Genomic DNA, 95,160 nt, shown 5'->3' with positions numbered 1-95,160 from the left:
ATCATTATCGAGGTCAATGGAACTTAAATAAGCTGCCGCCTGCACGATACAGACAGCAGCTTGAAGTGGCCTAACCTTTTTTTAATTGTCCTTTACAAGGGGTACATTTTAAAGAGGGGCAGCGCCCTTTTTTGGCACTAAAATAGCAGCTGCTCTAGAAGAAGATATCTATAAATCTATATATATGAATAGAAGAAGGCCATCGCGTGTTCAGCGATAGCCTTCTTTTTAATAAAATTTTAGAATTATCATTGCAGTTTACGGTTTTTTATTCAATGCGGTATCAATCGTTTTCCAGATCGCGTTCGTTTGAAAAGTGCGCTGCCAGGTTGCCACTCCAGCTAACCCGTACTTTTTAACCAACGCAACTCTAGCTTTGATCGACAGCTCGTCCTCAATCCAGATGCGTTTCAGTGCTTCCTCTTCCTTATACTCCACATAATGCTGCCCAGCATCCCTATCGAGCACAGGCTTCAGCTTGTATTGCGTAATGATTTCTTTCACTTTATCCATGCCAAGCGCTTTAGAGCTAACCTTGGTTTCGCCATTCTCTTCGGTCTCCGTCCAAATACGGGTATATAGCGGCATGCTCAATATAAGCTTGCTCGCAGGAACACCATCTTCGTCCAATATTCTCTTCAAAGCTTGCTCCGTCCAAGGCAGCGAAGCTACCGAACCCGCAACCGGGCTTGTCGCCCAATGCTCGTCATAAGCCATAACCATCATATAGTCTACCACTTTGCCAAGCGCTTTACGATCTAGAAAAACAGACCACATCTCGCTGTTCGACTTAGGCGTCACATCAATAGATACGACTAGACCCGCTTCATGAAGCAGCGGCGTCAGCTCGCGGACGAACTGGACCAAGTTTTCCTTATCTTTCGTATAAACATTTTCAAAGTCTACATTAATGCCCTGCAAATGATAAAGCTCTGCAAATGCAAGCAGCTGCTGGATCATATGAAAACGCGTCTCTACAGTCGCAAGCGCCGCGCTCGTCCGATCAGGCTCAAACCCGTTGCTGAAAAGCGCCCACACTTGCATCTTCTGCTCTTTGGCCCATTTTACATACACGGGATCAGCTTTGCCTTTAATTGTGCCATCCTCATCCTGAAGCTCAAACCAGGTTGGACTGACGACATTGACGCCTTGCATTTCCGGAATGGTGGCTGGATCTGGCTTGCGTTGATATACAGCCTCCCATGTAAGATTGATTTTGCTGCCCGTAACTTTCCATGCGACAAAATCCGTTTCATTATCGCTAGGCGCAATTTGCTCCATGCTGGCGAGAGCCGTATTATCCTTAGCCATATACCCAGGATGCCCATCCGGTCCCTGCACGAGCAGCCAGCCATCGCTTTCCCCCCAAACTCTGAGCTTGCCCGCGAGTGGAACCTTCTCCACAATCGGCGCCCGAATCGTAGGCTCTGTCCGTATGGCCGCCCCTTTTTCCCGCTTCGCTTCCGCCAGTTGAATAGCCTCACCCGACTGAAGCAAGGTGACAACGCCTGAATCTGCAACATACTCCGTCTGCAGGCCATAAAGCTCCTCAATCGGCGTTATTGGAATATAAACGACATCATCCTGCACCTCAGCTGTAATCGTCAAGTCAAACGGCTTGCGGTTCACGGTCGCTGTCAAGGAATTTGTCTGCAAACGCAGCACCTTATTCGCTGTTGTCAAAATAATCGATCCGCTATCCGCTTCATAGCGTATAGGCTGGTCTGCTCCAAGCACCTGCTGAAGCACAGGAAGCGGCAGCTTCACCTCGTTATTTTCAATAATAGCACCTTGCTTCATTACTTCGCCATGAACAACGATTGGATTTTTCACCCCATAATCGGGATCCATTTGTTTAAAATTAGGAATGTAGCGATCGTATACAAACCAACCCCCACCTGCTGCCAATATAATGATAAAAAAGAGAAGCATATTCCGAGCCCCACTGCTCTTGCGGCGACGAGGAGTTCGGCGAAGCATAGTTTCCAAGCGTATCTCGCTCCTTTATAAAAGACGAAAGCGTGCATATCCGCGGTTGAACGCTTCCCTGCACGCCATCATTTTGTTAGGTTTCATTCATTCTTGATTGTTCGTTCTTATTTCTTAGCTGCCGCACAGGTAGAGCAGGAACCGTAAATTTCCATTCGATGCCCTTGCACGATAAAACCGGTCTCCTGCGATGCGACACGCTCCACCTCAAGCAACGGCGGGTATTCAAAATCAACAATTTGGCCACAGTCATTGCATATGGCATGATAATGCTCCGATGTATCCGCATCAAAGCGGCTGGAGTCATCCCCATATGTCAATTCCTTAACAAGCCCCGCTTCTACAAATAACCGTAGGTTATTATATATGGTCGCCACGCTCATGCTTGGAAAATTAGGCGACAGTGATTTATAAATTTCATCGGCTGTCGGATGAGTCATCGATTCCATTAAAAAGCTTAAAATGGCATGACGCTGCGGGGTCATACGGACACCATTCATTTTTAATTGCTGCAATGCTGCATTAACGGCTCCCATTCCCCTCACGCCTTTCGTTAGTAGTTAAAGCTATTGTACGTGTTTTCAAAATGATTTGTCAATGAATGTGGTTATTGCTCCGCACCGGCATACTGTATGGCAATACTGTTATTAGCATTAATTTGTAAACGGTATTGCCCGTCTCCAACCTTACCCCGTACTGTTTTTTTGCTCACTTCGAGCGGCAAATTCGTCGTAATCGCGCCAAAAGTGACTGATCCATACACCGTGTAGCTGCCATACTGCGGGACAGTCAGCTTAATTTCCCCTACGGAGCTATCGACATCCCAGTCACCCCCGACTACCGAGCTCGCCAGCTCGATGCCGCCATTTAAGGTTGCAGCCTTAACGGAGCCGCTCGCTTCATTAATGTTGATTTTCCCATTTTTCGTATCGGCTTCTATATCTCCTGAAATGCTTGTCATCTTCAAAGCCCCATTGGTCGCTTCTGCAAAAACATTACCTGTAATAGATGCTGCGGTAACAGCCCCATTTAATAAGGTTATACTCGCATCACCCGTTATATGACGAAGCGTAATCGTACCATTATTTGCTTTTGCCTGAATGCTGCCATTTATTCCTTCTGCTAAAATTTCTCCTGTATCGCTGGAGAGCTCCACACCTCCGGGAGCATCGAGGTTTTTAATTTTAATCGGCCCATTATCGGTATGCACGAGTACAGAAAGCTGTCTCATCGGCTGTTCATCCTTCTGCTCCTCCACTTGTTCTGGCGACTGCTCGGGAGTAGGAGTTATTGATGTCGTGTTTGAAGCAGAGACTTGCTCCACGTTATTGTTATTAGACGAATTAGACGAGCTTGGATCTGGCGTACTGCTCTCCTGTGCAACTGGATCGTCCGACTCAAAATCAAGATCAGGCTCGGCAATTTCCTCTACCTGAACATTCGGCAAACGCGGCACGGTTACGGTAATATTGATACGCGGTTTGCGCGTTCCATTGTCGCCGTAGCTGCTGCTTTTGGCCTGCAAGGTAATTTTCTCACCACTTGATGACGCCTCAATCTTCGCTTTGTCGGCCATTTTATCAGCCTCAGCTTGATCATCGATATCAACCCATACCTCGGTATCTATACTGATATAATCATTATTCCCGCTTTGAAGCGTCACTGTTCCATTCACATTGTAAATCTGAATAGCTGTCGTCTTTTCTTCCATCGGAACGACCAGCACTTCTTTCTGATAATGAAAGCCTTTTTCCTCGCCGTAATCCTGTGCGCCATTCAGATCGACATATTGATCAATCCAGCGAAAAGGCAAATCTGCATATTGCGTTACCAAGAAACCAAAGCCCGCAATGACAACCGCTGCCATGCTTCCGATAAAATCAAGCCGCAATTGCTTTCGCGTCCGCCGCTGCAATAGGCTGTAGGCAACGAGCTCTCCTCCCAGACATATAAACAGCGCAGGCCACCAATAACGCATGAGCGCAAAAACATTGCTGCTGTGTATTTCATCCCACAACAGCAATCCACCTGCAGCTGCAATAAATAATGCAGCGGTGAAGCTTCCTAGCCGAAACACCGCTGCCAGCCGTTGACGCAAAACTAAGCCTACCGCAAGCAGACCTAGAACAGGGCCTACCGCATAATTCGCCGCTTCGTCAAACCAAGTGAACAGCGTGGTCGGCTGCCTAAGCATCAGCAGCAGCATAAGCAAAATGCCTGCCACCATAATGAGTATGCCATCCCTAAGCTTTAAACCGGGCTGCGTTTCCGTTCGCCGATCCAAACTTTGCAGTGCATCGTAGACGCTAATAAAATAAAATACAGGCAGCGCAAGCCCTAAGTAAACAATAAGCAGTAAATGCTTCGCGCCATCGGCATCCGCCAGACGGACAATGGTCCCGCCATCAAGCAAAATACCAGCGGCTAGCAGCAGCCCTCTCGTATATTCTCCTGTATATAGATGTCCCGCTCCCGGCCATAGAAAGGCCAGCAGCACCGTAAGCAGTCGACTTTTCCTACGTCCCGTTTTCATCCCTTGCTCCTGCAAAACATGTCCTCCGTATGTGCAAGTTTATTGCTTATTATTGTACCATAGATGCCCGCCTGACAAGACTTTTGCTTGAAAATGTAAAAAAAGAGCCGTCCAGCTTGTGGACAGCTCTTACTTGGTTGGCATCCATCAACTTCCATGTTGATTATGCTTATTTAAGCTTGCTGCAGACGCTCCAGCAGCATTTTGTTAACCATTGCCGGATTCGCCTTGCCTTTTGTCTCTTTCATAATTTGGCCGACCAGGAAGCCGATCGCCTTCTCCTTGCCTGCACGGAAATCCTCGACCGATTGCGGGTTCGATTCAATAACTTTATCGACGATGGCAATGATTGCACCCTCATCGCTAATTTGTACAAGGCCCTGCTCTTCTACGATTTGCTGCGGCAGCTTGCCGGATTCCAGCATTTCCTTAAAGACGGTTTTGGCGATTTTACTGCTGATCGTGCCTTTCTCCAGCAACCCGATCATTTCTCCAAGCCCTTGTCCGGTCATTTTCACATCGGACAGCTCCAGGCTGTTCGAGTTCAAATACCCGAGCAAATCGCCCATAATCCAGTTGGATACAGCTTTCGCATCCTTCGTATAGGATAAGCTTGCTTCGAAAAAGTCTGCCATTTTCTTAGATGCCGTAATAACATCAGCATCATAGGAAGGCAAGCCGTAATCGCTTGTATAGCGGGCTTTACGTGCATCCGGAAGCTCAGGAATCGACGCTTTGACGCGTTCTTTCCACTCTTCATCGATATAGAGGCGAACCAAGTCAGGATCCGGGAAATAACGATAGTCATGCGACTCTTCCTTGCCGCGCATTGAAATCGTTTTGCCCTGTGCCTCATCCCAGCGGCGAGTTTCTTGAACAACCTTATTGCCGCCGTCCAGCACCTCGGCCTGACGCCATTGCTCATATTCAAGACCACGCTGAACACCGCGGAAGGAGTTCATGTTTTTCAGCTCAGCGCGCGTGCCAAGCTTCTCTTGTCCATAAGGACGAAGGCTGATGTTTGCGTCGCAGCGCAAGCTGCCCTCTTCCATTTTCACATCCGATACTTCGCAGTAAAGCATAATCGCTTTCAGCTTCTCTAAATAAGCTTTCGCTTCCTCAGGTGTACGAATGTCTGGCTCGGAAACAATTTCAACGAGCGGCGTGCCGACACGGTTAAAGTCAACGAGCGAGGCATAACCTCCATCAACGTGAGTCAGCTTGCCTGCATCCTCTTCCAAGTGCAGACGGGTAATGCCAATTCGTTTCGTAACGCCGTTTACTTCAATATCAATCCAGCCGTGCTCGCCGATAGGCTGATCAAATTGCGAAATCTGATAAGCTTTAGGTGAATCGGGATAAAAATAGTTTTTACGGTCAAATTTGCTGACATCAGCAATTGTGCAATTGAGCGCCATCGCCGCCTTCATTGCGTATTCAACCGCCTGCTTGTTCAGCACCGGCAGCACGCCGGGATGACCGAGGCAGACCGGGCAGGTATGCGTATTAGGCGGAGCTCCGAAAGCGGTGGAGCAGCCGCAAAAAATCTTGCTGTTGGTGTGCAGCTCAACGTGCACCTCCAGCCCGACTACCGTTTCATATTGAGTCGCTTCAGACATCGTTAATCCTCCTTAGAATTTTGCTGGGCGAGGTTACTTCGGTGGCATAAAGCATGATGAAAAAGATGCTGCGCTGCGTGAAAAGGTTGACTTTCGATCGCTGTTGCCCAATCTTTTTCTGAAAATATAGGAAAGGATATTATTTTTCCATCCTTTCTCTATATTCCACCCTCGAAACGGTAGCTTTGCCGCCAGAGGACGGCGACAGCCGTTTACGCTTGATCAATCCCGCTCAGCGGTAATATGATTGGGCAAGACGAACGCTTGCGCTTCTACAGTTCAACCTTTTCACTCCGCTTGCCTTTTTCATCTAGCTTCTATGACAGCAAAAAAGTAAATATCGCGTCGCAAGGTTGAATATATTAGAGCTGCGGACGCAGCTTATGGAATTCGGTATTTTGCTCGAAGGCATGGGCCGCGCGCAGAACCGTCGACTCGTCGAAGGCTTTGCCGATAATTTGCAATCCGATTGGCAAGCCTTCCGCTTGGCCGCAAGGAATGCTGATCGCCGGAACGCCTGCAAGGCTGACCGGAATCGTGCAAATATCGTTCAAATACATCGTCAGCGGGTCGCCGACCTGCTCGCCGAGCTTGAACGCTGCTGTTGGGGCAGTTGGTCCAATGACGACATCGTATTTTTCAAATACTTGGTCAAAATCCTGTTTAATGAGCGTGCGCACTTTTTGCGCTTTCAAATAATACGCATCATAGTAGCCGGAGCTAAGCGCATACGTTCCCAGCATAATACGGCGCTTAACTTCTGGACCGAAGCCTTCGCTGCGCGATTTGCGGTACAAATCAATCAGGTTCGCCGGGTTGTCTGCACGGACGCCGTAACGAACGCCGTCGAAACGAGCCAGGTTGGATGAAGCTTCAGAAGACGCAAGCAAATAATAAGCCGCAATGGCATATTCGGTATGCGGCAGCGAAACCTCTTCCCATGTTGCGCCAAGGCTCTCATACACTTTCAATGCATTCAAAACCGCTTCCTTAACCTTTGGATCAACGCCTTCTCCCAAATATTCCTTCGGTACTGCAATGCGCAAACCTTTGACATCTCCGGTCAAGGCAGACGTATAGTCAGGAATGCTTACGTTCGCGGAAGTAGAGTCTTTTGCATCATAGCCAGCAATGGCTTGCAGCACAAATGCGGAATCCTCAACATTTTTAGTCAAAGGACCGATCTGGTCAAGCGATGAAGCGAAAGCGACAAGGCCAAAACGGGAAACAAGGCCATACGTTGGTTTAAGACCGACAATGCCGCAATAAGCTGCTGGCTGACGGATCGAACCGCCCGTATCGGAGCCAAGCGAGAAATAGACTTGGCCTGCCGCAACGGAAGCTGCGGAAGCACCGCTGGAACCGCCCGGCACATATTCCGTATTCCATGGATTGCGAGTCGGATAATAGCTGGAATTTTCATTGGAGCCGCCCATCGCGAACTCATCCATGTTCAGCTTGCCGATCGTGACGGATTGCGCCGATTTCAGCTTGCTGACAACCGTTCCATCATAAATCGGATTGTAGTTGTCAAGAAACTGGCTGGCACATGTTGTGCGCAAGCCTTCGGTAACGATATTATCTTTAATTCCAGCCGGAAGGCCGAAAAGCAAGCCGCGTTCAGCTCCTGCTTGAAGCTGCTTGTCCAGCTCCGCCGCATGCTGGCGGGCTCCCTCTTCATTTAGCGTAAGGAACGCTTGAATGGAAGCTTCTGTTGCTGTAATACGAGCAAAGGATTCATCAACCAGTTCAGTGACGGAAAGCTCCTTTTGGCTCAGCTTGTTATGTACATCCTGAAGACGCAAATCAAACAGTGACAAAACATGTTCCTCCCTTCAATATAAAAGCGCAGCAAGCATTTATGGCTATCGCGCTAGATCATGCGGACTATTCCAATACAGCTGGGACTTTAATTTGGCCGTCTTCTTCATCAGGCGCGTTGAGCAGCACCTTCTCGATCGGCAGCGATTCATGCGTTACATCCTCGCGCGTCACATTCGTAATCGGCAGCACATGGCTGGTCGGCTCGACGTTTTCCGTATCAAGCGAGTTCAGCTTTTCTGCATATTTTAAAATCGCATTAAGCTGCTCGGTGAATTTATCCTTCTCCTCGTCAGACAGCTCAAGGCGAGCCAAATTCGCAACATGCTCGACATCTTTAATCGTAATGCTCATGAATGTTCCTCCCCCTTCTTAAGCCTGCAATCATTCTTTCTATTATAGCCTAGAATCACATTTTGACAAAGTGTACAAACGAGGGCTTGCGCGCTTCTGTTCTGCAATGCCCATTAACAGCAGACGACCCTCCCGCACCTGGCGGAAGGGTCATCTCGCAGAAGCTTATTAGATCCACGCTTTCAAATTAACCTGCCTTATAAAATCCTTCTGGCTTTGGCCTTCAGCGGCAGCTGGCTCCGCTTCCGGGGCAGACTCCTCGCCTCTCATTATACGCATAAACAGCTCTTCATTATGAGTAGCCAGCGCAAAGTCGATCAGCGATTCGCGTTCAATGCGGTCAACCTCTTCCTGAAGCAAAACATCCTCCAGCTCTACATCTTCATCCGGCAGCAAAAAATTGCGATTGGCGGCCGGAACGCGTACTACGTAGTCAAATACGTTGTCGGCATTGCGATCGTAAGCAATTATATAACCATATTCCCCTATGGGAAGATTTTGCTCAAAATGATCAGATATAATAATTACCTTAGCTCCCAAACTAAGCATCGTCTTCACTCCTGTCTATCGGACGCTAACCTATAACTATTATCCTACTAAAAAATAGTAGCGGTGTCCAATAGGGATTGAAAGTGTCCCTTGCCAGCTGCGAGCCAACAAAAACAGCGAGTGAAGAAGCGTCACTCATTTCGATTCAAATTACGGTGATTACGGTGTTTGCCCTTGTCTGGATAGTCCGTAGAAAAAAAATTCCACGAGCTGCTCCAGGCTCAGCATGTTTCCACCTACTTGATCCGAGGCTTCCCAATGCCGACTGAGCTCATTTTTAAACATTGTAAAATAAAGCATCATCATCTCTTCGCTAATATCAGAATGAATATAGCCCTCCTGCTTGCCCATCGCAACAAAACGCTTAAAAAAAGGCACGACCTTCCGTTCATTATACCGGTCCATTAAACTTACGAATTCAGCTTGCCCAGAAAATGCCGCCTGATGGGAATCTTCGGATAGCAGCTTTAAATTTTTGGCCTCGCATAACATTATTTCTTTCGTCTTCTCAGGGAAAGGAATATCTGAACCCAAAATTCGCTCATATTGTTCCAGCTGCTTATCCATCCAGTCCATAAGCATATCGAAATAGAGCTGCTCTTTGGTTTTAAAATAATTATAAATTGTAGCTGGCGACACTTTTGCCTTTTCTGCAATTTCATTCACGCTAACCTTCTGGAAGCCATAACCAAAAAAAAGTTGGAACGCTGCGCTGTATATTTGCTCAAGTTTTTGCTGTTTCCTTCGTTCGAAGCCGTTCATCTTCTCCACCTCATTATTTAGTTTAGTAGAAGTTTTAGAGTAAATCAATAAAATGAGTATAAATCTATTGAAGATTGTTCTTTTCACAGTTATAATAATTTTGTAGTAATATAATTCAAACACTACATAATTAGGAGGAGCGACATTGAGACCATTAAAAATCCCTTCATTTCTGCATGATGTATTGGGTGAGAAACAGAGCTTAATCGCGATTTTAAGCATTTTGCTGTTCGGAGGTTTGTTGACTGCTGCGTTATATGTAAGTTTTCCTGAGCTTACAGCAGGCTTGCCATTTTGGCGCAGTGTTTTGGCTTTATTGTTGGTTTTCGATATTTTTTCAGGCTGTCTTGCTAATTTCACCGCTTCAACAAGCAATTTTTATGCAAAGCGGAAAATCAATCGAGCTGTATTTATAGCCATCCATGTTCATATTGTGGCAGTTTCGCTGTTGCTGGACACGGCAGTCGTTTATGCTGTCAGCGTTTGGCTCTACACAATCGTAGGCGCATTCATTGTAAATGCTCTAATTGGCAAGCATACACAGCTGTTCGTTGCAGGCCTGCTATTATCTATAGGGATAGGCGTTATGCCTATGCTGCCACACTTAGAGCCCTATATGCTCATTATTTTTTTGCTATTCATGCTGAAGGTGCTGTTTAGCTTCGCTGTCGACCATTATGGCAAAGCCTTACAGCATTCGGGTAGCTAATCATGAGTCATTCCTACCATGTTGTCAGACTTGCCAAGTCAGATAAGGAATCCTTCCTTTCTGTCATGGGCAGCGCCTTTGCAGAAGACCCATTATTTATCTATATATTTGGTAATCCAAAGCTCAATAATCGAGCAAATAAAAGCATACAGGCCTTCTTGTCTTTTATATTTGATAAAAGCTTCCTTCTAAATGAAGAAATATGGGGTATATACAAAAAAGAAAGCTTGCTTGGCGCATACGTCATTGAGACGCCGCACAAAAGCAAGCTTCAACAAATAAATGGCGGATTGCTGCTGTTAGGAAGGCTGCTTCCTTTATTCACACGTATATCACGTAAATCGCTGGGCCAGCTTAATGCCTATATGCGAGTCACCCGCACCGCTGCACCAGCCCTGCCGCATCACTACCTTATTATGATTGGCGTAAAGCCCGATGCTCAAGGTACAGGAATTGGGAAAGCTCTGCTGCTGCATGTATTAGAAACAGCGCTCGCGGACGATTATTCGCATGGCGTAGCTTTGGATACAGAAAACGTCGATAATGTAAATTTATATCGCCGTTTTGCCTTTGCATTAAGCCAGAAATTACAAATCGGTCATTTGCCTGTCTATTGCATGTTTTATCAAAAAGGACAGCGAATCTGAGCGGACATATTAAGCCAGAATCATTGCCATGATAGACTTATTTGCCACCACATTATTGCTGTTTTCCCCTGCTGAACCAGTTCCATACGGGCTCTACATCGTTATGGTCAAGAACAGCTACACTGTAATCACTCGCATTTCCCATCGTGCGCACACCTAAAGATACTAAACCTTTTCGCTGCTGCCCCCAGCTGCGTTTCACCTTCATGGCGACAATTTGCGGCCGGCGTACCAGGTAGGTGATTCTTGCCAAATTACGCCGGCGCATTGTTAATTGGCCGTTTTCCAGTCTTACTCCAGCAGCTTTATGGCAGGCCCGTCTCCATAAGTAAACAATCGGGATAAGCATCAGCGACCATAGGGCGGCTGTACCCCAGAATCCGAATGCGGCGCCGCAGAGGAGAAGAGCGACCGCAAGCTCGATGCGCATATAATAAAGCAAGGCCCGCTTAGGGGCGTGGGCATTTATCTCCATTAGCTTCATCTGGGGCACAAAATGGCTAATCACATGCTCCAGCTCCTTTACTGGCACAAAAGGATGAAGCATGAGCTGTTCGTTTTTGTCAGACGAGACAACTTGAAGCTTAATTTGCGCATAACCTATCATTTGCCGGAAGATGCCCTCCTCAATGAGGACGGATTGTACCTTGTTCGGATCAAAAAGATAAGCTTTTTTGTCCAGCATGCCGTATGATACCGATATTCGCTTACCTTCACGATGAACGGCGAATCCGCTGTATTTAATAATGTACAAAATGATTGATAGCGCCCAAGCCGCTGCCAATGCGCAAATTGCGGCGACAGCAATGCCGATGATGACATAGCCGGGCACTAAGCTTTTCGATTCCGCATACAGCATTTCAAATATTCGCATTGGAGCAAATTTCTCCAGAAAATCATCAGCAAAAGAATAAATACCCGCAATAAAAGCGAGCGCAAGACCTAAATTCATAGAAGTGGCTGCTGCCAGCAGCAGCTGTCCGTTTGTCAGGCGAAAATATGCGCTGTCTAGATCGTTAAAAGTTTGCCTTGCTCCCGTTTCTAGTTCAGAAAGGCCGTTTGCGCTATGGTTCAAGCCGCCAAACTCGCTATTGGCTGAAACGCCATGGACACCTTCTATCGGAACTGCACTAGCTCTATGCATTGAGGTATCGACATCTTTATCCAGCCTGATTATGCGATTGCTACCTTCTGCCTGATGAGCGGCCCTTTCTACCGTTTCGTGCTGATGGGACAGCAGTTGCTGGCGAAGCTGCTCTGCATCGCGTACAGTGAGCGCTGGCAATATGCCATCTGCTTTCTTCCCTCCCCCCGGCGTTTCAATTTTGAGTTCCGCAACACCAAGTATCCTCTGCAGGAACGGCTGCTCCACATTGACCGAGTGTATGCGTCCATAATAAATAGTCTTCTCATCCTTGAATAATACGCCTTTTCGAATGACAATGCGGTCTGCCTCCGGTGTGTAGGTGAAGGTCCGCCATTCTAGAAAGCCAAAAAACAAAGCAAGGACAATTAATCCCACGGCTCCTGCATACCAATACCACTCCAGCCCAAGAAATCCCGATTTTCTAAGCAGCGTAATAATAATAAGCGGCAATAGTCCTTTAACAAACTGGAACAGCGTAAAAATAACAAATACTTTGTGCAGTCTTCGCGGATTATTCATGCTGATCATCCACTTTCGCAAGCTGTCCGATTTTGCGTTTCAACTCCTCGGCTTTCTCCAGCTTGAGCCCTTTAATGCGATGAATCGTGGCTGCCGTTACAACTGCTACGCTCGCCAGCTTAAACTTTCGCATAAGCGGTCCGCTTTCAAGCTCTACATGCTGGACACGAACCATGGGAACGAGCACATTTTTAATAATGATTAGCCCGTATTGCAGCTCAAGCTCTTCCGCAAACAGTTCGTATTGGAATCGACGGTAGCGAAGGCTTGGCACTACCCAAATATCCAACATGCTATAAACCGTAACGACCCCAAGTCCGATCCATAACGGAATAAGCGTCCACTCTTTCGATAGAGCCAATATCCCATAACCAAATACGATTAAGAAACCAATTGCCGCTGCAATTGCCGCCTCAATCCGGATTAATTTTACGTAATCCTTATCGACCCTCTGCGTTAAAGCCCGATTCATTTCTAGTCCCCCTATGGCAATACAATTAGCTGTTCTTTCGTTCGTGTAAGCTGGCGAGGGGCTCCATCTGTAATGAGATAGCTGTTCTCTACTCCAACAACCCCCTGGCCGGGAAAAGTAAATTTCGGCTCAACTGCAAGCACCATTCCGGGAGCGAGCGGCAGATCGAAGCCGCGGGCCAGCACAGGCCATTCATCTATTTCAAGGCCAATGCCATGTCCAAGAAACTTTGCTTGATCAAGGCCATAACCCATATAATGCGCAGAAAGCCCCGCAGCGGCCGCTTGATCAAGCGAAGCGATATAAAGCCCTGAGCATGGCGTCCCGGAAACCATCCCTTTTTCCGCTGCGCGCATCATTTCCTCCGACGTTCGGTAAGCATGAGCAAGCTGCTCTGAAAGCTCTCCAATAACCGCAGTACGCGTCTGATCAATAATGTAGCCGTCAATACAGCAGCCCACATCAATGAGTATCGGCTCATTGCGTCCGATGACTTTGCGGCTGACGCTTTGCGGAGAAGCAGCCCCTAAACCAAGGCCGCCTGCCGGACCGTCAAAATAAGTAGGTACCGCTGCTGCAGCTCCTGACGTCACCATCCCTGTCGCTACCTCCTGATTGTAGCCGCGCATGCGCATCAAGCCGATATGCCCGCGGAGCCGAAGCTCATCTTCCACCCTTGCTATCCAGGCCAGCTCTGTAATACCCTCTTTCAACACATTCAAAGCTTCGCCTAATGCCTCATCTACAGCCTGAGCCGCAGCTTCTATTCGCTTGATTTCCCAAGGCGATTTAATCATCCTCTGTCCTCTAATAAGGGCAGAACCATCCACTAGTTCGCCTGCCCCAGCCGATTGCAGCAGCTGGTTAAGCTTTATATAGGTTTGTGCTGGAAGTACATCAAGATCCACAGCCACAGCAGCAGAAGCGCCCGCCTTAAACAATTGCGGAAACCGCTCCGCAAGCGTTTGTCCGAATTGGCGGAATGAGCCTAATGGCTCTACAGCAAACAGCGTCTCCAGTCTTGCACGCTCCAGGCTGCGTTTGACGAAAAATACGGGCGCGCCTTCGGCTGGAACAAAAGCATAACCATTTTGCATCGAGCCTGTGTAATAATACAAATCTATATTTTGTGTGAGCAGCATGCCGTCAATCGCCTTCTTGCCCATCTCCAGCTGAAGCTTGCTTATCCGCTCCTGAACCAAGTCATCCGGTATGTCTCTCGTTATCGTCGTCTTATCCATCGTTGTGCTCAACTCCCGAAATCATTTATCCCTCCCCTTCATTAGAACAATTTTACAAATGGCAGTCAACTGCAAGGCAGCTGCCGCAAGCATTTTTATGATCAACATCTCCTTTATACGGTTAAAAATCAAAAGTCAGCTCGGACACGCTTTTAATCGTCCATTCAATTGGCTCAAGCACTGTGAACATCCTTGGGTTCACAACCTTAATGATCATGACAACACCTGGTCGGCGCAGCGTAGCTTCATAGCTGTATTGCGAATTTACGTATTGATAAGGAAAAATATGCTCACCATTAATGACCTCGAAAACTACAACTTTAACCGGCTCGTGCAGGAAGGAGCTGCCGAGCGGCTTCCCTGCTGCATCAAGCTGCAGGTTGCCTTGCAAATAACGGCTTGCTGCCGCTTCGGCTGCCACTGGATCTATGCGGACGACACCGTCTCCTAATGCAGTTTTATCGACCTGCTGTGCGGCCGCATGAACGGCGCGGTTTAACGCATGCTTGCCCTGGAAAAGCGTCTTCATCGCAATTTCCTCATCTGTCTGCATAACATGCAGCATGAGCCAGATTGTCATCATCAGCACAATGATTGTCAGCTTATACATAGCATAACTCCCTGTCGCCTGTTCACTCATTTAGTCATTAAGCTTTAGAAGCGCCCTAATAAAGCTGTAATTGACGTTTTTCAAGGTACATATTCGCTCATTTTGATGCCTGTAGCGCGAAGCCTGCCATTTTCATGAGGCGGCTCCACGCCGATTAAACGATCCAATTGAAACAGCCCCTCATAGGGATAGCTAAGCAGAACGATCAATCCAGTTCCTCGAAGCAAGGGCATAGCCGAATTGGTTGCCTGCTCCCCATTATCAGCCGCCACCTCAAAAATCAGCGCTTCCGGCTTCATTCCGAACTTCGCCAGACGCTGCCGCGACTGCTCAAGCATCTCTGTACTGATGTAGCCATACTTGCCGCTCGCCCCGATTTCCAGCAAATAATCAACCTCCTGCTGCAGTACAGCCTGGCGTACAATCAGCACATGTTTATAAATAGGCGAGAACATCAGCCAGCATAAAATCGTTGAGAATAGCACAAATACCAAAATGCTCTTCATGGGCTCATCGTCCTTATATAGCTGCTTGTGGCATCACCGGAGCGTTCGAGCTGTTTTTTCATTCCTTGATCCCCTTCTGCAGCTCCAGAGTAAATCATAACAATCGTCACAAGCAGCAAAATGGCTGCCAGCAGGCTCCTCATCGCCTTCCCCCTCTCCTTGCCGCTAACGCTGGCCATAAACCCTACTGCAGCAGCTTGCTGATTTTTTCATTGGCAGCGTCTCCTTGCGATTGGATTTGGCTGCTGGTGCCAGTCGTGTCCTTAGCAATAATGCCGTTGAAAAGCAAAATAACGACAACTAACAGCATGACGGTCATTAAAATATTGCGCATTGCGAATTCACCTCCTTTTACATGTTGGAGATTCATAACCCTCAGCCCAATGATGCGAACAACTTCTGTCCCTCCATCACCCATGGATAAATAAAAACTTGAAACGTATATAAAATAGGAACTCCCGCAAGCATAAAGAGCAAATACGATGCTGTCTCCTTGCGGCTGTCTTTGGCAAGCTCCAGCTTCTCCTTATACTCCTGAATACGGTCACGCAAAAGCATATAATACTCCTCGCTGTCATCGATGCGAAGCGAATCAATGGTCTCTACAAAGCTCATGCCGTCATCCGTTCCCATTCTAAACTTGAATTGGCGCAATGCCTGTTCGGCATCGTGATACCATTCTCCGAGCAGCCGCTCCAAATCGCCGCGAAGCGTTCTCGTATACGGGATGCAGCGTGTCAGCTTCGTATGAATATGCAGTGACGAATCAGCCAAATAAAGCAATTGATTGCTCATTACATAAATTTCCTTAGTCATGCGCTCCGATCGAAGCTTGCGCAGCATCCGAAGCCATGGCAAATCCCAAAGCAGCAAAATCCAGCAAAAAACGAGCAATGCGGTTAAATAGGCCATAATGCTGTCCTGACCCTGACCCGCACTTACAGGTACACAGATAGAAATAATTATTAGCCCTACAATAAGCAGCAATTTGCGAGCAGCTACGTACCAACCGGGGTCTACTTCCACTCCGCATCCTGCGAGCAGCATTTCCCGGTCGACATATGACTGTTGTTCCCTTGAGAGCTTAAGCTTGCTAAGCCATCCATCCGGTATTTTTCTTGACCGCCATTTGATTCCAGTGAGATGCAGCCAGCGAGGCTTCTTCTGCGGCAGCAGCCTGAGTATAGCGGCCACTGCAATAAATCCAAATATAAACTGGGCCGCAATTGCTCCTATACGCGCGCCGATTTCGACCCAATGATGCATCGCAGCCTTGCCTCCTTTCCTGCCTGCACATACGTAATGCACAGCAGCTTACATTTTTTTTCGAGATAGCCATAGTCCCATTAAAAAGGAGCCAAAAATGAGCAGCAGCGCATTTAAAAGCATATCTCTGCCCTTCGCGTCCAGAACATAATAATAGTAGGCATTCTGCTCGTTATAATGCATATTGATGCCAATAAATAAAGCCAAAAACAACATCGGCGTAAAATTGGCAATGCGGATTTCCAGCAGCCGATTCCGCTCCTGCTCATTCGCTCGCCGTGCTTTGCGCATATCCGTCAGCAAATCTTTGAGGCCATCTGCCATCGGCACGCCTTCAGCAAGCGCAACGCGCAAAATATTAGCGAAGTAATCCGCCCACGTATGCCCAAGCGATGCAGCAAAAATCCGCAAACTCGCTTCATCATCACCGCGGACAGACAAATTGCGATATAGTTGCTCAAAAACGGCTTTCATCGGGCCGAGCAGCCTTCTTTCATCAATCGTTCGCTGCAGCGCTGCCCTCACCTGTACCCCGCCGTTCACTAAATAACACTGATAAAACAGCTCAATGGCAGGTAAAAATTCGACCTGTGTCTGCATTTGACGCTGGACGAGCAGCGCCCGCAGCACCGTATATGGCAAACAGCCCAGTACAACCCCGAACAGCAGGGTGCCTTTTATCGTCTGAAAAAACAATCCGCCAGCGGCCAGCCCAATCAGCAGCAGCAGGCCCGACAAGCATAAAAATGCCAATGGCTGCAGCTTGATCTGGAGCGCCTCTAATAAATCGGCAAGCGGACGATAGAGCTTGTCCATCCGCTGCAGTCGCTGCTCCAGAAGGTGGCGGAAGCGCCCTCGCTGCCGATAGGCTAGTCTAGCTAGCCGCTCATGCCTCTCCATCCACAAGATAAGCAAAGCAGCAACCATAATAAACAGGAACAAAAATAGCAGTGCACCGCCTCCAAGCACATACAGCCTAGTCAAAAAACAAACCTCCCCTCGCCAGCTTCTTCATAGCTCGCTGCGAAGGTCGCTGCGGATATTGCCACTGCTCCAGCGCTTCATCATAAACGGCCCAATCCCGTACTTTCACCTCGTTGTCCGCCCAGCCTATTTCAGCAAGGCGCGATACGACGCGCCGCCCTCTGATGTTGCGCATTTCAATTCCAATCTCCACCACATATTCGGCTATCCGTTTCGTCAGTCGTTCCGGGTTCATGCCGCGCCCATCCAGCATGCACATATCGGTGATCGTCTCTGGCACATCCTCCAGCGCATTCGCATGCACGGTTGTCATGCTGCCGGAATGCCCTCTAGTGCAGGCTCTCACATATATGTTAGCATCGCTGTCCCGAATCTCCGCATGCACGATGCGCTGAGGAGATTGCCTAAGGGCCAATTTGAACGCCCGGCTAGCCTGGTGCTGAGGATCATCCTCGTCGGCTTCATATTCGACGATATTTTTTGCTGGAAAGTCTCTTCCGAGCATCATTTCGAAGCGCCCTTCAATGGTAATGATCCGCTCCTCATCAGGCAGGCTTGCAATTAGCGCCTTCATGAAATGGGTTTTGCCGGAATTCGTCGGCCCAATAATAATAAGATTGAATCTCGCATGCAGCACAGCTTGCAGCATGGCAAGCATCGCATGACTTATCGTTGCGTATTCCGGCTCGCTAAGTACAGGCAGGCCAAAGCTTTTAACTGTAAAAAAGCGAATTGTCAGCGTCGGCTTCGAGGTGAAGCCGAATCCTGTCATCGTGACGCGCGAGCCGTCGCTCAGCATCACCTCCGCCCAGCGCTTGCGCGGGGTAAACCGATCATTGTTATACAGCACCAAGTTGCTCTGAATACGCTCAACATCGCGAACACTTGCAAATTGATGCTTCGACATAACAGCCTCACCACTGCGAACCTCATAAATTTGCGTGCCTACGACCTGCACCTCCTCCAGCCCATCTTTATGCTGCAAAACGAGTTCAAGCACATTCAGCCCAATAACCTCGGCGAACAAGGCCTCAGCAAGCGTTTGATAGGGATGATGATTACCATCTTGATTATGAATGCGTAGTCGCCGCAACCGATCATTAATAACTGCATAAATCTGTTCCCGCTCTGGCATAAACCCAAGTACAGCACGGTTCAGCGTCTCATTGTACTGCCTTCGCTCCTCATCATTCAGCCCACGCGGCGCTGCCAAAAAAGCTTTCATCTCATCAGCGAGCTTGTCAAAATCCGCTTCATGTGACGGATCTGGCAGGTGCACGTCTCCGCCCTCTCCTTCCTTGCTTCCAGTCGCCCCCACTCTCAATTGGGCTGAATAATCAAAAGGAGAAAATCGGCTGTCTCCCGCCTTCAAGAGCGGGCCTCATTGCGATGCGAGAGCAGCTTGCGATACCAAGGCTGCAGCTTAAAAGCAGGAGCTATAGTCCGAATGCCATATCGCTCCATTAACTGCTGCGATGGTTTTTTCATTGCTGTCCTGCCCGCCTGATCTTCCCCCAGCCATTGACCAAGCTTGCCGCTGTCCAAATGGATAAATGTATCCTTCGTCATTTGCATTTCACCTAGCTTCACCGTACCCATTTCCTTGCAAATATCTTTCATTCGATAGCCTCCTCTGCCCCATGGGGGCTCTATAATAACGGTATTGTATTGATCAGCCGTCAGGCCGAATAACGGAGAAATTTGTGTGATCCAGCGTCTTCCATCCTCCTGAAAATGGGAAAGCGCACCGGTCGTGACTACAATTCGCGTACTCGCCAGCCGCAATGCACACACGGTAGCTGCATTATCCCAATAAGCGCTGACATCCATAAAAAGCACCTCAAAGGTTTGCCCCGCAATATGGATCAAATGCTCGGCCTCCTCAGGGGTAAAAAATTCGGCCTGATCACGCACAACATTGCCGAACAGCACTCGCAAATTCTCTCTTCCTTCAACCACATGCATAGCACTAATCAATTTTCCCGGTGTCAGCGAGCCTGATTGCAGCTCAGGCCGCAGCTTGTCGAGCGTGCTTTGCGGCTCCTTGATGCCAAGGTAGCGATGGAGCTTCGCGCTCTTAAGATGCAGGCATAAATAGCCGACATGCAGGCCGCTGGCCTCGGCCATACGGTATGCCGCCGCAAAAGCCGCTGTCGTCGTCCCAATATTAGGCGTCGTTCCCACAAATGCAATGAGCGGTATTCGCTGCTCCATCAAGGCTGCTCCTCCTTCATCTCATCCACAACATTTAGCGATTCGGGGCTGAAAGCAACGACAAGCTTATAGCTTCCATCCTTGCAATAGCCATCGATTGCAAGCCACTGCCTCTCGGTCAGATTGAGGTTTATGTAATCGATCATGCCATTGGCCTCACGCCGGGAGGCATACATCTTTTCCTTATCCCCATCCGCTAAGGAGAGCAGATTCGGATCGTCCATATTATCGATTTCAACATTGCCTGAGGATTTGACTGACGCTACTGTAATTGCCTGATCAAACAGGCGCCCGGTACCTTCTCCTTCACCGGATAAATACAGCACCACCTTATCCCCGGCGCGAATGCCGTTAGAGATGGAGCGTACATAATCGCGCGGAATTTGGAAGGTCGATTCGCCGCTGCCCGGCAGCAGGTGAAAGCGGTCGATTTTCCAACCGAGAATCGGTTCCTGCTTGCCGAGCGGTACAATCGTCTCCATTCCGGCAGCAGTCGCAGCATCCAGCAGCATTCCATTGTCGTAAGCGGCTTTCGGTACATACCGGTAGGCGAGATCCTCTGCCATCAAAGTTGCGCCAGCCATAATAAAACGCTTGGGCACGACGACAGCAACCATTTCTTGACGCTGCAATTGCAGCTGCTGAATCTGGAACAGGCCGTATACAAGCGCACCCGACAACAGCGCAGCCAGCACACTGATCCAAATATTCCTTTTTCTATTCATTCCTTCCCCCTTCCGAGCCATTAGCAGACAACAAAAAAAGAACGCAGCAGCAGCCTGTAAAAGGCTTAACTACTAGCGTTCTTCGCTAAATATTGCTCATATGTAATTGGTGTGTTTCTTGATTAACCACATAATAGCAAAGGAAACATTTCTTGTCCATCTTTTTTTATATTAAATTTTCAAACGCCGTTCATGCACAAATGCGCTCCCCTACAGCATCAACGGATGCTATAAAAAAGCGCATTTACACAGGATTTAGCCCGTTAAGAAGAAACGGCTGTCGCCATCCTCTGGCGGCGCGGCGCGTTTCATCCCGAGAAATATAAGCCCATTATAAGTGTGAAACTTATAAATGCTTATATTTTAAAAATCAATCAAGCCCACACTAATCAGCAGCGCGTCATCGACCTTACGCATCGTTTCATCGTCCAAATGCGTAATTTTGTCGGTCAGCCGCTGTTTGTCGATCGTTCGAATCTGCTCAAGCAGAACGACGGAATCCCGGTCAAAGCCATGTGCAGCCGCGTTCATTTCTACATGTGTAGGGAGCTTCGCCTTCTGAATCTGCGCGGTAATGGCCGCCACAATGACGGTCGGACTAAACCGGTTGCCGATATCATTCTGAATGACAAGAACAGGCCGCACTCCTCCCTGCTCCGATCCGACGACAGGTGACAGATCAGCAAAGAACACGTCTCCACGTTTTACGATCAAGCTCTACACCCCGCTTACAAGACGGCCGAGCGTGTGATCAGCCTCTACCTCCGCTTGAAAAGCTTCCGAGGCCATGTTCAAGTTGATTTTCGCCATCTCCAGATACCCACGCTGCATGGACTCGCGGATTTGCCGTTTCTTTCTTTCCACAAGGTACAGCTTCATAGCCTGCCTAATAAATTCACTGCGGTTAGAGTTCTCCTTAGCTACGATACCGTCAACCTCCTCCAGTAAATGATCCGGCAAGCTAATCATGATCCTCTTGGTGTTCTGCACATTGGCCACCGAACAAGCACCTCCAAAACTTTTCCACAACCTTTAATACACATTATTGCAATAATAAGGCCCCTCTATACTTCAACATATCTATGTCAGCGATATATCAAATATGCTGTACGAACATGACGTACTTTAGCGTCTTTAAACCCGACCTAGCATTAATTCGAGACAAATGGTGAAATCCCTCTTTTTTTGCGTAAAAATGGCATTTGAAATTTTTCCCGAACGCTCATGCTGTCAAATTAAAGGATTTACGACGGATAGCGCCTTTCCATCCTTAAAATAGACACGCGGTACACGAGCGGCCAGCATGCAGGTGACCTCATAATTAATCGTATCGAGCTGCTTCGCAACCTCTTCTGCAGAAATCCGCGCATTGCCCTGCTCGCCAATGAGTACAACCTCTTCGCCTTGCTCAACGGGTTCTCCAGCTTCCGTCGCCGCCGCATCAAGCGCAATCATGCACTGATCCATACAGATCGTCCCGCGGACAGGAACCTTTACGCCACGAACAAGCGCTTGCGCTTTGCCTGTCAGCATCCGGCTAAAGCCATCGGCATAGCCAATCGGGAGCGTTCCAATCCGCTCCTCGCCCTGCGTCACATAACGAGCGCCGTAGCTGATGCCCCAGCCAGAAGGTGCATTTTTCACCATGACGATCTCTGTCTTAAGCGACAATACCGGCTCCAACTGCAGCTCATCATGGCGCACCTCATCCGAAGGGTAAAGGCCATACATACTAATGCCAAGCCGCAGCATATTGCCCGCAAGCTCCGGCGTATCCATGCCTGCAGCGCTGTTAGCCGCATGAATGATCGGAATCGGCAGCTTCTGCTGCAACACATAACGAACGACTTCCTGAAAACGCTCATGCTGCAAAATCGTATAGCTTTTGTCATGCTCATCCGCACGGGAGTAGTGGGTAAATAACCCTTCGACCTCGAGCTGGGGAACGGAAAGCGCCTTTTCAATAAAAGGGATAGCCGCATCCGCTCCAATGAGCCCAAGCCGTCCCATGCCGGAATCTACTTTAATATGAACCTTTAACTTATTATTAAAATGATCCTCATCCGGAGCTGGCAGCTTGGACGCTGCCTCTAATACATCCTCGCGAAACAAGGCTATCGTTATATCATGTTTTCTTGCAAGCCACAGCGCATCTGCAGCAACATAGCCAAGCACCAATATAGGGATGGAAATGCCTGCCCGTCTCAGCTCCAATGCCTCATCCAGAAAAGCGACCCCTAAATAATCTACTCCGCAGCTCGCAGCTTCCCGTGCGATTTCCACCGCTCCATGGCCATAAGCATTGGCTTTCACAGAAGCCATCAGGCGTACGTCCTCGCCCATATGCGCTCGAAACACGCTCAAATTGCGGCGCAGCGCATCCAAAGAAATTTCTACCCGTGTTGGGCGATAATACCCCTCCAAGTCGTTCACCTTCTCCTCATCCGGCAGCCCCATACATGAAGGCCAGTAAACATCAATAGTATTAATGTTATACGTTGCCGTCAGGACTGTCAATGAAATGACTGCCGGATTTGATTAGCACGTCTTGGAAATTCAGGGTTCTTCCTATTTATCGACGCCCGATTGCACGGATTGGGCAATTTTGATCATTTCGGTTTCTGGCAGCGTGGCGCTTGTCAGCCTGAACTGATCGCCTTCATAAGTCCAGCTGAGCGTTTGCTGCTCGGTTCCCGAGGTGAGCTCTCCCCACGTAAAGCCAAGATCCACCAAGGTGCCTGGGACAAGCGAGGCTGCTTGATCGTGAGGCTGAGTCTGAATGAGCGAGAAGTCGTAAACGCCTGTGTAACGAGTCAGTTGGCCAGGATTTCCAGCGAACTCCACATCACTGCTGTCTTTCCAAACGACACCATCCGGCAAATACGTCGGAGCCATTGTCAGGAACACGCCATCATCCGGCAGCGCGCTTGTCTCATTGGCTTCCTCATTTGCATTCGAGCTGCCGTCTGTATTTTGATCTGTACTCGCATTTTGATCAGTGCCATTGTTTTGCTCCGAATTGCCATCTGTATTGGCATTGCCAGAGATGCCTGTACTGCTGTCCACTTCGTTCTGCCCGCCTGCATTATTGTCTGAGCCAGATGCCTGATTATTGTCCGTGCCATTGTTATTGACATTATCCTCCGGAATTGCCGAAGTTGCTTGCTCGCCTGTGCCGCTGCTCGATGGGGTCGACTTCATATTAGCCTCTGTTTCAAATACACTCTTATCAAATTTGGAGCCAAATTCGAATGTATTGAACTGCACCTCGACCATTAGCGCAGCATTGGCATCGCTGACCTCAACATGGACTGGCTTATAGCTTGACTTGTCGAGCCAAATCTTTTGCCGCGCCAAAGATCCATTATTGTAATTTGCCATAACGTCGAAGACGTAGGCACTTTCTTCAGAAGCAAATTGGCGCGAGTTATCCAGCAAAATGCTCTGCACGAGCGTCTGGTACAAATAAACCTGACCTTGATTTTGCGGCCAATCGCTTTGGAAACGGAACACTTTATTGAGGCGTGGCGTCAGGACGAAAACGCCATCGTCATTGCGCAGTACAATTTGAGTAATGTCTTTTTCTTCATTAGTCAGCTTGATGCGGTAATATTGCGGCTTCTGGTAGGATACTTCAACCTTGTAGGTAAGCGGCTGTTGGCCCGTATGAAGTGTCATTGTCCCGCTTCCTTGATAGCTCTCAAGCCCATTTACTACCTTGTCCAGATCCTTCACCACGGACTCGGCATCCTTCGTCCCGCAGGCAGCCAATACGAGTGAAAAACATAATATCATTGCCGCGGCCCATGTCATGCGACGCATTAAAATCAACCCCTCTTCACAATGTTTTGCCATCTGATTCATGTGTATGAGGGAACTTGGACATTTATGCGGACTAGTTTGACAAGCTCACTGAGAAAAGCAATCTATGTTTCCCCCGCCATTTGTCGCGTTGATGCCCGCCTAAAGGCTAGTATGCTGAACGGACTGCGGTCCGTTACGCAATCTCGCGGAGCGCATTACAATAAGGACATAGACGAACACGGGAAAGGATGAACGTTATGAAAAAATTATTTCGATCAACGACGGATAGCAAGCTAACCGGTCTCTGCGGAGGAATTGGACACTGGCTCGGCATTGATCCTACTATTATAAGATTGCTTGTTGTTTTTGCCTCCCTTTTCAGCTGCGGTGCAGTCATTCTTGCCTACTTCATTGCGACGTTGGTTGTTCCAAAGGCTCCACATGGCAATTTCGGATTTTCTGATAACTACTAAAAATTAATTTTGAGGAGAGATGATAGAATGGGAATTTTACAACGTGTATTTAGTATGACGAAGGCAGCGGCCAATGAAATGTTAGATAAAATGGAAAACCCGGTGACGATGCTTAACCAGTATTTGAGGGATCTGGACGAGGACATTGCAAATACTGAACGAGAGAGCTTGCATCAGCAGGCGCAAGAGCGTGCTTTTCTGGCAAAGCTTTCGGAGCTGCAGCAACAAGCCGACTACTATGAAAGCAAAGCAGAGCAAGCGGTCGCAGGTGAACGCGAGGAAGAAGCCCGTGCTGCACTTGAAGCAAAACTGGCTTATGCCGATCAGAAAGAAGAAACTACAAAGCTGCTTCAGTTGGCCAAGCAGAGCGCGTTTGAGCTCGGTCTTCGTCTGGAGTCGCTGAAGGAAGAGAAAATTCGGCTGCATGAAAAACGCAAGGAGCTCGTGCTGCGCATGAAAAAAACAGATGGAGCCGCTGGCTATTCATCAGCGGATTCCTTGCATGGAAGCTTCGCTTCCAGAGGTTTTGACCGTATTGAACAGAAGCTGATGGAACGGGAAGCTCAGCAGGAATTGTCCAAAGCTTCATATGGCCTGGATAGTGCCCCAACGGGAAATGCAGAGCAAAATGCGCAGCAAAGCGCAAGAGTAGAGGAAGAGCTGCAACGGTTATTGCAGAAGAAATCCGTCAGCTAAGCGTAAACGGCTGTCGCCGTCCTCTGGCGGCTAAGCTATCGTTTCGAGGATGAAATATAAGAACAGGAGCCACTCATTTAGCAGCAATACTGCTTTCTGAGTAGCTCCTGTTCTTTTTTTCGCACACCGTCCGTTATCCTCTTGAGCGCCTCAGTCTCTTCCGCAACTGCTCATAGCTTTGATAGATCCACTTGGACTCCTTCGTAAGCAAAGGGCCGAGCACAGCAAGAATTAAGACGTACAGCACCGCAAAGGATTGAATGGAGGCCATTAAACCGCCCGCTTTGCCGATGTTCGCCATAATGATGGAGAACTCGCCTCGGGAAACGAGCGTAAAGCCTACATTAAGCGATGCCTTTGGCGAAATGCCTGAAATACGGCCCGCCAGCATGCCTGCTCCCAAATTGCCAACCAGCGTCAACAGTACCGCGATCAGCGTCATCCCTACCGCGCCGCCCAAAGAGGCGGGCTCAATGGTTAGACCGAAGCTAAAGAAAAACAGCGCCCCGAAAAAATCGCGGAAGGGTAACACCTGCTGCTCGATCCGCTTCACATGCCTGGATTCGCCAAGTACAAGCCCGATCATCAGCGCTCCGATTGCTTCTGCTACATGAAGCGTTTCCGAGAAGCCGGCAACAAGAAACAGCAGCGTCATAATCATCAGCAGAAACAGCTCTGACGATTTAATATTAAGCGCAAAATCAATATATTTAATAATTTTCCTGCCCACAAATAAAAATACAACGATAAAGGCAAGCGCAGTCAAAGAGATTAGCAAAACGCTCCAAAAGGAAGATGCGCCGCTCAAGATGAGCCCCGTCAAAATCGATATGTGTACCGCAATAAACAAATCGTCAAACATGATCATACCCATAATGATTTCTGTTTCCGGGTTGGCGGTTCTCTTTAAGTCGACCAGCACCTTTGCCACAATAGCAGTGGAGGAACTGGTCATAATGCCGCAAACGACTAGCGTTTCTTTGATGGGCAAGTCCGTAATCCAGCCAAGCAGCAGCCCTGATAGAAAATTCAGTGCGACATAGAAGGAGCCGCCTACGATTATCGCTTTACCTGATTTCAACAGCCGCGCTACCGAAAACTCCAGCCCTAAATAAAACAGCAAAAATAAAATGCCTAAACGTCCCATAAATTCGATAAAGGAGGAGCTCTCAATAAACCGCAAATCAATAATCCAAAAATGCGGCGCATGCGGTCCCACAGCCATCCCGATCAAAATATAAAAAGGAATAACCGAGAAGCGAAGCTTCGCTGAAAGCAAGCCTGTCAGCGTAATGAGCGCCAGTGCCATCCCGACTTCAAATATGAGCGTCTCCATGGGCTAAAGTGCCCCATTCAGCAAAAGTTTTTTTAATTGGTTCAGTTGAATGCGTTCACCTGCCACGACTAATGTTACGCCTGACGTAAACGCGTATTCCGCTCCAGGATTAATATGCTTCGTCTTATCCTTCTCTACTATGGCCAAAATGGTCGCACCCGTCGTTTTGCGGATATCCAGCTCCCCAATCCGTTTGCCAACGCATTTAGATAAAGGCTCCAGCCGAATCCATTCGATAACTAAGCTATCTAGCGCTATTTCCTGATTTTCCAGAAATTTAGGCTTATAGGTGATGCCTGCAATGATAGCCGATACAACTCTGGCTTCCTCGTCATCAAGTGTGACCATTGACCGCATCTCATCAGGCTCATCTGTGTCCATATGAAAAATATCCCTTCGTTCATCATTATGAACGACGATAACCAGCTGCTCCCCGCTGCGGGTTCGCAGGCTGTATTTTCGGCCAATACCGGGCAATTCGGATTCTCTAAGATCCACTTACAGCTCCTCCTTCCCTGGATAATTGGTTAGCAGTGAACTTAATTGAAGCGAGAATGACACGCATGGGGCCCGATGGTGTCGCTACAGTGATAGACTCGCCTAGACGTGCCAAAAGCAATTGCCTGCCAACAGGCGACAGAAAGGAAATGAGGTTTTCGTCTGGATTGGCCTGCTCAGGCAGCACGATGGTAAAGGAATCCAACGCTTCATAATCAGGATATTCAATCGTAATATGGCTGCCAATAAGCACCATGGATTGAAGTTTTTCTTCCATTAGCACGTCCGTTTCCGAGAGAAGCTCTTGCACGGCCTCCGTATACAAGAATAGAAATTGTTCCATCTCCATACGCTCTTTCCCCGGCATAACAAAATAGGCGTCGAGGAAGCGTTTCCTCTCGACACCTAACACGGCAAGCTGCGACACAAGCTGTTCTTGGGCATAGGACAAACCGATACTATGGTTCATAGTAGACCTCACTCCCTATGCGTACATTACTGATTTTGCATAAACAATAAACCGCTTTTTCCATGCTGTTCTCCTCCTAAAATAATATAAGGCCTCTGCGTCAGAGGCCTTATAACAAGCTTACCAAACAATTAATATATGTCCAGCAATTATTTAAATCTAATGGGACAAGCTATGCTGATGTAAAAAGGGAAAAGAGGTTGTACAGACTATTGATTTCGTATAAACTACAATTGATAACAATTCTCATTAAATGATTAGCAAGCAGAAAAGTGAACGCTAGCGCTAAGCTGTTGAAAAATATAAATGAAGAAGCTTCTTTAAAAAGGAGGACGCGAAAATGAGAAAACCAGCTTCCGTCCTGCAAGCGGACGGCGGTTACAGTTATTGGAAGAAACAGACCACTGAAGCAGAGTTCGAGCAGCAGGCCGCTGCTTTGAGCGAAAACGAAAACTGGCCTTCGGAAGCGAAAGCCATGATCGACCGAACCATCCATTATATGAATGAAAAATATGCGGAAGTCATGACCCGGCAGAAGCTGTCCTCCATCGCAGGCATGAGCCTATGGCATTACTCCCATCAATTCAAGCATTGGATCGGGCAAAGCCCCATTGATTATTTGAACAGCATCCGGATCAACAAAGCGAAGGAGCAGCTGCTGCATTCTAATTTGCGGATTAAGGAAATTGCCGAAAAGGTCGGCTTTGAGGATGAATTTTATTTCAGCCGTAAGTTTAAGAAAGCGGCAGGCATAACGCCAAAACAATATGCAGCGTGGACGAATACACGAATTGCTTCCTTTTCATTTCCCTATGCCGGACATTTGCTCGCTTTAGGCATTATTCCGTGTGCCGCACAGGTCGATCCGCAAAGGGACGTGCACCGCCATGCTTTTTTTCAGCATATTCCCTATCCGCTTCGACGATCCAAACGAATGGAGCCGGATTTAGTTGACTACAATCGCAGTGCGCTTCAGCAGGCTAGGCCCGAGCTCATTTTATGCGACGATATGGTGAATGAACAGATTATAGGCTCCATCGGCAAAATCGCCCGCACCGTCGTCATTCCTTGGCTTGAGCTAGACTGGCGGCAGCAGTTTAGGCAAATTGCAGCCCTGCTTGGCAAAGGAGAGGACGCTGCATGCTGGCTCGCGAATTATGATCAGAAGGCGGCTTATGCCGGGGAGCGGGTCAGGAAGCTTTTTCAAGGGGATACGATTTCAATTGTTCATCTCATGCAGGGACATATCGTTGTATATGGACGACGTAACGGAGGGGCTGTCTTATATGAGGATTTGAAATTAAACTGCCCTTATGACTTAGAAAACATATCGATTTTGCGTGAGATTAAGGAGCAGGAGATGCCTATTTTTACGGGAGATCGTCTGCTGCTTATTATTGATTCTGACCAAGCCTCTCAGCAAATGTGGCGGCAGCTTCAGCATAGCAGCGTATGGACAAAGCTTAAAGCTGTAAAAGCGGGAAATGTGCGGCGAATACAGGAATGCCCCTGGCTGGACTACTCCCCTTTTGCCCACAATCTCATGGTAGAACAGGTAGAAGAATTATTTAGAACGAACTAAACACGAATGTCCATGTTTTGCAAAGCGGCGGGAGCGTATAATACGTTTTGATCATTATAAGCCTGACCATTATTGTCAAAACGGAGGTTTCATCATGTATTTGCACCGTCATTCCTTCCTGTATATTGCTCTTGCTGCCGCTATTGTGCTGTTGTCAGCGTGTGGGAACAACTCAGGAAGCGGGCAGCCGTCTAGTTCGGCTTCTAACCCTGTCTCGACCGCTTCACCTTCCGCTTCTTCACCGGAGACTTCTTCCGATCAACAGCCGCTCAAGGTTACACATCCCTTCGGCACAACTGAGCTTCCAGCGGGCCCTGAGCGGATTGCTTCCATTAATTTGGAGGATATGCTGCTCGCTTTAAATGTACCGATGGTATTCGGAATGTCGATTGGCGAAGGCTATTATTTAAACGACAAACTTAAAGAGCAAGGTGCCACTTTGGAAATTTGGGGCGATAACCTGAATCTCGAAGCGATCGTTGCAGCTCAGCCGGATTTGATTATTGCGAGCACCGCGATTATGCAAGAAGGTTATGATAATCTTTCCAAAATCGCGCCAACCATCGTATACGATCGTGAGGATTGGAGAAATTCGCTTGCAGCTATTGGACAAGCGTTGGGTATGGAGGATCAAGCACAATCGGTCATCAGCGCTTATGATAAGCAGGCTGCGGATGCGAGAACAGCTCTGAACCCTATTCTATCGGAAGGCAAAAGTGCAGCTTTCATCCGCATGACCGCCAAAGATTCCCGAGTCTATTTCCCTAATTATATCGATGAAAAAACGCAAATCGAATGGCCAACCTATCCCGGCGTTCTATATAACGAGCTTGGAATAAAGCTGGATCCAACCGTTGAGAAGTGGCATCAGGAGCAGCCTAATTTTCAAAATGCGACGATTTCGCTGGAGATGCTGCCCGAATTGCAGGCTGACTATTTATTCGTTACGCTCGGTGGAGCCGGCAGCACGGACGAGGAAATTAAACAGGCGAAGGAAAGCTTCAGCGCGATTGAGCAATCCGCCGTGTGGAAATCGGTATCGGCCGTTAAAGCGGGCCATGTCATTTTCGTAAATGCAAGACATTGGATCAGCTCCGGCCCTCTAGCAAGCAGCATGAAAATGGATGATGTTGTGGCGGAGCTCGGTTCTTCTAATTAAATAGTTGAGCCAGCAAGCTATAAAAAATCCCGAGCATCCCCATTATGGAGTGTTCGGGATTTTTGCGTTGTAACTTTTAACTTAAATACAGCTTGACATGAATTTATTCTTCTTAATACACTATTTTTGAAATATATAATGTTTAAAACAAATAAGAAAGTGAGGTTTCAAGGTTCACATGACATCTCCACAACATAAAGTCCCAAAATACATGAAGCAGTTTGCTTGCATTGGTTCCGCCTGTGAAGATACTTGCTGCGCTTGGTGGGGGATCAGTATTGATAAACATACCTACACGAAATACCAATCAGTAACCAATACTAGCTTAAGGCGCAAATTGAAGCAAAACTTATCCATTAAACCGCAGGGCAGCGTTCAAGATTATGCTGAAATGCAGTTGAACCCGAATACAGGCGATTGTGCCATGCTTGATCATGGAATGTGCTCGATTCAATTAGAACTCGGCGAATCATACCTGTCCCAAACATGCCGAACCTACCCCCGTGTCATTAATCAGGCAGGCAATGCCTTGGAAATGACGGCCCAGCTTTCTTGCCCGGAGGTGGCCCGATTAGTATTGCTTGATGAGCAAGCGATGGAATTAGTAAACGTCGATTTAGCTCACATTGGCTCCGTTACCTATAAACATAAAGCAGCCGCTACTCTGGATCCGAATCGCCCGGAGTTCTACTTTCCTGAAATACGCGAGATGATGATGGAGATTATGAAATATCGGGAATTCAGCCTGCCCCATCGCCTTATTCTGCTTGGTGTGTTCTGCGATAATGTCAACTTGCTGATGGATGAGAAAAAATATAAGGAGCTGCCACATTTATGCGTTCAGTTCAGGGAAGAGGTTGCCCACAACGATGAGCTGCGCAGTTATAATGTGTATCCGCTAGATCCTATTTTTCAACTGCAATATTTGAATAATTATTTGATGGATATTTTGGATGATACGATATGGAATGCCCGCTACCGAGAGTGTATCCATGATTATAAACAAGGAATGACGCGAAATGGAAGTTCATTGGAAGCAATTGCGGGTACCTACGATTACTCTTACGAGCATTATTACAAGCCATTTATGGATCAGCATGCGCACGTTTTAGAGAATTTCATTTTGAATCATTTATATAGCCGGATGCTTGCGGAAATGCATGTGAACATCCCCGTTTTTGACAGCTATCAAATGCTCGTGGCCGAATTTGCCATGATCAAGCTGCATCTTATCGGCATAGCTGCGCACCATCAGCAATTAACCGAGGAACTGACCGTAAAGCTCATTCAATCTTATACTAAAAACTATGAACATACCGCGCTGTTTCTTAAAAACATCCTCGATGATTTTAAAAAGCAAGGCTATCATACGCTAGGCTATATGAGCCTGCTCATTAAAAATGACTAAATAAAAAAGTTCCGAACCTCCACTGATAGGGGTCGGAACTTTTGTTATTTAGAGGCGACTCTCCAGCGGATCATAACGCACAAAAACAGGAAAATAGCGCGGAGCCATCGTAAAGCTAAACTGCTGCTCCGTATTGTCCTTATATGTAACCGTGTAATTACCATGGCCAGTATCATAAACAATTTTTATAAAAGTAAACTCGCTGCTCGCGTAATGAGAGCGAACATAGTAATGGGAAGCTGCCTTAGCCGCATTTTCCTGAAACAAGCTCGTATTAACGAGTAAAATAAGCAAGGCCATTATGACGATTAAAAAAAGAATAAAACGCTTGTACTGCATGTTACTCCTCCGCTTAAGCTTATGTAACAATTACGTGAACATGCTTGAAATATCATTCCATTGCGAGTGGTCAGGCAGCTTCTGTGCTCCCCAATATTCAAGAAACATTCGAACAATCTCGCCTTTATCCGTCGTTTTGTAATCATAGTGTTTGAACGAATCATCGGCATACACGAACCGGATTTCCACAACGAAGCCGCTCATGCCTTTCCCTTCGGTTGCAGCCTGCAAATAGATGCTGTTTTCCAGCGGCAAGCTCGGCTCAAGCACGATAAAATCCTCATAATCCGGTTCAAATCCATATATGATATCCGTGATAACCGACATATTAATCTCTTCTTTCTTAAATTCCCCATGATCCGTGATCAGCTTATATGTAAGTCCTGCATTCCCCATAAAAGCACCTCCCAGCCAAGGCCATTATGCCCCGGAACTCAAAAAACATGATTTCACAATTGTATCATACGGCTATAACCCGATAATATCAGTCTGCCGACTGATTATTTGCCTCAGCTATGCCAATAGAACTAGCTTCATCGTAAGGTTTGATAGTTGACAATGGCACACGGGCTATTTAAAATGAGAAGCAACCATGTGTAACCGATTACACATCACATAATCAAAAACAAGAGGTGTTCCTATGTCTCAAGCAAAAATTACCGTTATTGGCAGTTTGAATATTGATATGGTTACAGAAACGGATGTGATGCCGAATCAAGGGGAGACGTTGATTGGCAACGCTTTTTCCAGCTTTACAGGCGGAAAAGGTGCTAATCAGGCAGTCGCCTGCGCAAGACTTGGCGCTGCAGTTACAATGATCGGCTGTGTCGGCGAGGATACGATGGCGCAGCAGCTAAGGGACGCGCTTGGAGCTGAGGGGATCGATATGCAATATGTGAAAACGGTTCCTCATCAAGCTACCGGCATCGCTGCCATTACCGTCACCGAAGGAGACAATCGCATTATCGTTATTCCAGGAGCAAACCACTGCTTGCTTCCAGAAGATGTCCTTGCACTGAAGGATGTCATCGCTGCCTCAGATATGGTCATGCTGCAGCATGAAATCCCGCTTGAAACGGTCGAAGCTTCCATTAAGCTCGCGCATTCACTCGGCGTACCGGTTATTTTGAACCCGGCGCCTGCTGTGAGATTGGCGGAGGAATTGCTAGCCCAGCTGCATCTCATTACGCCAAATGAATCTGAGCTGGCTATTGTGACAGGTTTAGAGCGCCAGACTACGCCGGAATCTTTACTGGAGCAGTATCCGCATCCAATCGTAATGACAGCAGGCAGCAACGGCGCTTATTACAAATCGGCGGATGGGACGCAAGGACATGTAACGGGACATAAGGTCGAAGTTGTAGATACGACTGGTGCAGGCGATACGTTTAACGGTGCATTGGCTGTGAAGCTAAGCGAAGGAGCCGCTCTAGAGGAAGCTGTCCAGTTCGCGGTTGCCGCAAGCGCACTATCCGTCACCAAGCTAGGTGCCCAAAGCGGAATGCCGCTCCGCAAGGATGTCGAAGCTTTCATCCAGCAAGCATCACACTAAAGCTCACTATTGAAAGGATCTAGCCCCTATGACCACGATCAGAGATGTCAGCAAGCTGGCTGGCGTATCGGTTGCCACTGTCTCTCGGCTGTACAATAAAAGCGGATATGTAAGCAAGGAAGCGGAAGCCGCCATTCAAGCCGCTGCCGAGAAGCTCAACTACAAGCCTAATACGATTGCCAGAAGCCTTGCGGGCAAAAAAACAGCTGCAGTCGCCTTAATGGTACCCGACATTTTGAACCCTTTTTTCCCGGAAATTGCCCGTGCTGCTGAGGATGCAGCCGCATCCCAAGGCTATACGCTCGTCCTTTGCAATACAGACAATAATCCCGACAAGGAAAAAAGGTATATTGAAGCGTTAATCAATAAACAAATTGATGGCATTATCGTTTCCTCTTATACGATTTCACCCGAGCAGATTATTGCCTTGCAAAAACGGTCGATTCCGATCGTCGTCATTGATAAAAGCTTTCCTGACCATCCAATTGTTACGATTACAGCAGCTAACCGCTATGGCGGACAACTCGCCGTACAGCATTTGCTGGACGCTGGCTGCGGCAAAATCGCCCATATATGCGGGCCATCGCATGTGCATTCTGCACGTGAGCGGACGCTCGCTTATGAGGAAATGTGCTCTGACCTGCCGTGGTTTACGCCTAGCCTAACCGCATTCGGCCACTTCAGCGTTGCAGGAGGCTACGAGGCAATGAAAAATATTTTTCGCCAGCATCCCGATGTGGACGGCGTATTCGCCGGCAATGACCTTATGGCCGCGGGAGCGCTTAAGGCGCTGCATGAGCTCGGCGTATCCGTCCCCTCCCAAGTGAAGCTAATTGGCTTCGACGGTGTTCGAATGGATATGGTATATCCTGAGCTGACCACCGTTTCCCAGCAAATTTATACGCTCGGCAGCACCGCTATGAACTATTTAATTCGCCTAATCAACAACGAGCCGATCGAGCGCTGCAACTATGAGCTGGAAGTAGCGCTGCTCCAGAAAGCTACGACCTAATTTCGGTATGCTGATTTCCGTTTACTGATTTCAATTTGCTGATATCAGCACAGATGAACCTTCGACTCCGCTTGTGCTGCTTGCGGACCTCGAAGGTTTTTTCATACATCCGTTAAACAGGAAATTCAAGGAATGGTATGGCATAATAAGAGATAACCTGGTGCCTCTGATTACTATTTTTTTTACAGGGGGAATTTACGATGCTTAGATCCATCTTTGAAACAGAAACGCTAGAGCAGCTGAACGAAGTCATTCAAGCGGCTCCGGTTATGGACGAGCTTCGCGAGCTGCTCATTGCCGAATATCATCGGCTTTTTCATTATGCCAACATCAAGCAGTGGAATGAGCTTGTACGTGTATGCGAGGCGCTTGCTATTACTGGCTGGGGAGCTTCTTTGACACCCGTAGAGGCAGTTGCGGAAAAATGGATCAACGGCTCCTTCTACACCGAGCTGCGCACCCGCACCTTCAAGCAGATCGAAGGCTCCTGCAAAGGCTGGAGCAAGCGGCAAGACAGCTTCGTCATCCATGAAGGCAGCGACAACAACGATTATGGCATTGCCGCCTTTGCTTCCCAGCGCAATCTGCTGCCGAAAAATCCGCTGCGCCTCGTCCGCTCCGGCAACTATCAGCTGTCAGCCAAGCCTTTCATAAACAGCCTGAGCGAGCTGCGGAGCGCACTGGATGAACATATGCGTCAGCAGCTTTACGGCGATTCTTTTAGCTACATCGGTATTTATTGCTTCTTTAGCCATCATGATGATGCCGAGCGTACGCTGCAGTATGAATATTTTCACGAGCAAAACGATGTTCCGGACGGGTTCGAGCAAGGGTATTACATAAAGCCGAAATTCGCTGTCGGCAAGCTGGCTTCCCGCAAGGGCGAGCTTAAACTAGAGGTGACCAGGCATTTTACGAGAGCGGAGGGAGAGCTGCCTTTACAGGAGCAGCAGCAGCTGTTTAAAGCGGATCTGCTCGTTATTGTGGACCTGCTGGAAGAGAAGCTGCGCAAGAAAAAGCTGAGCTACCGTGTAGATTTATTAAAGGAAGATTTAATTGATATTTTGGAAAAATGGACGACGAGGGGGAACGCTACATGAGCGTAAACCGTACATTAATGACGCAACTACAGCAATTCGCTTCCGTATTTGGAAGGCATGACATTGACCTTGGCGAGGTTTATTATCATGATGAGCCGCTGCCCGTTCAGGAGCCGCTTCCACTTGGAGAAGCGCTGCGAACCTTTTACAGCTGTATAGAATTGCAGGAGCATCCGATGATTGGCGGTGTTCTGGCCGTGCAATTTTTCCGTTTGCCGGAGCTGGAACGGGCGCAGCAGGGCTGGCGCTGGATTATGACGGCTTCCGGACTCGCTCCTGATCCGAAATGGCCGGATGGTTGGATCGTCTTCGCCGATTACAATGGCGATGCGCTTATCGTTGATTCGGCCGATCCGCAAGGGCCGGTATACGGCAGCATTCAGAAGCGGCATTCGCAAATCGCTGCCTCACTGTCCGACTTTTTCGCCATGACCACTGCATTGATGAAGGTCGAGGAAGAGGAATTTGAGCTCGATGCTACAGACGAGGATTCCGAAGTAAAGAGCGAGTTTATTGAACGCGCAATGGAGCTTGCCCCGGCGATTATAGGACGCGAGCATGGACAGCAATATTTGGATTTTTTCTTTAGCTAGCGATTGATTCGGCTTGTAAAAAAATAACTGGCCATGTACCGCGTTGTGATTTGCGATGCATGGCCGGTTATTTTCGTTTCGTAATTCATTAGGAACGCATTCATTAAAAACGCATCCGTTATAAACGCATCCGTTATGACCGCTCCTGCTCCTTGATTTCCTTCAGAAAAGCTTTCAGCTCCGGATTCGCTGGTGGGTCCTGTAGCTCCATGCTTCTCAAGGCGTCCACAGCAATGCGCAGCACGGCATAATTGCGGTACCAGCGATGGTCGGATGGTACGATATGCCAAGGCGCGTGCTTGCTGCATTTTTCAAACAGCTGCTCGTAATAGCCCTGATATTGTTCCCAGTATTTCCGCTCCTGGAGGTCCGACGGGTCAAACTTCCAATTTTTCGAAGAATCCTCGATTCGGCTTTTCAGCTTCTCCAGCTGAAACTCCTTGGAAATGTGCAAAAAGATTTTGACAACCTTAACCCCGCTATCCGCAAGCAGCGACTCAAAATGGTTAATATGCTTAAAGCGCCGCTTTGCCTCTTGGTCGGACACTGCACCATGTACCCTTGTAATCAAAACATCCTCATAATAAGAACGGTTGAAAATCGCGATTTGGCCCAGCTCCGGCACGTTGTTGTGCGCCCGCCAAATAAAATCATGCCGCTTCTCCACATCCGTCGGCGCCTTGAAGCTGTGAGCGGACACGCCCTGCGGGTTCAGCCCGGCAAACACATGCTTCGTTACGCCATCCTTCCCGCTGCAATCCATCCCTTGAATGACGAACAGCACCGCCTGCTCCTTCGCAGCCGCGAGCTTCTCCTGAAGCTGCTCCAATTCCTCCTTCAGCTTCAGCGCTTCCTTCTCCACCTCTTCCTTATGGTTAAAGGAACCTTTATCCTTTGGATTGATGCTGCTCAAAACAACCTTTTTATTCGCCATCTGCTCATGGTTTTTTGCCATCTGCTTCACGCTCCTTATGTACCAGTATTCCACTTTGTGCCAATCTTATCAATCTTGCACCTATCCAATATCTTACCCTGTAATTGAATTTTTGATAGACTTCACAGCGCTAATGGATTCCACACCTTAGTTATGCGTTAATGGCCTGCAATAGCTGCTGCTTGTCCAGCCATGATTGTACATGGGCAAGGAATCGCCTCGTAGCAGGCGAGCAAAACTTCATAGAATGGACGGCGATGCCAAGCGACCGAAAGCTTGGTTCTTCCAGCTCCATGACGTGGACATGATGCTTGCGCCCTTCAATTACGAGCTCGGGCAATATGCTAATGCCCAGTCCCTGTTCAACCATGGCAATAATAGCCGCATCATCACCCGCCTCAAATCTGACGTTTGGCGTAATCGCCGCCTTCTTAAGCACACGCCGAACGTCATGATCCGAGCCCGCTTTAGGAATAATGAAGGGTTCCTCTGCAAGCCGTGCAAGCGGAAAAAAAGCGGCTCCGCACATCGGATGATCCTGGGGCAATATGCACAGCATCCGATCTTCTTTTAGTGGGAACACCTCCAGCTTGTCACTCGTGGGCAAAGAGAAGAAACCGCAGTCGATTTGCCCCTCCTCCAGCCATTCCTCAACCTCCTGATAATCTCCCTCCATCAGCTTAAATTCAATTTGCGGATAATCGTTCAGGAAAGCTTTCACCATCCGCGGCAGCCAGTGGACGGATACGCTTGTGAACGTGCCGATACGAATCGTACCAGCCTCCAGCCCCCTGATTGCAGCGATCTCTTCTTGTAATCGAACATTGGCTTGCAGCACCTCGCGCATCGGCTGCAGCAGCCGCTCGCCTTCCGCTGTCAATTGAATGCCCGCACGGCTGCGCTGCAGCAGCCTAAAGCCGATTTCACTCTCCAAGCTGTTGATCGCGTGGCTAACGCCCGATTGGGTAAAACCGAGCGTTTCCGCCGCCTTCGTTAAACTGCCAAGCCGCGCAACCTGTACGAATATTTCATATTTATTAATGCTCATCCTGCGTCTCCTCTATTTACATGAGCATTTCTCATGCTTAAAATAAGAAATCCTCGTTATACTTATATATCAAACCCCAGTATACTAGGTTTCGGCCCATAAGCCTATTCTATTAAAGTCGGAGAAGATAAATCTCATGAAATCTAGAAACGCCGAATTACTCATCGTGCTCGCAACCGTATTTTGGGGCTGTTCTTACTTATTTATGAAAATAGGGCTTGAATCCATTGCTGCATTTAATTTAATTGCCCTGCGCTTCGGACTCGCCTTTCTGCTGACGTCTCTTCTCTTCTGGAAATCGCTGCGCAAGGTAGATTGGCGCACGATTAAATATAGTGCGATGCTCGGCTTCCTGCTATTCGCCGTTTTTGCCTGCATCATGTTCGGACTTAAGACGACTACGACGTCTAATGCCGGCTTCCTCGTTAGCATGACCGTCATCTTCGTTCCGCTGCTGTCGGTTCTGCTGTTCAAGCAGAAGCTTGCTCCATCCATGCGGCTCAGTGTTGTGCTGGCCCTTACCGGCATCGCGCTGCTGACGCTAAAACTGCCATTCAGCATCGGGGGTGGAGATATCCTTTGCATGCTGTCAGCTGCTTTTTATGCCCTTTATATTATATTAACGAACTCGGCGGCGAAAGCTTCAAACACGCTGAATCTGGGCATTTTACAGCTAGGCTTTGCGGGCGGTTTTGGCTTAATCGGCATGCTGCTGTTTGAGACCCCGACTTTGCCGCAAACGCCTGCCAGTTGGGGCGCTGTGCTTGCGCTAAGCCTTTTATGCAGCGGCTTTGGCTTCATTATTCAGCCCATTGCCCAAAAATACACGACACCAACGCGAACGGGGCTTATTTTCGCCTTGGAGCCTGTGTTTGCGGCAGCCGTAGGCTTTTGGTTTGCACATGAAATTTTGCCGCCGCAGGGCTATGTCGGAGCAGCGCTCGTGCTGCTTGCTGTCGTCGCCTCCGAAATAAAATGGCATCGGATTACGAAAATTGGCCGTTTCGACCTATAAGCCTGCATTGCTATTTATGAATTCATCCATTCATAATAGATAGCAGAATAGGAGCGATCAACGATGAACAATCAAAGGAATTACAATAATAACAGCAGCTACTGGGAGAGCTATCAACGATTTTTCCCTGCAGAAATACAGCTAAAAGAAAACAACCTGCCTACTGAAGAATGGTGGCAATGGAATAATGGTGAAATTCACTTAGATCGTTTGCTCGCACCCGAAAGTCCGCTCAAAATTGTACTCGTGCATGGCGCTGGAGGCAATGGCCGTTTATTCGCCCCTTATGGCAAGATGCTGCAAAAGTACGGCTATGAAATGCTTGCACCGGACCTTCCTCCCTATGGGCTCAGCCAATTAAGCCCTCCCTCCAAATCGATTCGTTATGAAGACTGGATTCAGCTTTTAGTTGATTTAGTTGAAAGCGAATATAAACGTGATGGCAAACCTATCGTACTGCTCGGCGCCAGCATTGGGGGCATGCTCGCCTATCATGTTGCTGCCCGTAGTCCATATGTGCAAGGTCTAATTGCTACAACCTTCGTAGATACTAGTGACGCTGCTATGCGCCTCCAGCTTGCCCCTAATAAATATGTAGCGGTGTATGGCAAATGGCTAATGGATGCATGCCCAATTTTACTAGATTCATTTCGGCTGCCTGTTTCCAAAGTATCGCGCATGAATCTAATAGCCAACCATCCTGAATTAGCCCAGCTTATTATGGAGGATCCCCGTGCAGCAGCAACCCGTGTGCCTCTTAAATTGCTAAGAACTTTTCTGAACATGACACCGGAAGTGCAGCCAGAAAACTTTAATTCCTGTCCTGTACTGCTGGTTCACCCAGAAGCCGATCCCATGACCCCGTATGCTTTTAGTGAAAGCTTCTATAATAGATTGGCTTGTCCGAAAAAGCTGGTGTTGCTGGAAGGAGCCGGACATTTTCCGATTGAACAGCCAGGACTTGAACAATTAAGTGCTGCTGTCCTGCAGTTTCTCGCTAATCTTGCCTCATCAACCGCCAAATAACACAACTCGCACCAGCATCTCCCATGTTTATTCAATAAAATTTGTATAAATAATTATATTATTAGTATAATGTTTTTCGCCCTATAAACCGATAAGTATTCAAGCAGCTTCCTTTTTTTCACTAAAAGAGAGTTGTTTACAGCAAATACTATCCCACAGCACTAGAAAGGAAGATTAAGTAATGAATAAGCTTCACCTTTTTACAAAAAAGAATGTTTGCATGCTTTTTATTCTCACCCTGCTGTTTACTAGCTTCGGCACAGTAACAGTACCGACAGCCGAGGCAGCAGCAAACGCCAGCGGTTATGTTTATTACACATCTGACCAAGACCTGTTCCGTATTAAAACAGATGGCACTGGTGCCGCTCTCATAATGGAGGATTTTGACGTTCCTGGTACTGCACTGAATCGCGGTGGCAACTATTTGTATTATTTGTCCTACAGCGGATCAACTACGCTGCTGCGTTTGCCGATCGACGGCACAGCAACCGAAGATGAAGTATTTTATAACGATGTGCTGCACTATTCCATTGTAAATGGAACGCTTTACTACATGACAAGCGCTGGGAAAATCTATTCTGTTCCTGCTAATGCTGCTGCTGTATCGGAAGCAAAACAAATCGCTGATAAAGCTGATACAGACTTTGAAGAATTCAAAATCATTGATGGAAAAATCTATTACAATACCGTGCGTAATGGTCGTTCCACATGGGTAGCCTCCAAAGCAGTTACAGGCGCAGGACAAGTGCAATACATTGCAGCGGGTGCGATTGAGCAGGATCACCATATCCAAACAACTGCTAATTCCGTCAATATTATTGTCAATACCAAGCCGGAAGAACAAATGTATTCGCTTGATTGCATCGTGCTTTATAGCGTTCCTAAAAAAGGCGGCGCAGCTAAAGCCCTTAACTTAAATGCTCCAATTGATGCAAATGCTGCATATTCCGGTATTTGGGCAACAAATACGTACTACCTCTTCAACAAAGGCATTCGCCTTGATTCCGAAGGGCATTTCAACTATAACACCGGTAAAGGCTACCTCTTGAACACAAGCGGCAAAACCTTCTCCCTGCACAGCACAGGCGTCTATGATATTGCAAATGTAGGCACAGACAAAGTGGCTTTTATTGATTCAGCAGACAAAGGTTATGTTGCCACGATAAAAAACAATAAAGTTACCAGCAAAAAAAATCTTAACATTTCTAAGCTTCATTCCGTATACAACATTATGTCAGGCGGAAAAATCGCTTCTACAATCTTTTTCGGTGACAATGCCAGCTATTTGCTGAACTCGGATTTGTCGGTTCAAAAAATACCTGGATTGAACTGGGACTATATGCAGCTTAGTGAAGACGTTGATGGCATTTACTACATCAATGACGACTCTAAGGATGCTGGCTACGGGCAGTTATTCCAACTGAGCAGCAATGGCAAAACAGCATCCAAGCTTAGCGAGCAATCGATCAGCCGGGTTCTGCTTGTTGCTAAACAATAAGCTGCTATTTTTTAGTCCTAATAGGTAAATCCACTTTTTTAAAAAAGAGGAGCAGAATTTTAAAATCTGCTCCTCTTTTTCCTTTATAAAATGCCTGATTTTTTTACCGTTTAATCTGCTCAAGAATTTGCGGATCTTTAATTTTTGTATCTTGTGCAAGCAGAACAATTTTGGATAAAATCTCTGCTGTCTTTGGATCTTCATCTATAAACGGCAGAAACAGCTTGCCGCGATGCTGGGAATGAACCGGAATAATGGCAATGGCACCAGAAGCCTGTTTATATACGATACCGCTGCCCAGATGAACGCTGTATTCACCTAATTGACCTGCAATTAAAGCATGATTGCCTTCCAATCTTACATTGTCAATTTTGAGCAAGCGCAACGATTCACGAACGATAGCTTGGCGAATTTCAATCGTTGTTAGACTGGCCTCAGGATCTACTCCGCCCACATGCGCCACACTGACGACTAAATCCACATCACGCATCACTTCAGAGAAGACGAGCGGCGGCACATTTTCAATATCAATCGGTTTATACGTATGGCGGTCAAAGAAACGGACGGTCTCGATCGTCGGGCATTCGACATCCGATGGCGAGAACCAATCAGCAAGCGCATAAATGCTCGCAATGATATTTTCCTTGTAATAAACCTTCTGCAGCCCCTCCTCATAGCTTACCGTCCATAAACGGCTTTTCAGCAAGCTAACGGTTTTACGAGGCTGTACCTGGTGTCCATCATATCTGCGGGATATCGCACCACTAGCCAGTTCATCAGCATTCGGTATATACAGCTCCCTGAATACTTGTTTGAACGGCTGCTTCAACTGCCTATCAAACATATCCTTCTGGTACAAACTCCACTGCCCGCTATTTAGCAAATGCAGAGGATGGGCAATAAACAGCTCCTCGCCTTCGCCAACTTCATATGACCCCTCATCTGCTCCCAGCAGCGCCCCATTTTCAAAATAACCGAGCTTCCCATTGGCACCAAATACCAATGTTCTAATTAAAGGTGCAATAACCGGATTTTTCGCGAGCTTGTTAATCTCTTCCTTAGTGAAGAGACTTCCTGTTTCCATGGAGCGTTCAAGCTCCTTGCGCGCCCGCTTGTATTGATCGGAAAGCTCCGATTTAATTTGTTTTAACGTCTCCATGTATTCATGCTTTTTAAAAGCGGCCGGAACCGACTTAAGCTCCTTGTCTTTGCGGAGCAAACGGATTTCTGCTTTTCCTTCTTCATCAATAATAAGCTGTACCGTCACATCCTCGTCCAAAGCGACTGGATCAAAGTAATGCAGAAGCTCGTCTATTTTCCGCCCTTCCATATCCCAGGTTAAACGAACAACATCTGTATACCCTGCATTTCGGGCTAAATTATCCAATGCAATAGAGCTTGTTTTTGACTCTGTAGCTCGGCGCTGGGCTCCGAATGTTTTGCTTTCTTTAAGAAATTGCTGAATAAATTCATAACGCTCCAGTACATCACGCTGCTTGTCTTGCTCCAATGGAACTAGGCTATAGCACAGCAAATGATCTTTATTGCGCTTATCTGCTACTGATTTTTTCAAATCTGCAATCTTAAGCTTGCCCAGAACCGCATCGGCAAATAATTGAGAGCGTCTGTGATTGGAACCAGCCGAAATGTATTTTGCAGACTGATAGAGTTGATCAAACCGTGTCTCTCCCAGTTCTTTATAGGCCGAATGGAACCAGTTCACATCGAATGCGCCATCGTTGAAGTCCTCCGGCAAAATCGGAGAATAATGTGCTACAATCGTTTCTTTCTCCCCTGAAAACGTCTCATTAATATGAGCGTGAAAATACCAGGCTGCACTTCGCAGACCATCCCAGCCCAAATATTTTGCTATAATATCAACCCATTGCGGTGCATACATCGCTGCTTCAAGCAGTCTGACCTCGCTTATTTTGCTACCTTTAAGCAGCTCTTTCAATGTCTCCTCGTTTTCCCCCGCAGCAGGGTGGCATACTTTAAGCATTTGGCTGAACGATTCTTTCTTCGTCGTATCTTTGCCATAGCTATAAATGTAGCCCCGAACGAATGATTCTTTATCCAATCCTGTCAAAATACGAAGGAAATAAGAAGTCCCCTGAATATGTGAAATGCTTGTTGCGAGCTTGGTGACATCTGTCGGAAGATCACCGCGATTAAGTTCAATTTCCAAAATCCGCTCGATAATCCGATTTTTAATAGCTTCAATTGCTGGATATGAGTCTAAAACATGATTTTTCGGGCTAGTCATTTCCCTAATATAATTATCGCTTCTTGGTCTGGACATTAATAATCGAATAAGTTCATGTTCGGTCAGTATTTCCAAGCTGTACGCCCTTGCAAAATCCTCAATTCCAAGCAAATAACCATCGTATTCCTGAAGCGCAAATAACCAGTAATAAACTTCAAAATACGTTTTGAATGCATCATCGCTATGCAATTCAGACTTTTGCCAGCTTCGCCAGAAACTCGTCAATGCATTTAAAATGCCTTGGTATTCATCCTCTTTGTCATACGGAAAGCAGCTAATAATTAAACGCAGCGCATGATTCGACTTGTCAAAACGCTCCCGCTTATCACTATCTGAAATATAAGCGCCAATAATTTCATTGACCTGATTCTCATAATTCAATTGCTTATAAATCGCTTGCATTTCCGCCACCTTATTCATTGGATAAATGGCTTCAATCAGTTCCTTGCCCCAGTTCTCTATCACCTTAACGTTGGACCTGTACATTTCCCAGCTGTTCAATTCTCCCGTGCAGCAGCGATGCAAGAAATTGGCCAGACGATAAAACTCCAGCTGCATTAGCTCAAGCGGGCCAAAGCCGCTCGAATCCAAATAACTTCTCCATACTTCAGCAAGGGGGTACCGATCCAATACGGGTGTTGGATCTTCGGGATCATAGCGCCAGCTAGTGGTGGACAGCCTTGTCCCGAGTAGTACAGACTGTTTAGCCTCATAATAATCTTGAATTTCATACTCATGCTCCCGATACTCGTGCACAAGCTCAGATAACCCTTCCAGAAAACGCTGCATTTTGTCCACCGGCAACGTAAAATATTGCTTAACTTCATCCAACGCTGACAACGACAATGGTTCTATTTGCAAAAGCCGATCCACTTTCTCCGGAAGGTTGTACAAGCCGAAACCATTTGTTAAAGAATAGGTGGTCTCTTGCTTCAGCTTCGCTAGTAATAGCCGTTCCTTATCCGTTGGCTCAGTAAGGACTTCTACCTGATCCTGTAGCTCCGCAAACAGCTTTGCGTGCTGCTCGTCTTCCTTCAACTCAGTCAGCAATTCCAACGCAGCCAGACGCTGCAGCTCCACCCTACTTTGCAGCAGTTCCTTTGTTACAGCCTTAAGACTGGACGCTGGCTGATTAAGAAGGAGCTCAATGGCACCTTGGCGAAGCGCTCCCTTCTTAAGCTTTAGAAGAGCGGAAATGGAGGACAGCTCCTCCTCATTAAGTTGAAGCTTGGCAGCTTTACTAATCGCGATTTCACGATTGCTTGTACTTTTATCTGAAAGGCTTGCAAACAAAAAGCCTCGCTGTGCTCTATTTTTTAGATCGGGAAGGAAATACTTTAACAGCTCGCCCCGCATGCTAGGGCTCAATGTATCTTTAATAGCTATCATTTCAGCAATCATTTCATTGTCCATATCGTAAGCAATAAGATAAAGCATTTTACTTACTATATCATCGGCACGTAGCGTATAACTTCTCCAATCAAATACACGGGAGTTTCTCGTAATTTCCTTTTCATTCATCCCGGACAGCATCGTGGAAAATTTCAGGAAATGACTTTGTCGCTCCGATTTCTCTTCAAGCAAAGGCGTACTTGTATAGGTCAACGTATTGTCTCGATCCATATGCCATTCATAGCTGTATCCATAGGCATAATTATCAAGAAGCCAATACTGTAGTTCAAAATCTGTCTCATCAAGCCAATTTCTAGCAATGGCAAAACGCATCGCTGTATTGGTGCTCTGTGCAAGAACATACTGGGCAACCACTTTACGGTACGTTTCTTGACTTGCCATTAAATACGCGATCTTGTCTTTCAAATCATCTTCCTCATGAACAGCTGTCGCCCACAAAGCCATAAATACTTCATTTACGTTGCTGCTTTGCAGCCACTGCTCACATAGTGCCTTATTACTAAGAGACTGGGTTGCATAGCTTAGACATTGCTTCGCTACACGCGCATTAGCAGCCTCCAAATTCATGCCTGTCCACACGTCCAGCGCACGAACAACTGAACTAAAGCGGATTAAATTATTGTCCTCCACAATTTTCAGCATAAATATCATAGCCTCAATCGTACCCGAGTCCATTTGCTCGACAATACTTTGTCTGAGGCCTTCTTGCAGTCGGGCAGCAACAAGAAGCTCGCCTATCATATGATAAGCCCGCTTACTGTGGCTCAAAAATATACCGGAAATCATAGAACGGGAAAGCAGTGCGGTGTTATTGTCCCCATATATAATTTCTCTTAAATATTCAAATGTTTCTTCGTTGCCTCTGTCGATCTCATAGGCAATCATATCTGCTGCGGCAAGCATAAGATGGTTGTAATTCGAAAGAGAAGAATAATCCACTTTTGTTAAATAATCTTTTACATTGAATTTCGCCGCCTGCATATAAAAGAGTGAGATGCATTTCTCCATCACTCTTTCTGTATGTATTTCTAAATTTGACGTGCGGAATGGACGACGCAAATAACCATTGCTGTGCGGATACTCCACGCAATAGTTAACAATATAACGGAATACGGCTGCATAAGGATCATCAAACAGCTTGTCCATAATAATAACGAGTGGCTCAAACCAACTGCTATTATCATCTGCTGCTATTTGCGTCAACAGCTGCTTCAATTCTTTCTTCATGTCGCTGTCCATATATCTATTTTTAGCAGATTCAATTACTAGAACGGCAAGCTTTCGATAAGATTCATCCTTATATAAGGTACCCGCTTTATCCAGCATCTCTTTAAAATATTCCTTACCCGCTTCCAACTCCATATTGTAACAGCCTCCTGTATATCTAAAATGAATTATGAATCAATTTGGCTACCACATTCTACCTGCCAACATTGTAAATCGAATCAATGCGAGATCGTCTCCATCCTGTATATTTAAAGGACTATCCATTTGTTCGACTTCATCGCCATTAATGAATACCTTGTATAGTCCATCTTCAAACGCCAGCAATGCGGTGCAAAGCGCTTCATCTAAGCTCGCCCTTTGCTCATTATATATAGAGCCAAAACCGACTTTTCCCGTCTCGGCTTGCAGCTCTACATCACTTTGCGTCAAATATGGCACAAGCGGAACGTCCGTCTCCTTCTGATTGAATTTCTGAACATTTACAGTAATCAGGTCCGTAATTAGCGCTTTCAACGTATCCGGTTTATTTGCAAATGTCCACTCGAGACGATCTAAATAGCTTTTCTTCTTACCAAGGCTCTTAACCGTTATGTACACAATCATGACTGACTACCTCCGGATACTTATAATGTTCCCTGACTACCATAATAGTACCATAATAAGGAAAGGACGCCCTTCATGCCGTTAGGAGGAAATAATGAAATTTTCTCTAAACAGCTAGGACCAATTACACTTAAAAATACGTGACATAGACTATTTACACATATCGCAGCTAGAGAACACGATGCATAAACTTTTAATATTTCGATATCATGTATATTTAATTGCCCTTTAATATTTACGGCTTGCCAAAAGAGAACATAGGTTCTATAATTCATATTACAGGAACATACGTTCTTAGTCAATAAAATTCCAGCGTCTTCCTTCTGCTTTTGATTATTTGGATTTGTTAATTCATTAAAAAAAGAATGTTTGAGCCTCTCTTAGTTTGGGTATAACCCTCTATTGGAAACTTTGCCTTTATGCTCGATTGTTTTTTTATCATTTTCAGGAAAGCAGCTGGATTGACGCTGCTGAGCAGAGCGTGTTATTTTTAATTTTGACATGGAAACTTTTGGAGGGATTATGAATGATTGAGATTCGCTTATCCGTTGATTACGATGAATATGAAAATGGTGTTCGCATTTCCCAGCTTATTGAACAGCTCACTGAAAAACCGAACGCAGCTAATATTTCCGTCCTTACGATCGGCGATTGGGGACAAGCCTATGAGAACGGCCCTGAAGATGCCATCGAGTCACTCATTAAACACAAACATATTTTCACAGGACTAAGCAGCGTATTTCTTGGAGATATGGAATCAGAGGAATGCGAAGTATCCTGGATTAATCAGACAAACATCGCTCCACTGCTTGAGGCCTACCCTAATCTCCGTTCCCTGACAGTTAAAGGAAGCACCAATTTAAGCTTTGAGCCCCTCCAGCATGCAGCGCTTCAGGAACTGAAAATTATTTGCGGCGGATTGCCGAAAAGTGTAATTAAACAAATTGCTGGCTCCCAGCTTCCTGAGCTTCGCAGACTCGAGCTTTATCTCGGTGTAGATAATTATGGGTTTGATGCATCGCTGCAAGAGGTTTTGGCAGTCGCAAAACCAGAGCTATTTCCTAAGCTCACCTATTTGGGTTTGAAAAATAGCGAGATTCAGGATGAGATAGCCATTGCGATTGCTGACTCCCCAATTGTTGACCAATTGGACACGCTTGATTTGTCTTACGGTACACTAACCGACGTAGGCGCAGAAGCTCTCATAACGAGCGAGCGGGTGAAGAAGCTTAAACATTTAGATCTTAATTACCACTATATGAGCGAAAAAATGATTGAGCGCTGGAAAGCTACTGGTCTTTCTGTTGATCTTAGCGATGAACAAGATGCTGATGAGGATGACTGGCGCTATCCCTGCATTACGGAATAATGGCCGCTTCCGCTTCAGTACAGCCCTATTTGATAATTGGGAACCCGGGCAACAAACGTACACTTGGCCTACAAGCTGCCAGACACAAGCTTGGGCTTCCCCCCGCTGTCGTGCTTCCTTATTCGGATTTGCTGAAACGTTCTATTCATTTAGGTGAATTGATTCAGCAGATGGCAGCAAACTCACAACCCCTTGAGGGCAAGCCTATTATTATCCGGCTGGATGCTCCCGGGGAAAATCCACTTGTGGAGCGTGAATTAATTGCTTGGGGAGCAGAATTCGAGAGCAGCAGGAAAGATTTAAGCAGCGGTTTATCCGTTACTGCGGCCGAGTCATTGCGGCTTCCCGAACAATATGGAAGAATCCTTTTTCCAGGGCAATGGTACCTTGGCTACTGCCGCTTGCTGGCCGAGATCCGTGAAGCTGCACAGCAAAGTGATTTTCCTATCCGCTGGGTCAACGATCCGGCGGATGTTGCTGTTATGTTCGACAAGCGTCGCTGCCAGCAGCTGCTTTCACAAAATGGTGTTCCCACACCTGCTCTGCCGGCTCCTGCTGGCTCTATTCAAGATTATGAATCGCTGCTGGCGGCTGTTCAATCAAGCCGTATGAACCGCTTGTTCATTAAGCTTGCTTATGGCTCTGCAGCCTCAGGCATTATCGCTTATCAGCGGCATCCTGCAACCGGCTCAGAAATTGCAATTACAACGATTGGTGTAGAACAACATAACGGCGAACAGCTTTACTACAATTCTGGTAAATTGCGGCGTTACACCGATCATTCAACGATCCGCTTAATTATTGACTGGGTATGTCGTGAAGGTGCTCAAATTGAGCGTTGGATTGAAAAAGACAGTATCAATGGCAGCAGCTACGATATTAGGCAGCTTGTCGTTAACGGTTCCCCTTGCCATGCATTGGCAAGGCTAAGCCGCACGCCAATTACTAATTTGCATTTGCGCAATGAGCGGCTTTTAATAACAGATGACACGCTGCCAACTGAATTGAAAGAACAGGTTGAAGCTACCGCAGTATCCGCACTTGCCGCTTTCACTGGTTCGTCGGTCGCGGGAATTGATGTCCTTGTACAAAAAAAACGGGGCCGGGTCTACATATGCGATGTTAATCCCTTCGGCGATTTACTTTATCATGCCGAGCATAAGGGAATGAATACTTACGAATGGCAAATGTCTAGTTTAAAGTAGTAAAAGCTTACGTAGAGAGGATGCTCAGGATGATTGATATGAACCAGATCGTGGGCTCCCATGATATTGTCATGATTACGCTCGATACGCTGCGTTATGATGTAGCCAAGCTCGAAGAAGCCAACTGCCGCAACTTATGTGCAGATGGACCATGGGAGAAACGGCATACGCCTGGCAGCTTTACATATGCTGCACATCACGCCTTTTTTGGCGGCTTTCTCCCTACACCCGCCAATACAGATAAAGCATCGCATGTGCGATTATTCCATACCAAAAATACAGGCTTAAAAACACATCCCCATACGTGGCAGTTTGATGCACCTGATCTTGTAAGCGGCCTTGCCGAAGCAGGTTACCGAACGATATGTATTGGAGGCGTCATCTTTTTCACTAAGAAAAACAAGCTGGCAAAAGTACTTCCCGGATATTTTCAAGAAAGCTACTGGCGTATGACTTTTGGGGTTACCAACCCTCGTTCTACTGAACATCAAGTTAATCATGCTCTAAAGCTGCTGGAAAAGGCTGATCCCCATGAAAGATTGTTTCTGTTTCTAAACGTCTCAGCTATTCATGGGCCGAATCATTATTTTCTCCCTGGCGGATCACGAAAAGACTCCATTGAGTCACAGCGTGCAGCACTGAGATACGTAGACAGCCAGCTTGGCATATTGTTCGATGCGCTGCGAAGCCGCGGCAAAACCCTTTGCCTTGCCTTCTCCGATCATGGAACTGCCTATGGCGAAGACGGATATGACGGACATCGACTGGCACATGAGGTTGTATGGAACGTACCGTACCGTGAATTTATTTTATAATGAAAGAGGAGAGATGCCGGATGTCTATGCCAACATCACTAACGAGACCAGCGGATTTGCCGGAATGGGGCAAGCGCTGGTTCGCCTCCCCTTACCGCTCCTATCTTTATTCTTATCCGCATAAGACTGCTTATCGACCAATAACGCCGGCGTTGCCCCTTGATGAGCTCTGGAAGCACGAACCGGCTGATTATTATTTTTTATATATGCATATCCCTTTTTGTGGCGTGCGCTGCGGATTCTGCAATTTGTTTACACTGCCTGATCGCCGTACCCATGTCCATGAGCAATATGTAGACGCACTTGAACGCCAAGCTTTGCAGTGGGCTCCTATTATTACAGGAAAGCCTTTTTCCCGCTTCGCCATTGGCGGCGGCACGCCTACGCTGCTTGAAGCTACTCAGCTAAATCGGCTGTTCACAATTGCGGAAGATATTATGGGGCTGGATACATCGCAGGCTTCTATTTCCGTGGAGACCTCTCCCGATACAGTAAGTGAAGAGCGGCTGCAAATTTTAAAAGACCGCCGAACTGACCGAGTTAGTATTGGTGTGCAAAGCTTTATCGATGAAGAGGCCTCGGCGATTTATCGCCCACAGAAGCCTAAACTTGCTGAACAAGCTATTACGATGCTGCAAGCTTTTGATTTTCCATTGCTGAACATTGATCTGATTTATGGTTTGCCGGGCCAAACGACCGATTCATGGATTTATTCGCTAGAGAAAGCAATTAGCTTCTCTCCAGGAGAAATTTTCATTTACCCGCTGTATACGCGAGAGCATACTATTCTAAAGCCAGACCAAATTCAGCGCCAAGGCACCGATGCACGGCTGGAACTCTATCATATTGCATGCGAACGACTTAAGGCGGCAGGCTATAAGCAATTTTCCATGCGGCGGTTCGCTAAAGAAATAACGTTTACGCACAAAAACATTTTACCGTTTAGCTGTCAAGAGGAAGGCATGGCAGGACTCGGCTGCGGTGCGCGCTCTTATACGCGTGAAGTGCATTATGCATCCCGTTATGGCGTAAGTGCGGCGGCTACAAGAAGCATCATTGCCGATTATGTTTCCACAGAAAATTTCCAATCCGCGAATTACGGATTTATATTAAATGTAGCTGAACAGAAGCGGCGGTTTGTTTTAAAAGCGCTGCTTCACGCCGAAGGCTTGTTACTTGCAAGCTATTCAGAACGTTTCGGCAGTGAAGCACTAGCCGATCACTCCGAATTGGCTGAGCTGATTCAACTCGGCTTTGCGCAAATAATGGACGCCGGGCAAACCCTTCGTTTAACGGAGCTTGGCATGGCTTATTCCGATGCAATCGGCGATGAATTTATTTCTGGTGATATAAGAGAATTGATGGAAGGATACGAGCTGTCATGAAGGCCGTGCTGTATTATCGGGGATCGCTTTCTTCCTGCAACTATGACTGTCCCTATTGCCCATTTAGCAAAAATAAAGACAGTGCCGCTACGCTTCGCAAGGACGAGGAGCAATTGCATACGTTCATGGATTGGGTTCGGGAGCAAGGTCACGCCGGCCATGAATTGTCTATTTTTTTCAACCCCTATGGCGAAGCCCTGATCCATCGCTGGTATCGCGAGGCTATGATTGAGCTGTCGCATATGTCCCATATTTCCAAAGTAGCTGTTCAGACAAATCTCTCTACGAAGCTGGACTGGACAAGCCGGCTAAACCCGGAGAAAGCTGCTTTTTGGGTTACTTACCACCCTGGTCAGACGACGCTTAGCCAGATGCTGTCACAGTGTATGCAATTGTATCAACAAGGGCTTAATTTTAGCGTTGGAACGGTAGGGCTGCGGAGCGCCTTTGAGCAAATTGAAGAGCTTCGGAGCAGCCTGCCAGAGGATGTATACGTTTGGGTGAATGCTTTTAAAGATAAGCCCAATTATTACACAGAGGCGGAAATTGTACGGCTTGAAGCCGTTGATCCTTATTTTCTATGGAATACGAGAGATTATGATAGCTTCGGGCAACGCTGCTCCGCTGGCTCCTCGGTGTTTTATGTTCAAGGAAGCGGTGTTGTCAAACATTGCTACAAAGATCGGCGTATCATTGGTCAGCTCTATCGAGACGGACTGGAAGGCTTATCCGCAGAGCGGCCTTGTGGCATGAAGAAATGCGGATGCTATATCGGCTATATCCATATACCAAAGCTGGAGCTTGGAAGCATCTATGCTGATAGTCTGCTAGAACGAATTCCGGCGCATTTTCAGCACAAAGAAAAAGTAATCACTTCATAAAACAGGTTTCTGTTTTCCCTAGACTTTTCCTGTAAAGGAACTTGTCTATTTCTGTCGAATTATAACTAATATGATACTCAAAAACTATCCAAAAATCAGACTTTTCATTTATATCTTGCTATTCGCAAGTATTCTAACTGGACTGCATTTCGCTTGGAACGCAGCGCATAAGCCCCCTGTCCATCCTGTTGCTAAACAAGGTGTACTTGATTTGCGTAACTGGCATTTTACAGATGGGGAAACGATTCGGCTTAATGGACAGTGGGAGTTTTATCCGGATGCTTTTCTCCCACCTGAGCAATTTAATTCCATCCCTGCAGACAAAAGCTGGGCTGCCGTTCCTGCTGCATGGGGCAGTTATTCGGACAAAAATTCGAATCGTTCTGGCTTTGGATTCGGCACTTATCGACTCAGGCTTTTGCTGCCTGACAATAACGTTGACCAGTATGGAATGGAAATGATGGTTGTATCCAGCAGTTATGAGCTATTCGTTAACGGGCGTTCTGTATCCAAGCTCGGTCAACCTTCAGAAAATAAGCAAGAGCATGTGGGAAAGATGTATCCCCTTATCGCATCTATTACAGGAACACATGAAATGAATATTGTGCTGCATGTGTCCAATTATGATTTCCCTAAAGGGGGCGGCATTACCAAACCGATTAAGTTCGGGACGCTTGCTTCCGTTCAATATGAAAATAATTTTTTAATTGCTATGCAGCTTATGGTCGCAGTCATCTATTTGCTTCATCTTATTTATGTTGGTCTGCTGCCTTTGCTTGGAGTTCGGAAGAAAGAGCTTTTTTATTTTGCCATTGTGGTTTTCTGCATGATGACAGGCACGCTTCTTGATGACAACCGCTTGCTTACGATGTGGCTTCCAATCTCTTTACATTGGACTATAAAAGGGCTAATGATTGCTATGATTGGCGCATCCACGTTGCTATTAACGTTTTCTGCAAACTTCTTCGCTGTTTATCAGAAAGGCAAAGCGGTACGGGTCTATTTATTTCTATGCTTCCTTTATACGCTTGCCATTGCGATATTGCCATTCAATTATGCGATTACTCTTTCACCATATATGGCTGCTGCGGTTACCGTACCGTCTCTCTTTATTCTTATAATGATTCTGCGCCTGGCCCTTAAGGGCGAAGAGCATATGATTTTTCTCTTATTCGCAGCTATGAGCGTCGCTTCCAGCATTTTTTGGGGCTCGGTCAAGTTAAGAATAGCCTCGGATTTGCCTTATTATCCGTTTGATTTAATTTTTGCTTTTATCTGCTTTGCCTCCTTCTGGTTCAAACAATTTCTGCAAACAAGAACCGATTTGGAGCAGCTTGCTTTCAAACTGCAAAAAGCCGATAAAGCGAAAGATGAATTTCTCGCTAATACTTCTCACGAGCTGAGGAATCCGCTGCATGGCATGATTAATATGGCACAGACCGTATTGGCTAGTACTACCCATTCCATTAGTGAAGCAAGCAAAAACAATTTAATGCTGCTCATTACCGTAGGACGCCGCATGTCGCTGCTGCTTAATGATTTGCTTGATGTGACGCGTCTAAAGGATCGAGATATTCATTTGAATAAGGAAAGCGTCCGGCTGCAAAACATCATTTCCGGTGTATTCGATATGCTGCGTTATTTAACTGAGGACAAGCCTGTCCGGCTTGAAATGAATATTCCCCGTTCATTTCCTAAAATAATCGCGGATGAAAACAGGCTGATTCAGATCTTATTTAATCTCATCCATAATGCGGTTAAATTTACGAATGAGGGGATTGTTAGTGTCCATGCAGAAGCTATTGGCGATAAAGCCTATATCCACATACAGGACTCAGGCGTCGGCATAGAGGCGGACGTACAGCGCACTATTTTCCAAGCTTACGAGCAGGGCGATTCTAGCATGACGGCTATGAGCGGCGGAATTGGCCTCGGACTCAGCATTTGCAGGCAGTTAGTCGAGCTTCATGGAGGCAAGCTAACGGTATATTCGGTCCCTGGTAAAGGTTCTACTTTCACCTTCACCATGCTCCTTGACCCCCATTCAGCTGCTGACGAACCGGAATTTATACTGCCAAGCGCAGTTGAAGCAGCCGTATCTGCAAAGTCCGTCATTGCCGCCGATTCGCAATTACTGCGCCTTGATCAGAGAAAAGCGGCTTCAGAAACACAGCAAAATAAAGCTACTGTGCTCGCCGTGGATGATGATCCTGTTAACTTGAAAATATTATTCAACTTGCTGGATTCAGAGTTTTATGAAGTGGCTACCGTCACGAGCGGCAAGGAAGCACTCAAGCTGCTTGAAACGAAGGAATGGGATCTCATTATCGCCGATGTTATGATGCCGCAAATGTCGGGCTATGAGTTGACCCAAACGATTCGGAAACGATTCAGCATTTCTGAGCTTCCTATTCTATTGCTAACTGCTCGCAGCCGTCCTGAGGATGTCAACACAGGCTTTATGGCAGGGGCAAATGATTATGTTACTAAGCCTGTCGATGCAATGGAGCTCAAGTCTCGCGTACAAGCTTTAACAGACCTCAAACAAACGGTAAATGAGCGGCTGCGAATTGAGGCTGCTTGGCTTCAAGCGCAGATTCAACCACATTTTCTATTTAATACGTTAAATTCCATTGCCTCCTTAAGTGTAATTGACCAATCGCGAATGGTGCAATTGCTGGAGGAATTCGGGAAATATTTGCGAGCGAGCTTTGATATGAAAAATTCAGAACGCGTAGTTCTGCTTCAGCATGAGCTCGACCTGCTTCATTCCTATCTTTTCATAGAGAAAGAACGCTTCGGCAATCGCCTGCAAATTGAATGGGAGCTTGATGAACTGCCGTGGCTTCGCATTCCACCGCTTTCCATTCAGCCGCTTGTAGAAAATGCCGTGCGTCACGGCGTACTCGCCCGTTCAAGTGGAGGCAGCGTGCGTATTCGCCTGAAAGAATACGACAATTATATTGAAATTGCGATTATAGATAATGGGGTAGGTATGGAGGAGGAACAGGTTAGGAGCGTGCTCGAGCAGAACCGTGGAGGAATTGGCCTGCGCAATACTGACCGTCGCTTGAAACAGTTATACGGTAAGGGATTACGCATTGAAAGCACAGAAAAACAAGGCACGGTTGTAAGCTTTACTGTCCCAAAATCATCAACCAATGAAGGTAATTCAAATAAGTTATAGAGCAAGTATAGAAATTGTATAGAAGTTGCGTGTATAATGTTGGGGGAACAAAAAAAATAAATATGGTGATAAAACATGCGCTTAAAAAAATGGGTTAAGATTCTCCCGACCTCCATTATGATTGCCGCAATAACGGGAATGTTGGTGCTGTTTTTCACGCAACTGTTCAGACTCCCCGAGCCAATCTACTCTAACCAGAACCTTCCTTTCTTCTTCAACACCTTTATGGTCATCATCATTACCGTACTAATCATAATAATGCGTGCCATGCTTGTTGAGAGAGCAGTATTGAAGAAGCTTGCTTTTAGGGACGGTATTACTGGTCTATATAATCGTCATGGGCTTGAGCAATTCTGGAAAACATATCGCAGCAAAAAAAGTATGGCCATTCTCTATCTCGATCTGGATCACTTTAAAGAAATAAATGATCGCTTCGGTCATCATGTTGGAGACGCACTGCTTCGGGAGGTCAGCGTTCGCTTACAACAGGTGGAGTCTAAAAAAAGCCGTGAGTTATTCCGGCTTGGCGGTGATGAGTTCGTTATGATTCTCAAAAACTGCGATCCTATTATGGCGAAACGGGCTGCCACGCAAATTTTGGATAAACTGACGACGCCTTATGCAGTCGAAGGTTATCACGTGTTAATTACGGTGAGTATCGGTATTCGGATGTGCACGGCCCGCAACGCTGAGCATGATATGCTTGTAAAAGAAGCGGACGCTGCGATGTATGTGGCCAAGAAACAAGGCAAAAATGGATTTTTTGTCTTCCGGGAAGGCAGAAGCAAGCTCCCGAAAGAAAAATACGGCAATGTTAATCAAGCTAAGCCATAAAACCACAAGGCAAGGAGTTCTACTTCGTCCATTTATTCCGTGGATTGAGAGTGGCTCCTTGCTTTTTCTTTCCTATTTAGCAATCACGCACCTCTATAGTGTCTCTATTTGACGAGCGTGTACAATTAGCCTGTGCGTCGGATTAATGAGCGGATCACAGGTAATAAGTGTAAGTATATTTTCTCCCGGGACACTATCTAAAACTGATAATTCGGTTGGCTCCACAATTAACGTCTCGTACACTTTATAAATAAATTTGGCAGTGCTCGTCTGCACGACAATTTCATCGCCAATTTCTACTTCATTCAGCCGATTAAATAACCTTCCGGTTGTATGGGCACGATGCGCTGCTACAGCCGCATTGCCCTCCTCCCCAAAAATAGCGGTCTCTCGCATATGTACAGCCGCATGCTTCATATTCGCCTTAGTAGCGCCCTCTAGGATCGGTAATAAGACATCAATACGATCTATCGTAATCGTTGCAATGGGCTTGCCATTTTGAAAATCGTTTAATAGGGAAGCTGCTTCATCCTCGGTTTCTTCTCCTGCATTTAACATATCATTCAGCTGTGCGTAGCTTTGTGCGGCCCCCATATTTACAGGCTCGGGCGTATCCATGAGCAGCAGCGCTTCTTTTAACAGCTTGTCCTGCTCCCGATCAGCCATCCATTCATTCCACTGCGGATAAATGAGCAGCAGCGCTCCGAGCGCTACCAATATAATTGCGATTTTACGCAAATTCTCAGCTCCCTCTGCTTATATGTCTCTTAACTAAACTGAATAGGCTTCTCTATTATGCAGAGCCTGGCTCTACAGTTTCTCTACAGGCCACACGCTTCTATAAAAAAACCTCCAAAACGAATGAAAAATCTTCGTTTTGGAGGCCGTATGTGCAGAGTAGAATGCGTACAGAATCAAAAATTTTCTACTCTTATGAAGCTTACTGCATCACGCTTAAGGACGTGAGCGTTTTTTTCTAAGCAATATAGCTCCAAGGGCAATTAATGCAGCGCCTGCGAGCTGGATTGGCAATTGACTGGACTCACCTGTCTTCGGAAGTGTGCCTTGGTTATTCGGTGCTGGCTTATTTCCATCTCCATCTTCATCCGAATCCTCCACTACCCCGAGCGGGATTTCATCCACATCAATTTCAAATAAAATTTCCTCTTCGTTGCCGTCAGCATCTTTTACAATAATGGAGAAATCATCTTTGCCTGTATAACCTGGGTCAGGCGTATACACCCATTGTCCATTATCGTCAACCGTTACTTGTCCATGCTCCGGTTGCTTGCCAACGTCTGTATTTCCACCTTTCGGAACATCAACTTTACCTTCAACTGGCGTATTTTCCTTAGTCTTATCTTTCTCTACTACAGGAGTCGCCGTTGGTGCTGGTGTCGGTGTGCCTGGCTGAACAGGAGTTGGAGCCACCGGTGTTGGCGTAGGCGTCGCTGTTGGCGTCTCCGTTACAGCAGGTGTTGGTGTAGGAGACGGTGTTGCTGTTGGCGTAGGTGTCGGCGTCGGTACTGATGGGTTGCCCGAATTTCCACCTGGACTAGTTGGCTTATTAATAAGCCCAAGGTCAATCGTCAAATCTTCCCAGCCACGCGGCGCTCCTTCACCAATAACAATAACTTCTGTGTATCCATCTACCTGTTTGTTTGAATCTTCCTCAGCAGACACGCCGTCTGCCTCAGCTTTCGTTACGGTGTAGCCAGTTGGCACAATAAATTTCACAAAATATTGTCCGCTTGGCAATTGATCAAACAAATAATAGCCAGGATTTCCACTCGCATCATTTGCTGTAATGGTTTCTCCAATTTGCTGTTTGTTTTGATCAAAAAGCTGTACGGTAACGCCATTGCGGCCATCCGCAGCCAGTTCATCCTGCTTGCCGTTGTCATTACGGTCAAACCATACATAATTGCCAATAACCCCTTTGGCAACTACGCCAAGGTCAATCGTATGATCAACCCAGCCAGCCGTCTCGTTAATAACAATTTTGACTGTTATGCCGTCTGCATCCGTTGCGTTGGAATCAAGGGCTGCGTTCGCTCCTTGCTCCGCGCTTGTTTTCAAATAATCGCTTGGCAAAACGAATTGAACATAATATTCGCCTGCAAGCAAATTATCGAACAAATAATAACCCGGCTTGCCACTTGCATCATTCGCTGTTGTAGTTTCAGCTACAGGCGTACCTGTGCTGCTGCCTTTATACAGCTTCACCACAATGCCATTAATTCCGTCTTTCTCATCTTCGTTCTGCAAGCCATCACGGTTGCGGTCGAGCCATACATAATTCCCGATTTCTCCGCGTGGAACAAGACCCAAATCAATCGTCAGATCATTCCAGCCTGCCGGCCCAATCGTAATGACCTCGGTTATTCCTTGGCCATCCGTTTTGTTGGAATCCACATCTGCCGCTCCAGCTTCCGGCTTCGTTACGCCGTATTCTGCCGGAATGACAAACTGGACATGATAATCGCCTTGCGGCAATCCGGCAAACAAATAAAATCCTGGCTTGCCATTTTCATCATGCGTCACGGTCTCAGCCAATACATGGTTTGCATCGTCATAAAGCTTAACGATAATGCCATTAATGCCTGTTTCCGCTGCATCTTGCAGCCCATCTTCATTACGGTCAAGCCATACATAATTGCCGATGGAGCCCCGCTCATCCGAAACGACAGGTATTTCATGCTCAGTCGTCACCGGCGGTGTTTCATCGGAAACAGCTTTAGCCACATTGATAATGGAAGCCGCTGCTGTATCTACTGATGTTACTTGATAGGAATACGTAAATTCCTTCGATTCCCCAGATTTTAGCGATGGAATGCTCGGTATGCCGGATACTTTCGTATCCGTAATCACAACATTCGTTAAATCGCGTTTGCCTGTATTCGTTACTTTAACCGTGTAGTTAATCCAGCTTCCTGCTGCTGTATCGGATACAGCGACTGCACTGCCTCTTTTCTCAATCTTAAGCCCTGCTGTCGGAATGCTAGCCTCATCCTTAATCGGATCAGGGGATTCATTGTAATACACGGTTGCTACATTATCCAAATCTGTCAAATCCAAATCCGCACTCGTGACACGGTATACGCCTTCAAGCGTCAATCCCGCTCCTGCTGCAAGATTTTTAATGACAATAGACGGATTCGTTCCACTGTTAGCCAACTGGCCAATAATGTCTGGTCTGTCATGGCTGCCGCCATTCAAGGCAACTTCCTCGCCATTATACGTCAGCTTAGTAAATTCAAAGCCAGCTTGCAGTCTGTCAAGCGCATCTGAAATTTTAAAATTATGCAAAGTAACAGAAGATGTATTTTTCAAAGAAAGCTTATAATGCACATCGTTCCCTACCACTACATATTGCTGCGATGGAGCAATTGTCGAGGAGCCTTGCGTCACACTTGTAATTTCTTTCTCAAACGTGATGGTTGGGTAAGACTCGCCAGTAGGTGATGCTGTTTCGATTAAGCCCAAATCGATTGTCGGAATTTTACCAGCAGTACCCAAGCTGATCGTATCCGTACGATATGGCGTATAACCGTCTACTGCAGCGCCTTTCGTTACCAGGTTGGAGTCATTGTCATTCGTATGGCTTGGATCTGCGCCATGCACATTGGCTGTCGTCGGCATGTAGCGATCTGGCAGCACAAACTCTACGAAATAATTTCCTGCCTCAAGTCCCTGGAACAAATAGTAGCCTGGGCTTCCATTGTAATGATAGCCTGTCTTGCTTGACTTGAACGGTGTCGTTTCACCCGCTTTGTACAGATTTACGGTAATGCCGTTAATACCTGCACCTTGGCCGCTGTCGCCTGGATATTCTTCATCCTGCGTGCCATCACGGTTGCTGTCGAACCAGACAAAATTGCCGATTTCGCCAAGCGGTACATGCTCGTCATTCGGGTGAATCAGGAAGCCGACTTTGTTAGGCGCTGTTGGAAGCATTTTGCTGCCTTCATCATTGCCTGCACCGATTTCAGTTGCTTGAATGGCAAAAGAGTTCCAAGCTACTTCATTTGTCGGTGCTCCTACAGGGGCATCCATTTTCCAATCCAATACGATATAGTCGCCTGGCGCAAGTCCAGATGCTCCATCACTGCCTACAATGTTCGACAGCTGGAAGTAGAGCGATTTGATGTCTGTCAAATCATCCTTTTGGTAATTCCCTTGTTCGATCCAGCCCTGCTTGCTGTCATTCACATTCGTGAAATTGACAACCTGCTCCTGATTAACCGACTTGCTGTAATACGCGGACAGCGTGTAGTTTACCGTTCTGCTTCCCGCTGCCGCTGAGGATGTAAAGGTTTTATTGCCGGAAGAGAGTACTTCCGCTAGGTTAGGCTGCCATTGGGAGCCCCTTGCTTCATAAGGCGAACCGCTGTTGACGCGCAGTGCATTATCGCCTACATGCGGCAAAATATCCAGCACATCAATGACGCCGAGTCTCGTATTGCCGCTATTGCGAACTGCCAATCTGTAATCCGCTGTTCCGCCTTCGTACGTTACGCTGTAGCGCGGGTACTCGGTGTATTCAATATCGCCATCATAATCAAATGGCTGTACAGGAAGAGCTGGTTCTCCATCATACGTAGCATCATCTGATGCCCGGAAAATAGGCTCCAAATCGCCTTGATTCCATTTTGTCGACTGGACGAGAGATGCTTTGCGTACCGTTACGTTCGCTGAAGCATGAACAAAAAACTCATCCGTTCCCGCCGTTGGATCAAAGCCTATAACTGTATCTTTAATCGTATTGTTGCGTGTTTGCCACGCTGGCAAACTTTGCGGATTATCCTGTGCGGAATCCCCTGTATGCCAGAACTCTGAATTTGGATCGCTTGTTGTAATATACATATCGTTCGTGTAGGTAGTACCTTGAGGCGTACCTGCACGGACCTCGCCTTTATAGCTGATTTCAAAGCTTGTACCTGGAGCAAAAGAGGTGTCGTCGGACCATGACCATTTCACAAGGGTCCGTCCCGTACCGTTCCAGTTTTTATCAACAAGCTCCAGCTGTGGAGCACTTGCTCCAGCAGGCGTGCCCGTAAATGTAAACGAGGCTGCCAGTGCCGCAGCAGGATCAGCTATTTTAGGATTCGTGTAATAATCAAAGCTTGTTGGCAATAAATCATAGACAACTGGATTAATATAAGGTCCCGTTGCTTTAATATCGTTGCGGACCGTAAGTGTGAACGGCACCGTGCTGAGTGGACGGAAATTTCCCGCTCCAATCGCTTTATTAGCTACAAGCCATGGCTTCTCATTGTTGATGTTGAAATCTGCCTGAGCCGTTTTCTGAGGCTTGTCATCCCATTGGCCCGGAATGGTAACATTCAGCGCTTGATAATCCAGCGTGACTTGATTCGTTACTTGATCACCGTGGACGACAGGGGTGTTCGTGCCATTAGCAAAATCTCTAACGGTCCCTGTAATTTCAATGCCGCCAATTGTACCTCCTGGAGCTAGGGTGCTGAACGACCACTCCAAGGCAACCAAAAATTCGCCAGCATTTAGCACAATGCGGTTCGTACCAGCTGTCGTGCTCACTGTAATTGTGCCGTTAGGCGCAAGGCTGCCGCTATACGCATGCCAAGTTTCAGTCGTACCATCGCTTGTTTTATAACGAAGCTGGGAAGTGAAAACATTTGGCATTTTAATGCTGCTGTAGTCCATTTCCGCAGGCAGCACATCTGTCAATACCAGGTTCGACAAAGAGGTATTTACATTCGTCCCCGTATTGCTGATGCCGCCGATGTTGAACTTCTGTGTTTGGCCATGCCAGCGATACTGGTAAACACGCGACTTGGTTAGTCCGGAAACGCCAGATACTGGCTCTCCGAATTTAGTTGTCACATCAGCTTCAGGATCAGTGACCGAGCCGCCACCTTCGAGCGTATAACCGCTCAAAATTTCAACATTATTTTTGCGTTCCAGCGGTGTTCCGGTCGGATGACCATACCCTAAATCGTCAGGGAAGGTGACCGATACTTTCGCTTCGAAAGATTGTCCGGAAGCAAGCTCAATATTCGACCAAGTGATCGTGCGAGCTGTTGAATCATAGACACCGCCTTCTGTTGAGCTCACATATACAGCATCTGGCGGCAGTGTATCGACTAACGTCGCATTTTTCAAGCTGCCAGGGTTAGCATTGCCGGCTTCGCCTTTAATGCCTACCGTATACTCAACCGCTCCGCCAATAATCGGAACTGTGCTGCCAAATCCCGTAGCTTGGCTTTTATAAGCCCACCACTTGTCGTAGGTCGAAGCAGTTGGCGTCGCCGTCGGTGTTGCTGTAGGCGTTGGTGTAGCTACCGGATTCGGGTCCGCGTTAATCGTTACATTCGCCGATGCCGTTGTACTTTCCGCTGAATCAACGAGTGTAATCGTCGCCGTATTCGTCGTAGGCACAACCGAGCTTGAGCCAGTCGGCTTCGCTTTCACGGGAATTTCCAGCTTCACCGAAGTACCGGAAGGCAATGGATGTGCATTGACGGTTAGAGTTTGGCCATTTTTCGTATCCCAGCCTCCATCCTCCCAGCCATCTACAATTTCAAATTGTGCCGGTACTGTATCAACAATCGTTACATTCTTACCGACATGAGTTGCTCCATCTGCCTGATACAAGATCGTATACTTGAAGGTATCTCCTACATTAACAGTGCTCACACTGGCTGTCTTTGTAAAAGTCAGCCCTGTAATCGGTCCTGCTGCCTGTACCGGTGCTGCGAATGGCTGTAATGCAGCTTGCAGCAGCAAAACGAGCAGCATGATCCAGGAAATCTTGTGCCTGATCGCTCTCTGTCTACTTGCGGGCATCTCATCAATCCTCTCTTTTTCTCTATCTCCTCTAGTTTCTCTCTTGTTGTGAATACCGATAATGCCTAGTACAAAAACATTACCTTACAAATACCACGTCATTTTCCATCCTCTTCCTCCTTGTATTCAAATAAGAAAATTATATCCAGCCCAACTGTACAAAAACTTTACAAGCCTCCCCTTTATCCGTCAGCTAAATAACTGCAAAAAAGCTTCGTCCATCCGATGAAGGATAGACGAAGCTTCTGTGTGTACCTATTGAGTTATATGTGTTTATTTCCGTTTAATAAACTTTAGCAGCCGTATAACGCGAGCTGTCTTTAATCATTTTGCCCGCTTTCTTGCTGTTCTTCAGGCCAGCATCAAGCGTCGTATCGATCGTGATCCATTTGCCGTCCAAATATACTTCATTCCAAGCGTGATAATTTGATACATCAGACGCTTTGCCCGTCACCATCTTGGCCGGAATGTCCAAGCTGCGAAGCATGCCTGCCATTAATGCAGCGTAGCCGTAGCAAATATCTTTCTGCGAACTAAAGGTACGATCGATTTGAGGCAAATAATCGTTGGTCACCTTAGCCGCAAGCTGATGATCGTAAGAAATATTCGCTACAATATAATTGTAAACCGCCGTTACCTTCTCGGTATCCGTCTTTGCTCCCTTAGTCAGTTCCAATGCTTTCTTAACCGCTTTGCTGTTGCTGCTCCAATCAATATTTTGTATGGAGTTCAAATAGACGAGGCTGCTGTCACTCAAATTCAAGGTAACTTTGCCTGTATGAACTGCTCTATATTTTTTTGTACCACTTACGTTTTCCAATAATGAAATCGTATAATCTCCATTGCCCAGTTGAAGCGCAAACCATTCTTCTGTCTGGTTTGTCCGGAGCGCATACGTATAATTTTTGCCGTCTTTGGCTACAACCAGCCTTGTATCTACGCCTGACTTGACCTCATAACGAATGCCGATGCTTCCTTTATCCACATTGGATTCGTCGAGCCAGCTTGTCCCAGCTGCCGCTGCCACTTGAGCAGTTGCTTGAGGGAACACGGACAGAATCAACGCCAGCAAAATCATAACCGTTAAACTTTTGCGCATAAAAAAAACTCCCTTCGGTGGCTAGGCTGCCATCTAATAATAGAGAAGGCCCTTTAGCTTTGCGTCCCTGCCTTTCGACAGGTTTGCCGTTATCGTGTAAAGTTTTGTAAGTGGTGTTAGGTAGAAAAACTACCTTATATTAAACTATGATTATCTCTAGTATATACCCATTATTTGCAATAAACAATACGTTAAATCTTTTTTATTTCCAGGCTGAGGCTTGTATTTTCTGGTTTTTCTTCATCCATCTCCGCTTTAACCGTTTCATAAAAGGCTCTTCCTTCCGCTCTTTAAGCATGCCCTTTACGTCTCTAAGCAGGAGCATATACCGCATTTCATCTTCGTGCTTCAAGCTTTGAAATTCTTTCAAATGTTCTGCGCCCATCTCGCTTCAACTCCATCATGCGTTTTATCAATCCTATGTCGGTTGATAAAATTCCGATACCCGAAACAGCGTTTAGCTGCTTTTGACCGTGTAAAACTTTTGGAATCTCCAAAACTTCCTTGGTCCTGTCGACAAATAAAGCCACGCAAAAAAATCACGAATACCATCATCTACGATTCCCTCATTGTACCGATAAAGCTGACGCTGGTAGTTCAGGCGGCATATTTCCACCCCGTCCCACCAAAAAGAAAACGTGTTCCGCTTATCATCATGCTCCAGAGTAATCATAAATTTCCCTTCCGAAAGCTGAAAATACTGCTTGTCATAAAAAAACAAAGGCCCCTCAGAAGTAGCTGTAATGCCAATAAAATGACCTCTATGATGGGTATAAAAGCCACGAACGATGGTGTAATCGGTCATTTGATTCAAATTCAGCTGTCGTAGGTGCTGGGCTCCCTCGCTTATACAGCAAGCCAGCTCAGGATAGCGAAAATGGCGAATGACATTCATTTGCCGCTTCTCGGTTATCATCATCTTCTTCAACCATTCCTTTGGACATGCTATTTTTTTGAAAATGAAGCTCGTAAAGCTTGTCCGTCTCCATTTTCACCTACTCCTCCATTATAAATAGGGCAACTCTACAATTTCTCGACAAAATCTCTGTTTAATCTCGCAAAACTTACAAAATAATAGGCCGCATAGAATATTGAATTTTTATTCCTTCAACAGTATGATAATTCAAAGGAATACTCAGAAAGGACTGCAGCCCTTTGGAAGAACAAAAACTTTGGACTAGAAGCGACGGATTTACAATTAGCACAAATAAAGCTTATTTGGATATTGAAACGATTTATAAATTTCTAAACGAGGAATCTTATTGGGCAAACGGAATTGACAAAGAACTTGTACAAGCAGCCATTGAACACTCCATTTTGTGCTACGGCATTTATCAGGGGAATCCGCTTAAGGAACAAGCGAAGCTAGTTGGTTTTGCGCGAGTTGTCACCGACCTTGTCCGCTTTTCCTGGTTAGGGGATGTATTTGTTATACCCGAGTTTCGAGGTATAGGACTTAGCAAGTGGCTATTAGAAACCATATTGGAGCACCCCAAACTAAAAGGAACAAGCTTTAATCTAGGTACAAAAGATGCTCAGACTTTATATGCCAAGTATGGTTTTAAGCCTCTCGAGCAAGTAGAAAGAAGAATGGCACGGCCATTGGATTGGAGAGCTATTTATGAGGGCTATGGTTTAAAAAGTCAATAGCACTCGCTTGCCCCTCCAATTATTTACCATTTTGTTTCCTTCACCAGTCTACAAACCATTAACGCCGCTTTTCCAATCTTTGTACCATTCTGTAATGTATGCGCTTGGCTGCTCGTTCAATTCCTCCATCAGCGCGGCGGTTAAAGCATTGTACTGCTGATTAACCATAAGATGATTCCCTTTAGACGCATACAGCTGCATTAAGGCAAAATAAGCCTCTTCCGCCTGCGCATGCTCCTCGATAATTCGAATATATCCGGCAATCGCTTTATCCAGCTGGCCATGCTCGACATGCCAAGCTTCCAAGCGATAGGAAGTATTCAGCCACAGGCGCTTCAGGCGCTGGCGTTCGCTCTCCGCCCACCAATAATCATAATCCTTTAAATAATCGCCTCGATAAAGATTCATAGCCTCCTCGTATTCCGCAAGGGTTGCCGCCGCTAGCGGCGGTGCAGCAGCAATTCCTCTCTCCCATTCCTCCACATCCAGCACAACCTGATTAAGTGTCAATATGTATCCTTCTGTTGTATTGGCGATGTGAAAACACTTTCCAAACTGATCAAGCGTTTTCCTAATATGGTACACCGTCGTATACAGCTGGGCATATACTTTCTCCGTCCCATTATCGGGCCATAGCAAATCGATTAATAGCGATTTCCTTACCAGCTGTTCGCGATGCTGGAGCAAATACAGAAACAGCTCCTGCGCCTTTGTCGTACGCCAACGTATGGCTGCATCCTTTTTTCCAGAAAATTCGACACTGAACTGCCCCAGCAGCTGCAAAATCAGGTGCTGCTCCTCATTCGTTTTTATCACTTGCTGCACGGCCTGCCCTTTATCCTTCACATGGGAGTCCAGCCGCTTCTGAATCCGTTCCATCGTTTTCATTAACCGCTCAGGATGGATCGGCTTGACGACATAATCCAGCGCATTCAGCTCAAAAGCTTTCACTGCATATTCATCATAAGCGGTTACAAATACGATATTCAGCTCTGGTCTTACCTCCAGCAGTTGCTCGGCAAGCGCAATGCCACTGACTTCGGGCAAATTAATATCCAAAAATACAACATCCGGCAGATCAAGCAAAATCCGCTCTTTCCCGACCGTTGGATCCTCATATTTCCCCAATACCTCTACGTTATTTAGTTTCACGAGTTGCCGCTCCAAGTAATCCAAAGCGAGGCTTTCATCATCTACAAGGATAACCTTCATGCTTGACTCCTTTAATATACGAAATAACCACTCGTTCACAAACTCTGCCATGCTGACAACAATTATAATGCAGTTAAATAGTTGCCGCAATCATTTGGCATGAATAGTCGTTACAAATTCAGGAAAATTTATATAGCAAAAGAGCAGTAAGCGTTAAACCTAAGGCAGGTCAAACGCTTGCTGCTCTTGCGATTTGCGGTTTTGGTTTTGCCTACAGGCAAAACTCGCAGCGATAATAGATGGAATACACGATCCAGTTGTTCTGCTAGACAGTCTACCAGGCGTTGACGCCCAGTTGTTCAATCGTTGCTTGAATAAAAGCCGGCTCGTCCTCTGGCGTACGGGAAGTAATCAAATTACGATCAACTACGACTTCCTCATTGCGAAAATGCCCCCCGGCTGCCTGCACTTCCTGCTCCAGCTCTGGATAAGCCGTCAGTGTGCGTCCTTGCAGCAAACCAGCTTCCGCCAAAATTTGCGGGCCATGGCAAATGGCAGCAATGGTAATGCCTTTTTCATCAGCCTCTTTGACAAAAGCTTGCACGGCCGCATCTTCCTTCAAGTGGGAAGGTGATGCGCCGCCAGGAATAATAATAGCCGCATAATCGCTCGCCTTCGCCTCATTAATCGCAAGATGCGACTTATAGGCAACTGTGCCCTGCTTGCCTTTTAGTTCCTCATTGCTGCGCAAGCTTATAATAACCGCCTCATGGCCATTTTTCACCATTTCATCATACGGATTTTGCATTTCTGAATCTTCAAAGCCATCGGCCAGCAGAAAAGCCACCTTCTTCATTTGCGTCATCATTTACACGCTCCTTCTTGTTTGGGCTCTATGTTACTTTACCCTAAAAAAAGGTTTCGCAAACAAATCCTGACGCTCAGATGCCATTAACGATACACGAGCATCCTCCCGCAATAGTCGCATTCCTCGCTTTGCTCGGGAAGTAGCACCTTATTCGCACCGCAGCCCAGGCAGCTGATTGATTTAGGCACGGACGGCGGGGCAGACGGGGGCGGAGGGCTTTGCCTTGCATTATGGTGTTCTGTCTGCTCTACTAAACGGGCAGCTGCTGCCGCATGCTCCTCCGCTTCCCTTGCAGATTTCCTCGCTTGCTCCTCATTTTCAGCAAGACTTTTCTCATGCACTAGCTCTTGTCTTGCGATATGCAATTCAAGCTCTAAAGAATCAATCGCTTCCTTATGTTTCTTTTGGACTGATTTACGTTTCGAATAGCGCAAACCAAGGTACACTCCAATCCATGCTGGGAAAACGAAAATCAGGGAATAAAGAAGAATATAAAACATCAATTCTTCCCGATTTGGAGTCGATATTCCATTTTTAAAAAAGAAAGCACCAATAACTAACCACACAATTCCATTTGCATACGAAATCATTTTAGATGAATCGTATCCCTTCCGCATTGCTCATCCCGCCTCTGTATCATCGTCCAGTCTCTTTAATTTAAATGTTGTTCTCTTGCAAGTCTTGCCCTCTTCAGCTCACTTGTTTCGTTTTGCATCTCAAGCAAACGCTGCTCCAAGCTGGCTGAATACTTCTGTGCTTTTTCCATGTATTCTTTTTGTTTTATTTTATCGACCTTCTCGATCATTGCCGCCAATATATATATGACTGCCGCTGTTATCCCGAAATATTTGCCGAAAAATAAAGCCTGCTCCGCGAATGACATCTCTCCTGCTCTATATAAGGGCATATACAGCATGCCATTTACAAGGCAACCAATTGCAATTATTTTAAGAACTCCACCCATCTCGCTTTCCCCTCTTCCTTTTCGTTGCTGCAATCATTAGGGATCATAAGCTGCTACAATGTTGAATCTCTTACCCTAGTAAAAAAAGCAGCATCCGTTAAACCCGCTATAGGCTAAACGCTTGCTGCTCTTATTTCTCTTTGGAGACCCTCAAATAGGCTGGCTTAAAATTAACTATACACCAGCACCGTTCCGCAATAGTCGCATTCCACGCTCTGCATGGGCTGCAGCACCTTTCTCGCGCCACAGCCCGCACAGCTAATATTTTTGGGCATGAGGGGTGGTGGCGGAGACGACGATGGAGGTGGGGCTGGTGATGTACGGCTCGCGGCTTCGCGCCTTGCCGCTGCCTCTGTTTCTGCTCGTATAGCCGCCAGTGCCGCTTCCTTCTCAGCCTCTAGCCTAGCCGCTTCTTCAGTCTCTTCGGCTCGTTCGCGCTCTTCTCTTCCAAACTCCTGCTCATGCTCCAGCTTCTGTAGCTCCAGTCGAAACTGGACTAGATATGGCTCTTGTTCATTTAAATATTTTTGCTTCCAATTAAAACGCCTGTTCTTCCTTACCCCAACACAAAAAAGCGAAACGCCAGGAAATAAAGAGAAGACAACCCAAGAGGCTATGAGTCCATCTACTCCATAACTTGGGCTCAATGTATTCGGATATAAGATGAGACCTAAAGCAGCCCAGAATACGCCAATTGCCTTGTGCCAAAAACCAGCTGCCATTTTCATTCACCCCGTCTTTCGCTCTGCATGGCATAGGAGCCTTTACACCTAGCGGTATTCAATACTTGCATGGCAATATTCGCAGAGGATTGTTTGTTTAGGCCATAGCATCGTATGGTTGCCACAGCTTGGGCAAGCAACAGATTTTCTCCCTTGTCCTGAGCTGCCCGCTGGAGCCCTGCCTTCCCTTGCCTGCTCTCTCTGCAAACGGGCATGCCTCATTTCGTCGGCCATTTTTTTAGCCTCGAAGGTATTTTGTTGTATCGTGGCATGGGTCGCCCGGATGTTTGCGACCCATGCGTCATCACGCTTCTTCTCACTCTTGGCAAAAAAATACGCCATAATAAAAAAGAACAAAGCAGGAAGAATCGCTCCTAATAAATATATTCCTACTTTTTGTGTAAATAAAAGCGAACTTGGCCTATTATCGAAACCGCCTAGCATATAACCTACAATTAGCAAAAATCCCACTCCAATTACGCGAAACAGCAAACTCATGAAGCTTTCCCTCTTTCCCAGCAGCAACGCCATTACGTCTCACGCGCAGTAATGTGCTGCTTTTGATAGCTGCCACAGCCCAATATTTGCGTCCCCTATGCACTGCACTCGAGCAGCAAAGGAGCTATGCTCTGCCAGCAAGTCCATGTCCGCATTCCGGACAAAACTTCTGCCCCGGCTGCACTTCATGACGACATCCCGGACATTGCTGGCTGCCGCTGCTGTTGCTGGTTCCACAGTGCGGACAAAATTTAGCACTTGCAGCTATTTGCTCGCCGCAGCCTCTACACGGACGCGGCAACGTCTCGCCGCAAGCGGTGCAATTGACTGCATCCTCCGCACAATCCGCGCCGCAGCTTGGACAAGGATTATAAGCATCGCCGCAATTGGCGCAAAACTTGGAATTTTCCCGATGCGGCATGCCGCACTTATCGCAATTATGAATCGGTCTCGGCGCTCCCGCCTGACCACTAGCGGAGCTGCCGGCAAGCCCTTTGCCGCAGCTGTTGCAAAACTTCGCCTGCGCATCGTTGCGGCTCTGACAGCTTGGACAAACCTGAGCTGCGCCGGCTGCTCCATACAGCTGCTCGCCCAGCTGTCCAAATTGGCTGCCGAATATGCCGCCAATTCCCGCTCCCATGCTAAGTCCGAGGGCTGCGCCCATGACGCCAGCTTGCGAGCTGCCTTCATTTTTCGCTGCGCCCTCCAAGGTGTCGAAGGTACGCTCCTGCTGGTAGTTGTAGCCGATAATGTCCATCTCTGCTTTGCGCGCAAGCGCTTCGCGCAGCCGTTTCAGCGAGGCATCATCCTCCGGTGTACTGATGGAATCAATGAAGAAATTAACGAGCCGAATGCCGAATGGGTGCATCAGCGCCCCAACTCGTTCTTCGACGTGCTTGGAAATTTCGCCGATGTAGGCGTTGATTTCAAGCAGGCTCACTTTTTTGAACACCAGATAGGAAGAAAGCAGCTCATTAATATTCATCATAATCATGCCGCGCAAATGTTTGGACAGCGTTTCTTGATTGAACAGCGGGAGCGTTCCAACCAGCTTGGACAAAAACCGGCGTGAATCCTCAATCGCAATGCCGAACTGGCCGAAAGCCCGAACCGGAATGACAATATTGTATTTCGGGTCCTGCAATTGAATCGGCGACGACGTTCCCCACTTCACATCGAGAGATACCTGCTTGTTCACAAACCACACCTCGGCCGAGAACGGCGATCTCCCGCCAAAAGGAATGTTAACCAACTGGTTTAAAATCGGTATATTAAGCGTACTGAGCGTATGCCTGCCAGGCCCGAATAAATCGAGCGCCTGACCGCCCTTGAATAACAGCGCCTCTTGCGTATCATTAACGATTAACTGCGTCCAAGTTCCTAGCTCCGCATTCGGATATTTCCAAGCGTATACGTCCGGTGAACCGTCGTATTTGACCACCTCTACTATAGCCATTCCCTCTCACCTCTAACATGTTGACTTTTTTTGTCACTCACTAGCAGCTTGACGAAACAGAGGCTATTCTGCAAGAAAAGCTTCGCCTTTTTCACTGCACTATCAAAACTTCTATCTCTATTATTTAATAATAAGAACAATTTTCCTGTTTTTCAACAAAATTATGGTCCATATTCCACAGATTTAAGCTAATTTCTCCAGCATTCGACTTTACTAAGCAAGCCTAACCTAAGAAAAAAGACATGGATCGATAATCCTGCCCCGCCTAGGCCAGTCTATCATCCATGTCTTATCGTTTAGCTTGCGTTTAACTTGCGTTCAGCTTATCGCGTCTAGGCTTGCGGCTATACGCCGTATTGCTCGATTTTAATCAAATTCGTCGTACCGGATAAGCCAACAGGCGCTCCAGCCGTAATGACGACAAAATCTCCCTCAGCAAGCAGCCCGGTTTGCTCCGCATCCGCCATTGCCGCATGCAGCAGCTCGTCCGTCGTGCCAGTCTTCGTGCCCTTCACCGGAATAACGCCCCAAATCAGCGCCAATAGCGGCAAAATTTTCTCGTCGGAAGTAATCGCGATAACTGGCGATTGCGGGCGATATTTGGATACCATCCGCGCCGTAAAGCCGCTTTCCGTACGAGTAAGAATCGCCTTCGCCTTGAGCTCCAGAGATGAGCTGACGACCGCTTGGCTAATGACTTCAGTAATCGTCGTGGAAGCAAGCTGACGGCGCTCCTGGAAGCCTGCATAGTAGTCCAGTTGGGACTCCGCCTTAAGCGCAATAGCAGCCATTGTTGCAACCGATTGAACCGGATATTTGCCCGCAGCCGTCTCGCCAGATAGCATGATTGCATCTGTTCCTTGCATAACCGCACCTGCAACGTCGCTCACTTCTGCTCGTGAAGGACGCGGGTTTACTTGCATGGAATCCAGCATATGGGTCGCAACAATAACCGGCTTGCCTGCTACGTTACACTTATTAATCATGTCGCGCTGCATCGAAGGCACATCCTGAACAGGAATTTCAACGCCCAAGTCGCCGCGGGCAACCATAATGCCATCCGAAGCTGCAATGATGGAATCCAGGTTTACGACGCCCTCTTCATTTTCAATTTTCGAAATGATTTGAACGTGGCCAGCACCGTGTGCTTGCAGCAGCTCGCGAATTTCCAAAATATCTTCCGCTCTTCTTACGAAGGAAGGCGCAATAATATCGATGTTTTGCTGAATGCCGAAGTGAATATGGCGAATATCGCGCTCCGTTACGCCTGGCAGCGTCGTGCGGATGCCCGGCAGGTTAACGCCTTTGCGCGGCTTGATCAGACCGCCGTTTACGATCGTGCAGTGTACTTCCGTCGCTTCCACCGATGCCACCTCAAGATCAATCAGGCCATCATCAAGCAAAATCGTATTGCCAGGCTTCACGACAAGCGGAAGCTCGCTATAGTTAACATGAATGCGGCGGCCATTGCCGAGCACTTCTTCCGTCGTCAGTGTCAGCGTCTCGCCAGCCACCAGCATGTAAGAAGCTTCCTCCAGCTTGCCAATCCGCACCTCTGGTCCTTTAATATCCAGCAAAATCGGCACGATTGCATTTTCAGCAGCAGCCGCTTCGCGAATCCGCTCAATACGCCGGGCATGATCCTCCAGTTCCCCGTGCGCCATATTCAGACGCGCCACATTCATCCCCGATCGAATCATTTCCCTTAAAGTATCAACCGAATCACAAGCAGGTCCCATCGTACAAACAATTTTGGTTTTACGCATGAAGTCTCATTCCTCCTGAACATTTATACCCCTATTATAAACCTAGCCGTTTCAATCGACTACGAAATATAGTATTCTAAATGTAATATAGTACTGTTCAAGCGTAAACGGCTTTCGCCGTCCTTTGGCCGCAAAGCTTCCGTTTCGAGGGTGAAATATAAGCTGAATATAAGAGTGAAACTTATAATTTCTTATATTTTTGATAAGGAGGCCGATGGCCCAAATGCTGCAAGTAACAGCGGTTCGACAGGACCGAGGAATGGAATGGTTTTACGAAAAAAACACAAAAAACACGAACGAAGCAGCGTTGATTCTGGTCAGCTATGGGACGGTCGTCTATTGGATTGAGAACGAGAAGGTGATCGCCGAGAAAGGCGACCTGCTCTATATACCGCCAAACCAAGCGTATTATGGAAAATGTGTGCCTACTGTTTTTCATGAGAAGTTTGTTGTTACATTAAGTTTGTCTTCTGCCCCCGTATTGCCGCTGCTTCAGCGCCAGACGTGGGTGAAATCCCGCATTGGCATGTACGACATGCTGCTGGCCCGAATGAAGCATCTTCATGCGGAATGGCTGGAGCAAGCCGAGTATGCGCCTATCATCGCCCAAGCTGTCGTAACGGAATGGCTGGCGGTCTGGAACCGCGAATGGAATAAAGGTCCCGCAATGGCTGATACGAATCAGCAAGTAGAGCGTATGAAGCATTATATTTTCAACCATTATCGTGAAAAAATTACGAAGGAAGAGCTCGGCAGCTACATTCAGAAAAGCCCCAACTATGCTGCAACCCTGTTCCGCCGTGTCACTGGGCAAACGATTAGCACCTTCGTTCATGATACGCGTATGAAAAAAGCGATCTATATGCTCGTCGATTCGATGCTGACGGTTGGTGAAGTTGCTGAATTTGTCGGCTATCGCGACGTTTCTTATTTTCAGCGGCTGTTCAAGCGTTTTACGGGAAGGACGCCGACCTTTTATATGAAAGAGCGCGCCAAAACTCAGCCTTGAATCGCCCAATAAATGAAACATTGACATTGATTTCGATAATGATTATCATTCTAATTGGAGTCAAGAATAGGTTTAGGCCGTGCTTGATAATTAGAGATTTCTAGGAGGAAATTATGCTCTCACGTTTTGGATTTCTGAAAGGCAAATCACAGGTTACCCTCGTTGCTCTGCTTGCTCTAACGCTGCTTCTTGCAGCTTGCGGCGGGAAGGAAATGACAAATAACAATACCGCAGGTTCAGCCGCACCATCCGCCTCGCCGGAAGCAAGCGCTGAAGCCTCCGAGGCTCCTGCAGCAGATAAAGTAGTAACGGATGCTATGGGTCATGAAGTAACCATTCCTGGCAACCCTCAGCGTATTTTGGCTTCTTATTTGGAGGATCCAGTCGTCACGCTTGGCAAAATTCCAGTCGCACAATGGACCGTTGGCAGCGACAGCATTCAGCAATACTTGCAAGGCAGTCTGAAGGATGTTCCTACGATTGCCTACGATCTTCCAGTAGAAGCTGTGGCAAGCTTCTCTCCTGATTTGATTATTATTGGCGAGGAAAGTGCCGTACAAAAAGGCCTTTATGAGCAATATGCCAAAATCGCCCCAACTTACGTGCTCGGAAGCGCGACTGCTAAAGACTGGCGTAAAACGCTGCTCACAATCGGCGATTTGCTGAATAATAAAGCAGGCGCTGAGCAAGCGATTGCCGAATATGATCAAAAAGCAGCCGATGCCAAAACTAAAATTCAAGCGGCAGTCGGCGAGAAATCCGCAGCTGTCTTTTGGCTGACACAAAAAAACTTCTATATGGTAGATGAAGTCGTATCAAGCGGAGCTGTTCTTTATCAGGATCTGGGCCTCAAAACTCCGAATCTGGTTACCGAAGTGCCCGTAGAAAGCCGCGGCAACTGGAACCCCGTATCACTGGAGAAGCTGGCCGAGCTGGATGCCGATTATATTTTCCTGCTCAATAGCGACAAGCAAGCTGGCGATACTTCCATCATTGATGGTCCCATTTGGCAAGGCCTTCCGGCTGTCAAAGCAGGCAATGTCATTGAGCTCGATTCGTCCAGCAGCTGGCTGTACAAAGGCAAAATCGCCAATGGGCAAATCATTGACGATGTGCTGAAAGCAATGGTGAAATAAGCATTTAATAAGCCTCTGGCTTTTGAACACGCCGTACGATCGTCCTTGCTGGACGAGGTACGGCGTGTTTTTTAATGGGCTTCGACTCATGGAGTATGGCGTTTTGCTTTTCCTTTTTTCAACAATAAGCACTGTACGCCTGTCCATTTAGCATTATAATAGGAAGTGATGTAATCACTTACATGGAGGTTGATAAACGTATGAGTTCGATCCCTTTGCATAAACGCGGCATTGAAGCGAGCCAGCTTGTTCTCGGCTGTATGCGCTTTGGCGGCGGCTGGAACCGTAATCCGATTGAGGCCGAGCATTTTAAGGAAGGCCATGAAGCCGTCGACGCGGCGCTGGAAATCGGCATCAACATGTACGATCATGCAGACATTTATACGTTCGGCAAAGCCGAGCAAGTTTTCGGCCAAGTGCTGAAGGACCGTCCGGGCCTGCGTGAGCAAATCATTTTGCAATCCAAATGCGGAATTCGCCTGCAAGGCGGCGATGATGATCCGCAGCGCTTTGATTTTTCGGAAAGCCATATATTAAGCAGTGTCGATGGTATTTTGGAGCGGCTGCAAACCGATTATCTCGACATTTTACTGCTGCATCGCCCAGATGCGCTTGTTGAGCCAGAGGAAGTAGCCAGTGCGATTTCGAAGCTCAAGGCTTCCGGCAAAGTTCGCGCATTCGGCGTTTCCAATATGAGCCAAGGGCAAATTAAGCTGCTTCGCGCTTATACGGATGAGCCGTTTATCGTGAATCAACTGGAGCTTAGCTTGCTCAAGCATGGATTTATTGATACAGGTTTGCATGTCAATCAGCTCGCAGCGCGCGATAATGTGTTCCCGGAAGGAACGCTTGAGTATTGCCGAATGGAAAATATTCAGCTGCAATCGTGGGGCCCGCTCGCTCAAGGCATCTATTCCGGCGCGCCGCTCGGCGACAGCCCTGAATCGGTTGCTGCAACAGCCGCGCTCGTCGCTGAATTCTCCGAGCGTAAAGATACGACGCCGGAAGCGATCGTACTTGCATGGCTGATGAGACATCCGGCTAACATTCAGCCTGTTATCGGCTCAATCAATCCGAAGCGTATCCTCGCCTGCAAAGATGCCAATACGCTTCGTTTAACGCGCGAAGAATGGTACAGGCTGTATAACTGCTCGCGCGGCAAAGCGCTGCCTTAAGGATTATAAAAACAACGGTACTTATATGTATTTGAAAAAAGCTTCCAGCGCCACTTTTCGTGGCAGCGGAAGCTTTTTTCTGATTCATAACTTATTATCTTGGATCGTCAACGACGTGACAATTCGTGACTATGCTCGACTACGCGACAGCTTAAACGCCAGCAGCGCGGAAACGATAAACCTTGCTTGCATAATCGTTATGGAATTGCGGCGTCGCAAGTCCAGCATATAGCAGCTCATCGCCGCCATACGTCTCGCCATTTTCTTGCCATACATAATCGCGGCTTGGATCAAGCCCTTTCAGCACAAAACGGCTGAGCGGCGGATTCGGCTCCTGCAAGACGGATGTGTAGACAGCAAACGCCTCGCTCTTGTCTTTCGAAACGAACATCCATGCGGCAATATTGCCTTCAAATGGGCTGGACAGACGATAGAAATCGCCAAACTGCACGAGATGGCGGACTTCTTTATAGAGCGCAATCTGGTCTTTCACCGTTTCCTTCTCATCCTCGGTGAACTTCGTCAAATCCAGCTCATAACCAAAGTTGCCGGACAGCGCCACATTGCCGCGCGTCTCAAGCGGCGTACTGCGGCCAACCTGATGGTTAGGAACAGCCGATACGTGGGAGCCCATCGAGCTAATCGGATAAACGAGGCTCGTGCCATATTGGATTTTCAGCCTCGATACGGCATCGGTATTATCGCTCGTCCAAGTTTGCGGCATGTAATACAGCATGCCCGGATCAAAGCGTCCGCCGCCGCCGGAGCAGCTTTCAAACAAAATATGCGGGAAAGCAGACGTAATGCGCTCCAGCACTTCATAAAGGCCAAGCATGTAACGATGAGCCGTCTCACGCTGGCGCTCGGCTGGAAGCAGTGCAGAGCCAATCTCGGACATATTGCGGTTCATGTCCCATTTTACGTACGTAATCGGTGCGCTAGCGAGAACATCAGAAATCGTTTTAACGATATATTCGCGAACGTCAGCACGGGACAGATCCAAAATCAGCTGATTGCGAGCCTCTGTACGACGCCTTCCTTCGACATGCAGACACCACTCGGGATGAGCACGATACAGCTCGCTGTTAGGCGATACCATCTCCGGTTCAAACCAAAGGCCGAACTGCATATCCAGATTGCGAATGCGCGCTACTAGATCCTCAAGACCGCCCGGCAGCTTGTTTTTGTCAACGAACCAGTCTCCAAGCGATGAATTGTCGCTATTGCGCTGCCCAAACCAGCCATCGTCGAGCACGAACAGCTCCATGCCCAGTTCCTTGCCTACCTTAGCAATATCCTCAATTTTATCCGCTGTAAAGTTGAAGTAAGTCGCTTCCCAGTTGTTGATCAAAATCGGTCTGCTCTCGTCACGGAAGCTGCCGCGGCATAGACGCGAACGATAGAGATCATGGAAGCTGCGGGACATGCCGCCCAGCCCATCGGAGGAATGCACGAGTACCGCCTCTGGCGTCTGGAATTGCTCGCCTGGCTCCAGTCTCCAATTGAAATCAAACGGATTAATTCCGATAAACAATCTTGCCGCATGGTACTGGTCGACCTCAACGCCTCCTACAAAGTTGCCGCTGTAGACGAGGTTTACCCCATATACATCGCCATGATCCTCTGTTGCCCCAACAGATAACAGGGCGATAAATGGATTTTGCGCATGGCTGCTTGCGCCGCGGCGGCTTTCCACCGATTGCAGTCCCGGCTCCAGCTGGCGGCGGTGAATGTAACGCTCGCGCGCCCATGCACCAGACAGCTGAAGCATATCATAATGGTCATTAGGGAGGTCTAAGCTCATGCTAAGCGCCCGAAGCAGCTGCAGCGTGTTCTCGCTGCCATTTATGACACGAGCCGAGCGAGTAATCGCGTTATACGATTCGAATACGGTATAGAGCAATACGACACGCAGACCTGAGTAGCTGTCAGCAAGTGTAATTTCAAGCGTCTGTGCCTCGTCTTCGCCTTCTACATAGACAGACGGCAATCCTTCAAGTGACGGCTTGCCCTGTACGATCCGGTGAGAATCGTAACGCAGATCCGTTACCGTCGTTCCGTCAGCAAGCTGTACTTGATAGGCCGGATAGCGGAAATCCGAATTGCCGAATGCCGGATATTCCTGCGGAAGCGTATCAAGCGACACTCTTAAATCATCCGCTTCTGTTGAAGGACTGAACGAGCAGCGCTCCTTCAGCTCAAGCAGTCTTCCGAGCTGGCTGCCTCGTACCCGCTTGCCCCAATACACATGTGCCGGGTAAGCGCCTTTCACCAACGCGATCACATAGCTGGTTTCTTTCGATTGCAGATGAAAAAGCTGATTTTGTTCGTCAAAAATAATAGCCATTATTCATTAGCCTCCTTATTATGGCCGGCTGTCCCGCTGCTTTCACGCGCCATTAGCGTCGTATTCATCATGACATGCAGCGGAACTTCACGGCCTTCAATCCGTTCCAAAAGCAGTTGTACTGCTGTCTTGCCCATTTGCTCCGTATATGCCTTGACGCTCGTTAGCGGCGGCTGTACGAAAGCCGATACCTCAATGTCGTCGAAACCGACAATTGCCATTTGCTCCGGCACCTCTACACCGTGCTCATGCAGCGCGCGAAGCGCACCGATTGCCATCGGGTCGCTGCCGACAAAGCATGCGGTAGGACGTTCTTCCAGGCCCAGCAGCCCATTCATCAGCTCATAACCGCTGCCTGTTGTCCATTCCCCGGCAAGCACCCAATCCTTACGCAAAATACCGTGCGACTCCAGCAGGTGCTGCATATGCTTGCGCCGCGGCTCGTCGGCGGCTTGGTCTACTCCACCGCCAATGTAGCCAATGCGGGTATGTCCAAGCTCCAGCAGATGCTCCATAACATCCTCAACCGCCTGCTCAAAATTCAAGTTGACCGTGTCATAATGCCGCAGCTTGCCCAGATGGTCAATCATGACGACTTTGTCGCCCTCATACAGCATCCGAACGTCACGCTCTGCCACCCCGCCAACGACAATGAGGCCATCCAGCTGCGGATGCGGCTCCATAGCTCCGCCAATGCGCCACACTTTAACGATGGCGATGCCGAGCTCCTCACAGCGGCGCTCGATCCCTCTGCGAATGGATAGGAAATAAGGGTCAATATCCTCATGTTCAAGCGTAAAGCTCAGCAATAAGCCAACTTGCAGCTGTGAACGCTGGCTTTCTTGCTTGAGCCGTTTTAGACGCGATGGCTTATACTGCAACTTTTCCGCTATCGCGAATATGCGCGCACGCGTCTCTTCGCCGACAGCGAGCGTCATATCGTTGTTAAGCACACGTGACACCGTCGCGGCAGACACCTCCGCCATAGCCGCAATTTCTTTAATCGTTGCCATTTCATCCACCACATTCGTTTAGTTAATAAATTTACTAAATAACTCTCGCTTTATTTTAGCAAATTTTTTGGCGCACAACAAGCTTTGCCTCCATGAACGAAAAAAAGAGCCTGCCCTCGGACGGGAAGCTCCTGCTAATCTTTCCTTATTTTACACATGACTGGCTTAACCTACTCTTTAACCTACTCTAAGGCATTCAAACTCTAAGGCATACAAGCCCTAAGATACATGCTTGTGGTAAAGCTTGATGAAGCACTCAGCCGTAACCGGCGGACTATAAATATAGCCTTGCACCAGATCGCATTTATGCTGGCGAATAATTTGCAGCTCCTCGTCGGTTTCGACGCCTTCCGTCACAACCTTCATATTCAGGTTATGGGCGATAACGACGAGCGATTTAAAAATCATTTGCTTCTTAAAATCCGAGACAATATCATGGATAAATGATTTATCCAGCTTCAGATAATGCAGCGGAATGTTTTGCAAATAGCTAAGGGACGAATACCCCGTACCAAAATCATCTAGAGAAAGCCGAATGCCAAGCTGCTGCAGCTCGCGCAATATTTTCAGCGTGTTATCGGGATTGTCCATAAAAATCGTCTCCGTCAGCTCAAGCTCAATTTGCTCGGGTCTGACAGAAGCTTCTGTAATAATGGACTGGATCGTCTCCACGATATGCTTTTGCTGAAATTGCAGCATCGACATATTGACGCTGACCGTCAGCGCCGTGACGCCTTGCTGCTCCCACATCTTGATTTGTTTGCATGCCGTTCGAAGCACCCATTCCCCCAGCGGGATAATGAAGCCCGTCTTCTCGGCAAGCGGAATGAAATCAAGCGGCGAGATCATGCCAAACTCAGGATGGCGCCAGCGGATCAAAGCTTCGGCTCCGTATATTTGTCCGGATTTCAAATCCACCTTTGGCTGGTAATACAACACGAACTGCTCGCCCTCAAGCGCAGGGAACAGCCCATTTTCAAGCTCCTGCTCCCGCTTTGAAACATCCTTCATCGATGGGGAATACAGCCTGCTTGTATTGCGCTGCTTCTTGGCGACAAAAAGCGCGGTGTCCGCCTCCTTGACCATACGGTCGCCGGTTTCCTCCGTCAGCTCATGCTGCAAACTAATGCCAATGCTAGCGGTAATGTAAAATAGCCGGTCATTCAATTGTATAGGTTCGGCAATCGTAAGCAAAATATCATCAGCTACCAGCAGCAGCGGATTCATATGATTGACGTCATTCAGCAGCACAACAAATTCATCTCCGCCAAAACGGAACACCCGCCCATTAGAACCAACGGTCTGTTTGAGACGGTCCGCGAACTGCTTGAGCAGTTGGTCGCCCATCGCATAATCAAGCGTATCGTTAATGACTTTAAAGCGATCCAAATCGATATACAGCAGTGCTGCCTGCTTATTGCTGTAAGGAACAGTATGTATTTGCTCAATATGACGCGTATAGCCGTAACGATTAGGCAAGCCTGTCAACAAATCATGAGTCGCTTGAAATTCGATTAATTCCTCGCTCGCCTTGCGGTGATCAATCATGCGATTGAACTGCTGCGCCATAAATTCAAACTCGTCCTTCGTATCAATGTCCAGCTTCTGGTCGGTATCTCCCTCCACCAGCGCCGAGGACACGTGGACCACTTTGCGGATGTTTTGGAGCACAATTTTGCGAATGAGCAAAATCATCAGCATCGTTGTGAAAACAAAAGCAACCAGGGAAATGATGATGGTATTGCTTAAGCCTTTATAGTAGTCCTTGAGCATATTGCCCTTCGGAATGATCGTTTCAAAATACCATGTTTGATCCTTTATATGTATCGGGTTAAGCAGCCTCATTACCGTTCCGCCCAACATGGGGTCGGAAGTATACATAATGGTTAGAGCCTGCTCCTTCAGCTCCTCTAACGATTCGCCCTTAGGCAAAGGCAAATAAGGCTTGGATACCAGCGCGCGATCAAATCCATTAGCAAGGTAGCTGTCACCAGCCGTAATCATCGTCGCGTAGCCGCCCATAGGACGGATTTTCTCCACTTCCTGCTGCACCATGTCGAGGGAAATATCCGCTCCAACGACACCTAGAAACTTGCCCTGCTCATCCAAAATCGGATAAACAAATGACGAAATCAAAATCCGCTCGCCATTTATATCATAATAATAAGGCTCCATTAGAGCGAATTTCTTCGTCCGCTTGGGGATTTGGTAATAGTCCCCGTCGCCAATATTTTCATAGTTTTTATTAGGATAGGCTACTATCTTGTCGCCTTGACGCACAATATAGGGGACAAAACGTCCCGTGTCATCATCGTAGCTGCTTTTGTTGCGAAAATTCCCATCCTGATTATCGAACGCATTAGGCTCCCAAACCGTAAAAACACCGAGTATATAAGGCTGTTCCCGCACAAAATTTTCAATGAGTCTAACTGCCTCCGAGCGGTCAGTCATGTTATATTCCTTCATTTGCTGCAACGATTGCTGCAGTCCTTCAAGTCTAATCAAGGCATCGTTCGTTTCAATGGACATCTTGGTTGTGTAGGCATTGGACTGATTTTGCGCAACCAGTTCCCCTTGACGCAAGCTGACGTCGTAAAGCTTCATTAATTGAATGGAAGCAAGCAAAGTGAAAGACAGGATCATGAGGGCTCCCAAAGTAAAAATTAATTTATGTGCAATACCAACCCTCATTGTTTTCAAGTGCCTATCCTCCTCCAAATGAAGCTGCTTATTGAATCGACGAATTTTGCCAAATTATGATATAGTTCTAGTATACTTGACGCATTAATCCAAACACAACGCCAAATTAATTTAATATTTTAAATTACCACGACAAATTGCGACAATTATTGTCGAATCTCGATTTAACTGCCCTATCTGCTGAAAAAAAGCTGTTTTTCCGCCATTTCCACCTGGCTGCTGACGTTCAAAAAACTGTATTTCCTCCGAATCATTGCCTGTTATAGCCGAAAGCTCCCCTACATGTGATGGGAGCTTTCGCGCTTTCCGGCTCTGCTTTTGTTTTGCCATCCTTTGGCGGCACAGCTACCGTTTCAAGGGAAATAACGGCGAATTTAACGCCTGCTGTCGTCTGCCGTGTCCTTGGAGCGTTGAAACTTGCGAATATCCTCGCGCAGCTGCTCGGCCGTTTTTCCTTCAGTCTCAAGACCATACTCTTTCGCTGCATTGCGCAGCATTTCCAAACGCTTGGCCCGATGCTCCGCTTTAAAAGCTTCCCACTTCGCCGGGTCTTTATCCTTCGCTGCCTTCAGCTCGCTCTTTAATTGCTCGGCTGTCTTGCCTTCTACCGCAATGCCGAAATATTCAGCCATATAACGAAGCTTGGCGAGACGATACTGCTCGTAGCCCAGCGCGTGCTCGCGATGCTGCTTTTTATGCTCCTCGTGAAAATGGCCCTTGGCAGCTGGAAGCTTGTCAGGCTGTCCCTCCGCCTGTGGCGGCTGGGCAGGCTCGGCGGCATAGGCCGCGGGTAACGCTATGGCTGCTACGAGCAGGCATGCCGCTGCTGACCTCACTATTTTTGACTTATTCATCCTTGGACACAACCTTTCTGCTGGGCACAAGCGAAGAAAGAAAGGGCTATTTTTAAAATCCTTTCAGCGCCATGCCTGAATTCTTGATGCAAGAGGGCGAATCGCTTCAGCCCCTTTACTTGGTTATTTTGTCCATCAACGATTTAACATAATCATGAGAAAAGCGGAAGAATCATAAAAAACGCCAGAGCTTCTGCTCTGACGTCTGGCGCTGCAAATACAGCTTTATGTGTATGGAGACAGCCCATTTGCCCCGTTCTTACTGCTGGCTCGCTTTATGCTTCAGAAGAAGCGCCGTACTCCAACTGCTGAAGCTGTGCAATCAGCTCTTCCCGGGAAAAATGCTCGCCAATAAACACGGCTACATCATTAACTTTGCCTTGCGGTGTTATTTTCATAAAATCGCTTTCCCCATAGGCATATTGAAACAAGAAGCGGCTCGCCGTATCCGTAAAGGTCACGATGCCCTTCGCCCGATAAACATGCTCAGGCAAATTTCTTAGCAGCGCTTCAAACTGAACACTGTCTACGGGTCCCTGCAAATAATGGGTCAGCGCCATGACATGGTCATGCGAATGGTGGTGGTGCGCATGCTGCTCTTTATGCTCGGGAGAATGCTGGTGATGATCCTCATCATGCTCATGGGAGCAGCCCGGGCCACAGGCATGGACAGCTTCAGCGTTTTCCTGGTTCGCAGTCGGCGGCAAGGCCGCGGAGCTTGCAATCACCGGTTGCTGAGCGTCCAGCCAGGACCACTCGTCTATAATGCAGCGCATCGTTGCAACGATTTGGGCGTGGGCGTTCAGCTCCCGCAGCGCCTGCTGCGCTTCAACCAGCTGCTCCGGCTCCAGCTTGTCCACCTTATTAAGCAGCAAAAAGCTCGCGCAGCGAATTTGGTCCTGCATCAGCTTAAGCGTCCGTCCTTTGCCGGCACGGGTACGCTTTAACAGCTCAGGGCCATCTACAACTGTAATAACCGCTCGCAGATCAATGCGCATATACATGGCCGCTTCGGTTACGCCGTCCAAAATCTCCATTGGATTCGCAGCACCCGTTGATTCAATGACGATAATATCAGGATGATGCTCATCCATCAGCAGCTTCATCTCCAAGCTCAAATCGCCGCGAATCGTACAGCAAATACAGCCGCCCAGCAGCTCGGCCATCGGCACTTCATCTCCGACTTCTTGTCCATCCAAATTAATATCGCCCAGCTCATTCATAATGACAGCTGCTTTCTTACCTTCAGCCTGCCAATAATCGAGCATGCGTTTCAACAGCGTCGTCTTGCCGCTTCCGAGAAACCCGGTCAGCAAATAGACTGGTACTGGCGGTTTGCTATTTTCCATCTCCAAAACTCCCGTATCCCATTATTGTCCTTCTACATAAGCTTTATTATATCGTAATAGTTACGTTTTCGCACCTTAAATACGGCCCAAGCTATGTAAAAGCCCGGAGCGCGGGAAGCTCCGGGACAATTAAGCCTATTTCATGATTTTGCACGCTCAGGAAAGCTGGCAGTCTGAACGAAATAGCTTGCAGCGGTTATGCAAAACCTAATAAAGTTATGGGCCATGTCGGCAGACATCAACATTTATTCATTAGATGAAAGCGCGAGTGATGATAACAAGTAGAATGAAAAGGACAAGGATCGCTCCTACGTTAGTAAAGGGGCTGCAGCCGTGGCCGTGGCCGTAGCCTGCACCTGCTAAATTGTAGCTCATTTGTTCAACTCCTTTTTGTTCAGATATACGTTTCTGCAGCCCAGCGCCTAGTTCGGTGCCGAACCGCCAGATCCTATAACTGGACTATAGCCAGCAAGCGCGAGTAATAATTACAAGCAGGATGAAAAGTACAAGAATCGATCCTACGCTTGTGAAAGCTCCGCCTACACCGCAAGGGGCACAGCCAATTCCAGCGTTTGCCACATTGTAGCTCATTTGTCCATCTCCTTTGGTTGAAGTACACAGTATCCTATGGACGAAATGGCGAAACGGTATAGGCGCTTGCAAGAAATGTGCGTTTGCCCCGTTAACTGCGGGCTTGCTGGCTTAAGGAGCCTTTTATGCAAAAACCTTGTCAAATCCAGCTTTGGAGCGGCTTAGCAGTTCATCTGCTGTTCCTTCAGGAGCAGTCTGGGTCAATATTTCCTGTACAACTGGCCCCTTGTAGCCGATGTCGACGAGCGCAGCAAGAAAGCCTTTCAGGTCAATAACCCCTTCACCAGGGTAGAGGCGGTCATTGTCCAGCAGCTCAGCGACAGGAAGATCGCGGGCATCATTAATATGAACGTGAACGACCTGATCAGCTCTGAGGCTCCGCAAATGCTCCGGCGTAAAACCCGTCGTATGGCAATGATAAGCGTCCACCAGCAAGCCAACATTTGGCCGATTTATTGCCGAAATAAGCGCTAGCGTCTCCTCAACCGTCCATATAAAAGGGTTCGCCCATGCCGTCCGCAAATGATGCGGTCCCACAAACTCCAGCGCAAAACGAATGCCATACGCGTCCAAAATGTCGGCAATTTGGCGCAGGCGGGCTACCGCTAGCACGGTGAACAGGGCCGATTTATTGTCCGTCGAGGGTAAAATATAGGTACAGCAGGCTGTACCTCCCAATTGTGCCGCAGCCGCTGCATGCAGCGGAAGCTGCTTCAAGCCTTCCCGAAACTGCTCATCCGTGCCGCGCCATTCAACATTCAGCCCTATGGAGCCTAAAGTCACCTGATGGTCAGACAGCAGCCTCACTGCTCCTTGCTCCCCATGCTTTTCTACAAGCGCTTTGGCATCGATATCCACAACGCCGAATCCGTACTCTGCCGCTTTTGCAATCAGCTGTTCATCTGTAATGGAGCCTAATCCCGACTTGCTTAATCCTCTAATCATTCCCCTACACCTCTTCCCAGTTAAATAGCACACCTAAATATTCATCTTTTTTATTGCGTAATCCTTCATAGGCAGCAGGTGCATCAGCAGGACTCATAATGTGGCTAATGAGCGGCTCGATCTGCAGCTTGCCATATTGCATGAGGCGGAATACGACCTCAGAATTGCGTACAAGGGAATGCTTGACGAATGCTTCCGGCGTTAGCGGATAACGCCATTCATGCGCTCCCTTGAACGTCACACAGCCGCGACCATTCAAATGAATGCTGTTCAGCAAGTCGGTTACATTGCTTTGCAGCTCTCCCCTTGGGCTGCCGAGCAGAATCGCTTCCCCATATTGGCCGACAAGCGCTACATTGTCCAAAATAACTTGCGGGACGCCGGTCGCTTCGATAAGTGTAGATACCCCTTTGCCGCCCGTCAACTCCATAACCCGCTTATGCGTATCCGCGCCTGCCTCAATGGCATGCTGGATGCCGCAATTTTTCGCGAGGTCTCTGCGTTTTGCAGCTAAATCAATGCCAATAACCGAAGCGCCTTGAAGTCCAGCAAGCTGCGCGGCCATATTGCCAATTAGGCCAAGGCCTGTCACCGCTACATAATCGCCCAGTTCAATCGACGATACTCGCGTGCTTGTCATCGCTACCGTGGCCATTCGTGTAAAAGGAGCCCAAGCCAGCGGCAAGCTGTCCGGCACTTTAAGAAACACCCCGCTTGTCGTCGTCAGCTCATAGCGGGAATGCTTCCCGTAATGAAACACCATATCGCCAATTTGGAAGCCTTCAGCCGCATCCGGCCCCAATGCTACAATTTCACTAGCTGCCGCATACCCTGGTACAGATGGCATATGGAACCAGCCTTCGCCACCCGAAAGACAAGCAAGCTCCGTGCCAGGGCTAATGAGCGTATAATGCTTTTTCACCAGCACCTGATTGCCTGTAAGCTCTGGAACCTGGGCTTGCAGCTCCTCCTGCTTCACTTCTACTTTCCATGGCGCTGTAAATTCAATTTGCGTGTTTTTCATGAGACGCACTCTCCCGTTATGTATTGGTTGGACTACCCGCTTATGAGACTCCGGATAGGACCGGATGCTTCGGCCTTGAATTGGCTGGGGGTCAAGCCCGCCTCGCGTTTGAATATTCGGCTAAAATGATGAATGCTCGAAAATCCGCTGCCCGCCGATATCGCTGTCAACGTCTCCCTGCCTGCCATAATCCGTTTTTTGGCATGCTCAATGCGCACATACGTCAAATACTTATGAAGCGTGACACCCGTCTGCTCTTTAAATAAGTTGGATAAATAGCCCGGCGACAGCCCGGACTGCTCACTTATGCGATCATTATCCAGTTCAGGATCAGCGTAATGCTGCTGAATGTAGTCAATGCATTGCTGGATTGGCGCCCACGCTTTCGCCTGTGTGCCCTCCTGGCGCTCATGCCCGCTTTGATTGCGCAGAAAAAGCACGAGCAGTTGCAGTGCGATTGCCTTAAGCTCCAGCTCGCTAGTGGCGCCGCCTTCTATAAATCTTTTTCGCATAATGAGAAACAGCTTCTTCAGCTCCATGCGGTCAGGCCCGCTAATGGCGGAAACCGGATGCAAGCCTTGCAGCAATTGCTCACACTGTGGAATGATTAGCTGCTCACCTGTTACAATGCCAATGAACTGCCAACGTTCGCGGTTAACATCATGGAATAAATCAAAGTGAAAAATATACTGAATGAGCGGCTCGCTCGACGTAGAGCGAATGAAATGCGTCATCAGCGGCGGCATCACAATGGCATCGCCTTCTCCAAGCTGATAGCGAACGCCATCTAATATAAAATCGGCTTGCCCCTGCTCAATAAACGTAAATACATGGTCAAAATCCAGCCACTCGCCCGATAGCTCGGCGGATTTGATGATTTTAACAAAACGCACGAATGGGGAAATATCTTTTAATGCTGCTGCCGAAAAAGTCATCCGCTAGCCCTCCTCCTGCGAAAATAGCTTATAAGCTTTAGTTTAACATGAAGAGGCAATCATTGGAGGGAGAGACAAACTCGCGATCATGTGCTTTTTCGCCTATTCGTTTGCTTTGCTACCGTTTTATTTTAACGTAATAACGCTTCCAATTCTTTAGGGGAAAACATGACTATTTAACAAAAACTACGATTTATTTTTCACAAGGATGTGGTAGGAAAATAGACTTTGCTGGAGAATATAGTTCAACTGAGGACATCGTGCTTTTATATTCAAATGAAAGGAAGGTGACCCTGCCCATGTCTCTTTTTTATTATATGGCCGCTAGCCATGAGCTTCCAACAGGCTCGTTCGGGATGAATAATAAGACGATGACACTAATGGATTACGTCACTTATGTGAATCCAGAGGCTAAAAATCATGAACATATGAAAACTTTATTGGAGAAATATCCGAAAGGGGACAAACTGATAGAAATTTATGAAACCGAAGAGGATGCTGCGGGGTTATTTGTAAGCGGGCCCATGGAAAATCAAGATGCCTCTCATATTTTCCGCCTCCCCTATGTATACGAAGTACACCCGGATGGCGGCTCCTTCCAAATGAATGAGGAAATAAAGCGCTTGTATCCCACTGCCTATCCATGCAGCAAAAAATGCTTGACGGAGCTGTTCCATTACTTCGACCGCAATCTGGAAATCGGTGAGGAAATCGAGCTATTTTCCTGCTGGGCGGATGGAATGGAGCGCTTTAGGGAAGCGTCCAAGCTGGAGCCTGATCTGATGCTAGAAATATCTGAGCTGCTTCAAGCAGAGGAGTTCGAATGGAAGAGGCAGCAGTACATCGTGGTCAAAAAGTAAGCTTGCGGCAAGCGCCGAAATGGAGAGCGTCTGGTGAGTAACGCAAAAGTGCGTCGAAATCGTAATTTCTCTCCATTTCTTTGTTCAGATTCTATTTGCAAGTCGGCAAAATAGATGGCCGCAGGCGGTTTATTGTTCTTTTTGTCCGCTTGCTTTGCGAAGCTCATTTGCAAGTCGATGAGCTTCTTGCATGCCTGCTGCATCGCCTTTTTGCTTGTATGCTGCCCAGGAAGGCTGCAAGTAACGTTTAATAAGATCATTAGCATCATCGGCTTTCATCATATAGGAGTCCTCCTTCGTTATAATCGCCATCGCAGCCGCAATCTGCGCCGCTGTTGGCCGAATGCCCGCCCGAAGCTGTGCCGTCGTCAGGCCGAACGTCATTTCAAAATGGGGATAATCCTTAAATGAGGTCCAATCTCCTCCCCACGCAAAACCAAGCCGCTTCGCTTCATCTACTACCTCGGCCCAGTCCGCGACTTTATTGGCATTGCCGTCGCGCTTCGTATCCCAGTAAACCTGCTTCCCATCCGGGGATAGCAGCGCAAAATCTATTGCTACGCCAAAATTATGGTAGCTGTAGCCGCCTTTGGCGTTAGTGACAATGCTGCCCGCCGACGTTCGGCCTTGCGCATAGAGCTTGTCTTGCTCAGCAATTGTACGCAGCCCTTGCGTAATGACGATGGGAATATCACGCGCATAGCAGCGTTCGATCAAGCGTTCCGCTGCGGCGCGAACGGGGGATAGAAGCCCCTCAAGTCTGGGCACGGATTTATTTTTCACCTGTATAAGGGTCAGCATTAGGAATCCTTCCTTTCTGTTTGTTCAGTTGGGTCAGTAGGTTCTGCGCCACGTCTCGTTGCCCGTTCAATCTTCGCCTGCAGCTCGCTTTCGATCAGCTTGACGACAGCCTCGGGAATCCATTTGCCCCAGCCGGCGCGGTAGGCATTGGCTGTCAGCGACTGCCATGTGTGATAGATTAGTCCAATCGTGATCGCGTAGAAAAATAGCCCCGGCATCGCCAGCATCATATCCAGCAAATTCGCCAGCACCGGAAGGGCTAGAAGAAACAGCGTCCGCAGTACGCCCTGCATACCGTATTCCGAGGAATACGTCGTATCTTTATAAGAAGCGGCAATGCCCGTAATCCAATCCAGCCCAATAACCACAATTAGCAGCAAAATCGGAATCAGCCTCCCCTCCCCATAAATCAACCCAATCCACGGTGCCAAAAAAGCGCCCACCGCTCCCGCAATCGTTGTCCCCGGCGTAATATCAACGTTAAAAATAGGTTTGAACATCTTAATGTTGCCCCCTTTCGTGTTGGTCTCAGCGCGGTTGTTGCGCTAGAGTCAAAAAAATGAGGCCCCGCCGGAGCGGAGCCTTATTTAAATAATGATTTCATCACCAATTAAACTCTAGAGATCGATAGCCAACTATTTCTTCCATCCATATTTGTGACACAACTTGCCGTGCAATTACCATAAAAATCGATAATATCTCCAACATTTAAATAAACTAGAGTCGAACCCGAAATAGTAACATATCCCGCTGAATTGTTGGTTACCGAGCCTAATGTTCTTGCATAAATACCATTTACATATATGATAAGTTGACTGTTTGAGCCAGCAGCAACACTCATTAGTTGAATCGATGCCGCAATATGATGAGGACCAGCTGTTTTTGCTGTAAATCGATTGCCTCCAGTCCACTCCCCAAGATGATCTTTACCAATCGTTGCATATGCCAGTCTTGTAATCACATTTGTAGGTAAAGAAACAGCTGAAGATGTATGCGCAGCTTCAACATATGATTTTGCAGATGCTGTATTATCTCCCCATGGATTTATCACTGAGTTTGCATTATTAACAATCATCCCACCAGTATCCGCGAACATAGGAACATTCGAAGTGATAAGAGACGAAAGAATTGTCAATTTTGCATTAAGTTGAGCCGTGTAAGCCACATTGTTTCCAACTCCAGAGATCGTCTCAGCTATCATACCCGAAGAGTAGGCACATAGTATTGCATTGCTTTTATTGCTAATTTCACAGTCATAAATACTTACAACAGGAGAAGTGATAGCGAATGCTCCAATCTTATCAGAACCTACAAAAACAGAACGACAGTATTGAACACTAACGTAGCCTGGATTATCGTAAATAAAAATGCTAGAATTATTGGATCCAATCGGAGCTGTTGTAAATTCAAATCCCTTCAGAATTACGCGAACCGTATTTTTCTCCGAAATAAAATTATTAAATTTATAATTAACCGCACTGCTCCTGTCTGCTGCTCCGATTATAGAAATGGACCCTTTTCCAGTAAAACCCTTCAAACTAATTTCTTCACTGTAAGTACCAGCTGCTACATTAATAACGATTGCATGGTTAACAATGTTAGGTATAATCGCTATGGCAGCCGCAGTGGTTTTAAAAGCTCCGGATGCTGTATTAGTAAGACCGTTGTTATTGTCATCACCATCTGATCTTACATATAAAGTCAAATTCATGGCAGTTGTTGTGGGTACATACTCAGTATAATCCCATTTTAAAGTGCCAGTTCCCCTATTTCCTTTTAAAACAGTTATCTTATTGTTAGGAGCGTTAACATCAAACATTATTGAATTATAGGATGGATTAAACCGTTTATATTCTGTACCATCATGATATGCATTGGCATTTAAACGCGAAACTATGCCTTCTACGTTAGTAGAACTACCAGAAGCACGAACAACAAAATTATTACTTGTAACTGGCCCTACAAAATTCTCACCACCATTGGAAACGAAGCGACGCGCTACTAAATCACCTTCCTCTGTTCTTTGAGAGATTGTATTCGGTTCTGCTCCACTAGTAGCTCCATGTACACCAGTTGTAGCATCTGTGTGAATATCCACTGTTTCACGATTTTCATTCACTTCCTGACCCAACTCATTCATATCCGTCTCGGTCACGATATCATTAAATTTCCAGTCTGTTTTAGCCATGTTTATGTTACTCCTCCTTCACAAAAATCGTTTGAATCATGAGCGTGTCTGATGCAATCGGCAGGTTTACGGTGTTGTCGCTGACGGTTCCGGCTGCATTTTTCAGTTCAATGCGAGTGACGGTATCAACCGCGCTCTCGGGAATCAAATAATTCAGGCTAAGCTCGCTGTCCGTGACCGACTTCACAATAAAATCTGTAATCTCATAAGCTCCGCTATTCAGCACAACCTTCGTAATTTTCGAATCAATAAATTGGGCGACCTCCTGCTTAAACGTTGAAGTAATCACTTCACAATCACCTCCGCTTCCCTATCTGTAAATGGTGTAACGCCAAGCTTCCAGTTGCCGAGCCTAGTGTTCCGTACTAGCGGAACTCCAACAATCCGTTCTTCCAAAACAACGCCATCCATAATAGCCGTCTGCTGGCGATACACGATATTGGCCGGCTTAATCGCAGAAACCGTGCGCTCCACCTCTTGAAAAATATTAGCGTCGTCAATTGCCGCCGTTACCGTCAATATGAAGTTCTGCACATCAACAGTAGCGACTCCGCGGCCTGTACCGACAAGAAAGTCCAGCCGCTCCTGCAAATATCTCATCGTAAAAGGAGGCTTGGTCGAATAACGATTGACGATCCGTCTCCTGCGAAAATCAAAGGTTTCCGCATTCGGGTCGGCTTGAATGCCTAGCATTCTCTCCCTTCGCTTAATAGCGGGCAGGCTCGCCGTCATTACAAATCCATCATCCAGTTGCTGCAGTTGTGCCTGCTCCAGCAGAGCCAGCTCCACATCTTCCGTGGCTGCGAGCTTGATGAATTCTTTAATGTCCGCATACAGCTCCGGCCAATAGGATGAAACCGGCTTAGTCATGCACAACCACCGTCCCCAATAACGGGATTTCATCCTCAGCCAAAGCTAAATTGGCAGCGGCTCCGTTTAGCGTTGTCCCAAGTACATCCACTACTCCTGAAACAGTCAAAATCCGGGCCTCGATTTGAGCAATGCGAACGGTAAGCTCCTGCTGATTCATCCACTCTTGACGCAGCTCTAGCAAATAAGCGGAAATTTTATCCTCAATATCGCTTTGAACTTGTCCTATCGTCCGACCTGCCGCAAGCACAACCGTCGTCTCCACAGCAACCTGCGCCCCGTCGACACCCGTTACCGTTACCTCATGCCCGATTGGCGCCATACCAAGCCCAAGTCCGCTGTTGATGGTTGGATCAACGGCGGTCTGAACAAGCGCAATGAGCTGTTCCGCTGGTTTTGTCCAGTCCGCAGCAATCACCGTGCATTTGACGGTGCCGCCACCATTCCAGACTGGGAAAATTTTCGCCCCGCCTACGCCATCAATTGAGCTGATCATTTGCTTGTAATCAGCAATATTGCCGCCAAACGCTGGCTCGTTCACGACGCTGTAATACCTTGCCCGCAAAGCCTCATCCGTTTCAGCTTCTTCGCCAGGCACCAGAATTTGCGCAAGCTCTGCACGCGCCAGCCCATCAATATAAGCAAGCGGCAGCAGCGCCCCATATTTCTGATTGCCAACGATGCCCGCTGACTCACAGGTCAACGTGAAAAGTCCCGTTCCGATTTTCCCTGTCACCGTATACCTCAAATCATCGAGGGCAAACCTGCTCTGCAAAGGAACATCTACAAGCTGCCCATTGCTGCCAAAAAACTCCCCTTGCCGCTGGGCGAAGGTCGCTGGCTGCCTTTCCACACCAAACTCGGCCGTCCGCCGCTCCAGCCACTCGCCCGTGGCCGTATCCGCGAACAAAAGCGCCAGATTCACATCAAGCTGCGCATACATCTCAGACAGCTCGGCAGCTGCCG

87 protein-coding genes and 1 riboswitch (1 of these 88 running past the window's edge) are annotated in these 95,160 nt (G+C 47.3%); of the genes, 26 read left to right on the top strand and 61 right to left on the bottom strand.

All coding sequences use genetic code 11. The annotated features are described in order from the left end of the window. Positions 1-258 precede the first annotated feature (258 nt). The 8 genes from AC50Y5_RS26975 to AC50Y5_RS26940 form a co-directional block, all read right to left on the bottom strand. Positions 259-1,932 (bottom strand): glycosyl hydrolase family 18 protein, encoded by a 1,674-nt coding sequence (locus AC50Y5_RS26975; RefSeq protein WP_494864301.1) that lies wholly within the window; start codon positions 1,930-1,932, stop codon positions 259-261. Positions 1,933-2,096: 164 nt separating this feature from the next. Next, complete coding sequence (gene perR, locus AC50Y5_RS26970; RefSeq protein ID WP_056043983.1) at positions 2,097-2,525, bottom strand: peroxide-responsive transcriptional repressor PerR; 429 nt, start codon at positions 2,523-2,525, stop codon at positions 2,097-2,099. A gap of 71 nt (positions 2,526-2,596) precedes the next feature. Next, positions 2,597-4,522: a DUF4097 family beta strand repeat-containing protein gene (locus AC50Y5_RS26965; protein WP_494864299.1), complete on the bottom strand. Its 1,926-nt coding sequence runs from the start codon at positions 4,520-4,522 to the stop codon at positions 2,597-2,599. 173 nt (positions 4,523-4,695) lie between these two features. Continuing rightward, positions 4,696-6,141, bottom strand: coding sequence for an Asp-tRNA(Asn)/Glu-tRNA(Gln) amidotransferase subunit GatB (gatB, locus tag AC50Y5_RS26960; protein ID WP_494864297.1), 1,446 nt, complete (start codon positions 6,139-6,141; stop codon positions 4,696-4,698). 362 nt (positions 6,142-6,503) lie between these two features. Beyond that, complete coding sequence (gene gatA, locus AC50Y5_RS26955) at positions 6,504-7,961, bottom strand: Asp-tRNA(Asn)/Glu-tRNA(Gln) amidotransferase subunit GatA (RefSeq protein WP_494864295.1); 1,458 nt, start codon at positions 7,959-7,961, stop codon at positions 6,504-6,506. Between the two features lie 67 nt (positions 7,962-8,028). After that, positions 8,029-8,316: an Asp-tRNA(Asn)/Glu-tRNA(Gln) amidotransferase subunit GatC gene (gene gatC / locus AC50Y5_RS26950; protein ID WP_056043972.1), complete on the bottom strand. Its 288-nt coding sequence runs from the start codon at positions 8,314-8,316 to the stop codon at positions 8,029-8,031. A 168-nt stretch (positions 8,317-8,484) separates the two neighbouring features. Next, positions 8,485-8,865 carry an ATPase gene (locus AC50Y5_RS26945; RefSeq protein WP_494864293.1) on the bottom strand — a complete coding sequence of 127 codons (381 nt, stop codon included), beginning with the start codon at positions 8,863-8,865 and terminating at the stop codon, positions 8,485-8,487. A 159-nt stretch (positions 8,866-9,024) separates the two neighbouring features. Next, a complete protein-coding gene (locus tag AC50Y5_RS26940) occupies positions 9,025-9,627 on the bottom strand; it encodes a TetR/AcrR family transcriptional regulator (RefSeq protein WP_494864291.1) in 603 nt (200 codons plus the stop codon). Positions 9,628-9,772: 145 nt separating this feature from the next. Between AC50Y5_RS26940 and AC50Y5_RS26935 the strand changes: the two genes are divergently transcribed. Together AC50Y5_RS26935 and AC50Y5_RS26930 are read left to right on the top strand one after the other, a co-directional pair. Next, positions 9,773-10,336, top strand: a complete 564-nt coding sequence (locus AC50Y5_RS26935) for a hypothetical protein (RefSeq protein WP_494864289.1) — start codon at positions 9,773-9,775, stop codon at positions 10,334-10,336. 2 nt (positions 10,337-10,338) lie between these two features. Continuing rightward, positions 10,339-10,983 carry a GNAT family N-acetyltransferase gene (locus AC50Y5_RS26930; protein WP_494864287.1) on the top strand — a complete coding sequence of 215 codons (645 nt, stop codon included), beginning with the start codon at positions 10,339-10,341 and terminating at the stop codon, positions 10,981-10,983. Positions 10,984-11,035: 52 nt separating this feature from the next. Here the strand turns inward: AC50Y5_RS26930 and AC50Y5_RS26925 are convergent, their stop codons facing one another. The 16 genes from AC50Y5_RS26925 to AC50Y5_RS26850 all read right to left on the bottom strand — a co-directional run bounded on the left by AC50Y5_RS26925 (position 11,036) and on the right by AC50Y5_RS26850 (position 24,489). After that, entirely contained in the window at positions 11,036-12,649 is a 1,614-nt protein-coding gene (locus tag AC50Y5_RS26925) for a PH domain-containing protein (protein WP_494864285.1), read from the bottom strand. Next, the gene (locus AC50Y5_RS26920) at positions 12,642-13,121 is read right to left on the bottom strand and encodes a PH domain-containing protein (protein WP_494864283.1); all 480 of its coding nucleotides are present in this window, start codon (positions 13,119-13,121) and stop codon (positions 12,642-12,644) included. Before AC50Y5_RS26920 ends, AC50Y5_RS26925 begins: the two co-directional genes overlap by 8 nt. Positions 13,122-13,132: 11 nt before the next feature. Next, positions 13,133-14,362, bottom strand: a complete 1,230-nt coding sequence (locus tag AC50Y5_RS26915; RefSeq protein ID WP_494864278.1) for a M24 family metallopeptidase — start codon at positions 14,360-14,362, stop codon at positions 13,133-13,135. A 121-nt stretch (positions 14,363-14,483) separates the two neighbouring features. Next, positions 14,484-14,972, bottom strand: coding sequence for a hypothetical protein (locus tag AC50Y5_RS26910; protein ID WP_494864272.1), 489 nt, complete (start codon positions 14,970-14,972; stop codon positions 14,484-14,486). 80 nt (positions 14,973-15,052) lie between these two features. After that, positions 15,053-15,478, bottom strand: a complete 426-nt coding sequence (locus AC50Y5_RS26905; RefSeq protein ID WP_494864270.1) for a hypothetical protein — start codon at positions 15,476-15,478, stop codon at positions 15,053-15,055. Further along, entirely contained in the window at positions 15,475-15,621 is a 147-nt protein-coding gene (locus AC50Y5_RS26900; RefSeq protein WP_155973668.1) for a hypothetical protein, read from the bottom strand. The genes AC50Y5_RS26905 and AC50Y5_RS26900 overlap by 4 nt, the downstream gene beginning before the upstream one ends. Positions 15,622-15,662: 41 nt before the next feature. Next, positions 15,663-15,812: a hypothetical protein gene (locus tag AC50Y5_RS26895; protein ID WP_200931697.1), complete on the bottom strand. Its 150-nt coding sequence runs from the start codon at positions 15,810-15,812 to the stop codon at positions 15,663-15,665. A gap of 41 nt (positions 15,813-15,853) precedes the next feature. Beyond that, on the bottom strand, positions 15,854-16,744 hold the full coding sequence (locus tag AC50Y5_RS26890; protein ID WP_056043942.1) for a hypothetical protein: 891 nt from the start codon (positions 16,742-16,744) through the stop codon (positions 15,854-15,856). A 48-nt stretch (positions 16,745-16,792) separates the two neighbouring features. After that, positions 16,793-17,728 carry a type II secretion system F family protein gene (locus AC50Y5_RS26885; protein ID WP_235533358.1) on the bottom strand — a complete coding sequence of 312 codons (936 nt, stop codon included), beginning with the start codon at positions 17,726-17,728 and terminating at the stop codon, positions 16,793-16,795. Beyond that, positions 17,721-19,100, bottom strand: coding sequence for an ATPase, T2SS/T4P/T4SS family (locus AC50Y5_RS26880; RefSeq protein ID WP_494864267.1), 1,380 nt, complete (start codon positions 19,098-19,100; stop codon positions 17,721-17,723). The genes AC50Y5_RS26885 and AC50Y5_RS26880 overlap by 8 nt, the downstream gene beginning before the upstream one ends. After that, the gene (locus tag AC50Y5_RS26875) at positions 19,097-19,942 is read right to left on the bottom strand and encodes a CpaE/TadZ family protein (protein ID WP_494864265.1); all 846 of its coding nucleotides are present in this window, start codon (positions 19,940-19,942) and stop codon (positions 19,097-19,099) included. The genes AC50Y5_RS26880 and AC50Y5_RS26875 overlap by 4 nt, the downstream gene beginning before the upstream one ends. Beyond that, entirely contained in the window at positions 19,942-20,667 is a 726-nt protein-coding gene (locus tag AC50Y5_RS26870) for a CpaB family protein (RefSeq protein ID WP_056043934.1), read from the bottom strand. The genes AC50Y5_RS26875 and AC50Y5_RS26870 overlap by 1 nt, the downstream gene beginning before the upstream one ends. A gap of 363 nt (positions 20,668-21,030) precedes the next feature. After that, positions 21,031-21,381 carry a type II toxin-antitoxin system PemK/MazF family toxin gene (locus AC50Y5_RS26865; RefSeq protein WP_046233824.1) on the bottom strand — a complete coding sequence of 117 codons (351 nt, stop codon included), beginning with the start codon at positions 21,379-21,381 and terminating at the stop codon, positions 21,031-21,033. 3 nt (positions 21,382-21,384) lie between these two features. Continuing rightward, positions 21,385-21,666, bottom strand: coding sequence for a CopG family ribbon-helix-helix protein (locus tag AC50Y5_RS26860; protein WP_046233825.1), 282 nt, complete (start codon positions 21,664-21,666; stop codon positions 21,385-21,387). Positions 21,667-21,897: 231 nt separating this feature from the next. Then, on the bottom strand, positions 21,898-23,091 hold the full coding sequence (gene alr, locus AC50Y5_RS26855; protein ID WP_494864311.1) for an alanine racemase: 1,194 nt from the start codon (positions 23,089-23,091) through the stop codon (positions 21,898-21,900). A gap of 144 nt (positions 23,092-23,235) precedes the next feature. Continuing rightward, positions 23,236-24,489 carry an outer membrane lipoprotein-sorting protein gene (locus AC50Y5_RS26850; protein ID WP_056043928.1) on the bottom strand — a complete coding sequence of 418 codons (1,254 nt, stop codon included), beginning with the start codon at positions 24,487-24,489 and terminating at the stop codon, positions 23,236-23,238. A gap of 239 nt (positions 24,490-24,728) precedes the next feature. Here AC50Y5_RS26850 and AC50Y5_RS26845 point away from each other — a divergent pair, with 239 nt between their 5' ends. Both AC50Y5_RS26845 and AC50Y5_RS26840 read left to right on the top strand, forming a co-directional pair. Then, the gene (locus tag AC50Y5_RS26845) at positions 24,729-24,944 is read left to right on the top strand and encodes a PspC domain-containing protein (RefSeq protein WP_494864262.1); all 216 of its coding nucleotides are present in this window, start codon (positions 24,729-24,731) and stop codon (positions 24,942-24,944) included. A 27-nt stretch (positions 24,945-24,971) separates the two neighbouring features. Beyond that, complete coding sequence (locus AC50Y5_RS26840; protein WP_494864260.1) at positions 24,972-25,640, top strand: PspA/IM30 family protein; 669 nt, start codon at positions 24,972-24,974, stop codon at positions 25,638-25,640. Between the two features lie 133 nt (positions 25,641-25,773). On the opposite strand, the gene AC50Y5_RS26835 is transcribed toward AC50Y5_RS26840, so the two are convergent. From AC50Y5_RS26835 to AC50Y5_RS26825, 3 genes are read right to left on the bottom strand one after another with little or no spacing between them, the layout of a single operon-like run. Continuing rightward, the gene (locus AC50Y5_RS26835) at positions 25,774-26,976 is read right to left on the bottom strand and encodes a cation:proton antiporter (RefSeq protein WP_494864258.1); all 1,203 of its coding nucleotides are present in this window, start codon (positions 26,974-26,976) and stop codon (positions 25,774-25,776) included. A 3-nt stretch (positions 26,977-26,979) separates the two neighbouring features. Continuing rightward, entirely contained in the window at positions 26,980-27,474 is a 495-nt protein-coding gene (locus tag AC50Y5_RS26830; RefSeq protein WP_056043916.1) for a cation:proton antiporter regulatory subunit, read from the bottom strand. Further along, the gene (locus AC50Y5_RS26825; protein ID WP_056043913.1) at positions 27,464-27,943 is read right to left on the bottom strand and encodes a GreA/GreB family elongation factor; all 480 of its coding nucleotides are present in this window, start codon (positions 27,941-27,943) and stop codon (positions 27,464-27,466) included. Before AC50Y5_RS26825 ends, AC50Y5_RS26830 begins: the two co-directional genes overlap by 11 nt. 340 nt (positions 27,944-28,283) lie before the next feature. Here AC50Y5_RS26825 and AC50Y5_RS26820 point away from each other — a divergent pair, with 340 nt between their 5' ends. From AC50Y5_RS26820 to fliB, 3 genes are all read left to right on the top strand, one after another. Further along, positions 28,284-29,525, top strand: a complete 1,242-nt coding sequence (locus AC50Y5_RS26820) for a helix-turn-helix domain-containing protein (RefSeq protein WP_056043911.1) — start codon at positions 28,284-28,286, stop codon at positions 29,523-29,525. A 94-nt stretch (positions 29,526-29,619) separates the two neighbouring features. Continuing rightward, positions 29,620-30,684, top strand: a complete 1,065-nt coding sequence (locus tag AC50Y5_RS26815) for an ABC transporter substrate-binding protein (protein WP_494864257.1) — start codon at positions 29,620-29,622, stop codon at positions 30,682-30,684. Positions 30,685-30,862: 178 nt separating this feature from the next. After that, positions 30,863-32,092, top strand: a complete 1,230-nt coding sequence (fliB, locus tag AC50Y5_RS26810; RefSeq protein WP_494864256.1) for a flagellin lysine-N-methylase — start codon at positions 30,863-30,865, stop codon at positions 32,090-32,092. Positions 32,093-32,140: 48 nt separating this feature from the next. Here the strand turns inward: fliB and AC50Y5_RS26805 are convergent, their stop codons facing one another. Next, positions 32,141-32,431, bottom strand: a complete 291-nt coding sequence (locus AC50Y5_RS26805) for a hypothetical protein (protein ID WP_494864255.1) — start codon at positions 32,429-32,431, stop codon at positions 32,141-32,143. Positions 32,432-32,461: 30 nt separating this feature from the next. After that, positions 32,462-32,827 (bottom strand): hypothetical protein, encoded by a 366-nt coding sequence (locus AC50Y5_RS26800; RefSeq protein WP_494864254.1) that lies wholly within the window; start codon positions 32,825-32,827, stop codon positions 32,462-32,464. A 244-nt stretch (positions 32,828-33,071) separates the two neighbouring features. Between AC50Y5_RS26800 and rbsK the strand changes: the two genes are divergently transcribed. From rbsK to AC50Y5_RS26780, 4 genes are all read left to right on the top strand, one after another. Beyond that, positions 33,072-33,983 (top strand): ribokinase, encoded by a 912-nt coding sequence (gene rbsK / locus AC50Y5_RS26795; protein ID WP_494864253.1) that lies wholly within the window; start codon positions 33,072-33,074, stop codon positions 33,981-33,983. 28 nt (positions 33,984-34,011) lie between these two features. Continuing rightward, positions 34,012-34,995 carry a LacI family DNA-binding transcriptional regulator gene (locus tag AC50Y5_RS26790; RefSeq protein WP_494864252.1) on the top strand — a complete coding sequence of 328 codons (984 nt, stop codon included), beginning with the start codon at positions 34,012-34,014 and terminating at the stop codon, positions 34,993-34,995. 200 nt (positions 34,996-35,195) lie between these two features. Then, positions 35,196-36,095, top strand: a complete 900-nt coding sequence (locus tag AC50Y5_RS26785) for a hypothetical protein (RefSeq protein WP_056043890.1) — start codon at positions 35,196-35,198, stop codon at positions 36,093-36,095. After that, entirely contained in the window at positions 36,092-36,688 is a 597-nt protein-coding gene (locus tag AC50Y5_RS26780) for an SMI1/KNR4 family protein (RefSeq protein ID WP_494864251.1), read from the top strand. The genes AC50Y5_RS26785 and AC50Y5_RS26780 overlap by 4 nt, the downstream gene beginning before the upstream one ends. A 133-nt stretch (positions 36,689-36,821) precedes the next feature. Here the strand turns inward: AC50Y5_RS26780 and AC50Y5_RS26775 are convergent, their stop codons facing one another. Together AC50Y5_RS26775 and AC50Y5_RS26770 are read right to left on the bottom strand one after the other, a co-directional pair. Beyond that, positions 36,822-37,643, bottom strand: coding sequence for a PPK2 family polyphosphate kinase (locus AC50Y5_RS26775; RefSeq protein ID WP_056043884.1), 822 nt, complete (start codon positions 37,641-37,643; stop codon positions 36,822-36,824). 130 nt (positions 37,644-37,773) lie between these two features. Then, positions 37,774-38,670, bottom strand: coding sequence for a LysR family transcriptional regulator (locus tag AC50Y5_RS26770; RefSeq protein ID WP_494864250.1), 897 nt, complete (start codon positions 38,668-38,670; stop codon positions 37,774-37,776). A 136-nt stretch (positions 38,671-38,806) separates the two neighbouring features. On the opposite strand from AC50Y5_RS26770, the gene AC50Y5_RS26765 reads away from it, so the two are divergent. The 3 genes from AC50Y5_RS26765 (at position 38,807) to AC50Y5_RS26755 (ending at position 42,209) form a co-directional block, all read left to right on the top strand. After that, positions 38,807-39,685, top strand: coding sequence for a DMT family transporter (locus AC50Y5_RS26765; protein ID WP_056043880.1), 879 nt, complete (start codon positions 38,807-38,809; stop codon positions 39,683-39,685). Between the two features lie 63 nt (positions 39,686-39,748). Continuing rightward, positions 39,749-40,711, top strand: a complete 963-nt coding sequence (locus AC50Y5_RS26760) for an alpha/beta hydrolase (protein ID WP_056043878.1) — start codon at positions 39,749-39,751, stop codon at positions 40,709-40,711. Between the two features lie 181 nt (positions 40,712-40,892). Further along, positions 40,893-42,209, top strand: coding sequence for a DUF5050 domain-containing protein (locus tag AC50Y5_RS26755; RefSeq protein WP_056043875.1), 1,317 nt, complete (start codon positions 40,893-40,895; stop codon positions 42,207-42,209). A 103-nt stretch (positions 42,210-42,312) separates the two neighbouring features. On the opposite strand, the gene AC50Y5_RS26750 is transcribed toward AC50Y5_RS26755, so the two are convergent. Then, entirely contained in the window at positions 42,313-47,250 is a 4,938-nt protein-coding gene (locus AC50Y5_RS26750; protein ID WP_494864249.1) for a DUF4132 domain-containing protein, read from the bottom strand. Positions 47,251-47,298: 48 nt separating this feature from the next. After that, positions 47,299-47,718 (bottom strand): hypothetical protein, encoded by a 420-nt coding sequence (locus AC50Y5_RS26745; protein WP_056043869.1) that lies wholly within the window; start codon positions 47,716-47,718, stop codon positions 47,299-47,301. 526 nt (positions 47,719-48,244) lie between these two features. Between AC50Y5_RS26745 and AC50Y5_RS26740 the strand changes: the two genes are divergently transcribed. The 7 genes from AC50Y5_RS26740 to AC50Y5_RS26710 all read left to right on the top strand — a co-directional run bounded on the left by AC50Y5_RS26740 (position 48,245) and on the right by AC50Y5_RS26710 (position 57,394). Next, complete coding sequence (locus tag AC50Y5_RS26740) at positions 48,245-49,087, top strand: STM4015 family protein (RefSeq protein WP_494864248.1); 843 nt, start codon at positions 48,245-48,247, stop codon at positions 49,085-49,087. Positions 49,088-49,116: 29 nt separating this feature from the next. Then, the gene (locus tag AC50Y5_RS26735; protein WP_235533356.1) at positions 49,117-50,292 is read left to right on the top strand and encodes an STM4014 family protein; all 1,176 of its coding nucleotides are present in this window, start codon (positions 49,117-49,119) and stop codon (positions 50,290-50,292) included. Positions 50,293-50,321: 29 nt separating this feature from the next. Continuing rightward, positions 50,322-51,107 carry an STM4013/SEN3800 family hydrolase gene (locus AC50Y5_RS26730; RefSeq protein WP_056043862.1) on the top strand — a complete coding sequence of 262 codons (786 nt, stop codon included), beginning with the start codon at positions 50,322-50,324 and terminating at the stop codon, positions 51,105-51,107. Between the two features lie 26 nt (positions 51,108-51,133). Next, positions 51,134-52,492, top strand: a complete 1,359-nt coding sequence (locus AC50Y5_RS26725; protein WP_235533363.1) for an STM4012 family radical SAM protein — start codon at positions 51,134-51,136, stop codon at positions 52,490-52,492. Beyond that, positions 52,489-53,373, top strand: coding sequence for an STM4011 family radical SAM protein (locus AC50Y5_RS26720; RefSeq protein WP_056043855.1), 885 nt, complete (start codon positions 52,489-52,491; stop codon positions 53,371-53,373). Before AC50Y5_RS26725 ends, AC50Y5_RS26720 begins: the two co-directional genes overlap by 4 nt. Positions 53,374-53,584: 211 nt before the next feature. Beyond that, positions 53,585-56,560, top strand: coding sequence for a hybrid sensor histidine kinase/response regulator (locus tag AC50Y5_RS26715; RefSeq protein ID WP_162241958.1), 2,976 nt, complete (start codon positions 53,585-53,587; stop codon positions 56,558-56,560). A 75-nt stretch (positions 56,561-56,635) separates the two neighbouring features. Further along, positions 56,636-57,394 carry a GGDEF domain-containing protein gene (locus tag AC50Y5_RS26710; protein ID WP_081419178.1) on the top strand — a complete coding sequence of 253 codons (759 nt, stop codon included), beginning with the start codon at positions 56,636-56,638 and terminating at the stop codon, positions 57,392-57,394. Between the two features lie 93 nt (positions 57,395-57,487). Here AC50Y5_RS26710 and AC50Y5_RS26705 read toward each other — a convergent pair whose 3' ends face one another. The 4 genes from AC50Y5_RS26705 to AC50Y5_RS26690 form a co-directional block, all read right to left on the bottom strand. Next, on the bottom strand, positions 57,488-58,132 hold the full coding sequence (locus AC50Y5_RS26705) for a class D sortase (protein WP_056043851.1): 645 nt from the start codon (positions 58,130-58,132) through the stop codon (positions 57,488-57,490). Positions 58,133-58,348: 216 nt separating this feature from the next. Further along, positions 58,349-64,222, bottom strand: coding sequence for an SdrD B-like domain-containing protein (locus tag AC50Y5_RS26700; RefSeq protein WP_494864247.1), 5,874 nt, complete (start codon positions 64,220-64,222; stop codon positions 58,349-58,351). 283 nt (positions 64,223-64,505) lie between these two features. Then, a complete protein-coding gene (locus AC50Y5_RS26695) occupies positions 64,506-65,321 on the bottom strand; it encodes a transglutaminase-like domain-containing protein (RefSeq protein WP_056043845.1) in 816 nt (271 codons plus the stop codon). A gap of 13 nt (positions 65,322-65,334) precedes the next feature. Continuing rightward, positions 65,335-65,419: riboswitch (cyclic di-GMP riboswitch) on the bottom strand. 359 nt (positions 65,420-65,778) lie between these two features. Next, positions 65,779-66,240, bottom strand: a complete 462-nt coding sequence (locus AC50Y5_RS26690; RefSeq protein WP_155973666.1) for a hypothetical protein — start codon at positions 66,238-66,240, stop codon at positions 65,779-65,781. Between the two features lie 236 nt (positions 66,241-66,476). Here AC50Y5_RS26690 and AC50Y5_RS26685 point away from each other — a divergent pair, with 236 nt between their 5' ends. After that, on the top strand, positions 66,477-66,971 hold the full coding sequence (locus AC50Y5_RS26685) for a GNAT family N-acetyltransferase (RefSeq protein WP_063892706.1): 495 nt from the start codon (positions 66,477-66,479) through the stop codon (positions 66,969-66,971). 48 nt (positions 66,972-67,019) lie between these two features. Here AC50Y5_RS26685 and AC50Y5_RS26680 read toward each other — a convergent pair whose 3' ends face one another. The 8 genes from AC50Y5_RS26680 to pyk form a co-directional block, all read right to left on the bottom strand. After that, a complete protein-coding gene (locus tag AC50Y5_RS26680) occupies positions 67,020-68,183 on the bottom strand; it encodes a response regulator (protein WP_056043836.1) in 1,164 nt (387 codons plus the stop codon). A gap of 274 nt (positions 68,184-68,457) precedes the next feature. Beyond that, positions 68,458-68,979, bottom strand: a complete 522-nt coding sequence (locus AC50Y5_RS26675) for a DJ-1/PfpI/YhbO family deglycase/protease (RefSeq protein ID WP_056044072.1) — start codon at positions 68,977-68,979, stop codon at positions 68,458-68,460. 95 nt (positions 68,980-69,074) lie between these two features. Continuing rightward, positions 69,075-69,425, bottom strand: coding sequence for a hypothetical protein (locus AC50Y5_RS26670; protein WP_494864246.1), 351 nt, complete (start codon positions 69,423-69,425; stop codon positions 69,075-69,077). A 218-nt stretch (positions 69,426-69,643) separates the two neighbouring features. Further along, positions 69,644-69,955, bottom strand: coding sequence for a hypothetical protein (locus tag AC50Y5_RS26665; RefSeq protein ID WP_494864245.1), 312 nt, complete (start codon positions 69,953-69,955; stop codon positions 69,644-69,646). Positions 69,956-70,125: 170 nt separating this feature from the next. After that, positions 70,126-70,677: a hypothetical protein gene (locus AC50Y5_RS26660; protein WP_494864244.1), complete on the bottom strand. Its 552-nt coding sequence runs from the start codon at positions 70,675-70,677 to the stop codon at positions 70,126-70,128. A gap of 48 nt (positions 70,678-70,725) precedes the next feature. Beyond that, the gene (locus tag AC50Y5_RS26655; RefSeq protein WP_494864243.1) at positions 70,726-71,175 is read right to left on the bottom strand and encodes a hypothetical protein; all 450 of its coding nucleotides are present in this window, start codon (positions 71,173-71,175) and stop codon (positions 70,726-70,728) included. Positions 71,176-71,299: 124 nt separating this feature from the next. Further along, the gene (locus AC50Y5_RS26650; protein ID WP_494864242.1) at positions 71,300-72,631 is read right to left on the bottom strand and encodes an SPFH domain-containing protein; all 1,332 of its coding nucleotides are present in this window, start codon (positions 72,629-72,631) and stop codon (positions 71,300-71,302) included. Between the two features lie 344 nt (positions 72,632-72,975). After that, positions 72,976-74,397, bottom strand: coding sequence for a pyruvate kinase (gene pyk, locus AC50Y5_RS26645; protein ID WP_056043818.1), 1,422 nt, complete (start codon positions 74,395-74,397; stop codon positions 72,976-72,978). Positions 74,398-74,620: 223 nt separating this feature from the next. Between pyk and AC50Y5_RS26640 the strand changes: the two genes are divergently transcribed. The 3 genes from AC50Y5_RS26640 to AC50Y5_RS26630 all read left to right on the top strand — a co-directional run bounded on the left by AC50Y5_RS26640 (position 74,621) and on the right by AC50Y5_RS26630 (position 77,717). Continuing rightward, a complete protein-coding gene (locus AC50Y5_RS26640) occupies positions 74,621-75,406 on the top strand; it encodes an AraC family transcriptional regulator (protein ID WP_056043814.1) in 786 nt (261 codons plus the stop codon). A gap of 113 nt (positions 75,407-75,519) precedes the next feature. After that, positions 75,520-76,542, top strand: coding sequence for an iron-hydroxamate ABC transporter substrate-binding protein (locus AC50Y5_RS26635; protein WP_494864241.1), 1,023 nt, complete (start codon positions 75,520-75,522; stop codon positions 76,540-76,542). A 200-nt stretch (positions 76,543-76,742) separates the two neighbouring features. After that, positions 76,743-77,717: an aldo/keto reductase gene (locus AC50Y5_RS26630; RefSeq protein WP_494864240.1), complete on the top strand. Its 975-nt coding sequence runs from the start codon at positions 76,743-76,745 to the stop codon at positions 77,715-77,717. Between the two features lie 151 nt (positions 77,718-77,868). On the opposite strand, the gene AC50Y5_RS26625 is transcribed toward AC50Y5_RS26630, so the two are convergent. The 10 genes from AC50Y5_RS26625 to AC50Y5_RS26580 form a co-directional block, all read right to left on the bottom strand. Beyond that, on the bottom strand, positions 77,869-80,064 hold the full coding sequence (locus AC50Y5_RS26625) for an alpha-galactosidase (RefSeq protein WP_494864239.1): 2,196 nt from the start codon (positions 80,062-80,064) through the stop codon (positions 77,869-77,871). Continuing rightward, positions 80,064-81,077, bottom strand: a complete 1,014-nt coding sequence (locus AC50Y5_RS26620; protein ID WP_494864238.1) for a LacI family DNA-binding transcriptional regulator — start codon at positions 81,075-81,077, stop codon at positions 80,064-80,066. The genes AC50Y5_RS26625 and AC50Y5_RS26620 overlap by 1 nt, the downstream gene beginning before the upstream one ends. Before the next feature lie 219 nt (positions 81,078-81,296). Next, a complete protein-coding gene (locus AC50Y5_RS26615; RefSeq protein ID WP_494864308.1) occupies positions 81,297-83,768 on the bottom strand; it encodes an EAL domain-containing protein in 2,472 nt (823 codons plus the stop codon). Positions 83,769-83,888: 120 nt separating this feature from the next. Further along, complete coding sequence (locus AC50Y5_RS26610) at positions 83,889-84,107, bottom strand: hypothetical protein (RefSeq protein ID WP_494864237.1); 219 nt, start codon at positions 84,105-84,107, stop codon at positions 83,889-83,891. Positions 84,108-84,151: 44 nt separating this feature from the next. Then, positions 84,152-84,631, bottom strand: coding sequence for a hypothetical protein (locus tag AC50Y5_RS26605; RefSeq protein ID WP_494864236.1), 480 nt, complete (start codon positions 84,629-84,631; stop codon positions 84,152-84,154). Between the two features lie 275 nt (positions 84,632-84,906). Further along, positions 84,907-85,980 carry a CobW family GTP-binding protein gene (locus AC50Y5_RS26600; protein ID WP_494864235.1) on the bottom strand — a complete coding sequence of 358 codons (1,074 nt, stop codon included), beginning with the start codon at positions 85,978-85,980 and terminating at the stop codon, positions 84,907-84,909. A gap of 459 nt (positions 85,981-86,439) precedes the next feature. Beyond that, on the bottom strand, positions 86,440-86,571 hold the full coding sequence (locus AC50Y5_RS26595; RefSeq protein ID WP_235533354.1) for a YjcZ family sporulation protein: 132 nt from the start codon (positions 86,569-86,571) through the stop codon (positions 86,440-86,442). Between the two features lie 123 nt (positions 86,572-86,694). Further along, positions 86,695-87,516, bottom strand: coding sequence for a sugar phosphate isomerase/epimerase family protein (locus AC50Y5_RS26590; protein ID WP_494864234.1), 822 nt, complete (start codon positions 87,514-87,516; stop codon positions 86,695-86,697). Positions 87,517-87,520: 4 nt separating this feature from the next. Then, a complete protein-coding gene (locus AC50Y5_RS26585) occupies positions 87,521-88,540 on the bottom strand; it encodes a zinc-dependent alcohol dehydrogenase (protein ID WP_494864233.1) in 1,020 nt (339 codons plus the stop codon). 32 nt (positions 88,541-88,572) lie between these two features. Continuing rightward, on the bottom strand, positions 88,573-89,475 hold the full coding sequence (locus AC50Y5_RS26580; RefSeq protein ID WP_494864232.1) for a helix-turn-helix domain-containing protein: 903 nt from the start codon (positions 89,473-89,475) through the stop codon (positions 88,573-88,575). A gap of 299 nt (positions 89,476-89,774) precedes the next feature. Between AC50Y5_RS26580 and AC50Y5_RS26575 the strand changes: the two genes are divergently transcribed. After that, the gene (locus tag AC50Y5_RS26575; protein WP_494864231.1) at positions 89,775-90,335 is read left to right on the top strand and encodes a hypothetical protein; all 561 of its coding nucleotides are present in this window, start codon (positions 89,775-89,777) and stop codon (positions 90,333-90,335) included. A gap of 129 nt (positions 90,336-90,464) precedes the next feature. Here the strand turns inward: AC50Y5_RS26575 and AC50Y5_RS26570 are convergent, their stop codons facing one another. The 6 genes from AC50Y5_RS26570 to AC50Y5_RS26545 form a co-directional block, all read right to left on the bottom strand. Further along, a complete protein-coding gene (locus AC50Y5_RS26570; RefSeq protein WP_494864230.1) occupies positions 90,465-91,136 on the bottom strand; it encodes a M15 family metallopeptidase in 672 nt (223 codons plus the stop codon). Then, the gene (locus AC50Y5_RS26565) at positions 91,136-91,636 is read right to left on the bottom strand and encodes a phage holin family protein (protein WP_494864229.1); all 501 of its coding nucleotides are present in this window, start codon (positions 91,634-91,636) and stop codon (positions 91,136-91,138) included. Before AC50Y5_RS26565 ends, AC50Y5_RS26570 begins: the two co-directional genes overlap by 1 nt. A gap of 110 nt (positions 91,637-91,746) precedes the next feature. Continuing rightward, the gene (locus AC50Y5_RS26560; protein ID WP_494864228.1) at positions 91,747-93,324 is read right to left on the bottom strand and encodes a hypothetical protein; all 1,578 of its coding nucleotides are present in this window, start codon (positions 93,322-93,324) and stop codon (positions 91,747-91,749) included. Between the two features lie 7 nt (positions 93,325-93,331). Beyond that, on the bottom strand, positions 93,332-93,613 hold the full coding sequence (locus tag AC50Y5_RS26555; RefSeq protein WP_494864227.1) for a ketopantoate hydroxymethyltransferase: 282 nt from the start codon (positions 93,611-93,613) through the stop codon (positions 93,332-93,334). Beyond that, positions 93,610-94,194 (bottom strand): putative phage tail protein, encoded by a 585-nt coding sequence (locus AC50Y5_RS26550; protein WP_494864226.1) that lies wholly within the window; start codon positions 94,192-94,194, stop codon positions 93,610-93,612. The genes AC50Y5_RS26555 and AC50Y5_RS26550 overlap by 4 nt, the downstream gene beginning before the upstream one ends. Next, a protein-coding gene (locus AC50Y5_RS26545) for a baseplate J/gp47 family protein (RefSeq protein WP_494864225.1) crosses the window boundary here: on the bottom strand, positions 94,187-95,160 show its 3' portion. It continues 106 nt past the right edge of the window; only the last 974 of its 1,080 coding nucleotides appear in the window; its start codon lies beyond the right edge, outside the window; it ends in the stop codon at positions 94,187-94,189. Before AC50Y5_RS26545 ends, AC50Y5_RS26550 begins: the two co-directional genes overlap by 8 nt.

Source organism: Paenibacillus sp. JT22N7 (assembly GCF_059383875.1).
The sequence above is the reverse complement of the archived record's forward strand: the minus strand, read 5'-3'. Positions and strand labels throughout refer to the sequence as shown.

Excerpts from the sequence above, each read along its gene's own strand:
- AC50Y5_RS26975 (WP_494864301.1), bottom strand. The coding sequence starts at position 1,932 with ATGCTTCTCTTTTTTATCATTATATTGGCAGCAGGTGGGGGTTGGTTT.
- perR (WP_056043983.1), bottom strand. The coding sequence starts at position 2,525 with ATGGGAGCCGTTAATGCAGCATTGCAGCAATTAAAAATGAATGGTGTC.
- AC50Y5_RS26965 (WP_494864299.1), bottom strand. The coding sequence starts at position 4,522 with ATGAAAACGGGACGTAGGAAAAGTCGACTGCTTACGGTGCTGCTGGCC.
- gatB (WP_494864297.1), bottom strand. The coding sequence starts at position 6,141 with ATGTCTGAAGCGACTCAATATGAAACGGTAGTCGGGCTGGAGGTGCAC.
- gatC (WP_056043972.1), bottom strand. The coding sequence starts at position 8,316 with ATGAGCATTACGATTAAAGATGTCGAGCATGTTGCGAATTTGGCTCGC.
- AC50Y5_RS26945 (WP_494864293.1), bottom strand. The coding sequence starts at position 8,865 with ATGCTTAGTTTGGGAGCTAAGGTAATTATTATATCTGATCATTTTGAG.
- AC50Y5_RS26940 (WP_494864291.1), bottom strand. The coding sequence starts at position 9,627 with ATGAACGGCTTCGAACGAAGGAAACAGCAAAAACTTGAGCAAATATAC.
- AC50Y5_RS26930 (WP_494864287.1), top strand. The coding sequence starts at position 10,339 with ATGAGTCATTCCTACCATGTTGTCAGACTTGCCAAGTCAGATAAGGAA.
- AC50Y5_RS26925 (WP_494864285.1), bottom strand. The coding sequence starts at position 12,649 with ATGAATAATCCGCGAAGACTGCACAAAGTATTTGTTATTTTTACGCTG.
- AC50Y5_RS26920 (WP_494864283.1), bottom strand. The coding sequence starts at position 13,121 with ATGAATCGGGCTTTAACGCAGAGGGTCGATAAGGATTACGTAAAATTA.
- AC50Y5_RS26915 (WP_494864278.1), bottom strand. The coding sequence starts at position 14,362 with ATGGATAAGACGACGATAACGAGAGACATACCGGATGACTTGGTTCAG.
- AC50Y5_RS26910 (WP_494864272.1), bottom strand. The coding sequence starts at position 14,972 with ATGTATAAGCTGACAATCATTGTGCTGATGATGACAATCTGGCTCATG.
- AC50Y5_RS26905 (WP_494864270.1), bottom strand. The coding sequence starts at position 15,478 with ATGAAGAGCATTTTGGTATTTGTGCTATTCTCAACGATTTTATGCTGG.
- AC50Y5_RS26900 (WP_155973668.1), bottom strand. The coding sequence starts at position 15,621 with ATGAGGAGCCTGCTGGCAGCCATTTTGCTGCTTGTGACGATTGTTATG.
- AC50Y5_RS26895 (WP_200931697.1), bottom strand. The coding sequence starts at position 15,812 with ATGCGCAATATTTTAATGACCGTCATGCTGTTAGTTGTCGTTATTTTG.
- AC50Y5_RS26890 (WP_056043942.1), bottom strand. The coding sequence starts at position 16,744 with ATGCATCATTGGGTCGAAATCGGCGCGCGTATAGGAGCAATTGCGGCC.
- AC50Y5_RS26875 (WP_494864265.1), bottom strand. The coding sequence starts at position 19,942 with ATGGAGCAGCGAATACCGCTCATTGCATTTGTGGGAACGACGCCTAAT.
- AC50Y5_RS26870 (WP_056043934.1), bottom strand. The coding sequence starts at position 20,667 with ATGAATAGAAAAAGGAATATTTGGATCAGTGTGCTGGCTGCGCTGTTG.
- AC50Y5_RS26850 (WP_056043928.1), bottom strand. The coding sequence starts at position 24,489 with ATGCGTCGCATGACATGGGCCGCGGCAATGATATTATGTTTTTCACTC.
- AC50Y5_RS26845 (WP_494864262.1), top strand. The coding sequence starts at position 24,729 with ATGAAAAAATTATTTCGATCAACGACGGATAGCAAGCTAACCGGTCTC.
- AC50Y5_RS26840 (WP_494864260.1), top strand. The coding sequence starts at position 24,972 with ATGGGAATTTTACAACGTGTATTTAGTATGACGAAGGCAGCGGCCAAT.
- AC50Y5_RS26835 (WP_494864258.1), bottom strand. The coding sequence starts at position 26,976 with ATGGAGACGCTCATATTTGAAGTCGGGATGGCACTGGCGCTCATTACG.
- AC50Y5_RS26825 (WP_056043913.1), bottom strand. The coding sequence starts at position 27,943 with ATGAACCATAGTATCGGTTTGTCCTATGCCCAAGAACAGCTTGTGTCG.
- AC50Y5_RS26820 (WP_056043911.1), top strand. The coding sequence starts at position 28,284 with ATGAGAAAACCAGCTTCCGTCCTGCAAGCGGACGGCGGTTACAGTTAT.
- AC50Y5_RS26815 (WP_494864257.1), top strand. The coding sequence starts at position 29,620 with ATGTATTTGCACCGTCATTCCTTCCTGTATATTGCTCTTGCTGCCGCT.
- fliB (WP_494864256.1), top strand. The coding sequence starts at position 30,863 with ATGACATCTCCACAACATAAAGTCCCAAAATACATGAAGCAGTTTGCT.
- AC50Y5_RS26805 (WP_494864255.1), bottom strand. The coding sequence starts at position 32,431 with ATGCAGTACAAGCGTTTTATTCTTTTTTTAATCGTCATAATGGCCTTG.
- AC50Y5_RS26800 (WP_494864254.1), bottom strand. The coding sequence starts at position 32,827 with ATGGGGAATGCAGGACTTACATATAAGCTGATCACGGATCATGGGGAA.
- rbsK (WP_494864253.1), top strand. The coding sequence starts at position 33,072 with ATGTCTCAAGCAAAAATTACCGTTATTGGCAGTTTGAATATTGATATG.
- AC50Y5_RS26790 (WP_494864252.1), top strand. The coding sequence starts at position 34,012 with ATGACCACGATCAGAGATGTCAGCAAGCTGGCTGGCGTATCGGTTGCC.
- AC50Y5_RS26785 (WP_056043890.1), top strand. The coding sequence starts at position 35,196 with ATGCTTAGATCCATCTTTGAAACAGAAACGCTAGAGCAGCTGAACGAA.
- AC50Y5_RS26780 (WP_494864251.1), top strand. The coding sequence starts at position 36,092 with ATGAGCGTAAACCGTACATTAATGACGCAACTACAGCAATTCGCTTCC.
- AC50Y5_RS26775 (WP_056043884.1), bottom strand. The coding sequence starts at position 37,643 with ATGGCAAAAAACCATGAGCAGATGGCGAATAAAAAGGTTGTTTTGAGC.
- AC50Y5_RS26770 (WP_494864250.1), bottom strand. The coding sequence starts at position 38,670 with ATGAGCATTAATAAATATGAAATATTCGTACAGGTTGCGCGGCTTGGC.
- AC50Y5_RS26765 (WP_056043880.1), top strand. The coding sequence starts at position 38,807 with ATGAAATCTAGAAACGCCGAATTACTCATCGTGCTCGCAACCGTATTT.
- AC50Y5_RS26760 (WP_056043878.1), top strand. The coding sequence starts at position 39,749 with ATGAACAATCAAAGGAATTACAATAATAACAGCAGCTACTGGGAGAGC.
- AC50Y5_RS26755 (WP_056043875.1), top strand. The coding sequence starts at position 40,893 with ATGAATAAGCTTCACCTTTTTACAAAAAAGAATGTTTGCATGCTTTTT.
- AC50Y5_RS26750 (WP_494864249.1), bottom strand. The coding sequence starts at position 47,250 with ATGGAGTTGGAAGCGGGTAAGGAATATTTTAAAGAGATGCTGGATAAA.
- AC50Y5_RS26745 (WP_056043869.1), bottom strand. The coding sequence starts at position 47,718 with ATGATTGTGTACATAACGGTTAAGAGCCTTGGTAAGAAGAAAAGCTAT.
- AC50Y5_RS26740 (WP_494864248.1), top strand. The coding sequence starts at position 48,245 with ATGATTGAGATTCGCTTATCCGTTGATTACGATGAATATGAAAATGGT.
- AC50Y5_RS26730 (WP_056043862.1), top strand. The coding sequence starts at position 50,322 with ATGATTGATATGAACCAGATCGTGGGCTCCCATGATATTGTCATGATT.
- AC50Y5_RS26725 (WP_235533363.1), top strand. The coding sequence starts at position 51,134 with ATGCCAACATCACTAACGAGACCAGCGGATTTGCCGGAATGGGGCAAG.
- AC50Y5_RS26720 (WP_056043855.1), top strand. The coding sequence starts at position 52,489 with ATGAAGGCCGTGCTGTATTATCGGGGATCGCTTTCTTCCTGCAACTAT.
- AC50Y5_RS26710 (WP_081419178.1), top strand. The coding sequence starts at position 56,636 with ATGCGCTTAAAAAAATGGGTTAAGATTCTCCCGACCTCCATTATGATT.
- AC50Y5_RS26700 (WP_494864247.1), bottom strand. The coding sequence starts at position 64,222 with ATGCCCGCAAGTAGACAGAGAGCGATCAGGCACAAGATTTCCTGGATC.
- AC50Y5_RS26695 (WP_056043845.1), bottom strand. The coding sequence starts at position 65,321 with ATGCGCAAAAGTTTAACGGTTATGATTTTGCTGGCGTTGATTCTGTCC.
- AC50Y5_RS26690 (WP_155973666.1), bottom strand. The coding sequence starts at position 66,240 with ATGATGATAACCGAGAAGCGGCAAATGAATGTCATTCGCCATTTTCGC.
- AC50Y5_RS26680 (WP_056043836.1), bottom strand. The coding sequence starts at position 68,183 with ATGAAGGTTATCCTTGTAGATGATGAAAGCCTCGCTTTGGATTACTTG.
- AC50Y5_RS26675 (WP_056044072.1), bottom strand. The coding sequence starts at position 68,979 with ATGAAGAAGGTGGCTTTTCTGCTGGCCGATGGCTTTGAAGATTCAGAA.
- AC50Y5_RS26665 (WP_494864245.1), bottom strand. The coding sequence starts at position 69,955 with ATGGGTGGAGTTCTTAAAATAATTGCAATTGGTTGCCTTGTAAATGGC.
- AC50Y5_RS26660 (WP_494864244.1), bottom strand. The coding sequence starts at position 70,677 with ATGGCAGCTGGTTTTTGGCACAAGGCAATTGGCGTATTCTGGGCTGCT.
- AC50Y5_RS26655 (WP_494864243.1), bottom strand. The coding sequence starts at position 71,175 with ATGAGTTTGCTGTTTCGCGTAATTGGAGTGGGATTTTTGCTAATTGTA.
- AC50Y5_RS26650 (WP_494864242.1), bottom strand. The coding sequence starts at position 72,631 with ATGGCTATAGTAGAGGTGGTCAAATACGACGGTTCACCGGACGTATAC.
- pyk (WP_056043818.1), bottom strand. The coding sequence starts at position 74,397 with ATGCGTAAAACCAAAATTGTTTGTACGATGGGACCTGCTTGTGATTCG.
- AC50Y5_RS26640 (WP_056043814.1), top strand. The coding sequence starts at position 74,621 with ATGCTGCAAGTAACAGCGGTTCGACAGGACCGAGGAATGGAATGGTTT.
- AC50Y5_RS26635 (WP_494864241.1), top strand. The coding sequence starts at position 75,520 with ATGCTCTCACGTTTTGGATTTCTGAAAGGCAAATCACAGGTTACCCTC.
- AC50Y5_RS26630 (WP_494864240.1), top strand. The coding sequence starts at position 76,743 with ATGAGTTCGATCCCTTTGCATAAACGCGGCATTGAAGCGAGCCAGCTT.
- AC50Y5_RS26625 (WP_494864239.1), bottom strand. The coding sequence starts at position 80,064 with ATGGCTATTATTTTTGACGAACAAAATCAGCTTTTTCATCTGCAATCG.
- AC50Y5_RS26620 (WP_494864238.1), bottom strand. The coding sequence starts at position 81,077 with ATGGCAACGATTAAAGAAATTGCGGCTATGGCGGAGGTGTCTGCCGCG.
- AC50Y5_RS26615 (WP_494864308.1), bottom strand. The coding sequence starts at position 83,768 with ATGAGGGTTGGTATTGCACATAAATTAATTTTTACTTTGGGAGCCCTC.
- AC50Y5_RS26610 (WP_494864237.1), bottom strand. The coding sequence starts at position 84,107 with ATGGCAAAACAAAAGCAGAGCCGGAAAGCGCGAAAGCTCCCATCACAT.
- AC50Y5_RS26605 (WP_494864236.1), bottom strand. The coding sequence starts at position 84,631 with ATGAATAAGTCAAAAATAGTGAGGTCAGCAGCGGCATGCCTGCTCGTA.
- AC50Y5_RS26600 (WP_494864235.1), bottom strand. The coding sequence starts at position 85,980 with ATGGAAAATAGCAAACCGCCAGTACCAGTCTATTTGCTGACCGGGTTT.
- AC50Y5_RS26595 (WP_235533354.1), bottom strand. The coding sequence starts at position 86,571 with ATGAGCTACAATGTGGCAAACGCTGGAATTGGCTGTGCCCCTTGCGGT.
- AC50Y5_RS26590 (WP_494864234.1), bottom strand. The coding sequence starts at position 87,516 with ATGATTAGAGGATTAAGCAAGTCGGGATTAGGCTCCATTACAGATGAA.
- AC50Y5_RS26585 (WP_494864233.1), bottom strand. The coding sequence starts at position 88,540 with ATGAAAAACACGCAAATTGAATTTACAGCGCCATGGAAAGTAGAAGTG.
- AC50Y5_RS26580 (WP_494864232.1), bottom strand. The coding sequence starts at position 89,475 with ATGACTTTTTCGGCAGCAGCATTAAAAGATATTTCCCCATTCGTGCGT.
- AC50Y5_RS26575 (WP_494864231.1), top strand. The coding sequence starts at position 89,775 with ATGTCTCTTTTTTATTATATGGCCGCTAGCCATGAGCTTCCAACAGGC.
- AC50Y5_RS26570 (WP_494864230.1), bottom strand. The coding sequence starts at position 91,136 with ATGCTGACCCTTATACAGGTGAAAAATAAATCCGTGCCCAGACTTGAG.
- AC50Y5_RS26565 (WP_494864229.1), bottom strand. The coding sequence starts at position 91,636 with ATGTTCAAACCTATTTTTAACGTTGATATTACGCCGGGGACAACGATT.
- AC50Y5_RS26560 (WP_494864228.1), bottom strand. The coding sequence starts at position 93,324 with ATGGCTAAAACAGACTGGAAATTTAATGATATCGTGACCGAGACGGAT.
- AC50Y5_RS26550 (WP_494864226.1), bottom strand. The coding sequence starts at position 94,194 with ATGACTAAGCCGGTTTCATCCTATTGGCCGGAGCTGTATGCGGACATT.